Source organism: Clostridium sp. UBA7339 (assembly GCF_002470865.1).
Classification (GTDB): Bacteria; Bacillota; Clostridia; order Clostridiales; family Clostridiaceae; genus Clostridium_J; species Clostridium_J sulfidigenes.
In genome coordinates this window covers 403,701-519,043 of record NZ_DKPI01000014.1, presented here as the reverse complement: position 1 = coordinate 519,043, position 115,343 = coordinate 403,701, and the positions used below count along the sequence as shown (strand labels likewise).

General features: G+C 29.4%; 112 protein-coding genes, 7 riboswitches and 2 other annotated features (2 of these 121 cut by a window edge). Of the genes, 84 read left to right on the top strand and 28 right to left on the bottom strand.

The window, feature by feature from the left end:
* The 8 genes from B2S02_RS16720 to B2S02_RS16685 form a co-directional block, all read left to right on the top strand.
* Positions 1-467, top strand: partial view of a PAS domain S-box protein gene (locus B2S02_RS16720; protein ID WP_346876599.1) — the 3' portion only. Its footprint begins 1,951 nt before the window's first position; only the last 467 of its 2,418 coding nucleotides appear in the window; its start codon lies beyond the left edge, outside the window; it ends in the stop codon at positions 465-467.
* A gap of 156 nt (positions 468-623) precedes the next feature.
* A complete protein-coding gene (locus B2S02_RS16715) occupies positions 624-1,193 on the top strand; it encodes a TetR/AcrR family transcriptional regulator (RefSeq protein WP_346847566.1) in 570 nt (189 codons plus the stop codon).
* Between the two features lie 212 nt (positions 1,194-1,405).
* Entirely contained in the window at positions 1,406-3,979 is a 2,574-nt protein-coding gene (locus B2S02_RS16710) for a YhgE/Pip domain-containing protein (RefSeq protein WP_346921044.1), read from the top strand.
* 69 nt (positions 3,980-4,048) lie between these two features.
* Positions 4,049-4,150: riboswitch (purine riboswitch) on the top strand.
* Positions 4,151-4,287: 137 nt separating this feature from the next.
* Positions 4,288-5,634 (top strand): nucleobase:cation symporter-2 family protein, encoded by a 1,347-nt coding sequence (locus B2S02_RS16705; RefSeq protein WP_346847564.1) that lies wholly within the window; start codon positions 4,288-4,290, stop codon positions 5,632-5,634.
* Positions 5,634-6,209 (top strand): xanthine phosphoribosyltransferase, encoded by a 576-nt coding sequence (locus B2S02_RS16700; protein WP_035132017.1) that lies wholly within the window; start codon positions 5,634-5,636, stop codon positions 6,207-6,209. The genes B2S02_RS16705 and B2S02_RS16700 overlap by 1 nt, the downstream gene beginning before the upstream one ends.
* A gap of 298 nt (positions 6,210-6,507) precedes the next feature.
* Complete coding sequence (locus tag B2S02_RS16695) at positions 6,508-6,768, top strand: hypothetical protein (RefSeq protein WP_346876595.1); 261 nt, start codon at positions 6,508-6,510, stop codon at positions 6,766-6,768.
* A 61-nt stretch (positions 6,769-6,829) separates the two neighbouring features.
* On the top strand, positions 6,830-7,261 hold the full coding sequence (locus B2S02_RS16690) for a DUF2752 domain-containing protein (RefSeq protein WP_346876594.1): 432 nt from the start codon (positions 6,830-6,832) through the stop codon (positions 7,259-7,261).
* Between the two features lie 107 nt (positions 7,262-7,368).
* On the top strand, positions 7,369-7,770 hold the full coding sequence (locus B2S02_RS16685) for a hypothetical protein (RefSeq protein WP_346878216.1): 402 nt from the start codon (positions 7,369-7,371) through the stop codon (positions 7,768-7,770).
* A gap of 124 nt (positions 7,771-7,894) precedes the next feature.
* Here B2S02_RS16685 and B2S02_RS16680 read toward each other — a convergent pair whose 3' ends face one another.
* Positions 7,895-8,554, bottom strand: a complete 660-nt coding sequence (locus B2S02_RS16680; RefSeq protein ID WP_035133854.1) for a GTP pyrophosphokinase — start codon at positions 8,552-8,554, stop codon at positions 7,895-7,897.
* 153 nt (positions 8,555-8,707) lie between these two features.
* Positions 8,708-9,445, bottom strand: coding sequence for an NAD-dependent protein deacylase (locus B2S02_RS16675; protein WP_346876592.1), 738 nt, complete (start codon positions 9,443-9,445; stop codon positions 8,708-8,710).
* 421 nt (positions 9,446-9,866) lie between these two features.
* On the opposite strand from B2S02_RS16675, the gene B2S02_RS16670 reads away from it, so the two are divergent.
* On the top strand, positions 9,867-10,943 hold the full coding sequence (locus tag B2S02_RS16670) for a helix-turn-helix transcriptional regulator (RefSeq protein WP_346876590.1): 1,077 nt from the start codon (positions 9,867-9,869) through the stop codon (positions 10,941-10,943).
* 445 nt (positions 10,944-11,388) lie between these two features.
* Complete coding sequence (locus tag B2S02_RS16665) at positions 11,389-11,748, top strand: VOC family protein (protein WP_346847557.1); 360 nt, start codon at positions 11,389-11,391, stop codon at positions 11,746-11,748.
* 202 nt (positions 11,749-11,950) lie between these two features.
* Here the strand turns inward: B2S02_RS16665 and B2S02_RS16660 are convergent, their stop codons facing one another.
* Genes B2S02_RS16660 through B2S02_RS16650 form a run of 3 tightly spaced genes read right to left on the bottom strand, consistent with a single transcriptional unit; the run spans position 11,951 to position 14,192 of the window.
* Positions 11,951-12,673, bottom strand: a complete 723-nt coding sequence (locus tag B2S02_RS16660; protein WP_346876711.1) for an amino acid ABC transporter ATP-binding protein — start codon at positions 12,671-12,673, stop codon at positions 11,951-11,953.
* Positions 12,660-13,340, bottom strand: coding sequence for an amino acid ABC transporter permease (locus tag B2S02_RS16655; RefSeq protein WP_035133830.1), 681 nt, complete (start codon positions 13,338-13,340; stop codon positions 12,660-12,662). The genes B2S02_RS16660 and B2S02_RS16655 overlap by 14 nt, the downstream gene beginning before the upstream one ends.
* A gap of 27 nt (positions 13,341-13,367) precedes the next feature.
* The gene (locus tag B2S02_RS16650; RefSeq protein ID WP_346847555.1) at positions 13,368-14,192 is read right to left on the bottom strand and encodes a transporter substrate-binding domain-containing protein; all 825 of its coding nucleotides are present in this window, start codon (positions 14,190-14,192) and stop codon (positions 13,368-13,370) included.
* Positions 14,193-14,480: 288 nt separating this feature from the next.
* Between B2S02_RS16650 and B2S02_RS16645 the strand changes: the two genes are divergently transcribed.
* The 7 genes from B2S02_RS16645 to B2S02_RS16615 all read left to right on the top strand — a co-directional run bounded on the left by B2S02_RS16645 (position 14,481) and on the right by B2S02_RS16615 (position 24,537).
* Positions 14,481-14,771 (top strand): YhdT family protein, encoded by a 291-nt coding sequence (locus tag B2S02_RS16645; RefSeq protein ID WP_346847554.1) that lies wholly within the window; start codon positions 14,481-14,483, stop codon positions 14,769-14,771.
* Between the two features lie 15 nt (positions 14,772-14,786).
* Positions 14,787-16,280, top strand: coding sequence for a sodium/pantothenate symporter (gene panF / locus B2S02_RS16640; protein WP_346879643.1), 1,494 nt, complete (start codon positions 14,787-14,789; stop codon positions 16,278-16,280).
* Between the two features lie 258 nt (positions 16,281-16,538).
* A complete protein-coding gene (locus B2S02_RS16635; RefSeq protein ID WP_346876588.1) occupies positions 16,539-17,102 on the top strand; it encodes a histidine phosphatase family protein in 564 nt (187 codons plus the stop codon).
* Between the two features lie 16 nt (positions 17,103-17,118).
* Positions 17,119-18,345 carry an exonuclease SbcCD subunit D gene (locus B2S02_RS16630; RefSeq protein WP_346847551.1) on the top strand — a complete coding sequence of 409 codons (1,227 nt, stop codon included), beginning with the start codon at positions 17,119-17,121 and terminating at the stop codon, positions 18,343-18,345.
* Complete coding sequence (locus B2S02_RS16625) at positions 18,332-21,826, top strand: AAA family ATPase (RefSeq protein ID WP_346921043.1); 3,495 nt, start codon at positions 18,332-18,334, stop codon at positions 21,824-21,826. The genes B2S02_RS16630 and B2S02_RS16625 overlap by 14 nt, the downstream gene beginning before the upstream one ends.
* 143 nt (positions 21,827-21,969) lie before the next feature.
* Positions 21,970-22,383, top strand: a complete 414-nt coding sequence (locus B2S02_RS16620; RefSeq protein ID WP_346847549.1) for a hypothetical protein — start codon at positions 21,970-21,972, stop codon at positions 22,381-22,383.
* A 69-nt stretch (positions 22,384-22,452) separates the two neighbouring features.
* Positions 22,453-22,707 (top strand) — a binding site (T-box leader).
* Between the two features lie 177 nt (positions 22,708-22,884).
* The gene (locus B2S02_RS16615; protein WP_346921042.1) at positions 22,885-24,537 is read left to right on the top strand and encodes a glutamine--tRNA ligase/YqeY domain fusion protein; all 1,653 of its coding nucleotides are present in this window, start codon (positions 22,885-22,887) and stop codon (positions 24,535-24,537) included.
* A 122-nt stretch (positions 24,538-24,659) separates the two neighbouring features.
* Here B2S02_RS16615 and B2S02_RS16610 read toward each other — a convergent pair whose 3' ends face one another.
* Complete coding sequence (locus B2S02_RS16610) at positions 24,660-25,850, bottom strand: coenzyme F420-0:L-glutamate ligase (protein ID WP_346921041.1); 1,191 nt, start codon at positions 25,848-25,850, stop codon at positions 24,660-24,662.
* 120 nt (positions 25,851-25,970) lie between these two features.
* Here B2S02_RS16610 and B2S02_RS16605 point away from each other — a divergent pair, with 120 nt between their 5' ends.
* Positions 25,971-26,864 carry a LysR family transcriptional regulator gene (locus B2S02_RS16605; protein ID WP_035133820.1) on the top strand — a complete coding sequence of 298 codons (894 nt, stop codon included), beginning with the start codon at positions 25,971-25,973 and terminating at the stop codon, positions 26,862-26,864.
* A gap of 85 nt (positions 26,865-26,949) precedes the next feature.
* On the opposite strand, the gene B2S02_RS16600 is transcribed toward B2S02_RS16605, so the two are convergent.
* The gene (locus B2S02_RS16600; RefSeq protein WP_167402733.1) at positions 26,950-27,099 is read right to left on the bottom strand and encodes a hypothetical protein; all 150 of its coding nucleotides are present in this window, start codon (positions 27,097-27,099) and stop codon (positions 26,950-26,952) included.
* Positions 27,100-27,244: 145 nt separating this feature from the next.
* Positions 27,245-27,343: riboswitch (TPP riboswitch) on the top strand.
* 215 nt (positions 27,344-27,558) lie between these two features.
* On the opposite strand from B2S02_RS16600, the gene thiS reads away from it, so the two are divergent.
* The 6 genes from thiS (at position 27,559) to B2S02_RS16570 (ending at position 32,116) form a co-directional block, all read left to right on the top strand.
* Positions 27,559-27,753 carry a sulfur carrier protein ThiS gene (gene thiS / locus B2S02_RS16595; protein ID WP_035133818.1) on the top strand — a complete coding sequence of 65 codons (195 nt, stop codon included), beginning with the start codon at positions 27,559-27,561 and terminating at the stop codon, positions 27,751-27,753.
* 73 nt (positions 27,754-27,826) lie between these two features.
* Positions 27,827-28,633 (top strand): sulfur carrier protein ThiS adenylyltransferase ThiF, encoded by an 807-nt coding sequence (thiF, locus tag B2S02_RS16590; RefSeq protein ID WP_346847810.1) that lies wholly within the window; start codon positions 27,827-27,829, stop codon positions 28,631-28,633.
* Between the two features lies 1 nt (position 28,634).
* Positions 28,635-29,405, top strand: a complete 771-nt coding sequence (locus B2S02_RS16585; RefSeq protein WP_346847546.1) for a thiazole synthase — start codon at positions 28,635-28,637, stop codon at positions 29,403-29,405.
* Positions 29,406-29,444: 39 nt separating this feature from the next.
* Complete coding sequence (gene thiH / locus B2S02_RS16580; RefSeq protein WP_346847545.1) at positions 29,445-30,548, top strand: 2-iminoacetate synthase ThiH; 1,104 nt, start codon at positions 29,445-29,447, stop codon at positions 30,546-30,548.
* Positions 30,533-31,123, top strand: coding sequence for a thiamine phosphate synthase (locus B2S02_RS16575; RefSeq protein ID WP_346847544.1), 591 nt, complete (start codon positions 30,533-30,535; stop codon positions 31,121-31,123). The genes thiH and B2S02_RS16575 overlap by 16 nt, the downstream gene beginning before the upstream one ends.
* Before the next feature lie 159 nt (positions 31,124-31,282).
* The gene (locus B2S02_RS16570) at positions 31,283-32,116 is read left to right on the top strand and encodes a deoxyribonuclease IV (RefSeq protein WP_346921040.1); all 834 of its coding nucleotides are present in this window, start codon (positions 31,283-31,285) and stop codon (positions 32,114-32,116) included.
* A gap of 3 nt (positions 32,117-32,119) precedes the next feature.
* Here the strand turns inward: B2S02_RS16570 and B2S02_RS16565 are convergent, their stop codons facing one another.
* The 3 genes from B2S02_RS16565 to B2S02_RS16555 all read right to left on the bottom strand — a co-directional run bounded on the left by B2S02_RS16565 (position 32,120) and on the right by B2S02_RS16555 (position 34,964).
* On the bottom strand, positions 32,120-32,902 hold the full coding sequence (locus B2S02_RS16565; RefSeq protein WP_346921039.1) for a 3'-5' exonuclease: 783 nt from the start codon (positions 32,900-32,902) through the stop codon (positions 32,120-32,122).
* A gap of 210 nt (positions 32,903-33,112) precedes the next feature.
* Positions 33,113-33,322 (bottom strand): cold-shock protein, encoded by a 210-nt coding sequence (locus B2S02_RS16560; RefSeq protein ID WP_035133808.1) that lies wholly within the window; start codon positions 33,320-33,322, stop codon positions 33,113-33,115.
* Between the two features lie 127 nt (positions 33,323-33,449).
* Positions 33,450-34,964 (bottom strand): bifunctional UDP-sugar hydrolase/5'-nucleotidase, encoded by a 1,515-nt coding sequence (locus B2S02_RS16555; protein WP_346921038.1) that lies wholly within the window; start codon positions 34,962-34,964, stop codon positions 33,450-33,452.
* Positions 34,965-35,175: 211 nt separating this feature from the next.
* Positions 35,176-35,375: a binding site (T-box leader), on the top strand.
* 78 nt (positions 35,376-35,453) lie between these two features.
* On the opposite strand from B2S02_RS16555, the gene serS reads away from it, so the two are divergent.
* The 14 genes from serS (at position 35,454) to B2S02_RS16485 (ending at position 49,689) form a co-directional block, all read left to right on the top strand.
* Positions 35,454-36,728, top strand: a complete 1,275-nt coding sequence (gene serS / locus B2S02_RS16550; RefSeq protein ID WP_346847540.1) for a serine--tRNA ligase — start codon at positions 35,454-35,456, stop codon at positions 36,726-36,728.
* Between the two features lie 194 nt (positions 36,729-36,922).
* A complete protein-coding gene (locus B2S02_RS16545) occupies positions 36,923-37,153 on the top strand; it encodes a hypothetical protein (protein WP_035133802.1) in 231 nt (76 codons plus the stop codon).
* 191 nt (positions 37,154-37,344) lie between these two features.
* Positions 37,345-37,460, top strand: a riboswitch (FMN riboswitch).
* Positions 37,461-37,795: 335 nt separating this feature from the next.
* Entirely contained in the window at positions 37,796-38,905 is a 1,110-nt protein-coding gene (ribD, locus tag B2S02_RS16540; protein ID WP_346921037.1) for a bifunctional diaminohydroxyphosphoribosylaminopyrimidine deaminase/5-amino-6-(5-phosphoribosylamino)uracil reductase RibD, read from the top strand.
* Positions 38,890-39,546, top strand: a complete 657-nt coding sequence (locus B2S02_RS16535; RefSeq protein WP_346921114.1) for a riboflavin synthase — start codon at positions 38,890-38,892, stop codon at positions 39,544-39,546. Before ribD ends, B2S02_RS16535 begins: the two co-directional genes overlap by 16 nt.
* Positions 39,547-39,573: 27 nt before the next feature.
* Positions 39,574-40,776 carry a bifunctional 3,4-dihydroxy-2-butanone-4-phosphate synthase/GTP cyclohydrolase II gene (locus B2S02_RS16530; RefSeq protein ID WP_346847538.1) on the top strand — a complete coding sequence of 401 codons (1,203 nt, stop codon included), beginning with the start codon at positions 39,574-39,576 and terminating at the stop codon, positions 40,774-40,776.
* Positions 40,777-40,830: 54 nt separating this feature from the next.
* Positions 40,831-41,292 carry a 6,7-dimethyl-8-ribityllumazine synthase gene (gene ribE, locus B2S02_RS16525; RefSeq protein ID WP_035133799.1) on the top strand — a complete coding sequence of 154 codons (462 nt, stop codon included), beginning with the start codon at positions 40,831-40,833 and terminating at the stop codon, positions 41,290-41,292.
* Between the two features lie 262 nt (positions 41,293-41,554).
* Positions 41,555-41,663, top strand: a riboswitch (TPP riboswitch).
* A 72-nt stretch (positions 41,664-41,735) separates the two neighbouring features.
* Positions 41,736-42,377: a thiamine phosphate synthase gene (gene thiE, locus B2S02_RS16520; protein ID WP_346847537.1), complete on the top strand. Its 642-nt coding sequence runs from the start codon at positions 41,736-41,738 to the stop codon at positions 42,375-42,377.
* Positions 42,378-42,459: 82 nt separating this feature from the next.
* Entirely contained in the window at positions 42,460-43,239 is a 780-nt protein-coding gene (gene thiD, locus B2S02_RS16515; RefSeq protein ID WP_346847536.1) for a bifunctional hydroxymethylpyrimidine kinase/phosphomethylpyrimidine kinase, read from the top strand.
* A gap of 510 nt (positions 43,240-43,749) precedes the next feature.
* Positions 43,750-45,477 carry an ABC transporter substrate-binding protein gene (locus B2S02_RS16510; RefSeq protein WP_346847535.1) on the top strand — a complete coding sequence of 576 codons (1,728 nt, stop codon included), beginning with the start codon at positions 43,750-43,752 and terminating at the stop codon, positions 45,475-45,477.
* A 77-nt stretch (positions 45,478-45,554) separates the two neighbouring features.
* On the top strand, positions 45,555-46,538 hold the full coding sequence (locus tag B2S02_RS16505) for an ABC transporter permease (RefSeq protein WP_346847534.1): 984 nt from the start codon (positions 45,555-45,557) through the stop codon (positions 46,536-46,538).
* A 14-nt stretch (positions 46,539-46,552) separates the two neighbouring features.
* Complete coding sequence (opp4C, locus tag B2S02_RS16500) at positions 46,553-47,470, top strand: oligopeptide ABC transporter permease (protein ID WP_150844738.1); 918 nt, start codon at positions 46,553-46,555, stop codon at positions 47,468-47,470.
* A 9-nt stretch (positions 47,471-47,479) separates the two neighbouring features.
* The gene (locus B2S02_RS16495) at positions 47,480-48,502 is read left to right on the top strand and encodes an oligopeptide/dipeptide ABC transporter ATP-binding protein (protein ID WP_150844737.1); all 1,023 of its coding nucleotides are present in this window, start codon (positions 47,480-47,482) and stop codon (positions 48,500-48,502) included.
* Positions 48,480-49,469, top strand: coding sequence for a dipeptide ABC transporter ATP-binding protein (locus B2S02_RS16490; RefSeq protein WP_346847533.1), 990 nt, complete (start codon positions 48,480-48,482; stop codon positions 49,467-49,469). The genes B2S02_RS16495 and B2S02_RS16490 overlap by 23 nt, the downstream gene beginning before the upstream one ends.
* A 28-nt stretch (positions 49,470-49,497) precedes the next feature.
* A complete protein-coding gene (locus tag B2S02_RS16485; RefSeq protein WP_035133786.1) occupies positions 49,498-49,689 on the top strand; it encodes a hypothetical protein in 192 nt (63 codons plus the stop codon).
* Between the two features lie 136 nt (positions 49,690-49,825).
* Here B2S02_RS16485 and B2S02_RS16480 read toward each other — a convergent pair whose 3' ends face one another.
* Complete coding sequence (locus tag B2S02_RS16480) at positions 49,826-50,599, bottom strand: ECF transporter S component (RefSeq protein WP_346878234.1); 774 nt, start codon at positions 50,597-50,599, stop codon at positions 49,826-49,828.
* 204 nt (positions 50,600-50,803) lie between these two features.
* Between B2S02_RS16480 and B2S02_RS16475 the strand changes: the two genes are divergently transcribed.
* Positions 50,804-52,192: a PLP-dependent aminotransferase family protein gene (locus B2S02_RS16475; RefSeq protein ID WP_346847531.1), complete on the top strand. Its 1,389-nt coding sequence runs from the start codon at positions 50,804-50,806 to the stop codon at positions 52,190-52,192.
* Positions 52,193-52,311: 119 nt separating this feature from the next.
* Positions 52,312-53,166 (top strand): DegV family protein, encoded by an 855-nt coding sequence (locus B2S02_RS16470; protein WP_346876574.1) that lies wholly within the window; start codon positions 52,312-52,314, stop codon positions 53,164-53,166.
* A 186-nt stretch (positions 53,167-53,352) separates the two neighbouring features.
* On the opposite strand, the gene B2S02_RS16465 is transcribed toward B2S02_RS16470, so the two are convergent.
* The gene (locus tag B2S02_RS16465) at positions 53,353-54,279 is read right to left on the bottom strand and encodes a hypothetical protein (RefSeq protein ID WP_346878235.1); all 927 of its coding nucleotides are present in this window, start codon (positions 54,277-54,279) and stop codon (positions 53,353-53,355) included.
* A 197-nt stretch (positions 54,280-54,476) separates the two neighbouring features.
* On the opposite strand from B2S02_RS16465, the gene B2S02_RS16460 reads away from it, so the two are divergent.
* Entirely contained in the window at positions 54,477-54,620 is a 144-nt protein-coding gene (locus tag B2S02_RS16460) for a hypothetical protein (protein ID WP_156964350.1), read from the top strand.
* Positions 54,621-54,751: 131 nt separating this feature from the next.
* Positions 54,752-54,847: riboswitch (THF riboswitch) on the top strand.
* Positions 54,848-54,904: 57 nt separating this feature from the next.
* Positions 54,905-55,471, top strand: a complete 567-nt coding sequence (locus tag B2S02_RS16455) for a folate family ECF transporter S component (RefSeq protein ID WP_035133778.1) — start codon at positions 54,905-54,907, stop codon at positions 55,469-55,471.
* A gap of 150 nt (positions 55,472-55,621) precedes the next feature.
* Here B2S02_RS16455 and B2S02_RS16450 read toward each other — a convergent pair whose 3' ends face one another.
* The gene (locus B2S02_RS16450) at positions 55,622-57,049 is read right to left on the bottom strand and encodes an alanine/glycine:cation symporter family protein (protein WP_346879680.1); all 1,428 of its coding nucleotides are present in this window, start codon (positions 57,047-57,049) and stop codon (positions 55,622-55,624) included.
* A gap of 305 nt (positions 57,050-57,354) precedes the next feature.
* Positions 57,355-57,777 (bottom strand): hypothetical protein, encoded by a 423-nt coding sequence (locus B2S02_RS16445; RefSeq protein ID WP_346878236.1) that lies wholly within the window; start codon positions 57,775-57,777, stop codon positions 57,355-57,357.
* 461 nt (positions 57,778-58,238) lie between these two features.
* On the opposite strand from B2S02_RS16445, the gene B2S02_RS16440 reads away from it, so the two are divergent.
* The 7 genes from B2S02_RS16440 to B2S02_RS16410 all read left to right on the top strand — a co-directional run bounded on the left by B2S02_RS16440 (position 58,239) and on the right by B2S02_RS16410 (position 68,065).
* A complete protein-coding gene (locus B2S02_RS16440; RefSeq protein ID WP_346847527.1) occupies positions 58,239-59,183 on the top strand; it encodes an ABC transporter ATP-binding protein in 945 nt (314 codons plus the stop codon).
* A gap of 25 nt (positions 59,184-59,208) precedes the next feature.
* A complete protein-coding gene (locus B2S02_RS16435) occupies positions 59,209-60,876 on the top strand; it encodes an ABC transporter permease subunit (RefSeq protein ID WP_346847526.1) in 1,668 nt (555 codons plus the stop codon).
* A 167-nt stretch (positions 60,877-61,043) separates the two neighbouring features.
* A riboswitch (cobalamin riboswitch) is annotated at positions 61,044-61,220 on the top strand.
* A gap of 684 nt (positions 61,221-61,904) precedes the next feature.
* Positions 61,905-62,960: an HD-GYP domain-containing protein gene (locus tag B2S02_RS16430; RefSeq protein ID WP_346876571.1), complete on the top strand. Its 1,056-nt coding sequence runs from the start codon at positions 61,905-61,907 to the stop codon at positions 62,958-62,960.
* A gap of 14 nt (positions 62,961-62,974) precedes the next feature.
* Positions 62,975-64,273 (top strand): hypothetical protein, encoded by a 1,299-nt coding sequence (locus B2S02_RS16425; RefSeq protein ID WP_346878237.1) that lies wholly within the window; start codon positions 62,975-62,977, stop codon positions 64,271-64,273.
* Positions 64,274-64,565: 292 nt separating this feature from the next.
* On the top strand, positions 64,566-65,546 hold the full coding sequence (locus B2S02_RS16420; protein ID WP_346847523.1) for a cation transporter: 981 nt from the start codon (positions 64,566-64,568) through the stop codon (positions 65,544-65,546).
* Positions 65,547-65,786: 240 nt separating this feature from the next.
* Positions 65,787-66,494 carry an ABC transporter ATP-binding protein gene (locus tag B2S02_RS16415; protein WP_346847522.1) on the top strand — a complete coding sequence of 236 codons (708 nt, stop codon included), beginning with the start codon at positions 65,787-65,789 and terminating at the stop codon, positions 66,492-66,494.
* Positions 66,494-68,065 carry a putative ABC exporter domain-containing protein gene (locus B2S02_RS16410; RefSeq protein ID WP_346847521.1) on the top strand — a complete coding sequence of 524 codons (1,572 nt, stop codon included), beginning with the start codon at positions 66,494-66,496 and terminating at the stop codon, positions 68,063-68,065. Before B2S02_RS16415 ends, B2S02_RS16410 begins: the two co-directional genes overlap by 1 nt.
* Positions 68,066-68,242: 177 nt before the next feature.
* On the opposite strand, the gene B2S02_RS16405 is transcribed toward B2S02_RS16410, so the two are convergent.
* Positions 68,243-69,226 carry a HAMP domain-containing sensor histidine kinase gene (locus B2S02_RS16405; protein WP_346847520.1) on the bottom strand — a complete coding sequence of 328 codons (984 nt, stop codon included), beginning with the start codon at positions 69,224-69,226 and terminating at the stop codon, positions 68,243-68,245.
* A 13-nt stretch (positions 69,227-69,239) separates the two neighbouring features.
* Here B2S02_RS16405 and B2S02_RS16400 point away from each other — a divergent pair, with 13 nt between their 5' ends.
* The 4 genes from B2S02_RS16400 to B2S02_RS16385 all read left to right on the top strand — a co-directional run bounded on the left by B2S02_RS16400 (position 69,240) and on the right by B2S02_RS16385 (position 72,071).
* A complete protein-coding gene (locus B2S02_RS16400) occupies positions 69,240-69,437 on the top strand; it encodes a hypothetical protein (RefSeq protein ID WP_346847519.1) in 198 nt (65 codons plus the stop codon).
* Positions 69,438-70,384: 947 nt separating this feature from the next.
* Positions 70,385-70,786 (top strand): DUF4430 domain-containing protein, encoded by a 402-nt coding sequence (locus B2S02_RS16395; protein WP_346878238.1) that lies wholly within the window; start codon positions 70,385-70,387, stop codon positions 70,784-70,786.
* 1 nt (position 70,787) lies between these two features.
* Positions 70,788-71,303, top strand: coding sequence for a hypothetical protein (locus B2S02_RS16390; RefSeq protein WP_346847517.1), 516 nt, complete (start codon positions 70,788-70,790; stop codon positions 71,301-71,303).
* A gap of 216 nt (positions 71,304-71,519) precedes the next feature.
* A complete protein-coding gene (locus tag B2S02_RS16385) occupies positions 71,520-72,071 on the top strand; it encodes a GNAT family protein (RefSeq protein ID WP_346847516.1) in 552 nt (183 codons plus the stop codon).
* Positions 72,072-72,153: 82 nt separating this feature from the next.
* Here B2S02_RS16385 and B2S02_RS16380 read toward each other — a convergent pair whose 3' ends face one another.
* Positions 72,154-73,080, bottom strand: a complete 927-nt coding sequence (locus B2S02_RS16380; protein ID WP_346921036.1) for a DMT family transporter — start codon at positions 73,078-73,080, stop codon at positions 72,154-72,156.
* Between the two features lie 473 nt (positions 73,081-73,553).
* On the opposite strand from B2S02_RS16380, the gene B2S02_RS16375 reads away from it, so the two are divergent.
* From B2S02_RS16375 to B2S02_RS16355, 5 genes are all read left to right on the top strand, one after another.
* Positions 73,554-74,507 (top strand): ABC transporter permease, encoded by a 954-nt coding sequence (locus B2S02_RS16375; protein WP_346878239.1) that lies wholly within the window; start codon positions 73,554-73,556, stop codon positions 74,505-74,507.
* The gene (locus tag B2S02_RS16370) at positions 74,497-75,456 is read left to right on the top strand and encodes an iron chelate uptake ABC transporter family permease subunit (RefSeq protein ID WP_346921035.1); all 960 of its coding nucleotides are present in this window, start codon (positions 74,497-74,499) and stop codon (positions 75,454-75,456) included. Before B2S02_RS16375 ends, B2S02_RS16370 begins: the two co-directional genes overlap by 11 nt.
* On the top strand, positions 75,457-76,212 hold the full coding sequence (locus B2S02_RS16365) for an ABC transporter ATP-binding protein (protein WP_346847512.1): 756 nt from the start codon (positions 75,457-75,459) through the stop codon (positions 76,210-76,212).
* A 290-nt stretch (positions 76,213-76,502) separates the two neighbouring features.
* Positions 76,503-77,459: a siderophore ABC transporter substrate-binding protein gene (locus tag B2S02_RS16360; RefSeq protein ID WP_346847511.1), complete on the top strand. Its 957-nt coding sequence runs from the start codon at positions 76,503-76,505 to the stop codon at positions 77,457-77,459.
* A 179-nt stretch (positions 77,460-77,638) separates the two neighbouring features.
* Positions 77,639-78,784, top strand: coding sequence for a LysM peptidoglycan-binding domain-containing protein (locus tag B2S02_RS16355; protein WP_346878242.1), 1,146 nt, complete (start codon positions 77,639-77,641; stop codon positions 78,782-78,784).
* A 117-nt stretch (positions 78,785-78,901) separates the two neighbouring features.
* Here the strand turns inward: B2S02_RS16355 and B2S02_RS16350 are convergent, their stop codons facing one another.
* The 3 genes from B2S02_RS16350 to B2S02_RS16340 form a co-directional block, all read right to left on the bottom strand.
* Positions 78,902-80,473, bottom strand: a complete 1,572-nt coding sequence (locus B2S02_RS16350) for a glycine betaine ABC transporter substrate-binding protein (protein ID WP_346847509.1) — start codon at positions 80,471-80,473, stop codon at positions 78,902-78,904.
* A gap of 4 nt (positions 80,474-80,477) precedes the next feature.
* A complete protein-coding gene (locus tag B2S02_RS16345) occupies positions 80,478-81,602 on the bottom strand; it encodes an ABC transporter ATP-binding protein (RefSeq protein ID WP_346847508.1) in 1,125 nt (374 codons plus the stop codon).
* A gap of 182 nt (positions 81,603-81,784) precedes the next feature.
* Positions 81,785-82,411 (bottom strand): TrkA C-terminal domain-containing protein, encoded by a 627-nt coding sequence (locus B2S02_RS16340; protein WP_035129977.1) that lies wholly within the window; start codon positions 82,409-82,411, stop codon positions 81,785-81,787.
* A 656-nt stretch (positions 82,412-83,067) separates the two neighbouring features.
* On the opposite strand from B2S02_RS16340, the gene B2S02_RS16335 reads away from it, so the two are divergent.
* The 4 genes from B2S02_RS16335 to B2S02_RS16320 all read left to right on the top strand — a co-directional run bounded on the left by B2S02_RS16335 (position 83,068) and on the right by B2S02_RS16320 (position 86,709).
* Positions 83,068-83,442 carry a YbaN family protein gene (locus B2S02_RS16335; RefSeq protein WP_035129974.1) on the top strand — a complete coding sequence of 125 codons (375 nt, stop codon included), beginning with the start codon at positions 83,068-83,070 and terminating at the stop codon, positions 83,440-83,442.
* 472 nt (positions 83,443-83,914) lie between these two features.
* A complete protein-coding gene (gene metG / locus B2S02_RS16330; protein ID WP_346847507.1) occupies positions 83,915-85,561 on the top strand; it encodes a methionine--tRNA ligase in 1,647 nt (548 codons plus the stop codon).
* Between the two features lie 144 nt (positions 85,562-85,705).
* Positions 85,706-86,032: a hypothetical protein gene (locus tag B2S02_RS16325; protein ID WP_346847506.1), complete on the top strand. Its 327-nt coding sequence runs from the start codon at positions 85,706-85,708 to the stop codon at positions 86,030-86,032.
* Between the two features lie 35 nt (positions 86,033-86,067).
* On the top strand, positions 86,068-86,709 hold the full coding sequence (locus tag B2S02_RS16320; RefSeq protein ID WP_346876564.1) for an HAD family hydrolase: 642 nt from the start codon (positions 86,068-86,070) through the stop codon (positions 86,707-86,709).
* A gap of 66 nt (positions 86,710-86,775) precedes the next feature.
* Here the strand turns inward: B2S02_RS16320 and B2S02_RS16315 are convergent, their stop codons facing one another.
* Positions 86,776-87,030, bottom strand: a complete 255-nt coding sequence (locus B2S02_RS16315; RefSeq protein WP_346847504.1) for a hypothetical protein — start codon at positions 87,028-87,030, stop codon at positions 86,776-86,778.
* Positions 87,031-87,171: 141 nt separating this feature from the next.
* Here B2S02_RS16315 and B2S02_RS16310 point away from each other — a divergent pair, with 141 nt between their 5' ends.
* The gene (locus B2S02_RS16310; RefSeq protein ID WP_346847503.1) at positions 87,172-87,762 is read left to right on the top strand and encodes an MgtC/SapB family protein; all 591 of its coding nucleotides are present in this window, start codon (positions 87,172-87,174) and stop codon (positions 87,760-87,762) included.
* Positions 87,763-87,792: 30 nt separating this feature from the next.
* Here B2S02_RS16310 and B2S02_RS16305 read toward each other — a convergent pair whose 3' ends face one another.
* Positions 87,793-88,896: a hypothetical protein gene (locus B2S02_RS16305; RefSeq protein ID WP_346876563.1), complete on the bottom strand. Its 1,104-nt coding sequence runs from the start codon at positions 88,894-88,896 to the stop codon at positions 87,793-87,795.
* 327 nt (positions 88,897-89,223) lie between these two features.
* Here B2S02_RS16305 and B2S02_RS16300 point away from each other — a divergent pair, with 327 nt between their 5' ends.
* The 5 genes from B2S02_RS16300 (at position 89,224) to B2S02_RS16280 (ending at position 92,212) form a co-directional block, all read left to right on the top strand.
* A complete protein-coding gene (locus B2S02_RS16300; RefSeq protein ID WP_346847501.1) occupies positions 89,224-89,727 on the top strand; it encodes a MogA/MoaB family molybdenum cofactor biosynthesis protein in 504 nt (167 codons plus the stop codon).
* 23 nt (positions 89,728-89,750) lie between these two features.
* Positions 89,751-90,761 carry a GTP 3',8-cyclase MoaA gene (moaA, locus tag B2S02_RS16295; RefSeq protein WP_346847500.1) on the top strand — a complete coding sequence of 337 codons (1,011 nt, stop codon included), beginning with the start codon at positions 89,751-89,753 and terminating at the stop codon, positions 90,759-90,761.
* A 21-nt stretch (positions 90,762-90,782) separates the two neighbouring features.
* The gene (gene moaC, locus B2S02_RS16290) at positions 90,783-91,262 is read left to right on the top strand and encodes a cyclic pyranopterin monophosphate synthase MoaC (protein ID WP_346847807.1); all 480 of its coding nucleotides are present in this window, start codon (positions 90,783-90,785) and stop codon (positions 91,260-91,262) included.
* 18 nt (positions 91,263-91,280) lie between these two features.
* On the top strand, positions 91,281-91,727 hold the full coding sequence (locus tag B2S02_RS16285) for an MOSC domain-containing protein (RefSeq protein WP_346921034.1): 447 nt from the start codon (positions 91,281-91,283) through the stop codon (positions 91,725-91,727).
* A gap of 134 nt (positions 91,728-91,861) precedes the next feature.
* The gene (locus B2S02_RS16280; protein WP_035129948.1) at positions 91,862-92,212 is read left to right on the top strand and encodes a zinc ribbon domain-containing protein YjdM; all 351 of its coding nucleotides are present in this window, start codon (positions 91,862-91,864) and stop codon (positions 92,210-92,212) included.
* Positions 92,213-92,357: 145 nt separating this feature from the next.
* Here the strand turns inward: B2S02_RS16280 and B2S02_RS16275 are convergent, their stop codons facing one another.
* Positions 92,358-92,804: an Lrp/AsnC family transcriptional regulator gene (locus B2S02_RS16275; protein ID WP_346876561.1), complete on the bottom strand. Its 447-nt coding sequence runs from the start codon at positions 92,802-92,804 to the stop codon at positions 92,358-92,360.
* 137 nt (positions 92,805-92,941) lie between these two features.
* Between B2S02_RS16275 and B2S02_RS16270 the strand changes: the two genes are divergently transcribed.
* The 3 genes from B2S02_RS16270 to B2S02_RS16260 all read left to right on the top strand — a co-directional run bounded on the left by B2S02_RS16270 (position 92,942) and on the right by B2S02_RS16260 (position 96,987).
* The gene (locus B2S02_RS16270) at positions 92,942-93,364 is read left to right on the top strand and encodes a carboxymuconolactone decarboxylase family protein (protein ID WP_346847497.1); all 423 of its coding nucleotides are present in this window, start codon (positions 92,942-92,944) and stop codon (positions 93,362-93,364) included.
* Positions 93,365-93,677: 313 nt separating this feature from the next.
* Positions 93,678-95,882, top strand: a complete 2,205-nt coding sequence (locus tag B2S02_RS16265; RefSeq protein ID WP_346876560.1) for a type IA DNA topoisomerase — start codon at positions 93,678-93,680, stop codon at positions 95,880-95,882.
* 235 nt (positions 95,883-96,117) lie between these two features.
* Positions 96,118-96,987: a cation diffusion facilitator family transporter gene (locus tag B2S02_RS16260; protein ID WP_346876559.1), complete on the top strand. Its 870-nt coding sequence runs from the start codon at positions 96,118-96,120 to the stop codon at positions 96,985-96,987.
* 139 nt (positions 96,988-97,126) lie between these two features.
* On the opposite strand, the gene B2S02_RS16255 is transcribed toward B2S02_RS16260, so the two are convergent.
* Positions 97,127-97,285 (bottom strand): DUF1540 domain-containing protein, encoded by a 159-nt coding sequence (locus tag B2S02_RS16255; protein WP_346847494.1) that lies wholly within the window; start codon positions 97,283-97,285, stop codon positions 97,127-97,129.
* 100 nt (positions 97,286-97,385) lie between these two features.
* Positions 97,386-97,994: a rubrerythrin gene (rbr, locus tag B2S02_RS16250; protein ID WP_346847493.1), complete on the bottom strand. Its 609-nt coding sequence runs from the start codon at positions 97,992-97,994 to the stop codon at positions 97,386-97,388.
* A 372-nt stretch (positions 97,995-98,366) separates the two neighbouring features.
* On the opposite strand from rbr, the gene nrdD reads away from it, so the two are divergent.
* The 10 genes from nrdD to B2S02_RS16200 all read left to right on the top strand — a co-directional run bounded on the left by nrdD (position 98,367) and on the right by B2S02_RS16200 (position 109,090).
* The gene (nrdD, locus tag B2S02_RS16245) at positions 98,367-100,610 is read left to right on the top strand and encodes an anaerobic ribonucleoside-triphosphate reductase (protein ID WP_346847492.1); all 2,244 of its coding nucleotides are present in this window, start codon (positions 98,367-98,369) and stop codon (positions 100,608-100,610) included.
* 14 nt (positions 100,611-100,624) lie between these two features.
* Positions 100,625-101,119, top strand: coding sequence for an anaerobic ribonucleoside-triphosphate reductase activating protein (gene nrdG / locus B2S02_RS16240; RefSeq protein ID WP_346847491.1), 495 nt, complete (start codon positions 100,625-100,627; stop codon positions 101,117-101,119).
* Between the two features lie 37 nt (positions 101,120-101,156).
* Entirely contained in the window at positions 101,157-101,612 is a 456-nt protein-coding gene (locus tag B2S02_RS16235; RefSeq protein WP_346847490.1) for a dUTP diphosphatase, read from the top strand.
* 89 nt (positions 101,613-101,701) lie between these two features.
* A complete protein-coding gene (locus B2S02_RS16230; RefSeq protein WP_346847489.1) occupies positions 101,702-102,226 on the top strand; it encodes a hypothetical protein in 525 nt (174 codons plus the stop codon).
* A 229-nt stretch (positions 102,227-102,455) separates the two neighbouring features.
* Positions 102,456-103,640, top strand: a complete 1,185-nt coding sequence (locus tag B2S02_RS16225) for an AI-2E family transporter (protein ID WP_346847488.1) — start codon at positions 102,456-102,458, stop codon at positions 103,638-103,640.
* Between the two features lie 222 nt (positions 103,641-103,862).
* Positions 103,863-104,471 (top strand): hypothetical protein, encoded by a 609-nt coding sequence (locus B2S02_RS16220; RefSeq protein ID WP_346876557.1) that lies wholly within the window; start codon positions 103,863-103,865, stop codon positions 104,469-104,471.
* Between the two features lie 267 nt (positions 104,472-104,738).
* Positions 104,739-106,031: an HD-GYP domain-containing protein gene (locus B2S02_RS16215; protein ID WP_346847486.1), complete on the top strand. Its 1,293-nt coding sequence runs from the start codon at positions 104,739-104,741 to the stop codon at positions 106,029-106,031.
* A gap of 55 nt (positions 106,032-106,086) precedes the next feature.
* Positions 106,087-106,620, top strand: a complete 534-nt coding sequence (locus B2S02_RS16210) for a DUF5317 family protein (RefSeq protein ID WP_346847485.1) — start codon at positions 106,087-106,089, stop codon at positions 106,618-106,620.
* Positions 106,621-106,880: 260 nt separating this feature from the next.
* A complete protein-coding gene (locus B2S02_RS16205) occupies positions 106,881-107,771 on the top strand; it encodes an ABC transporter ATP-binding protein (protein WP_346878244.1) in 891 nt (296 codons plus the stop codon).
* An 8-nt stretch (positions 107,772-107,779) separates the two neighbouring features.
* Positions 107,780-109,090, top strand: a complete 1,311-nt coding sequence (locus B2S02_RS16200; RefSeq protein WP_346847483.1) for an ABC transporter permease — start codon at positions 107,780-107,782, stop codon at positions 109,088-109,090.
* Positions 109,091-109,160: 70 nt separating this feature from the next.
* On the opposite strand, the gene B2S02_RS16195 is transcribed toward B2S02_RS16200, so the two are convergent.
* On the bottom strand, positions 109,161-109,316 hold the full coding sequence (locus B2S02_RS16195; RefSeq protein WP_346847482.1) for a hypothetical protein: 156 nt from the start codon (positions 109,314-109,316) through the stop codon (positions 109,161-109,163).
* Positions 109,317-109,430: 114 nt separating this feature from the next.
* The gene (locus B2S02_RS16190) at positions 109,431-110,165 is read right to left on the bottom strand and encodes a DUF3784 domain-containing protein (protein ID WP_346878245.1); all 735 of its coding nucleotides are present in this window, start codon (positions 110,163-110,165) and stop codon (positions 109,431-109,433) included.
* A 238-nt stretch (positions 110,166-110,403) separates the two neighbouring features.
* A riboswitch (Lysine riboswitch) is annotated at positions 110,404-110,575 on the top strand.
* Between the two features lie 141 nt (positions 110,576-110,716).
* On the opposite strand from B2S02_RS16190, the gene lysA reads away from it, so the two are divergent.
* Positions 110,717-112,024, top strand: a complete 1,308-nt coding sequence (gene lysA, locus B2S02_RS16185) for a diaminopimelate decarboxylase (protein WP_346921033.1) — start codon at positions 110,717-110,719, stop codon at positions 112,022-112,024.
* A 114-nt stretch (positions 112,025-112,138) separates the two neighbouring features.
* Here lysA and B2S02_RS16180 read toward each other — a convergent pair whose 3' ends face one another.
* Positions 112,139-112,360, bottom strand: coding sequence for a DUF2922 domain-containing protein (locus B2S02_RS16180; RefSeq protein WP_346878246.1), 222 nt, complete (start codon positions 112,358-112,360; stop codon positions 112,139-112,141).
* Positions 112,361-112,418: 58 nt separating this feature from the next.
* Complete coding sequence (locus B2S02_RS16175) at positions 112,419-112,643, bottom strand: DUF1659 domain-containing protein (protein WP_346921032.1); 225 nt, start codon at positions 112,641-112,643, stop codon at positions 112,419-112,421.
* Positions 112,644-112,832: 189 nt separating this feature from the next.
* On the opposite strand from B2S02_RS16175, the gene B2S02_RS16170 reads away from it, so the two are divergent.
* Positions 112,833-113,891, top strand: a complete 1,059-nt coding sequence (locus B2S02_RS16170) for a P1 family peptidase (protein ID WP_346876550.1) — start codon at positions 112,833-112,835, stop codon at positions 113,889-113,891.
* A gap of 353 nt (positions 113,892-114,244) precedes the next feature.
* Positions 114,245-115,343, top strand: the 5' portion of a protein-coding gene (gene hisS / locus B2S02_RS16165) for a histidine--tRNA ligase (RefSeq protein WP_346847476.1). Its footprint extends 218 nt past the window's final position; only the first 1,099 of its 1,317 coding nucleotides appear in the window; its start codon is at positions 114,245-114,247; the stop codon falls past the right edge of the window.

The following is a 115,343-nucleotide window of genomic DNA, read 5'->3' as shown; positions in this document are numbered from 1 at the left end:
AAATTGAAGAAGAAATAATTGCTTGTGATCCAGACAAAATTGAGAGAATAATGCTTAATTTATTATCCAATGCAATTAAGTATACAAAGGTAAATGGAAGAATTGAAGTATATTTAGGTATCGAAGACGGAAAAGTCTTTATATCAGTTATGGATAATGGAGAAGGAATAGAAAATGAAAAGGTAGATTTAGTATTTAATAGATTTATTCAAGTGGATGATATCTCAGAAAGAAGATATGAAGGTAGTGGAATTGGATTATCACTGGTTAAATCCTTAATCGAAATGCATGGTGGTAACATTAATGTGACAAGTAAGGTTGGGGAAGGTACTAAATTTACATTTTATCTTCCAATAAGGATTGTAGAAATGGAGGAGGGTGAAAAAGACCATGTGCCTCATAAAAGTGAAATGATAAGTTCAAAGGTAGAAAAATGTAATATAGAATTTTCGGACATATACAATTAATGTGACTCCTAAAATCATTATTAGAAATTTTATTTTAGTTTATTATTTAGTAGTATATAAATATTATGATATAATAATGTTTATATCACTAAAAGATAAAATATAAATTATAAGGAGTTGTGTTGCTTCATATCATGATGAATAGAAGCGTATATTATGAATAAGACTAGAAAAATTATTTTTGAGGCCGCGATAAAAGTATTTTCAAGCAATGGTTACGAGAGTGCCACTATGGATGAAGTAGCAAGCGAAGCTGGAGTTGCAAAGGGAACTTTATATTATCACTTTAAAAGTAAAGAGGAATTATTTTATTTTGTCGTACAGACAGGAATTGATTTAATAAACAGTGAAGTTGAAGAATCCATAAAAGAAATAAGTGACCCTATAGAAAGATTGAAGGAATCTGCTAGGGTTCAGTTAAAATATGTGTATATTAATAAGGATTTATTTAGAGTAATAATGAGTCAGGTATGGGGACAAAAGGAACGTCATGAAGAAATAAGAGAGCAGGTAATGAACTTAATTAATATGAATTCTAAATTTTTAGAAGGAATTACAAAGAGTAGAAATATTTCTGGCGAAGATTCAGATATATTAAGTTACTGCTTTATAGGGGTATTATTTTCATCTGCACTCTATGAAATTATAAATAATGATAATTATAATCATGATGAAGTAGTAGAAAAATTTATGGATTACATTAACTATGACATAAGGTTATCTTGAGATATGAGATATGAAATATAAATAAAAAATAATATACAATTTTAATAGAAGAGTTTTCTAACTAGGAGAATAGCAAGTTAGAAAGCTCTTTTTTAATGTTTTTGAAAAGGATAACAGTAAAAATATTCTTTAATAATATTGACTAGTCAGTGCAAAAATAGTATATATATAATATTGACTGTAAAGTATAAAAAATTAAAGAAGGTGATAGTGTGAACTTTTTAAAAATTGCCGGTAAGGATATAAAAAGCATTTTTAAGAACAGATTCATAAGAGTATCGGTTATTGCAATTATTATAGTACCATTACTATACTCATTGTTGTACTTAGATGCATTTTGGGATCCTTATGCGCGAATTCAAGACATGACCATAGCTGTAGTTAATGAGGATGGTGGTGCCTTACTTGATGGAAAAGAGGTAAACTACGGTGAAGACATTGTAGAAAACCTAAAGGGAAATGAAGAGGTTGGCTGGGATTTTACTAGCAATGAAAAAGCCAATGAAGGTTTAGAAAAACAAGGGTATTATGCTAAATTTGTAATTCCTAAAGACTTTTCAAAAAGTGTTGTGGCTGCAAAAGAAGGTAAGCCTCAGGTAGCAGATTTACAATTTGTTTGTAACGAAAAGAAAAACTTTTTAGCAGCTCAAATCAATTCACAGGTTGAAAAATTACTAAAAGAAGAAATTGTAGGAACAATTTCAAACAACTATGTCACTGTTGCTTTTGATAAGTTATATGAAGCAAAAGATGGATTTATAAAGGCAACTGATGGAAGTGAAAAACTTTATAATGGAATTGGTGAACTAAATGAAAAGGTACCTATGCTAGCGGAAGGTGCTAATCAGCTTGGAGATGGTTCAGCACAATTAAAAAATGGACAAGGTGCTCTTAACTCGGGAATAAAGTCAATAAATAATGGCTTATCAGAAGTGAATGGCAAGGTGCCAACTTTAGGTCCAGGTGTAGAAAAGCTATATAATGGTTCACAGGAATTGAAAAATGGACTATCAGAAGCAAATAGTAAGGTTTCAAATTTAAGTCCAGGAGTAAATAAGCTATATGATGGTTCAGGTGCATTAACAGGAGGAAGTAAAAGCCTTTATAGTGCATTTAATACAAGAATTTATCCAAATGTAAATTTACTTAAAGATGGAGCTAATAAGTTAAATGGTAAATTAAAAGATGGAGAAAGTAGTGTAAAAAAATTAAAAGAAGGTGGAGAAAAATTAAAAACTGCTAGTGATGATGTAGCAGCATCATCAACAGCCATAAATAAGGGATATCAAGAATCAGTTAAAGGTGGAGTTGATAAGCTTATAAGTGGCGTTAATAAATCTTCAGAAAAAATGAAGGATATATCTGAAGATATTATAACAGCAGTTAATTCAAATCCTGAAGTAGCAAAAGATCCCAATATTCAAGCTGCACTTGTAAATATACAAGCTTTAAACGAAGCAACTAGTGAAACACCAAAGCAGATACAAGAATTACAAGCAGGAACTAAGAAATTTGGGGATAACTTAGGAGAGTTTAATGGTTCTGTAAATGAGTACACTGGTAAGGTTAATGGATTTGCAACAGGTACAGTAGCTTTAACAGATAGTGTGAGTGACATTGGTGTAGCAGTAAACAAAATAAGTGGAGGCTTAAATTCCTTAGAAGCTGGACTTAACGAAAATACTAAAGATTCTTTTGGGTATGGATTAAAATCAGTATCAGACAATATGGATGCTTTAAATTCAGGTCTTGGAGAATTAAAAAACAATATTCCAGCCTTAAGTGGTGGAATACAAGCTTTATATAATGGATCTAGTGAAATCTATGGTGGTCTTGGACAGCTAAGAAGCAATATTCCAACTTTAAGTGGTGGAATACAAGCTTTATATAATGGTTCAAATCAACTAGTAGATGGTTCTAATGCTCTAGTTGATGGACAAAACAAGTTAAATGATGGAGTGTCAGAGTTAACAGGAAAAGTACCACAATTAGAAGATGGGGTAGATAAGTTATATAAAGGATCAAATGAGCTTGCAACTGCTTTAAAAGATGGTGCAGGAGAGATGAAATCCGGACTTAAAAATTCTTCTGAGGAAATGGGTGACTTTGTATCAGCTCCAATAAATATGAAAAATGAACCAATAAATAAAGTACCTAACTATGGAACAGGTTTTGCACCATACTTTATATCACTATCTTTATGGATAGGTGCAATAATGATGTTCTTCGTTATCTCAGCTAAAACTGATGATGATGCTAATTTATCCAAGTTTGATAAAGTTATAGGTAAATACTTATCCTTTGGATTTATAGGTTTATTACAAGCATTACTTGTAAGTGCAGTTGTAATGGGGCTAGGATTAACCCCAACAAGTACAGTTATGTATTTTGTATCCATAGTATTCTTATCATTGGTATTTATAGCAATAATTCAATGTTTAATATCCCTATTTGGAGATGCAGGAAGACTTTTAGGAATAGTATTATTAATACTTCAGCTAACAGCTTGTGCAGGTACATTCCCACTAGAGATAGTACCTAAATTCTTTAAAGTGATTAATCCATATATGCCATTTACTTATAGTGTAGAATTATTAAGAGAAGTTATTTCAGCCAATACAATTAATTATGGAATAGTCGGAAAAGATTTCTTAATCCTTGGAATTGTTCTTCTTGTATTTTTAACAATATCAATAGTATTTAAAAATGCAGGGGAAAATCTCCAAAATATAATTGAAGGAAGAAAAGGAAAATCAGTGAAAAATATAAAAGAACAATCAATGTAACAATAAATTTATTATTACAAAAAATCCTAACAATAGCTGGTTGTAAAATATAAATGTTCGTGTTATAATGACAATACAATTGGTAAGACTCGTATATAATCGGTAATATGGTCCGAAAGTTTCTACCTGCAAACCATAAATTTGCAGACTACGGGGAGTTGTATTTTATTATAACTATAATCATTATAGTGATGAATCACAGCACCTCAATTTTTATTGAGGTGCTTTTATTTTTTGATTTAAATAAATCTAAGGAAGTAGCTAACCCTTAGATAAAATTAAAACAACATCTAAAAGGAGATGAACTTATGAATAATGAAGAACTATTAACTAATGATATTGAATTAACTTATGGTGTTGATGATAACCCAACTTTAGTTAAAAAGATATTATTTGGTTTACAGCATATATTTGCAGCTTTTGGAGGGATAGTAGTAGTGCCTCTAGTAATAGCAAGTGCATTAGGATTTGATGCAAAAATAACTACAACATTAATAAGTGCAACAATTTTAGCTTCTGGTATTGCTACTATAATTCAAGCTAGAGGTTTCGGAGTTATAGGTTCAAGGGTTGCTTGTATCATGGGTACAGACTTTACCTTCGTTTCACCAGCTATTTCAGTAGGAACAGTACTTGGACTTCCAGGAATAATTGGAGCTACTATTTTAGGAGCATTCTTTGAAATTATTTTAAGTTACTTTATTAAACCTCTTATGAAATTATTTCCGCCAATAGTTACGGGAACAGTGGTATGTTTGATTGGACTTACATTATTACCAGTATCTATTGATTGGGCTGCAGGTGGAGTTGGAGCTGCAGATTATGGTAGTATTAAGAATTTATCAATAGCCATGTTTGTTTTAATTTTTACCTTGATTTTAAATAGATATGGAAAAGGTATGGTTAGTAGTGCATCTATTTTAATTGGGATGGTTGCGGGATATATAATTTGTATCCCCTTAGATTTAGTGAGTTTTACAGCTATTAAAGAAGCTAGTTGGATTTCCTTCCCTAAAATATTTGAATATGGAGTAACCTTTGATATAAAAGCTGTAATTGCATTTATTCCAGCATATTTTGTAACTACTATAGAAACTGTTGGATGTCTTAAGGCTATTGGAGAAACTTCTCAGATACACATGGATGAAAAACGTGTGGGTGCTGGTGTATTGGCAGATGGTATAGGAAGTATGTTAGGTGGAGTAGTAGGTTCTTTCCCCAATACTACCTTTAGCCAAAATGTAGGATTAATAGCATTAACAAAGGTAGCAAGCAAACACGTTGCAGTTATGGCAGGAATAATTATGGTGATTTTAGGTTTCTTACCTAAACTAGCAGGTCTAATAAGTGGAATACCACAACCAGTTCTTGGTGGAGTTGGAATAGTAATGTTTGGAACTGTTGCAGCAGCAGGAATAAAGACTTTAAGTAGAGTAAGACTTACTGAAAGAAATCTACTTATAATAGCTACATCTATAGCTTTAGGTCTTGGAGTTACCTTTAGGCCAGATGTTATAGCACAATTACCAGAAGGATTAAAGATGATTTTCTCATCAGGAATATCTACAGGAACTATAACTGCTTTAATATTAAATTTAGTATTAAAAGAAGATAAAGTAGAGAAAATAAAAGTAGAAAAAAGTGAGGTGGCATAATGGAAACTTTAAAAAATCGCATATTAAAAGATGGACATGCGTTAAATGAATCTGTATTAAAGGTAGATTCTTTCTTAAACCATGGAGTAGATGCTAAATTAATGCAGGAAATAGGAACGACCTTTAAAGAACATTTTGAAAACCATGGAATAACTAAAATCTTTACCATTGAAAGTTCAGGGATAGCTCCTACAGTTATGACCGCACTTCAAATGGAATTACCAATGGTAACACTAAAGAAACAAACATCTAAGATTTTAAGTGGAGATGTATATCAAACTACAGTACATTCTTTTACTAAAGCTGTAGATTATGAGTTAACTTTATCAAAGAAATTTATATCACCAGAGGATAATATACTTATAATAGATGATTTCTTAGCCTATGGAGAAGCAGCACAAGGTGCTATAAGATTGGTAGAAGAAGCTGGAGCAAAGGTTGCAGGAATTGGAATAGTCATAGAAAAATCCTTCCAACCAGGTCGTAAAAATCTTGAAGATAAAGGTTATGAAGTATATTCACTAGCAAGAGTTAGTAAGCTTGGTAAAGATATTATAGAATTTGTAGAAGAATAATAAAAAAGGTGCATGGGCACCTTTTTTATTTTGTAATACGCTAGTATCTATATTGAATATTCATGAATCTCGCAAACCCGCACTATGACAACAACTATTTAACTATTTAACTAGTTTTATATATGAATAGTTTCCTATATAAATATTTATATAGGATTATAGTTATATATATCTATTTACATAGTTTAAATTTTATCTAATAATTCTAGATAAATGATTTTGTTAATAAAATTGTAATAATATTCAATGTGGACTAATAAAATGAATGGAGTGATAAAATTTACAAGGAGGATTTTGTATGGGTGTTGCTTCATTAGTAATGGGAATTTGTAGTATTGTATTTGCTGTAATTTCATGGGGGTGCCTATGGTGGTTATCTCTAATCCTAGGCGTTGTAGGTGTAGTATTAGGAATTATAGACATGAAGAAAAAGAAAGAATCAGGTGAAGCTTTTGCAATGGCTAAAGGTGGATTTATATGTTCCATAATAGGAATATGTATGGCTATTATATTTTTAATATTTATTGTGGGATTAGCTTCATTAGGAGCAGCAGTATAAAATTATATCATTAAAAGATGTCTGTATAGGCATCTTATTTTAGTTACAAGGAGGTTAAAAGTTGAAAAGTGAAGGAATAATAAAAGAATATAATATTTTTAATGTGATATTAATTACTTTAGTAATAGCTATGATATTTTTACCCTTTATATCTAGAGCTGTGAATAAATTATTTCCTATTACCTATGGATGCCTTTCTTATAGAATTTTAGGAGAGCCTTGTCCTCTTTGTGGATTTACTAGAGATATGAGAAATATTATATCTGGTGATATTTTTGCTCCTAAGCTAAACTTATTATCAGTACCAGCAGTTTTATTAGGGATATTTGAAATTTTTTTTAGAATGAAAATATTATTATCAAAGAAAAAATTAATGGATAATAAATTTAGAAATAATATAATAAAATTTGATGTTATATATCATGTATTTATGTGCTTTTCTTTTATCATCTATGGAATTCTATTTTATATATTAGATTTATCAAGGGTTTAGACGATGTAATAATTATTTCATTTTTGCTCAGTATAATAATTCTATCCTTTGGAAAACTTAATATATAGTATAGTCAAAATCCACTGAAAAGGAGAATGCATTTAGTTATGGATACACGTGTACCTTATCATAATTATATAGTTGTAACACCAAATGGAGACGTATTAGGATTTGGAGAAGAGGATGATGCAAGAAAATATGTGGCAGGATATTATGTAGGAAAAATAGAAGAATTATCAGATGATAGAAGTAAAGTCTATGTTGATTATGGAACAGACCCCCTTCAAGCTTCAGTAGATATATGTACTGAATTAGGAGCCTATGAAGGAGATTGTATTATTTATGATTTAGATAGTTTCATAGAAAATATTCAAAGCTCTGGTATATTTGAAGATGAAAAGGAAGAACTTATACTAAAGCTTATGCAGGAAAAAATAAATTTGAATATTAATGATTATCAAGTAGATGACCTTTTATATGATACAAAAGTAGTTCCTAATAGAGATTAAAATACAAAACTTTCCTAAGAGAAATTAATTTAAATAAAATTTGATCATGTCTCTATATTAGAGAACATGCTCAAATTTTATGAAAAATAAATATATATTTGTAAAAACGTTACTTAATTAAGCATTAAACATGATTGTTCATAAGTCTGTTACGTGCCATAAGCATTTCCTCATCAAGGTGTGTTGTAGTACCAGCACAGTTTAGCAGCATGGTGCTAATATCATCAGGCATTTCGCCCTCATATTTATATCTAAGCTTATGTTCTAGGCTTGCCCACGTATCCATTGAAATTGTTCTAAATTGAATCTCTACAGGAACATTTTCAACTTTCTTTGAGAAGAATACAGGAACACTAACAACTAAATGGAGACTACGATAACCATTATCTTTTGGATTTTTTATGTAATCACGTTCCTTAATAATAGTTAAATCAGTTTGTGCCTTAATTGAAGCTGCAATTTCATAAACATCACTAAGGAAAGAGCAAATAACTCTAATTCCAGCAATATCAGTTAAAGTTTCTGCAGACTCAATAGAGAGTTCTAATCCTCTTCTTTGAAGTTTTTCAAGTATGCTCTCAGGAGCTTTAAGTCTAGATTTCATATGTTCAATAGGATTATAAGAGTGAATACTTTTATATTCATCATTAAGTATTGCAAATTTTGTTTCGATTTCACGAAGGGCACAACGATATTTTAAAGAAAGAGATTTAAAATCTTCAATTTGGGTACCAAATTGTGAAATATCTATGTTTTTAAGATCCTTAAAAGGCAATTGTGGCATAATAAATTCTCCTTTGTATATGTATTAGGTATTATAATAGTATAATATAAATTGCTTTTTTATTAAAGTGGACATAAAATTAATATAGAAATATTAATGAGAAAACAACATAAGACTTTGGTTAATAAAAGGTAGTCAATGACTACCTTTATTTTATAAAAAATTAACTGACTCACTTAATACTTTCCCAATAGAATCGTGAATAACTAAGTCTGCTCTAGAATCAGCAGAAGTACTACTTTTATTTATAAGCACTAGATTTTTGCCTTTAAAATAGTTTATAAGATTAGCTGCAGGATAAACCACTAGAGAAGTTCCACCTATAATTAATGTGTCTGCTTTTGAGATAGCATCGATAGCTCCTTTAAGTACACTTTCATCTAAACCTTCTTCATATAAAACTACATCAGGTCTAACAGTTCCACTACATTTAGGACAAGTAGGTATTCCCTTAGAATTTAAAATAAAATCCATATCATAGCTATCATTACACTTAATGCAATAGTTTCTATGAATTGAGCCATGAAGTTCAAATACATTTTTAGAACCAGCTGCTTGATGAAGTCCATCAATGTTTTGAGTAATGATTGCTTTAAGTTTACCCATTTCTTCAAGGTTAGCAAGGGCTATATGTGCTCCATTAGGTTTAGCTTCAGGATATATAAGCTTTGCCTTATAAAAATTAAAAAATTCCTCAGGAAATCTTATAAAGTAAGTATGAGAAACTAGCTGTTCAGGAGAAAGGGTCATGTTAAGTCTTGCATTAAAAAGCCCATTGGCACTTCTGAAATCTGGTATATTTGATTCGGTAGATACTCCTGCGCCACCAAAGAATACTATGTTATTGCTATTTCTTAAAATTTGTGTTAGTTTTTCTATTTCAGTATTCATATAATCATCTCCATAAATTATTTATTAATCCTATTATGACACGAAGTTATAGAAAATAAAATATACTTATAGAACATGTTGGAAAGACAAAACACTTTGTAATATTCTTAAAAAAGCTGTTGCAAAAAAAGACTCTAACAAATACGAACCTTGGAAAGCTGCATTAATGCAAGCAATTGGCTCTAACCTCGATTGGACAAATAAAGAAAATCTTAAGCCGCTTATTGAGTTTATACAAAAAAATTATAATGATATTTGAGATATGAGACATAGAGTAGGCTAATAACTATGACTTATAACCATAAAGTTGAATATCACTCAAGTTTTTTCAACTCAAGTATGAACTACTCTCCATTGTTGACAGTTGTAATTAAGCTTATAATAAAAGTACTAAAAAGGCTCAAAGGCGGAGGTAGTGAATATGAATAGATTAAATATTGGAGAGACTATTTTACATTTAAGGAAAGAAAAAAAGGTTACTCAAGAGCAGTTGGCAAGTATGATTGGAATTTCAGCAGGAGCAGTAAGTAAATGGGAGACTGGAAATTCAACACCAGATATTTCTTTATTAGCGCCATTGGCAAGAGCATTGGATACCTCTTTAGATGTTTTACTTTCCTTTCAACAAGAACTTTCTGAAGTAGAAGTAATTAATATAAAAAAAGAATTAGTTGAAGTATTTTTACATCAGAGTTATATGGATGGTGAATTAAGATGTAAAGAATATGAGAAAGAATACCCTAATAGTGTATATTTAAAATTGATAATTGCACAATTGATTCAAATGTATTCTATGATGTCAGGTAATGTTTCAGAGGAATGTATAAAATCAAGAATGGAGTATTGCTTAACTTTGCTTTATCAAGTTACTGAAAGTAAGGTTTCAAAGTATATATCAGTAGCTTTATTTTCTATTGCTAATATACAGATGACCTTAGAAAACTATGAAGAAAGTGAAAAGGCCCTTAAGGAATTATCAAATTCATTTATAGATCCCATGGTACTATATTCGTCATTGTTACAGAAGCAAGGAAAGAACAAAGAAGCGGAAAATATGTGCAAAGGAATGCTTATACAGTATTTAAATCAAAGCAATGCAATGATAGCAATATTAGCAAGGCTCTCAAAAGGTGAACATAATTATGAAAAGGCAGTTTTCTATTTAGATGCTCTAAATCAAGTAGAGAGTATATTTAAAATAGGGATGGGTTCAGGAGCATATAATTACTGTAGGCTATATATTGAAATAGGGGACAAGGAGCTTGCTGCAAAATGGTTTAACAATTATGTAAAAGAGCTACTTTCTACAGAATATGATTATAGCAATAACCCTTATTTTGAAAATCTTAAACTAGAGGTAAATGTGGAAGGGCAGAAGATAATAAGAAAAAAACTATTTCAATCACTTATGGATGAAGAAGATTTGAAAGTATTATGTGGAAGCCTAGAGTATGAAGAGGCAATTAAGGCACTAAAAAATACTGTTTCTGAAATGTAAAAGTGGATTTTGTATGTTCATCAGAAAAGTAAAATAAATAATATGTGAGTTTTGACTTTGAGATATTCATTGAACTCTATTTTGAAAAAAGAGGGTAATGGAACATTTATTTACATTTTTTTAATGCATGGGAAACATGTTGAGAAAAAGGGATGATACTTGTTAAGGTAATCAATACTATCCAAGGAAATAAAAAGGGGCAAAATTATGGTTTATTATAATGAAATATATTATGATTCTGCCTATGGAGTTATGGAATATTATCCATGTAAGAAGGAGATTATCTATTTAGAGATTAATGTTGAATAAGTAAAAGATTACAGTATAATTTTCATGTAAATAAAGTTTAATATAATATAAAGGCTATTATATTAGGTATATAAATAAAGGGGATAGTAAAAATATATCGTAGCAGATGTAAAATTAATAAAGTGAGGTAGTATTTATGAATTTAGAAATGGTCACAATAGCAGTAGCAGAGTTAGAAGAATCAGAAAGATTTTATAAAGAAATTTTAGAATTAAAAGAAGTACAAAGAATAGATACTCCGGAAGGAATACACATTATTTTCTTAAAGGATGAAGAGTCTGGAACTATTGAATTAATAGAATATCCAAATAGCTTTAAAGAATTAAAAAAAGCTAATGGTTCAAATATCTCTATTGTATTTAATGTAAATAATTTCAATGAAGCGGTAAGAAAATTAGAAGAACAAAATGTAAAGGTGATTAATGGACCTATGGAAAATTATATATTTATAAATGATCCAAATGGCGTGAAAATTGGAATTAGACAAAGGCATTAAAAGATACATTAGCATGAAAAGATTAATTTGTCATGGTGATAAATGTAAATTTCATACTATGAAATTATAAATAATAGTAATGCAAATAACCAGTTAATTTATTTTTAAAATAAATTAACTGGTTATTTTATTTTTAGATATAGATAAATTATAAATGTAAATATAATAAACTCTTCAAAAAAATTATTGATAAATTTATTTTTTATAAAACCTTAGATAAGAAATCTATAGTTCTAGAGTTTTTAGGATTTCCAAAAAGTTCATCTGGAGTGCCTTCTTCTAGAATTTTTCCTTCATCCATAAATAAAATTCTATCTCCAACTTCTCTTGCAAAGCCCATTTCATGGGTTACTACCACCATGGTCATACCTTCTTTGGCCAGTTCTTTCATAACATTTAAAACTTCACCAACCATTTCAGGGTCTAAAGCAGAAGTAGGTTCGTCAAATAGCATTACATCTGGACTCATGGCTAAAGCTCTGGCTATTGCTATCCTTTGCTTTTGTCCACCAGATAAGGAGCTTGGATAAGCACTAGCTTTATCTGTTAGACCTACCATTTTTAAAAGAGATAGAGCTTTTTCATTAGCTGATTGAACCTTTTCACCTTTTACCTTAATAGGTGATATAGTTATGTTTTCTAATACTGATTTATGAGGAAAGAGATTAAATTGCTGGAATACCATTCCCATTTTTTCTCTTAGTTTATTTATATTAGACTTTTTATCAGTGATATTATTTCCTTCAAATATAATTTCTCCTGAAGTCGGCTCTTCTAGTAGATTAAGACAACGTAAGAAGGTAGACTTACCAGAACCAGAAGGGCCAATAATTACAACAACTTCTCCTTTAGTTATATGTTCATCAATTCCCTTTAAAACTTCTAGTTCTCCAAAGTTTTTCTTTAAATTTTTAACGTGAATCATTTCCTTTAAGTCTCCTTTCTGCATAAGCCATTAATCTTCCTAGAGTAAATGTTAGGATAAAGTAGCAGATTGCTGCTACAATTAAAGGCTCAAAGTTTCTATAGGTGGCACCTGTAACTAGCTTAGCACCATAAGTAATTTCTGCTACACCTATAGCTGATGCCATAGATGATTCCTTTATTATAGCCACAAACTCATTACCAATAGCAGGTAAAATATTTCTTATGGCTTGTGGTAATATAATATGTTGCATGGCCATTCTTTGATTCATACCTAGACTTCTTGCAGCCTCTAATTGTCCTTTATCTACTGCATCAATTCCACTTCTTATTATTTCTGCCACATAAGCTCCTGAGTTAAGTGAAAGTGCTATTACACAAGCTACTAAAGGAGTAAGCTTAACTCCAAAGGAGGTTGTACCAAAATATACTATAAAAATTTGTAGTAATAAAGGTGTTCCTCTTATGAATTCTATATAAATAGAAGCTATAACCTTAGGAATAGGTACTTTTAATACAGATAACTTTGACCTTTTCATGAAGCAAAGAAGGGTTCCTAGGATTGCTCCAAATAGAACTGATAGCATTGCTACTAATAAAGTCCATTGAATACCTTCTATAAACACTGGATAATATTTTTCTAAAAACTTAAAACTTAAATTAGACATAGCTTCCTCCTTTGTAGCTAGTAAAAATTATTGAGCTGTAACCTCATCTTTACTTAATTTTATAGCTTCTTTATAAAACTCTTGTATTTTACCTTCAGATTCTAATCTTTCTAATGTTTTATTAACTGCTTCTAGTAAAGTAGCTTGTCCCTTTGGAAGAGCTATAGCAGAACCACCACCGGAAGTATCATTAATTTTTTCTTTTGCAACAGCTAATTCTTCATGAACTATAGCTTGTATATCAGCTACTGGAAGTTCAACAATTACTGCATCTAAGTTTCCAGCTATTAAATCTTGAATTAAAGTTGGAACTTGTGCTAATAGCTTAACATCAGCATTTTCAATTCCCTGAGCTAAAGTGGCTTGTGTAGAACCATTTTGAGCTCCTACTTTTTTACCTTTTAAATCATCAATACTTTTAATAGTTTCAGAATTGTTTTTATTTATCAATATTCCTTGTTCTGCTTGAAAATATATATTTGAGAAATCTATAACTTCTTTTCTTTCTTCATTAACTGATAATCCAGACACTCCTAAATCAATGATTCCATTTCTTGTAGCATCACAAATAGTGCTAAATTCCATCTCTTGAATTTCGTATTCTACACCCAAATCTTTAGCAATTTCACTTACTAGAGATATGTCTAGACCAACGGTTTTCTTTTCACCATTTTCCATTATAAAGAATTCATAAGGTGCGTAATCAACACTCATACCTACTTTTAATTTTCCTTCTTTTTTTATTTTAGATAGCAAGTCCACCTCTTCTTTATTACCGCATGCCATTAAAGATAGTGACATGGTACCTACCATAGCTAGTGCAAAAATTTTTTTTAGTATACCTTTTTTCATTGTTGTATCCCCCTTGTATAATAATTTATTACCGTTGCATAATTATACAACTATAACTTATAAATATGCAATAGTTTTTTAATATTTTTTTTAAAAAGATTTATATTAATTAAAAAAATTTATATTTATTTAAGTTAAAATACTATATTAGGGGAAAATAAATTATGAAAACCATTGTGAACTCAATGGTGACGTGATAATATTACTATGTTGTTAAAATGAGAGCTTATTACTAAATAGTACAGCTCTAGAAAACTTATTTATGTTGAAATCAAGAGGAGTAAGATTATGAAATTATCAGAAAAAGCTAAGAATCGACAAATGAATAAAGAAGCTATCATTTCTATTATTTTGTATATACTTTATTTTATGTGGTGGTATGTTACTGGCTTTGGGCTAGGAAGTGGAGATCCATCTACTTATAAATATGTAATGGGACTACCATTGTGGTTTGTATTAAGTAGTTTTGCAGGACCAATAATACTTATTGTAGCAGTAACATTTACTGTAAAGTATTTATTTGTGGATATGGATTTGGAAAATGATGAAGAACAAAAGAATAATCATAAGGAAAAATAAAGTGGGGAATGTAGTATGGAAAAAATGTTAATTGTAATACCAATTATTCTTTATTTAGCATTAAACTTATTTGTAGGAGTTTGGATTAGTAAAAATTCAGCAAAAGAAAATGCTAAAAATGGATTTATAAATAATTACTTCATAGGTGGAAGATCTATGGGAGGGTTTGTTCTTGCCATGACATTAATTGCAACTTATACTAGTGCTAGCAGTTTTATTGGTGGACCTGGAATTGCTTATTCTGTAGGATTAAGTTGGGTATTTGTAGCAGTAACTCAAGTTCCAACAGCATTTTTAACACTAGGAATCTTAGGAAAAAAGCTAGCTATAATATCAAGAAAAATTAATGCTGTAACAGTTACAGATTATTTATACAAAAGATATAAATCACCCACAGTAGTTATAATGGCATCTATTGCTTTAGTAATATTTTTTATTGTAACTATGGTGGCACAGTTTATTGGAGGAGCTGTACTATTCCAGTCTATTACAGGATTTTCTTATTTGGTAGGACTAATTTTATTTGGTACAATAGTAATTATATATACTACCATAGGAGGCTTTAAAGCAGTAGTTGTTACTGACACCATTCAAGGAATTATAATGATAATAGGTACAGGACTGATTATTTACTCTATTATAAAGGTTGGCGGGGGAATGGATACTATTTCAGCTACTTTAAATGAAGTTAATCCAGTATGGAATACCCCTTTATCTGGAGAACATTTTAGTAAAGGATACATCATGTCCTTTTGGGTATTAGTAGGAGTAGGAACCCTTGGACTTCCTCAAAACACAGTTAGAGCTATGGGGTTTAAGAATAGTAAATCCATGCATGATGCTATGATTTATGGAACAGTAGTATTTTTTATTTTAATGTTTGGAATGCTTTTAGCGGGAGTACTTTCTGCAGCAATTCTTCCAAAGGGAATTACAAATTCAGATACTGTTATTCCAACTTTAGTTATTAATATTATGCATCCTGTAGCTGCTGGAATATTTCTTGCAGCACCACTAGCAGCAGTTATGTCAACGGTATCTTCTATGTTAATCTTATCGTCTGCTGCAATTATAAAAGATATATATATGAACTATATTATGAAAAATGATGATGTAAAAGAAGGTAAAGATTTTGAAAAGAAGATATCAAAAATGAGTTTATGGTCCACAGCAATTATAGGGCTTATAGTGTTTATTCTTGCAATACAACCTCCAGCATTACTTACTTTTATTAATCTATTTGCTTTTGGTGGATTAGAGGCTGCTTTCTTTTGTCCAGTGGTCTTTGGTTTATATTGGAAAAGGGCTAATGCTATGGGTGCTATAATATCTATGATTTGCGGTGTTGGTTCCTTTATAATATTTTACGTCACAAAGTTTGCACCAATGGGAGTTCAACCTATTGTTCCAGCTCTTGTGGTAGCTATAATTACATTCTTAATGGGAAGTTATATTGGGAAAAAACCAGATAGAGATGTAATAGAATTATTCTATGGTATAGAAGAATAAAGTGTTTAAATGAGTTTAGAGTTATATCAAAACAAAATTAATGTTAAATTAATATTGAACTTATATTTATTTTAAATGAATGTACAATATTTAATTAAGATTAGAAAATTGTTTTGATATAACTCTTTTTTAGTTTCCTATCTTCAATAGTATTCAAAAAATACTAGTAAGTTTTTAATTAAAGATGATACTACGAAATAACTTAAGGTATAATAGAATAATATAGAATTAGAGTTTATTTATAGGGGGTAGGGGAAAATTACCAATATATATTTTGTAAGACATTGTGAACCAGATTTTTCAATTCATGAAGATTTAATTAGACCACTAACTCAAAAAGGGCAAGAGGATAGTAAAAAAGTAGAGAAAGTATTAAAAAATAAAGAGATTCATGCTATTTACTCTAGTCCATATAAACGTGCAATAGATACCGTTAGGAAGTTAGCAAATACTTTAAATTTAGAAGTAAAAACTAAGGATGATTTGAGAGAGCGGACTATTGCAGATCAATGGATAGATGATTTTAATGAATTTGTAAAATGTCAATGGGAGGATTTTGAGTACAAGCTTTCTAAGGGTGAATGTCTTAGACAGGTGCAAGAGAGAAATATAACAGCATTAAAAGAAATATTAAATGAGAATAAAGGCAAAAATGTAGTAATAGGAACTCATGGCACAGCTTTAAGTACAATATTGAATTATTATAATAAAACCTTTGGTTATGAGGAGTTTAATAGAATAAAAAGTATTATGCCTTGGATTATTGTTATGGAATTTAAGGGTGAGGAATTTATAGGATTTAAAGAAATAGATATAGATTAATGGAGGAGGAACAAAATTGAGAATACTTCATACTGGAGATTGGCATCTAGGAAAAAATCTAGAGGGTCAGAGTAGGATGGATGAGCAAGAAGAGTTCTTAAAGGACTTTGTAAATATAGTAGAAGAAAATAATATAGATTTGGTTATTATTGCAGGAGATGTCTATGATACAAGTAATCCACCAGCTAGAGCTGAAAAAATGTTTTATGATACTTTAAAGAGAATTTCTAGAAATGGTGAAAGGCTAACCCTTGTAATATCGGGAAATCATGATAATCCAGAGAGATTAGTGGCAGCCGGTCCTTTAGCTATGGACCATGGAATAATTATGGTGGGAACTCCAAAAACTGTAGTTCAACCAGGGATCTATGGAAAACACAGGCTTATTGAATCTGGAGAAGGGTTTATTGAAATTGAAGTTAATGGAGAAAGAGCAGTTATATTAACAGTACCCTATCCTAGTGAAAAAAGATTAAATGAAATATTGTATAGTGGCATGGAAAGTGAAGAAGAAAAATTAATGTCCTATAGCGATAGAATACATGAATTATTTCACACTTTAGAAGGTCATTATAGAGAAGACACTATAAATTTAGTAGTATCACATCTATTTGCCATGGGAAGTGAAGAAAGTGGTTCAGAGAGAAGCATACAACTAGGAGGAAGCTACATAGTAAATGGCAGTTGTTTTCCAGAGTCAGCTCAATATATAGCTCTTGGTCATGTGCATAAGCCTCAAATAGTTCCTGGAACTAATAAAAGAGCACGATACTCAGGTTCACCTCTTCATTATAATAAAAAGGAAATTAGCTTTAAAAATAAATGTTTTATAGTAGATGTGAAGGCTGGAGAAGATAGCCTTATAGAAGAGGTGGAAATAAAGGTTTATAAGCCCATTGAGGTGTGGAAATGTAATGGAGTAGAGGAAGCTATCTTAAAGTGTGAGGAAAATAAGGATAGAAATTGTTGGGTTTATCTTGAAATTTCTACAGATAGATATATAAATGAAGATGAAATAAAGAAAATGAAGATATTAAAAAGAGATATCCTAGAAATTATGCCTAAGATTATAGGGGTAGAGGAAGAGGATGAAAATGCTAGGAGTCTTTCTGAAAAATCCTTTGAAGAGATATTTAAGGATTTTTATAAAAGAGAAAGAGGAGTAGATGCAGAGGATGAAGTGGTTGATTTACTTATGTCTATAATCTCAGAAGAAGGAGGCGAAGATAATGAAACCAATTAGTCTTAAAATTAAGGGATTAAATAGCTTTAATGAAGAGCAATTTATAGATTTTGAAAAACTTACGGAGCAAGGCTTTTTTGGTATATTTGGACCTACTGGCAGTGGGAAATCTACAGTATTAGATGGAATAACTTTAGCTTTATATGGAGAGGTTTCAAGAAAAAGTTCAAACTTTATAAATACTAATTGTGATAGCCTAGCTTTAAGTTATACCTTTCAAATTTCAGGAGCAAAGCCTAAGAGATATGTTGTAGATAGAGAATTTAAAAGGGATAAGAAAACGGGTAATCCTATATCAGGAAAATGTAAGATAATAGATATGACTTTTGAGGAGCACATAATTTTAGCAGATAAGGTGAAGGAAGTTACTGCAGCTTGTAGAGAGATTATAGGATTAAGTTTAGAGGATTTTACTAGAACTGTAGTGTTACCTCAAGGGAAATTTAGTGAGTTTTTAAGGTTAGAGGGTAGAACGAGAAGAGATATGCTTGAGAGGTTATTTAACTTACAAAAGTATGGTGATAATCTTTCAAGTAAGCTTAAGGCTGAAGTAATCAAGGAAGAAAGTAAATACAAGGAGCTATCTGGTGAGCTTAAGGGCTATGAAAATATAAATGAGGATACATTAAAAGAAAAAGAGGATGAACTAAAAGCTTCAACAGATATACTAAAAAAAGGTAATGAGGAACTTAAGAAGTTAGCAGAAGATTTTAAGGAAAAAGAAGAAGTTTGGAAGTTAAGCTTAGATATTAAAGACTATGAGGAAAAGAAAAAAGCTCTAATGGGAAAAGCTGAAGAAATAGAAGAGTATAAGGAAAAACTAAAAATTGGTGAAGGTGCAGCTAGGGTTTTACCTTATATAGAAAGCTATGAAAATACTCTAAGAGATTTAAAAGCCTCGAAGGAAAAGGAAAATGCCTTAAATCTCCAATATGAAAAATTAAAAGTAGAAAAAGATGAACTAGAAAGTAAGTGGAATTTTTGGAGAAAGAAAAAGGATAAGGAATTACCTGACTTAAAAGTAAAAGAAGAAAAGGTTAAGGATGCTTTAATAGAAAAGAAAAATTTAGATGCTTTAAAAGTTAATATTAGTGAGTTAAGAGAAAGTGTTAAAAGTTTAAATGAGCAGGGACAGAAAGCTCAGGGAGAAATAGATATTTTAGATAAAAGAATTCTTAAAGGTGGAAATGTTATAAAAGAAACTGAGATGAAGTTTGAAGCCCTTAAGATAGATAGTGACTTAAAGGAAAAGGTTCAAAGGGGTATTAGACTTAATGAAAGATTTTTAGACTTAAAAGCTTTAGTAGATAAAGATAGATTAACCTTAACAAAACTTAAAAAGTTTATGGAAGAAGAACACGTAAAAGAGGATTTATGCAGAGATGAACTTAGTAAAAAGGAAGCATTGCTTATAGAAAAGGAAGAGGAGTTAGAGAAACTAATTAATACTTGTCCAGGAGAATCTACTGATCTTTTGAATCTTCAAAGAAGGATATCTGAGGAAACAGAAAAGACTAAAAGATATAGCCTTGCAACTGAAGTTATTATAAGCTCAGAAGAAATTATTAAAAATTTAAGGGAAGCAGTAAATAAATATGAGAAAAATAAGTCTAGGATAGATGAGGCCATTAAAGGTTTAAAAGCAGAAATATTAGAGCTACAGGTTGAGACTTTAGCAAGTGAGCTTAGAGAAAATTTAAATAAGGGTGAACCTTGTCCTGTTTGTGGTTCTTTAGAGCATCATGTTGAGAATATAAGGCATATAGAAAACCTAGACTTAACTGGAAAAAATGAAAAACTGCATGACTTTGAAAATCAACTTAAGGAAATAGAAATGAATATTACTAGGGATAACACTAAAATCTTAAATTTAGAAGAAAACATTAAGGCTAAAGAACTAGAAATAAAAGCTTTAGGGGATGATTTTAAAGTTGGGAATCTAGGAGTATTAGAAGAAAAATTTAAAACACTAGATAAAGAACTTTCACAGTATAATAAAGATAAAGAAGTTTTAGAGACTGTTATAAAAACCTTAAAAGAAGAAAAACTATCCTTAGAAGGGAAAAGAAATACTATTAAATCAGTAGTAGAAGAAAAGGAAAAGCAATATAATGATGTAGAGCTAGAATTTAATAAAAATACTCTATCTTGTAGTGATTTAGAAAATGATATTAGTAGCATAAAAAATTCTATCAATGTAGAAAATTTTCAAGAAAAAAATGAAGAAATATTAAGGATAGAAAAAGAAAGAGAAGAGTTAGAAAAGAACATAAGAAAGTATAGAAAGGGATTAGATGATCTAATAGATAGCAAGGAATCCCTACAAATAAGCATAAATTCTCTTAGAGAAAACTTAGCTAAAGAAAAATCTGCTCTTATAGAAAAAGAAAAAAGTGCAGAGGAGAAGGAACTTCAAATAAAAGCTAAGGTAGGAGAACTCGATAATCTCAAGGACTTATTAGTGCAGCTTCAGGAAGAAATAAAAACTATAGAAGACTCCTTTAATGATTATGATAAGAAAAAGGAATCCATGGAAAAAGACTTTAAAAGCTGTAATGAAGCTTTAATAGAAATCATAAGTAAGGTTAGACAGTTAGATAAACGAGAGGAAGAAGAAAGAACTTACTTGAAGGATTGCTTAAGGAAGGAAAGTTTTGAAGATATAGAGCAGGTTAAAGATAATGTGATTTCTAAGGTGGAAATAGAGAGATTAAAGACATTTATTGAAGAGTATAATAACAGTATATCCAAGGTTAATGGGGCTATTGAAAGTTTACTTATAAAGATAAATGGAAGAGAAGTAAGTGAAGAAGCTTGGCAGCAGGTTCAAAAAGAAAAGGCTATAAAAGAAGAGGAAATAAAAGCTTTTACGGAAGTAAATATAAGATGTTCAGAAGAAGTTAATTATATAAAGAAAAAACTATTGGAGTTAAAGGAATTGTTAGATAAAAAAGAAAAATTAGACCATAAATTAGCTCTTCTTGATGATTTAGAAAAGCTATTTAAGGGTAAAAAGTTTGTTGAGTTTGTAGCTGCTACTAGACTAAAATATGTATCCATGGAAGCCTCTAAGAGACTTAAGGAAATTACTAGTGGAACTTATGGTTTAGAAGTAGATGAACAGGGTAAATTCATAATAAGAGACTATAAAAATGGAGGAGCCTCAAGAGATGCATCCACACTTTCAGGAGGAGAGACATTCCTAACATCCTTAGCTTTAGCCTTAGCACTATCCTCAGAGATTCAACTTAAGGGAACAGCGCCCTTAGAGCTATTCTTCTTAGATGAAGGCTTTGGAACACTAGATGATGACTTACTAGAAGTAGTTATGAGCTCCTTAGAGAGAATTCATAATGATAAACTTAAGGTAGGAATAATAAGTCACGTAGAATCTATAAAAAATAGGGTACCAGTAAAATTAGTAATTACTCCAGCGGAATCAGGTAGAGGTGGAAGTAAAGTTAAGATTGAAAGAAGTTAATTGCAACAATGATTTTTAATGTTATAATAGATTATTGGCATTAAGAGAAATGTAAATGAGGATGCAACTTAAGACAAGAAGTTTTATTGGTTAAATACAAACTCTATGTATGGCAAAATAAATATGTAAAGTGAGAAAAAGATATGAGATATGAAAGATTAGAAAAGCAAATAAATAGACTAGACAATGATATTGATTCTATGGGAGTAGCAAAGAAGTATTTATCAAATATTGATGAAATTAATGAGGTAATTAAAGAATTAAATGAAAAAAGAATAGGCCTTGCTAATGAGCTGTATTTTGAAGATCATTCATCCTATGCACAATGCTGTATAGAGATAAGCAATGTAATTGATAGACCTCTTGGTCAAGAATCACAGGCTGAATTACTTGAGACTATAAAAGAAATTTTTGGAAGAAAGTCTCCAAATGTAAGCAAAAAAAGTTATGGACTTAATGCTTGGCTTAAAGAACTGGATATAGAATATAAGTGGATTGAAAAAGAAAATGAAGATTGGGCTACCTTAATAATAAGTGGATTTGGATTACACGAATAAAATAAAAAAATATTCTTAATTTTATATTGACGAAATAAATATATTTGTATATTATAGATAATAATATCAATAATAGCTATGATGAGAAAAGTAGATATTTAATTTCTTTTACAGAGAGCTCCAGGTGCTGAAAAGGAGTAAAGAAGTATTTATCGAAACAAGGCTCTGAGCTTCATACGGATTCTTTAAAGATGATGCTATGACGTAGGTCTACGTTACAGGACTAGAGTATAAGTATTTTAAATACCGTACTTGATAAGATTGATATGGTGACATATCTATGAATTTAGGTGGCAACGCGAAGATATAACTCTCGCCCTAAGGACTATAACAGTCCTAGGGTGGGAGTTTTTTTACGAGCAAAGCGAAAAGTTGCTTTAGCAACGTCACTCCAAATTTTATATTTGGTTAAGTGAAAAACTATAAAATCTTAAAATTAAAATTTATATATAAATGGGAGGTGAATTTAGTAAAGCTTGAAAAAAGCTTTACTAAGAGGATATGTGTAATGAAAATGATTCTTTAAACTTTGTAGATAGACTAGTGAAGGAAGATATTAATGAGGGAAAATGTGATGAAATTCATACTCGGTTTCCTCCTGAACCTAATGGATATCTCCATATAGGAAGTGCTTATGCAATAAATATAAGCTATGGAATTGCTAAAAAGTATAACGGAAAATTCAACTTAAGATTTGATGACACTAACCCAGGTAAAGAAGACCATGAGTATGTAGATGCTATTATGGAAGATATGAAGTGGATGGGGTTTGACTATGAGGATAGACTTTTTTATGGTTCAGATTACAGTGAAAAAATATATAACTATGCTTTATATTTAATAAGAAAGGGAAAGGCTTATGTATGTAATTTAACTCCCGATGAAGTAAGAGAATATAGGGGAACTTTAACAACACAGGGTAAAAATAGTCCATATAGAGATAGAACTATTGAAGAAAATTTAGAGTTATTTGATAAAATGAAGGCTGGTAAATATAAAGAGGGAGAAGCTGTGTTAAGAGCAAAAATAGATATGGCAAGTCCCAATATGAATATGAGAGACCCAGTTATTTATAGAATATCCTATACGCAACACTATAAAACTGGTACTCAATGGTGCATATATCCTATGTATGACTATGCTCATCCAATTCAAGACTATATTGAAGGGGTTTCTCATTCCTTATGTTCTAATGAATTCAAAGATCATAGACCCCTTTATGAATGGGTTTTAAATGAGTTAGATTTAGATAATCCAAAACCAAGACAAATTGAATTTGGAAGAATGAATTTAAGTGGAGTAGTTACAAGTAAGAGATATTTAAAGATGTTAGTAGCTAGTGGAGAAGTTGATGGATGGGATGATCCAAGGCTTTCAACTTTAAAGGGAATGAGAAGAAGAGGGTATACACGAGAGGCAATTTTAAACTTTTTAAGAGAAATTGGAGTTGCTAAGGCTGATACTTTAGTAGATGTTGCTATGCTAGAGAACTCTTTAAGACAAGATTTGAAATTAAGGGTACCTTCTGTTATGGCAGTTCTTGATCCAATAAAAGTTGTAGTAACAAATTTGCCAGAAGAACATTTAGAGTATTTAACCATTGAAAATAATGGTGAAAATGAAGACTTAGGTAAGAGAGAGATGCCTTTTACTAAAGAATTGTATATTGAAAGAGAGGATTTTAGTGAAAATCCACCTAAGAAATATAATAGATTAGTATTAGATGGAGAAGTTAGACTTAAGGGAGCATATTTTATAAAATGTAATGAGGTAATAAAGAATGAATCTGGTGAAATAGTAGAGCTTAGATGTAGCTATGATCCAGAGACTAAGAGTGGTAGTGGTTTTACTGGAAGAAAAGTTAAGGGTACAATTCACTGGGTAAGTGCAAAGTATGGAGTACCTTGTGAAGTTAGATTGTTTGAGAATTTATTTAATGATGCTCCATCTGGAGATAATTTATTTGAATATATAAATAAAAATTCCTTAGAAGTAAAGAAAAATGCAATTATTGAACCAGCAGCGCTTAGACTAAACGAAGAAGGTAGATTTCAATTTATAAGACATGGATACTTTATAAGAGATACTAGATTATCTGAAGAAAAACTAGTATTTAATAGAACTGTATCTTTGAAGAGCTCTTATAAAAAGTAAGTCAGTGTATATAAGAAAAATCCATTAGAAATAAAGTATAGAAAATAGCCCAAGGGATAAAGAAAATCCTTTGGGCTATTTTTATATAAGTAGGATAAGAAATTACATTAGTTTTTCCTGTATTATTTTGTGTAATTATCGAAATAACCTTGGATGAAGATTATAGGAGTTCCCTTATCTCCACTTCCAGAAGTTAAGTCAGATAATGAACCTATAAGATCAGTAAGTCTTCTTGGAGTAGTACCTTGTGATTCCATAGCACCTACTAAATCAGATTCTTTATTTTTAATATATTCAGAGATAGCAGACTTAAGTTCTTCACCTTTTAAATCAGCAAAGTTATTATCAGCAAGATATTTTAACTTAACTTCATTTGGTGTTCCTTCAAGTCCTGGAGTATATGCAGGTGATACAACTGGGTCTGCAAGTTCCCAAATCTTACCTACTGGATCTTTGAATGCTCCATCTCCATAAATCATAACTTCAACAGTTTTTCCAGTTTTCTCTTTAATCATAGCTTGTATATTATCAACTACTGGTTGGCAGTTACGAGGGAAAAGTTTAACTGTTTCCTCTGTAGATTTGTTTGAGCCTAAAAGTCCATAAGCTTCATTGAATCCACTACCATCAATTGATGAAGATAAAATATCATCAAGACTATAAATCTTTTCTCCACCATTTGCCTTAAGTATTTTCTTAGTTCTGAATCTAGTGTGAATGTCACAAGTAAGTACACTCTTTGTATAATCTAATATAGTTTTTGGATTATTTGAGAATATAACTTCACACTCTACTCCATAGCTTTCAACTAGAGATTTGTAATACTCAATATAATCAACACCGGTAAATGGATGTTTATTAAATCCAAAGTGTTCACGGAATTGCTTTTCAGTTAGAACATCTGTCCAAGGATTAACTCCTTTTTCATCTAGGATATCTAAATCTACTAAATGGTTACCAACTTCATCAGAAGGATAGCTAAGCATTAAAACAATTTTTTTAGCACCCTTTGCAATACCACGAAGGCATATAGCAAAACGGTTACGGCTTAATATTGGGAATATTACTCCCACAGTATCTTCACCAAACTTTGAGCTTACATCTTTAGCAATATTATCTATAGAAGCATAGTTTCCTTGTGCACGAGCAACTACAGATTCAGTTACAGTAACTACATCTTTATCATTAATTGAGAAACCTTCAATTTTAGCAGCAGTTAGCACGCTATCTACAACGATTTCTTCAATGTTATCTCCTTTGTTTATGATTGGGCAACGAAGTCCTCTAACAACAGTTCCAACGACTCTTTCCAATTATAACATCTCCTTTATGTAAAATTACATTAATTTTTAAAACCTACACTTGTAATATACACCATTTTAGTGGTATAAGTAAAATAAATAGATTAAATAGTAGATATAAGGAGTGCTTATATGATAAGTAAATTAGATTTATATAAGGTGTTTTGTATGGTGGGAAAGCATGAAAGTTTTTCAAGAGCTGCTAAAGAGTTATACATGACTCAACCCGCAGTAAGTCAATCTATTATGCAATTAGAAAGAGAACTAGATATAAGGCTTTTCACAAGAACTTCTAAAGGGGTTATACTTACAAATGAGGGGCGAATTTTATTTGAATATGCTAGCTCTGCCATGAATTTGATACATGTTGGAGAAGATAAACTTTTAAAAATTAAAAATATGATGATAGGAGATTTAAAAATAGGTGTAGGAGATACCATATCAAGATATTTTTTATTACCCTATTTAGAACAATTTCACAAGGAATATCCCAATATTAAGTTTAAAATAATAAATGCCACAACCTTAGAGCTTTGTGCTAGTGTAAAGTCAGGGGAAATAGACATTGCAATTTGTAATTTTCCTATTGAAGATTCTGCACTGGAACTTAGAGAATGTATGGATATTCATGATATATTTGTCTGTGGAAATAAGTACAAGAACCGTTGCTCTAGACCCATTAGCCTCGAAGAAATAACAAAATTACCATTAATATTATTAGAATCTAAATCTATATCAAGGCAATACATAGAAAAATATATGTTATCTAAAGGAATTAAAATTACTGCTGAAATCGAATTAGGATCTTATGATTTATTATTAGAATTTGCAAGGGCAAACTTAGGAATAGCCTGTGTTATTAAAGAATTTTCAAAAGAATATTTAGAAAAGGGAACAGTATATAAAGTGAAATTAAAAGAAGAAATACCTAAAAGAAGTATAGGGCTATGTTTTTTAAAGAGTGTGTCCCTTTCTCCAGCAACTACAAAATTTATTGAAATACTAGAGCATAAAACAGACATATAGGACAAAAACATATACAAAAATAGAATATACCCTGAAAGCTTAACACACAAAATAGAGGATTACTTTACAGGGCATTTTGTATTAACTAAAAATGACTACTTACTTCTTCTCTTTCAATTCTTTTTACATCTTTTAATCTTAAATGAGTTACGTCCATAATTTTATCATAGGATTCGCCATCTATAAGCATTTGTTTAGCTTTTTCACGTAGCTCAGGGTTATCTTCTAATTTCATAAATTTAACCTCCTTCAACATTTCGTTCGACCTTATTTTGTGATTATTATAAAAAACTATTCATATATATAGGAGCGCAATTAGGTATTTATTGAATGGTATAGTTGAATTTGTAAATCCGCAATGTTATAATAAATATAATTTAATAGATAGCTAGGGGTGCCAATTTGGCTGAGAAGGAAAGTCCTAACTCTAAGAACCTGATATGGTTAGTACCATCGGAGGGAAGCAAATAATAAGTCTTATTTTTATATAAAATAAAAGTCTTGCTTATGCAAAATTAGTATTTTTATAAAAGCTTAAGTAAAGATATAATTTTAATTATTAATATTTAAACTTAAATAAGAAGATATTGTTATATGAGTTATTGAGATTTTCAACACCTAGCATTTGTTAGGTGTTTTTTATTTGTAAAAATAAGTTAGTTAATGTACATAGGTATTGAAAGAAGGTGAAAATATGAAGGTTAATGGAAAAAGTGTAGATATGAATGGAATAACTACTATAAGCAGTTTGCTAAGTAAGTTAGATGTTAATGAAGAAAAGGTAGTAGTGGAATTAAATAAAGAAATAGTACCAAGAGAAAATTATTGGGAAATATATTTAAAAGAGGAGGATATTATAGAAGTTATATCTTTTGTAGGGGGAGGCTAAAGAGAAATTATAAATATATTTCAAAAGACTTTTACAGAAAGATGTAGAGTGGTGGATTTGTTTGAAAGAGAAAATTAAAATTAAAGTTAATGAAAACATAGAAGAAGTTAATAAGGGTGAAACATGTCTTGGTTTAAAGGATAGGCTTAAGCCTAGTTGTGATGTGGTGATACTAAATGGATTTCCTTTAGTTAAAAATAAGATATTAAAGGAAGGTGACAACATTGTTTTTATAAAGAGAGGACAAGTTCCAAGTAAAAGTGAACTTAGAGGTGTTATGATGGCAAGGCATACACCAGGGGTACATGAAAAAGTATCAAAGGCAAGAGTAGCCATTGCAGGTGTAGGAGGCCTTGGGTCCAATATTGCTATATCCTTAGCACGGTTAGGAGTGGGATTTATAAGAATAATAGATTTTGATGTGGTAGAACCATCAAATTTAAATAGACAGCAATACTTAATAAGAGATATAGGAGAATATAAGGTTATTGCTTTAAAAAAACAACTCTTAGACATAAATCCATTTATAGAGATAAATGAAAAAATTGAGAAAATAGAAAAGGAGAATATAAAAGAATTATTTGAAGATGTAGATATTGTGTTAGAAGCTTTTGATAGTGCAAATTATAAAGCAATGTTGTGTAATGAGATATTAACTAAAGTTAAGGAATCAGTCCTTATAGCATCATCAGGTATGGCAGGTTTTTATTCTTCTAATGATATACAAACTAAAAAGATAAACAATAGGTTTTATATTTGCGGAGATGGAGTAAATGAAGCTAAAGAAGGATCTGGACTCATGGCACCAAGGGTAGCAATATGTGCAAATCATATGGCAAATATGGCACTTAGAATTATGTTGAAAGAAGGGGAAAGTTAAAATGGAAGATATGTTAAAAATAGGTGGAGTAGAATTAAAAAATAGATTATTTGTAGGTACAGGTAAGTATCCGTCTAATAAACTTATAAAGGAAGTCTTGAGTGAAAGTAATTCACAGGTTATTACCTTGGCCTTAAGAAGGATAGATTTAGATAATAAGGAAGAAGATATTTTATCTAATATACCTAAGGATGTTATTTTATTGCCCAATACATCAGGGGCAACTAATGCAGAAGAGGCAGTTAGGATTGCAAGAATTGCCAAAGCTATGGGATGTGGTAACTGGATAAAAATTGAGGTTATATCGGATTCAAAGTATCTGCTTCCGGATAATGAAGAAACTATAAAAGCTACAGAAATATTAGCTAAAGAAGGATTTACAGTACTCCCATATATGTGTCCAGATTTATATGCAGGGAGAAGATTAATAGAAGCGGGAGCATCGGCGGTTATGCCTTTAGGAGCACCGATAGGAAGTAATAGAGGTATAAGAACTAAGGAACTTATTGAAATAATGATAGATGAACTAGATATTCCAATTATAGTTGATGCTGGAATAGGAAAGCCATCACAAGCAATGGAAGCTATGGAAATGGGAGCAGCGGCATGTCTTGTTAATACAGCTATAGCTTCTTCAAAAAATCCAGCTAATATGGCAAAAGCCTTTAGTATGGCGGTAGAAGGTGGACGACTTGCTTATTTATCAAAATTTGGGACTGTTTCTAAAAGTGGAAATGCATCCTCACCACTCACGGGATTTTTAGGAGAGTAAAAAACTTTACACTAACGGAAAATTTGAGGAGATGAAAAAATGAGTTTTTATAGTACCATAGAAAAATTTAAGGATTTTGACTTTAATAGATATTGGAGTAGGGTAAAAGTAGAAGATGTAGAGAGAAGTATTAATGAAAAAAATCCAAATTATGAGGACTTGCTTAATTTATTATCACCAGTAGCAGAAAAAGTATTAGAAGATATGGCAGTAAAGGTAAGGGAATTATCGTTAAGACACTTTGGAAGAACTATTTTATTATATACTCCAATTTATATTTCAAATTATTGTGTTAATAAATGCTCTTATTGTGGATATAATCTTGAAAATTCTATAAGTAGAAAAAAGCTAACTTTGGAGGAAATAAAATCAGAATCAGAAGCAGTTGCTAAACAAGGATTTAAGCACATTATTCTATTAACAGGAGAAAGTCAAATTCATTCCCCAACTAGGTATATAGTAGATGCTATAAAAGTAATGAAAGAATACTTTCCATCTATAACCTTAGAGGTACAGCCTTTAAGTGAAGAGGATTATAAAAAAACTGTAGAAGTGGGAGCAGAAGGTCTTACTGTATACCAAGAAACCTATGATGAAGAAATTTATGATAGAGTTCATTTATCAGGACCTAAAAAGAATTATAAATTTAGATTAGATACTCCAGAAAGAGGAGCAAGAGCTGGAATGAGAAGTATAAGTATAGGAGCTCTTCTTGGACTAGGTGATTTTAGAAGAGATGCCTTTTTCACAGCTCTTCATGGAGAGTATATTAGAAAGAAATATCCCCATGTAGAAGTGACTTATTCACCTCCAAGAATCAGACCTTGTGAGGGAGGATTAAAGGAGTTAAATCCAGTGGAAGATAAAAAAATGGTACAAGTTATGTTAGCTTATAAAATCTTTGCACAGCAAAGTGGAATAAATGTTTCTACACGAGAAGATCATGAAATGAGAAAAAACCTTATACCTTTAGGAATCACCAAGATGAGTGCAGGTGTGTCTACAGAGGTTGGAGGTCATGCATTAAAAACTAAAGGTACATCACAATTTTCCATAAATGATGAAGGTTCAGTAGAAGAAATAAAAGAAATGATAATAGAAGCAGGGTTTCAACCAATATTTAAGGATTGGGAAAGAATTTGATTTACCTAATAACAAATAGGCATTTAGTTAGTGAAGAAAAATATTTTAAAACCCTGCAAGAAGCTTCACTGGCTGGTGTGGATAGAATAATATTAAGAGAAAAAGATTTAGATGATGAAGAATTACAAAGACTTTATTATAAAATAAAGGAGCTAGTAATTGGAAGTACTGAGATAATAATAAATTCTAATATGAAAATTTATGAAAAAGTAAAGGAAAAAACTGTTCATCTATCTTTTAAAGATTTTATGAATTTAGATAATAAAAAGAAATTTAATGTAGGAGTTTCTGTACATTCTTTAGAAGAAGGTATAAGGGCAGATAAAAAGGGGTGTAGCTATATACTAGCATCTCATATATTTTCTACCAAGTGTAAAGAAGGATTAAAGCCTAAGGGCGTTGAATTTATTCAAGAATTAAAGAAAGTAGTTACTTGCCCTATCATAGCTTTAGGTGGAATTTCAATAGAAAATGCTTCAAAGGTTATAGAAGCAGGAGCTGATGGAGTAGCATTAATGTCTACATTTTTTTATTGTGAAGACGTATATGACCTAGTTAGAACCTTAAAATGCTAATAGTTGTTTCTAAATAATAAAAATTATCCATTGCAAATATATCTTCTATTATAGTATCATTGTATTAAAGTTGGATTATTGAAATTTAAATTACAAGGGATATAGAAATAGAATACAAAATTAAAAGTTTTGCAATAATAGAAGATGGAGGTAATAAAAATGTTAAATATAGGATGTCACTTATCTACAACCAAGGGTTTTGAAAATATGGGAAAGGAAGCACTTTCAATAGGAGCTAATACCTTTCAATTTTTTACTAGAAATCCTAGGGGTGGAAAGGCAAAGGCTATAGATGAAAAAGATGTTGCTGCCCTTTTAAGAATAATGGAAGAAAATAAATTTACTACTATACTAGCTCATGCACCTTACACATTGAATGCTTGTTCAGCAGATGAAAACACTAGAAAATTTGCATTAGAAATGATGACAGATGATTTATTGAGAATGGAGTACTTACCTAATAATTTATATAATTTTCACCCAGGTAGTCATGTTAAACAAGGTGTAGAAGTTGGAATTAATTATATTGTAGATATGCTTAATGCAGTTATTAAGCCGCAGCAGACTACTACTGTGTTATTAGAAACCATGGCAGGTAAGGGGACAGAAGTAGGAAGAAATTTTGAAGAAATAGCTGAAATTATTAATAGAGTAGAGCTAAAGGATCATATGGGAGTGTGTCTTGATACCTGTCACGTATATGATGCAGGATATGATATAGTTAATAATTTAGATGGAGTTTTAGAAGAGTTTGATAGAATAATTGGATTAGAAAAATTAAAGGCAATTCATTTAAATGATAGCAAAAATCCTTTTGAAAGTCATAAGGACAGACATGAAAAAATTGGTGAAGGTTCTTTAGGAATTGAAGCCATTACTAATATTATTAATCATTCTAAATTATGCAACTTACCATTTTTCCTTGAAACCCCAAATGACCTTGAGGGGTATGGCAAGGAAATAGAAATATTAAGAAGAAAGACTCTTAGCTAGCAGCTAAGAGTCCTCTTTCCTTATAACTACAAATTGTTTTGTTCTACCCATGTTATAAGCAAGGCTTATCATAGACTTTTCTTCTTTAGTTAGACTTCTCTTGTACATTTTTTTAAATTGATCAAATACGCCATTCATATCAACTTTTTCTTTAACAGAAGAGGTACTTCTAGAAGGATTAGTATATAATAAGGGCTTTATATTTTTATTGAAAATCTTCTTTAATACTTCTGCTGTATAATAAGCATCATTACTAGCGTCATGAAAATCACCATGAAGGGGTATATCCAAAAGTTCAATTGCATTTTTAAGCCCAATTTTTATACCTTTTTTACTATTAAAATATTTTGATGCATGGCTTTGCACGTCGATATATTTAAGTGGAAGAGAGGTAGTAGATATATTATGAAATTTTATATTTCGTAAAAGTTCTTTTATATCTACTATTCCCCATACACAGAGAACTGCTTCTTCTTTGCCAATAAATTTAGTAAATTTATCGTAAATATTAGGAAAGGTTTCTGAAGAATTTATATCATTATTACTTATTTTAGTAAGGTTTTCCACATAAGGATGTAGAGTTGTGTGAATAGTTGGCTTAATTAAAAAATTAAATGTGGATATCTTTTCGAAATTTTCATTCAATTTTAAAGCTCCTATCTGAATAATTTCAAAGGGGAGACTTAAATTATTGCTCTTTTCTACACATTGATTTTTTTCTAAACAATGTTCTTTTTTATCTTCATATTTTTGATTAAATTCTAAGTCAAATATTATATAGTTCATTATATCACCACTTTTAACATATAAAATCAATTATATTAGTATTGGTTATGTATTGATTAATTATTAAAAAATATAGAGTAACCAATACCTTACAACTATCTATAATAACAGAATTTGTAGCAATTATATAGCTTTTATTATCTAAAAAGCATAAAAATAGGCTACCTTAGATTAAATAATTTAACCCTAAGATAACCTTTTAAATTCAAGTTATAGCTTTTGAACATTCACAGCCATGGGTCCTTTAGCTCCATCAGTAATATCAAAAGTTACACTTTCACCTTCATGTAAATCTTTATTAGTTCCTTTTTCTTTTATTTGAGAATGATGTACAAATACATCATTGCCCTCATTACAAGAAATAAATCCATAACCCTTTCCTTCATCATACCATTTAACAATACCAGTTATACTAGACAATATTTATTCCTCCTTAAACAGTAAATTAACTTATAGTGTAGTATTTGAAAAAATTATGATTTTTAAACATAATAATAATTAATCTTAATAAAAAGAGATGAATAAATTTATTGTTAAGAAATGTAAGCTATTTAATGACAGTTAGATATTGATTTTTATCCACTACAACTTTCTTATGAGCTCTAAAATAATCAATGATAATGTCGGGCATTTCATTTAAGACTTCACCTACTACTCTACAATTTCTATAGAAATCATAACCACCTGCACCTGTTGCTCTATAGCTGTTCATGGCAAGGGTAAGGGTATCATTATCAAAAATGTCTTTACCCTTAAATTTCATTGAAACAACACGATTTCCTACTTCTTTGTTTATATCAAAGATATAACTCAAATTTGAGAAATAGTCATAGTTATAATGTTCTACCTTAGGTTTTAAGAAGCGGGTAGATACTTGTAATTCACCATCAATATTATCAAAGTAACTAGCGCATTTTTCAAGGGCAAGCTTTAAAGTTTTCCCATCTATTTCAATGATAGTTAGGGTATTAGGAAACATATATGTAGAAGTTATATCTCTTACTGTTACATTTTTATTAAAACCTTTTATTGAATTAGCAAATGATGTAACTGAAATATCAGCACCACTTGCATCCAACTGTACTTGATTTATGAAATTAGCTAAATAAGAGCCATTAGTAGCCATGTTTATGTGAGTACTAGGTTGAAGTTCTATATCTAAAAATCCTACAGGTGTATCCAACCACTTTTGAACTTGTTTTTCTAAATTTAAGAATTTATAATACATAGCATTATTAGGATTAAGCTCTACTTTTTTTAATGAAGAACTTATATTTTTACTTAAATCATCATGAAACTCTAAGTTTATTTCTAAAAATTTTGTCCCGTTGGGAGGGGTTTGAGCTATGTAGGTATTATGTAGATATTGTCCTGGAATTTCCATGTGTTGATGTCCAGTTAAAAGAATATGAAAATCAAATTCTTGACACAATTTATATGCTATGTTTTCATTAGTGTTGCTTAGTTTTTCATGGGATTCTAAATCATTTTCAAATCCACCATGATAAACTCCTATTACTAAATCACATTGTTTTTTAAGTTCTACATAATATTTTTCTACTGACTTAAAGGTATCTGTGATAGTGAAATTTTTTATATTTAAAGGCCTTTCCCATCTGTTTATAAAATCAGTGGTAAATCCCATTATGCCTACTTTTAACCCATTTTCCATGGTTTTAATATCATAAGGCAAAATACATATTTCTTTTGTTATATTATCTACATTAGTGCATAGGCATTTTCCATTTAAATTGCTAAGATATTTTTTCAAATAGTCATAGCCATAATTGAAATCATGATTTCCAAGAGTTACATAATCGTATTGACCTTCATTCATTACAGTTGCAAGTGGATGTATATCAAATTCATTATTACTTAGATAATTAGTTAAAGGAGAACCTTGAATTGTATCTCCACCATCTATGATTAGGGTATTTCCATCTTTTTCAAACTGATTAATTATATTTAATATACCCATATTCTTTTCAGTATCATCTCTATAATTTGTAGGATATATGTATCCGTGAATATCAGACGTAAAGTATATTTTTAATTTTTTCATTTTGTCACCTCATTATATTAAAAAACTGTATTTTATAAATTTTCATCAATATTACTATAACATATATATTATTCACATATAAAATCATCTTCGTAGATAAAATATCTAGTAAAAGTAAAATTTAAAGGTAATTTTATTAAGTTATATTATATAGAAATATTTACATTGAAAGAATAAGGTGCTAGAATAATGTTTAATATATATTAAATATCATATAGCAATGATGAAGCTACGACTATTTAAATATTTTAGAGAGCTGATGATAGGTGAAAATCAGTATATTATATAGTCTTTCCACTTCGGAGCTACTGATGAAGAATCAGAGGGGAGTGCTCCTTAAAGCACAGTAAAGAGGTCACTAATGTGACAACTGGAGTGGTACCGCGGGATATAATAGCTCTCGTCTCTATATTTATAGAGGCGGGAGTTTTTAATTTACAGCAAAATAAAAAGATTTAATATTAAAAAATTCATTTAGGAGGAATAAAAATGATAGATATTTATTTAATTAGAAAAAATCCTGAGAAAGTTAAGGCTGCACTTTTAAAGAGAATGGATAGTGTAGATTTTTCAGAGCTTTTACAGTGGGATGAAGAAAGAAGAAAAATATTAATACAGGTAGAAGAGCTTAAAAGCAACAAAAATAAGGTTTCTAAAGAGATTCCTATTCTTAAGAAAAGGGGAGAAAATGTAGAAGATTTATATGAAGAAATGAAAGTAGTTAGCAAAGAGATAAAGGAATATGATGAGAAACTTCAAGAGATGGAAGAAAAGATAAATACATTTATGGAAAGCCTTCCGAATATACCCGATGAGGATGTAGTAGCAGGTGGAAAAGAAAATAACAAGGTAGTTAGAGAATTTGGAGAAAAGCCTAATTTCAATTTCCAAATTAAAGATCATGTAGAACTTGCTAAAGTTCATGAGCTTATTGATTATGAAAGAGGAGTTAAGCTTGGAGGTAATGGATTTTGGATATATAAAGGTGTAGGAGCTATGTTAGAATGGGCTTTACTTAATTATTTTATAGAAGAGCATATAAAAGACGGATATGAATTTATCCTGCCTCCACATATATTAAACTATCAATGTGGTCTTTCAGCAGGTCAGTTTCCTAAATTTGTTGATGAAGTATTTACAGTAGGGGACAAAAAAGATAAAGAAAGTATGCAATTTATGCTTCCTACAGCAGAGACTGCTTTAATAAATCTTTATAGAGGAGAAATTTTAAAAGAAGAAGAATTACCTAAGAAATTGTTTGCTTATACTCCTTGTTATCGTGTTGAAGCTGGAAGCTATAGAAAATCTGAAAGAGGTATGATAAGAGGACATCAGTTTAATAAAATAGAAATGTTCCAATATACAAAACCTGAGGATTCAGATGAAGCTTTAGAGGAATTAATCAAAAAAGCTGAAGCTCTGGTAAAAGGCTTAGGACTACATTATAGACTAGTAAAGCTGGCAGCTAAAGATTGTAGTGCATCTATGGCGAAGACCTATGATATAGAAGTATGGATACCGAGTATGAATGAATATAAAGAGATAAGTTCAGCTTCTAATGCAAGAGATTATCAGGCAAGAAGGGGGATGATAAGATTTAGAAGAGAAGATGGTAATAAGGTAGAATATCTAAATACCTTAAATGCATCAGGGTTAGCTACAAGCAGATTATTACCTGCAATACTAGAACAATATCAACAGGAGGACGGAAGTGTTATAGTACCAGAAGTATTGAGAAAGTGGATAGGTAAAGAAAAAATATAGAAATATTTACAATATATATAATAAGTAAAATATGATTATCAAATTTTTAAGGATATAGAGCCTTATAAAGATAAGGTTGTAATTATTAAAAGTGCTAAAACTATAATTAAAGAAATATAAGATAAGAACTTTTAAGCAACTATTGAATATTATGTAATTATAATGAATTATTTCGATGGTGGGAGGAAAGTTTAATGAATCCTTATGAGCTAATAACTAAGATTAAGGGAAAAATGAAGGACCCTAATTTTGCAGCTAGATTTAATAATGCAGCCAATGTAGTAAATAATATACCAGGACTACAACAAGAGATAATTAGGATAGCCCAGATTAATGATCCAAAGGCTCAAGATGCAGCAATAGAAAAATTACCTAGAGAAGCTAAGCAAGCTGTTCAAGAAATATTAAGTTTATTGAATATGTAATAGTTTAAATTAAATAAGAAAATATTTAATGAAATAAACCAGGGATATTAAAATATCTCTGGTTTATTTTCCGAAAAATATTATTGTATAAATAACACTAAATATCGTTTATAAAATTTTAATTAAAAAGATTTGTAAGAATATATTGAAATTATTTATGTAAGATGATATTATGAGTTTGACAAGTTAATAACAATTTTCGGGGCAGGGTGAAATTCCCTACCGGCGGTATAGCCCGCGAGCCATTTTGGCATGACTTGGTGAGATTCCAAGGCCGACAGTAAAGTCTGGATGTGAGAAAATTATTTGTAAGTATAGTAATTACTATAGTTATTTTATCCGATGACTACCAGCTCTAATATTTCTATCTTCTCTAAAGAGGGAGTTAAGAGCTATTACGTCCATGGATAACGGTTTCTAAAGCTTCAGAGAAGCTAAGAACTCTGTTTATATAACTATAATTGTTAGTTTATGTGCTCTGAAATATATATATATTTCAGAGATTTTTTATTTTACGATTAATATTAAATTTTTAATATTAATTATAAAACAAACTAAATTTTACTAGAAATATGAATAAAAATTTAGCCCCAGGGTATTATACTTGGGGCTTTTATTTTATTTAAATAAGGATGTGATTTTATGGATGAAAATTATATGAGACTGGCGTTGACATTAGCAGAGAAGGGACGGGGAAGGGTTAATCCTAATCCAATGGTAGGTGCTGTAATTGTTAAAAATGGAACTATTATTGGTGAAGGATATCATCAGGTCTATGGACATAACCATGCGGAGGTTAATGCGTTTAAAGATGCTAAAGAAGATACTTTGGGAGCAACTCTTTATGTGACCTTAGAGCCCTGTTCTCATCATGGGAAAACACCACCTTGTGTAGATAAAATCATAGAGAAAAAAATAAAGAGAGTAGTAATTGGAGCTTTAGATCCAAACCCATTAGTGGCGGGGAGAGGAGTTAAAAAGCTTAGAGACTGTGGAATAATTGTAGATATAGGTGTTTTAGAAAAGGAATGTATTGCTTTAAATGAAATATTTATGAAGTACATTTCTACAAAGCAACCCTTTGTAATCATGAAAACTGCCATGTCACTAGATGGTAAGATAGCTACTCAATATGGGGAATCAAAGTGGATAACTGGAGAAGCTTCAAGAAAAAATGTGCATAATTTGAGAAATGACCTTATGGGAATAATGGTTGGAGCTAATACGGTTATTAAGGATAATCCAGAGTTGACTTGTAGGGTACTAGGAGAGAAAAACCCTATAAGAATAATATTAGATAGCTCTCTTAGAATTCCTTTAAATTCTAAAGTTATAGAGGATAAGAAGGCAAGAACTATTATAGTAACTACGGAAAAAGCTTCAAAGGAAAAAATATCTATTTACACTGAGAGGGGTGTAGAGATGGTGGTCATTCCTTCTAAAGAAGAAAAAGTCAATTTGGAGATATTAATGGAGACTTTAGGAGAAATGAACATTGATAGTATTCTTCTTGAAGGAGGGGGAACCTTAAACTTCGAAGCCCTAAAAGCTGGAATAGTAGATAAAATTCAAATTTACATTGCACCAAAATTTATTGGAGGAGAAAGGTCTAAAACTCCAGTAGAGGGAAGGGGAATAAAAGTTCTAGAAGAAGCCTATGGAGTAGAGAGTATAAGGGTAGGTACTATAGGAGAAGATATTTTAATAGAAGGATACATGAAGGAGAGATGGAAGCCTTGTTTACAGGAATAGTTGAAGAGGTAGGAGAAATTAGAGGAATAAAAAAGGGAGAAAAATCTTCCATACTTTCAATTAAAGCTAATAAAGTTATTGAGGATGTAAAGGTAGGACATAGTATTTGTACCAATGGAGTATGCTTAACAGTAACAAATATATATGGAAATATATTTGATGCTGATGTTATGTCTGAAACTTTAAGAAGAAGTAATTTAGGGGAATTAAAGGTTGGAAGTAAAGTAAATTTAGAAAGAGCCTTAAGTGCTAAAGGAAGATTTGGAGGACATATAGTAAGTGGACATATAGATGGCGTTGAGAAAATTGTTTCCCTGGAAAAGGAAGATAATGCAATATGGGTTACCATAGAGGCTAAGGAAAACATTTTACAGTATATAGTTGAAAAAGGTTCTATTGCCATTGATGGAATAAGTCTTACTGTGGCCTATGTAGATGATAAGGTATTTAAAGTATCTGTAATTCCACATACTGGAAAAGAAACTATATTATTGTCTAAAACCAGTGAAGATACTGTAAATCTTGAATGTGATGTTATAGGTAAATATGTAGAAAAACTTTTAACATTTCAAAGTGGTAAAAAAGTAGAAAAAAAAGATTCCATTAATGAAGACTTTCTTAAAGAAAATGGATTCTTATAAGATTAAATAAAATAGGGAGGGTTAAACATGTCAGAATTTTACACGATTGAAGAAGCAATTAAGGATATTAAAGAAGGGAAGATGGTTATAGTTATTGATGATCCCGATAGAGAAAATGAGGGAGATTTATTAATGGCTGCTGAAAAGGTTACTCCAGAAGCTATAAATTTTATGGCTAAATTTGGGAGAGGTCTTATATGTATGCCATTGGAGGGAGAAAGACTTAGAGATTTAAAAATTGAGCCCATGGTTGAAAAAAATACAGATAATCATGAAACTGCATTTACAGTATCCGTAGATCATATTAGTACAACTACAGGAATATCTGCCTACGAGAGAGCTTTAACTATTCAGAAGATTTTAGATGAAGATAGCATAGGAAAAGACTTTAGAAGACCAGGGCATATTTTTCCTCTACAAGCTAGAGATGGAGGTGTATTAAAAAGAGTAGGACATACTGAGGCAGCAGTGGATTTAGCCAAAATGGCAGGTTTAAAGCCAGCAGGAGTAATTTGTGAAATTATGAGTGAAGATGGAACTATGGCTAGAACGGAGGAACTTTTAGAGTTAGGTAAACTACATAATATTAAAGTAATAACTATAGCAGATTTAGTAAGATATAGAAGAAAGACAGAAATACTAGTAGAAATGGCAGCAGCAATAGATATGCCTACAAAATACGGGAATTTTAAAATGTATGGTTTTATTAATAAATTGAATGGTGAACATCATGTGGCATTAGTTAAAGGAGAAATTGATGAGAATAAACCAATTCTAACAAGACTTCATTCTGAATGCTTAACAGGAGACGTTCTTGGATCTAATAGATGTGATTGTGGAGAGCAATTGGCAGAAGCTTTAAGGAGAATTGAAGAAGAAGGCTGCGGGATACTTTTATATATGCGACAAGAGGGAAGAGGCATAGGACTTATAAATAAATTAAAGGCCTACGATTTACAAGACCATGGATATGATACAGTAGAGGCAAATATTAAACTTGGATTTCCAGCAGACCTTAGAGATTATGGAATAGGAGCTCAAATTCTTAGAGAGTTAGGAGCTAAAAAACTTAGACTTATGACTAATAATCCCAAGAAAATTAAAGGATTAGATGGATATGATATTGAGGTGGTAGAGAGAGTGCCAATCCAAATCAATTACAATAAAGATAATGAATTTTATTTAAAAACTAAACAAAATAAAATGGACCACATACTTAGTTACCAGTAATACTCTAAATCTATGGTTTAGTATAAATTATAATATAATCTAGGAGGAATAATGATGAAAATATTTGAAGGAAATTTAGTTGCGCAAGGATTAAGAGTTGGGATAGTAGTAGGAAGATTTAATGAGTTTATTGTATCTAAACTTTTAGGTGGAGCAATTGATGGACTTAAAAGACATGGAGTAGAAGAAGATAATATTGAAGTGGCATGGGTGCCAGGAGCTTTTGAATTACCACTGGTAGCAAAAAAAATGGCTCAAAATGAAAATTATGATGCAATTATATGCCTTGGAGCAGTTATTAAGGGATCTACACCACATTTCGATTACGTTTGTGCTGAGGCTTCAAAAGGAATAGCATCAGTATCTCTTAGTACAGAGAAACCAGTTATTTTTGGAGTTTTAACAACGGACACTATAGAGCAGGCTATAGAAAGAGCCGGAACTAAAGCAGGTAATAAGGGCTACGATGCAGCAGTAACAGCTATAGAAATGGCAAATTTATTAAAAAGTTTCTAATTAAAAGTTTGATTATGAAAATATAATAAAATTATTTAATTTAATAGTCAGTATATGATAAAATTACCTATAAAGATATATAAATAGCTATATATTTTTATAGGGAAATAGTTATAGATATAACTATTTTAATATTTAACTATTTAAATAGTTGCTTTATTCATGCGGAGTTTAGATGATTTCTCATTTAAAGGGTGTAATTAAATTACACAGAAAGCAGAGAAAATTGACAAAAGATGTAATCAATGCTATGCTTTAAGAAATTAAATATTTAGGGAGCTTGTATAACAGGCTGAGAGGAAGCAAAAGGTAGCTTCGACCTATAACCTGATTTGGATAATGCCAACGTAGGGAATTACATTAAAAATATTAATGGGACATACTATTTGGTATGTCCCATATTTTTTTGGATTCTACAAAATTCTGTTAAGGAAGTGTATGAAATGAGTATAAGTAAAAGTCAAATGAAGTTATATGTAGTAACGGATAGAAGTTGGTTAGATGGAAAATTGTTTACTGAAGAAATCGAAAAAACTTTACAAGGAGGAGCTACATTAATTCAGCTAAGAGAAAAAAATTTATTCTATGATGAATTTCTAAAGGAAGGAAAAGAGATAAAGAAGATTACAGATAAATATAATATTCCTTTAATTATTAATGATAATGTGGAAATAGCTATGAATATTGATGCATCTGGGGTTCATATAGGTCAAAGTGATATGGATGCAGCAGAAGTGAAAAAGCGGATAGGGAAAGATAAAATTTTAGGAGTTACAGCAAAAACTGTGGAACAAGCTATTAAAGCAGAAAAAGATGGGGCAAGTTATATTGGAGTTGGAGCAGCTTTTTCAACTTCAACTAAATTAGATACTAGAGTAATAACCTTTGAAACAATTAAAAATATATGTAAATCTGTAACTATACCAGTGGTGGCTATTGGAGGTATAGATGAGAATAATATTATGAACCTAAAAGGCTTAGGAATACATGGAGTTGCTTTAGTATCTTCAATATTTTCTAAAGAAGATGTGCTATTAGCAACAAAACAAATGTTAGAGTTAACTGAATGTATGTTAACTCAATAGAATAGACATGGGAAATAGGTGTGCATTTTAGATGGAAAATACTTTATAGAATATATACATTGATAGAGGGGATTGATTTATAATGAAAAAGATACTTACAATAGCAGGATCAGATTGCAGTGGAGGAGCTGGAATACAAGCAGATATAAAAACTATCGTAGCCCATAAAATGTATGCAATGAGTGCTATAACAGCCTTAACAGCACAAAATACCACTGGAGTTTATGATGTTTTAAATGTAACAAGAGAGTTTTTAAATAAAGAAATCCATTGCATTATGAAAGATATTTTCCCCGATGCCATTAAGATAGGAATGGTATCCTCTAAGGATATTATTCAAGAGATTGTTGAAAGATTATTAGAATATAAGGCTAAAAATATTGTAGTTGATCCAGTTATGATATCTACCAGTGGAAGTAGACTTCTTTCAGAGGATGCCATGGAAGCTTTGATTACAAAACTTTTACCTATAGCTGATGTGATTACTCCTAATATTCCTGAAGCAGAATGTATTTGTGGATTTAAGATTTTAAGTAAAAAAAATATGATAGAAGCAGCTGAAAAAATTTCAAAGGAATATAAAGGGAAAATTCTTATTAAAGGAGGTCACTTAGAAAATAGTGCTGATGATTTATTATATAAAGATGGGAAAATTACTTGGTATCATGAAGAAAAAATAGATAATTCCAATACCCATGGAACAGGTTGCACCTTATCATCTTCCATAGCTTGTAATTTAGCAGCAGGTTACGGCATAGATGAAAGCATTTTAAGGGCAAAAAAATATATAACCGGTGCTTTAAGGGATAATTTAAATATTGGAAAAGGGAATGGACCTCTAAATCACTGTTGGAATTTGTAATAATAGTAATTATATACTTATTAAGTTGTTTCAGTTAATTTACAATAAATATAAAATTTTAATATATGAATAATATGTAAAGGTAGAGACTGTTTTAAAAAACAGTCTCTTATTTTTTTACGAAGATAAAATAATGTATGTAAATTCCATATATATAATATTATGAAGGTATTGTATTTAACGAAATATTAGAATACCGAATATTTTTAAATTCTAAACAATATAAAGAAAATTCTGAAAATTTCCAAAAAAGTATTTACAAAAGTAAAAAATATATGTATTATTATGATAATGAATTTACAAAACTGTAATATATATATTTAAAAGCAATAAATATACAATATATGAAATTAAATACATGAAATAAAAATGCAATGATAAGCCTAATTAAAAGCTAAATTAAATCTAAAATTGTATTAACTATGGGGATAGGAATTTATACAAGTATATATTTTTAAAATATATCTTTGTATTTATTTATAACTTAATTATTTTAAGGGGGAATAGATTTTGAAGAAAAGAAAATTAATGGCCTTGATGTTGTCAAGTATTTTAGCTTTTTCATTAGTTGGATGTGGTGATAAAGAGAAAAAAGAAGACACATCAAAGGATACACCAAAAACTGAAGAAGCAGAGAAGAAAATTGGGGGTACTTTAGTTGCTGGAATAACAGAGGCATCTGGTAACTTTAACCCAGGATATTATTCATCTGCCTATGATGCTACTATAATTGACATGATATTTGATTCACTTATTACAATGGATGTTAATGGAGATTATCAACCATCAGCAGCTGAAAGTTGGGAATTTTCAGACGATGCCAAGGAAATAACCTTCAAATTGAAGAAGGATATGACTTTCTCTGATGGTGAAAAGGTAACAGCAGATGACGTTGTTTTCACTTATCAATTTTTATCAGACAAATCTTATACTGGTAGATATGGATCTGTTGTTAAGGATTTAGCTGGATATAACGAATATTCAAAGGGTAAGACTGAAGAGTTCAAAGGGGTAGTTGCATTAGATGAATATACAGTTAAATTTAGTTTTGCTGAGCCACTAAGAACAAATCTTGCTAACTGTAATATGGCAATCATGCCAGAACATTATTATGGTGCAAATTGGAAGGTTGGAGATACATCATCTATAGAAGCTATAACAACAAAACCAATTGGTTCAGGTCCTTATACTTTAGAAAAATTCCAGGAAAAAGAATTTGTATCTCTAAAGAGAAATCCAAACTATTATGGTGAAGGATATTTTATTGAAAATATAGTATGTAAATTTGTTGATCAAACTACTGATATAGTTGAATTGACATCTCAAGAGGTAGATTTACTTCCAGGAGTTATTGAGCCAGAGAAAATAAATGAAGCTAAGTCTAAGGATTTCATGACTTTCAATAGTTATGATAGAAGTGGATATGGTTACACTAAATTTAACTGTGAATCAGGTCCAACAGCAGATAAAAAAGTACGTCAAGCATTATATTATGGTTTTAACATTAAAGAATTTGTAAATAGCTATTATAAAGACGAAGCAACTGGAGATGTACTTGCATCAGTTCAATACCATCCATTCTCTCAAGTTTCTTGGGGTATTGATGATAAATTGGTTAGTGAAATGACTGAGTATGATTTTGATTTAGATAAAGCTAAGTCTTTATTAGATGAAGCAGGCTGGAAGGTTGGTTCAAGTGGATATCGTGAAAAGGATGGAAAGGTTATGGAGCTTAATGTAGCTGCCATGCCAGAACATGATATTTTAAATACTCTTATTCCAATGTGGCAAAGAGACTGGGGCGAAGGTTTAAAAATTAAACTTAATATAGCATATCTTGAGTTTAATACATTATTAGATTACGTTATCTATAACTCTGATGAAAACGTAGATAAATGGAGTATATACTTCATGGCAACTTCTATAACTACACCAGACCCACATAGTTTATATTCTGAAATCCACTCAGATTATATTGGTACTGGTAAAGATAATACAGCTAGATATAGTAATCCAGAAGTGGATAAATTGTTAGATGAAGCTAAGAGTATTGTAGATAAGGAAGAGGCAAAACCTTATTATAATAAAATAGCTAAAATCCTTAATGAGGATGCACCTATAGTTCCTGTATATGCAAATACTTATTTTGACATGTATAACAAGAAAATAAAAGGCCTAGAAACAAGCCCATTCTGTGATTGGGTAAAAGCATTAAAACATGCTTATATAGAAGAATAATTTTAAATTTCATATAGGCTATTGGCGCCCTGTATAAAATTGCAGGGCGTTATTAAAATAAGTTTAGGGGTGATGAAATGTTAAAGTTTTTAGGCAAAAGATTACTCAATTTAATCCCAGTTATGCTAATAATAACAATAATATTATTTATATTATTACAACTAATGCCTGGAGATCCAGTTAGTGCATATTTAGGACAAGGTTCTAAGACTACTCCAGAGCAGCAACAAATGATTAGAGAGCAATTAGGATTAGATAAAGGACCTGTTACACAATATTTTAATTGGTTGGGAAGAACTTTAAAAGGAGATTTTGGTTCTTCATTAAAATTTAGAAAACCTGTAAGTGATGTTATAGGAGATTACATTTGGAATACATTTATATTAAATATAGTATCTATGGTATTGGCCTTTGCAATTGCAATTCCAGTAGGAATAAAATCTGCAGTAAAGAAATATGGAGTATTTGATAATTTTTGGACTGTGTTTTCTTTAGTTGGAGTAGGAATGCCTTCATTTTTCTTTGCACTACTTATGATTTTCTTTATAGCAGTACCGAGTAATGGAGCAATACCACTTAATGGTATGAGAACTCCAGTAATGGCAGCTGTTGGTTATGATAGCTTCATGGCTGAAGTAATAGACGTAGCTAAACATATGATTTTACCAGTAATAATTTTAACTATTTTAAGTCTGGCTGGACTTATAAGATACGTTAGAAATAGTGTTATTGAAGTAATTAATCAAGATTATATTAGAACAGCACGTTCTAAAGGATTAAAAGAGAAGGTAGTTATTTATCGTCATGCCTTTAGAAATGCATTAATACCAATAGTAACTCTTGTAGGAATGTATATTCCATCTCTCTTTGGAGGAGCAATATTATTAGAAACAGTACTTCTTTGGCCAGGAATTGGAAATATACTATATACATCAGTTATGGGTAGAGATATTTGGGTTGTAATGGCAGCTAATACATTCTATGCAGTCCTAATGGTTTTAGGAAATCTGGTATCAGATATGTCCTATGCATTGGTAGATCCTAGAGTAAAAGTAGAATAGGAGGTTAGTTTATTATGTTAGAAGTAAAAAAGGCTAAGGCTGAAAAAAAGAAACAAGACCTTCAAGCTATGGGACCATGGAGGGTTGCATGGGAGCGATTTAGAAAGAATAAAATAGCTCTTGCAGGTGGTATAGTATTTGGGATTATAGTTTTACTAGTAATATTAGTTCCTATAATATCACCTTATAATTTAAATGAGTTTGAACTTGTTAATAAAGTTAAACCACCATCAGCAAAGCATTGGCTTGGAACTGATGAACAGGGTAGAGATGTACTTATGAGAGTATTTTATGGTGGAAGGATATCTATGTTTATTGGAGTTGTCACTGCAGGTATAACCGTACTCATTGGTGCTACTATAGGTGGAATTGCAGGATACTATGGTGGATGGGTAGATAACATTCTTATGCGTTTTACAGAAGTAGTTAGCTCACTTCCATTTATGCCATTAATGATATCCTTGTCCTTTGCATTGATGTGGAGGGTAAGTAGTACCCAGAAGATGTATGTGGTTATGTTTATTCTAGCCATAATATCTTGGCCAGGTCTTGCTAGAATGGTTAGGGGACAAATTTTATCTCTTAGAGAACAAGATTTTATAGTAGCTACAAAGGCATTAGGTATATCTAATAGATCTAAGATAGTAAGACATCTTTTACCTAATACCCTTGCATATATCATAGTTAATGCTACTCTTGGAATGGCAGGTGCAATTTTAACAGAGGCAGGACTTTCTTTCCTAGGATTAGGAGTAATTCCACCAACACCAACTTGGGGAAATATGATTGAAAGAGCTAGAGACTCATTTATATTTACGAATAATCCATGGCTTTGGATACCGCCTGGAATTTTAATCATATTAACCGTTGTTAGTATAAATCTTCTTGGTGAGGGCTTAAGAGATGCCTTTGATCCAAAAGAGATAAGGTAGGTGTGATATATGGAAAATTTATTAGAAGTAAGAGATTTAAAAACATATTTTTATACAGATAATGGTATTGTAAAAGCTGTAGATGGAGTTTCCTTTGATGTAGAACCAGGAAAAACTCTTGGTATAGTTGGAGAATCTGGTTGTGGTAAAAGTATAACATCAATGTCTATTTTAAAGCTTATAGATAAACCAGGTAAGATTGTAGATGGGACTATTAAATTTGATAGTAAAGATATAGTACCCATGGAGGATAAGGATATAAGAAAAGTTAGGGGAAATGATATATCTATGATATTCCAGGAGCCTATGACTTCTTTAAATCCTGTATTTAGAATAGAAGATCAGATAATGGAAGCAGTAATGCTTCACCAAGGGTTAGATAAAAAGGAAGCAAGGAAAATTGCTATTGATATGCTCGCCTTTGTTGGAATACCAAGGCCAGAGCAAGTGGCAAGAGATTATCCACATCAATTAAGTGGTGGAATGCGTCAAAGAGTTATGATAGCTATGGCTCTTGCATGTAGGCCCAAATTACTAATTGCTGATGAGCCTACTACTGCTCTTGATGTAACAATACAAGCTCAGATACTAACACTAATGAATGATTTAAAGGAAAAAACCAATACAGCTATAATGCTAATTACCCATGATTTAGGAGTAATAGCTCAAATGGCAGATCATGTAATTGTTATGTATTCTGGAAAAGTAGTTGAATCAGCTCCAATTAAAGAACTTTTTGATAATCCAAAGCATCCTTATACTAAGGGACTTTTAGCATCAATACCAAGTCTAGATCAAGATAAGGAAAGACTATACTCTATAGATGGAGTAGTACCAAATCCATTTCACCTTCCTGAGGGATGTTATTTTGAACCAAGATGTGAATTTGCAAAGGCTGAATGTAAATGCAAGATGCCTGCTATAACTAATATTTCAGATGAACATCAGGTAAGATGCTTCCTATATAATGAAGCAATAGATGAGAAACATCATAAAGAGGAGGGAATCCATGATGGAAAAGGAAAGAAATAAGATTATTGAAATAAGAAATCTTAAAAAATATTTCCCGGTTAAGGGTAAATCTGCCACTGGAGAGAAACTCTGTGTAAAAGCTGTGGACAATGTTTCCTTTGAAATATATGAAGGGGAAACTTTAGGGTTAGTTGGAGAATCAGGATGTGGAAAATCTACATTAGGTAGAACATTAATAAAGCTCTATGAACCAACTGGAGGAGAAATTCTATATAGAGATCAAAATATTGTAAAATATAATGAAAAAAAGATGAAACCTTTAAGACAGGATATGCAAATTATATTTCAAGATCCATATAGTTCTTTAAATCCAAGACTGAATGTACATTCAATTGTTAGTGAAGCTTTAGTAGAGCATAAGCTATATAAGAAAGGTGAAGAACTTAATAAAAGAGTATTAGAAATAGTTGAACAGTGTGGACTTTCTCCATACCATATATATAGATATCCTCACCAGTTTTCTGGTGGACAAAGACAACGTATAGGAATAGCAAGAGCCTTAGCATTACAACCCAAATTTGTAGTATGTGATGAACCAGTATCAGCTCTTGACGTTTCTATTCAATCACAGATACTTAATCTTATGATGGATTTACAAGAAAAAATGGGATTGGCATATTTATTTATATCCCATGACCTAAGTGTAGTAAAGCATATTAGCGATAGAGTTGGGGTAATGTATCTAGGTTCTATAGTAGAGTTAGCAGATAAGGAAGATTTATATAATAATCCAATACATCCATACACAAGAGCGTTACTAGCAGCTATACCTGTAGCAAATCCAGAGTATAAAAGTGATATGAGTATAATAAAAGGTGAAATTCCAAGTAATGTTAACCTACCTAAGGGTTGTAAATTTAATACTAGATGCCCTTTTGCTAAGGAGATATGTAAGGAACAGGTACCAGAAACTAGAGAAATAGAAAAGGGACACTTCTGTGCTTGTCATTTTGCAGGAGAGATATAGTAAAGGACATAAAAGGAGATGATATGCTATGAAGATGAAAGAGGCATATAAAGTAGTATTTAAGAAAAGAGAAGTAAATCCCGAGATGATTGGTAAAGTAGAGCTAGAGAAAAATGATTTACTAGCCCTAGTTTTAGCAACAGCATCGGTGATTGTCCCAGTTTTATTGATTGTATTTGCAGTAATTGCACTTATAATATTTATCATGTTTTATAGGTAGTATGAATAATCCCCATCTACTCTATAATATAGTCAAGGCTTAGTATAGGCCTTGACTTTTTTTGTTATTTATATAACAAAAAAGAACCCTGATAATCAAATACCAGAGTCCATATGTGAAATTATTGGTTAGCAAATTACAAATTAACTTTTTTATTTGATAGTGATTTAGATAATGGAACATATAGGGCAACAGCTACAAAGATTGAGAAGGATCCATTTATAAGTGTTGCAGGTAAACTCACAGCAGAACTTAATATTGCCGGTAGGAATCCACTTCCAACAAGAAGTAATTTAAATACTCCAAATAAAAACTCACCAACTAAATTAAAGGCTATACCAGCTACAGCACCTAATACTGCATATTGAATTTCAATAGATAATTTTTTTGCAAAAGTACATACCAAAGCTAAGCCTAACCCAAGAATAAGAGAAAAAATATATAATACTGGATTAATTACTAGTTTTTTCTCGATACCTGTTACTACAATTTCATTGCCTAAAGAAGTAGCAGTAAAGAATAGCACTATACCAATTAGGATTAAAATTCCAGAAGCAATGCTTATCCACTTTATAGGTGACTTTGCATTTTTATTTTCCCCTCTTGCAGCAACACATCCTACAATTGCTCCAATACCAAATTTCAAAATCACAGTTTTAGGAACGCTTGATGCATAACCATTCATTAAGTCAAATAAGCCCATACCTATAGAGCCAGAAAGACCACCAATGGTACCAGTGAACAATAATGCTGATAATATAACAAACATATTTCCCATATGCAAGAATGGATTTCCTACAGGAGAGGGAATAGGTATCTTAAAAAATAATGCCACGTAGCATAAAGCAGCAAAAAGTCCAATTAGAACCATGGTACGAGTAGAAATTTTAGAGTGTGTTTTAGTTTCCATTAATATACCTCCATACTATTGATTTAAATTATTATAAATAAGTTGCATAATAACAAATTTAGAAAATAAGTAATGTGAAGTTATTATCTTCTTTTAGAATTAATTGAATATTTTGGTGTCTTTATATATAATATACATTGGGTTTGTCATTGTTGAAATACACAAAATACATAATTTTAATAGGGACAGTTGGAGGAGAAGTTTATGAATGAAGTTAAAAGAGATATAATTAATCCAAAGGATTCACCAAATACACCATTATATATTCAGCTATATAATCATTATAGAAACCTGATTTCCTCAGGAACTCTAAAGGCTGAAAGTAAGCTTCCGTCTATACGTAGATGTGCAAAAGAGCGAATGATAAGTCGGACAACGGTTGAAGCTGCTTATTTGCAGTTAGTAGCTGAAGGGTATGTTACATCTCGGCCTGGAAGTGGCTTTTTTGTAAGTGAATTAAATTATAAAGATATCCAAAGGGTAGAAAAATTACAACATAATAAATACATAATACAAAGCCAACCATTATATGACTTTGCTACCTATGCAGTAGATTATAAGAGTTTTGATTTCGATTTGTGGAGTAGATACATAAAAAGTGCACTTCGTAATGAAGAAAGGCTTTTATCCTATGGTGATCCACAAGGAGAATATGATTTAAGAGTAGCGTTATCCAAGTACGTAGCTGATAGAAGGGGAGTGATTTGTACTCCGGAGCAGATAGTAGTTGGAGCAGGTGTGCAAAGTTTATTACAAATATTGTGTTCATTAACAGGAGTTAGATCGCCTATATCTTTTACAGGAGCTAGTTTTGAACAGGGACAGGCTGTATTTGAAGATAGAGGGTTTAAAATTTTAACCTATAAGAATATTAATAGAGATTTATCTAAATTTAAGGAGGATAAAATTAAAATGATTTATACATCACCTTCTCATATAACGCCTTGGGGTGATGTAATGCCAATACAAATTAGATTAGCATTATTAGCCTTTGCACAAAGAGAAGATTGTTTAATAATTGAAGATGATTATGATAGTGAGTTCAGATATTATACTCGTCCAGTACCGTCTTTACAAGGGTTAGATGGAGGAGATAAGGTAGTATATATGGGAACGTTTTCACGATTATTAATGCCGTCCTTAAGAATTAGTTTTATGGTACTATCTAAAGAATTAACAGAAGTATATGAAAGAAGAGGGCGAGTATACAATCAAACAGCATCAAAAACTGAACAAATTGCTTTAAGTAAATTTATTAGTGATGGTCATCTTGGAAGACAAATTAGGAAAGCTAGAAAGTTGTATATGGCTAAAAGTCAACAACTCTGTATAGCAATAAATAATGTATTTGAAGAGAAAGCAACAGCTATACCAGGTTCAGGGGGATTTTTAGTACAACTAGAAGTAAAAAGTAGCTTATCTTCAAAAGAACTAGCAAAACGAGGTGCAGATGTAGGTGTCTTACTACGTACCTTTGAAGCAGAAGAAGAGAATGATTATCCTAGATTATTGCTATCTTGCTCGGGAGTTGCTGAAGAAAATTTTCAAGACGCTTTAAGACTATTAAAAAAAGAATTCTTCAAGAAAAAATAGCCATAAATTACATGATAATTATGCTCATAATTTTTTTGAGTTTTTGTTGTATTGAGAAGTAATAGATGATATAATCCGAATACACTTTTATTATTAAAGTGTATTCAGGAGGGTATATCATGAAAAATAATATAACAATAGTATGTGATAGTTCTGTAGATTTAACTGCAGAATTTATGAGAGAGAGAAGTATAGAATTTCTATCACTGTTAGTTGATTTAAATGGACATGTATATAAGGATAAGGTAGATTTATCAAATAAAGAATTTTATGAAGCTATAAAGCATAAAGAAACTACAGTTAAAACTTCACAAGTTACTCCTTATGAGTTTCAAGAATTTTTTAAGAAAGAATTAGAATGTGGGAATAAGGTTATTTGTCTTACTTGTTCTGGCAAATTATCTGGTACAAATAGCTCAGCCAATATAGCAAAGATGCATTTAGAAGAGGGGAGTGAAAATATTTTTGTTGTAGATACACTTGTAGCATCTGGGGGCTTTGGATATTTAGTTACTGTAGCAGCAGACATGAGAGATAAAGGATATACGGTAGATAAAATTTTAGATGAAATAAATGACTTAGTAGGAAGATTAGAAACTTTAATTGTAATGGAAACTGTAGACATGTTAAAACGGGGAGGAAGAATATCTACAGGAAAAGCTATTGTAAGTCATGTTCTTGGAATTAAGCCAATTATAACAGTGAAAGATGGGGCTCTTGAACCTTGTGGAAAGGCAAGAGGTATAAATAAGGCTTTAAAACATGCAATAGATATAATGAAAACTAGAGAGATAGATCCTCAATATGATATAGTTGTTTCTCATGCAAATGATTTAGAAGCTGCAAATCAAACAGTTAAGTTAATAGAAGCTGAACTAGGCATAAATAAAATACTTATCAATGAAATTGGTACAGCAGTTGGTACACATTCAGGGGCAGGTGCAATAGCTATATTTTATATAAAGAATAAATAACAAAAAAATCTCATGGGTATAAACTCATGAGATTTTATTTTAGTGAAGTTTATACAATTAGTGCCTATAGCGTGAAATACTATTATATTTATCATAAGGCATGATAATTTTTAAGGACTAAAAGTCTAAGAAATTTAATAATGCCATCAAAACATTAAGAACTCTACTTATAGTAATATGACGCTTTTACATGCAAATACTTAATGGAATGATTTCGAGAGCAGGCCCATTTATATTAGTTATAAATTCCCCAGGAATTAAAAACCCATTATTGTTTAAGAAGTGAAAATATGGAATGAAAGAATTGAGAAGTTTTGTATAGTAGGAATCTAAGCCTGTTTTTCTAAGCATTCCAATGCTTTCAGAAGGAGTGTAAGCCACCTTGGATACTTTACCAAGTATACAACAATCACAAGAGGCATCATCATATATATAAGAATGTTTCGATGTATATGTGGAATTTATAGGTAAAACACAGTTAATTCCTAAGCAGTTAATTATTATATCAAAAGTAGCTCCTTTATTTAATTCTTTCTGTATGGTTTTTAGTAATTCACATATCATTGTATAGGTTAATGGGCCGATATGTTTAGTATCAAATAGATTATCCAAATGTGAAGTTCCATAATTGTTTAATATAAATATGCAGTTATCTATGCAGTTAGAAATAGTATTAACTTCTAAACATCCTGTTAAATCTACGTAATCTCCAGAATAAATATTATTAATTGAAGGGCTTGAATTATTAATATATTTTATAACCCCCAAGGTATTCATTTTATTTCTTAAATTATTGTAATAGCTAAAAGAAGCATATACTCTTTTTAGAGTTACATCATTTCTATCAAAATTTCTGCCCTCTAAATATCTAAAAATATCACCATAATTGTAACAGCTATTGCCTATGACTGTATTATCATCCTTATCACCTTTGGTGTTTTTATAGTCATTGGAGCATTGGCTTTTATTATTATGTTGATATCTTCCTGTAACAGTGTTATCGCTAATTTGCTTGATGGTTATACTTTCAAAATATCCATCAATTAGTATTGAGGATAGATTTTGAATTTCATCTTGATTTAGATATACTGGTGTATATAATTCAGTTGGCATTTTATATCTATCCTATTATTGATATATAGTTAATATATTATAAATTCATATTAATGTGAATATTAGAGAGGAAAATGTATGTTAAATAAATTGCATTAGAATTATCGATGGAACTTAGATTAATTATAGAAAATGTTAATTAAAGTACACATATTTCTTATACAAATGCTAATACTATCTGAACAGGAGGTGATATTATGCAATCATTCAATGAATATAAATTTGCAAATGTAACAGATGAAGAAAGAAGAAGGTTAACTGATCTTGAACAAAGTATGTCAAAGGATGAAAATAGTAAAATAGTTTTAATAGCCTATGAGAACAAAAGTGCCGAGAGTTAATCTCGGCTTTATTTAGGTTCAGTAATTAAATCTATATTTATATATTTGTGTGGATAATATTTGTATATTTGTATATATAATTTAAAAAAATATGTGAAAAAGAATTTAAGTATGATATACTATGATTATGAGGCAGATTAGAAGTTCGTGCGTTAAGTGCTGGGTGAACAGGGAATTGTCACCAGACGAAAAGGAAACTTGCGGTACTTACTTCGATTCCCACTGCTACATATTAATAGGAATTCTCCTTTTTTATGTAGCTATTATAAAAAGGAGGTTTTTTTATGATTTTTTCAGAAAAAAAAGATGACATGCTGAGTTTATTAAAGGAGTCCTCAGCACATTTAAAAAAGACTTCATCATTAACTGGACTAGCGTTAATTGCAGCCATTAACATTATTCTTGGATCATTATCTATTCAATTAAGCCCTATTCTTAAGATTGGATTTTCCTTTATTGCAGTAGGAATAAGTGCTTTGTTTTATGGACCTGTTGCCACTGGATTTGTAGGAGTAGTTACAGATGTAATTAAGTATATGATACGCCCTAATGGTCCGTTTTTCATTGGATTTACTTTCAATGAATTCCTAGGTGGTTTTATAACAGGTTTAATATTATATAAAAAGCCTGTAAGTATAAAGCGAATTTTTATTACTAGATTAGTAATAATGATTGTAATAAACCTAGTACTTACACCAATATGGTTATCCATTATGTATGGAAAAGGAATATTTGTAGCTTACTCAGTACGTATAGTTAAAAGTCTTATTCTGTTACCTATAGAAACTATAGTTTTATATAGTGTATTAAAAACAGCTGAAAAGACAAGAAGAGTTCCAAGTTTTAAATAACATATAGAAATGTACCTTGATATTCTTTTAAATTCCCTTAAAAGAATATCAAGGTTTTAATTTTTTATAATTAAAGTACATATTAATTGTTAGATTTAAACCAAAAGACCCAATTAACTATTAAACAGTTAATTGAGTCTTAAATTTATATTAACCTATTTCTTCGTCAGCTATATCATTGTTATCATTCCAAGCCTCAGTATTTTTAAGCCCTGGAATTGTTGATGACTTAAAAATAGGGTCTTTGCCAGCTTTTTTCTGACGAGAGTAGTCATCAAGAGCAGCAAATGCATATTTTCCAAGGAATAATATAGCTATTAGATTTATAACTGCCATGAAAGCCATGAATAAATCTGCTAGATTCCATACCAAGTCTATAGAAGCTTGGGAACCAATAAATACAGTAAGAACGACAAAGGATCTAAATATATTAAGTATCCCTTTATTATTACTTATGAACTCAATGTTAGTTTGTCCGTAGTAATAGTTACCTACTATAGAGCTAAAAGCAAACAAGAAAGTACATATAGCCAAGAAATAAGTTCCAATAACGACTCCAATTTGTGAACTAAGTGCACTTTGAGTAAGTTCAATACCCGTTAAAGTAGTGCCTGAATAATTACCGGAAATTAACACAATGAAGGCTGTACATGAACAGATTACTATTGTATCAGTAAAAACACCTAGGGTTTGAGTAAGGCCTTGCTTTACAGGGTGAGAAACTGTTGCTGTAGCTGCTGCATTAGGTGCGCTACCCATACCGGCTTCATTAGAGAACAGTCCTCTTTTAATACCTTGCATTATTGTGAATCCAATGCCACCAGCTGCAAATTGTTTTATACCAAAAGCGTGTTCAAATATTAATACAAATATACTAGGAATAGTTTTGAAGTTAAGGACTATAACTATAATTGCAACTAAAATATAAGCAGTTGCAAAGATTGGAACTATAACCTCTGAAACCTTGGCAATTCTCTTAACCCCACCAAAGATTACTAGGGCTGTTAAAACTGATAAAAGTATACCCATTATTACAGGATTAATACCAAAGGCATTTGTAAAGGCTAAAGTTGTTGTATTAGATTGAGCTGCATTAAATACTAGTCCAAAGCATAAAGTAGTTAAGATGGCAAAAATTGTACCAAGCCAGCGCTTACCTAGCCCTCTTTCAATGTAGTAGGCAGGTCCCCCTAAAAAGTTTCCATCCTTGTCTTTAGTTTTATAAATTTGAGCAAGGGTACTTTCTACAAAGCTTGAAGCACCTCCAATTAAAGCAATAAGCCACATCCAAAATACTGCACCAGGACCACCAGCTGCCACAGCCATGGCAACACCTGCAATATTACCAGTACCAACTCTAGAAGCTGTACTTATACAAAAGGCTTGGAAGGATGAAACTCCATCTTTATTATCTTGATCATTAGGCATTAAAAGTCTAAACATTTCTTTGAAAAATCTAAATTGAACAAACTTTGTTCTAAATGAGAAGTAGATTCCTACTCCAATAAGTAAAACAATAAGTACGTAAGACCACATAAAGGTGTTAACAGTGTTAACCTTGTCAGTTAAAAAATTCATAAAATTAATTAATACATCTTTTGTAGAAATTAAAAAATCCATAACTCATCTCCTTATCTAATTTTTTTATTTAATTATAAAAGTTTATGAAAAATTACAATAATTCTTAAAATACAAGAATTATAGGAAATAAAATTCCCGAATAATTTATCGTATTATTTATATATTATATGGAACTACAAAGAAAATCAATAATATTTGTTGAAAATTAAATTTAATTAAAGATAAATGTAAAAAAGTTAAATGTTAAGAAAAAACTACCAGTAAATAATTCATACTGATAGTCTGTAGAATTGTATTAGGTTTTAGCTTTTCATTTTAAACTCATAGAAACATCGCTTACAAGTAACAGTAATTTTCCCTTTACCTCTAGGTAATCTAAGCTTTTGTCCACACTTTGGACATTTAACTATTTTATAATTTTTCTTTTCATTAAACCATCTTTTGAAATTACTAAAAATAGGAGCACAATCACCAAAATGGAACACAGGTAGGTTGCTAGGAATTGCTTTATTAAATTTACTTAAAAATCTGTTGGCATACATACAAAATTTTCTATGTTCTTGCTCACGTTTTTCAACATTTCTTGAGAAAACTCTGTATAATGCATAAAATAAAATAACTCCCGCTAAAAGACGAGTAATAGAAAATAAATTTAATATAGATGATACTAGAATAAGAAATAATGAAAATAAGTCAATTCCATAGGATTCGTTGAAAAAATTCATTTGATCACCTCTTAATATATTATAACTAATTGTTATTGAAACATTAAAATATCAAAATATGTTTTAAATATATAATTTCTACATATCTCTTGTACTATATTATAGTACAAGAGGACAACTTATTTAAAGTGATTTATGAGGAAAGAATTTTAATATTTTATGAAATAGGATTTTTAAAAGGTTAAATATTTATTATATCTATGATATAGATTTGAAGATTAGTCAATTAAAGTATGGAACTTGGTTAAAATATCATGGCTGAAAGAGTAAAGCTTTTAAAATAATTATTTGGATGTTATTTATAAATGTTACTTATATCAGAATTTAATTCTTAAGAAATTATTACTTTTGATAGAAAAATTAAAGTGATTATTACATCTTTCTTACAATTAGAGGAAACTTATTTTCAAAGTATTAAAGGTATTGTATGCTAACATCATCAAAGATTATGAGGTGAGGAAATGTCTAAAGTTCTAGAATTAAAAAATGTTACTAAAATTATGGGTAATCGTAAAATAGTTGACAATGTCAGTTTTGAAATAAACTCAGGAGAAATATTTGGATTTTTAGGACCAAATGGTGCAGGTAAAACTACTACTATTAAGATGATTACAGGACTTTTAAAAATTGATGAAGGAGATATTTTAATTAGCAATAATGATGTAAAGAAAAATTTTGAAAAAGCTCTTTCTCAAGTAGGGGGGATTATTGAAAATCCAGAGATGTATGGATATCTTACAGGACGTACAAATTTAGAGATATATGGCAGAATGCATGGTAATATTTCTAAAGAACGTATTAATGAAGTTATAAAATTAGTGAAACTTGAAAATCGTATTAATGATAAAGTGAAAAAATATTCTCTTGGAATGCGTCAAAGACTTGGTGTTGCTCAAGCATTATTACACAATCCTAAGCTTTTAATTTTAGATGAACCTACTAATGGATTAGACCCAATGGGAATTAAAGAGTTACGTGATACCCTAAGACATTTGGCAGAAAAAGAGGGACTAGCAGTTTTAGTGTCAAGTCACTTACTTAGTGAAATGGAGCTTATGTGTGATCGAGTTGGAATAATAGATAATGGAAAAATTATAGATATTAAAACATTAAAAGATATTAAAAAGCAAAATATCGAAAGCTTGATAACCTATGAATTAGAAGTAAGTAATTATAGTTTAGCGAGGAAAATTATAGAGAATGATTATAGTAAAATATCTGAAGAGATTACTGTAGACTTCAAAGAAAATAAAATATTAATTTCTTGTTCTCGTGATGAAATTGCCAATGTTAATAAAGCTTTAATTATGGAGAATATATTAGTTTACACTATTAAGCCTATTAATAACACTCTTGAAGATGAATTTATGAAGGTAACAACAGGATCAAAAATGCAAATAGTGTAATATAGTAGAAAAGGAGCAGAGTTTAATGAGTAAAGTATGTGGACTAATAAAAAATGAATTGATAAAACAATATAAAAAAACTAGTGTTAAAGTAATAGTGATTTTAATACTTTTAGCTAGCATAATGTTACCAGTAGCTTTAAAATTTTTACAGAATAGAGATGAGTCAAAGTGGTATATAAATAGCTATAATCAAGACATTCAATGGCAACAAACAGAAATAACTAATATTGATTCAAGTAAGAAAAATAAAGACATTCAGAAGAAAATTTTTGAAGAAAACATTAAAAAATCACAAACGCTAATAGATAGTAATGTTTCTTGGGATGATTGGAGAAATGAAGTAGCTGGAGAGGCTTCTAATAAATCAAAAGAGGCTATTATTCTATCAGGAATTTCAGAAGGGTTAGCAGGTGAAGAATTATTTTTTAATATACATGAATTTGATGTAAATATGTTTAATGAATATTTAGGAATGAGCAAGGATGAACTTCAAAAGATAATAACTTCTAAAAATAAAGAAAGTAAGGAATTATATGATTCTGTTATAAAAAATGATTACTTAGTTTACTTAGATAAGAATATTAAATCTTCTAAGGAGGAAATTAAAAATTTAAAGTCAACTATTAAAACATCAGAAGATGAAGTGAAGAAAAATCCTAATAATAAAAATTTTGTTACATCTCTAGAGAATTCTAAAATTCAGCTTGATGCTTTGGAGAAAAGACTTAAGGCAACCGAATATAGATATAATAATAAAATTCCTTATGACAATAAGAATTGGAAAAACAACACTATTAGGGATATTTCCTATAAGATTGATGAAAATGGTGAAAGACTGCTTAGTGAAACTGAATTTACACAATACAATAGCGAGAAAATAGCAAAAGGATATACTTATGAGGAGTACAAAAAAGACTATGAAAAGAAAACAAAGTCTATAGAACAGGCTATAGTTCTTGATTGGTATAGTCTTGAAAATAATATACCACAAGTTAAATTTGATAATGATATTAGAAATTCTGTAGATAGAACTTATTTAATGTATGTTAGTGTTGCCATTATACTATGCATAATAATTGGAGGAGGTATAGTTTCTTCAGAGTATTCTACAGGGACTGTTAGATTGCTTATGATTAGACCAGTATCTAGATGGAAAATTTTATTTTCTAAATTAGTATCAGTATTTATAATTGGGTATGGGGTACTGTTAACTACAGTTATATTAAATATTATATCAAGTGGAATTGTAAATGGTTTTGGAGGACTTGCTACAAAAGTAATTTCTTTCAGTGGAGAAAGTATAGTTCAGCAAAGCTTTGTAATTTCAATTATACCTAAGCTTTTATTCTCAAGCATTAGCTTAATATTTATAATAGCTTTAGTATTTGCAATATCAACTATTATAAAAAATACAGCTTTAGCAGTTGGTCTTACTACTGTAGCATATTTAGGTAGCTCAGTTGCTACAATGATTATGGCAAGCTTAGGTATGAGATGGGTAGGTAAAACTATATTACCCTATATGAATTTATCAACTTTCATTACAAATTCCCAATATGTTGAAATGTTTAAAAGTGAATATAGTATAGTTTTAAGTTCAACTATGGGGGCAATTCAATTGATTGTGTTTGCTACAATATTAATTATAGCTTCATTCTTAGTGTTCCAAAAGCGAGATGTAATGAATTAATTTATATAATGAAATTATAAGTGAAAATATTTCTATATTTATTTAAAAAAGTGGGGTTGACAATATTAATCTAGTTAAGTAGAATAATAATTGTAAGGGGAATGGAAAGTTAATTTTATAAAATAACTACAACTTACATTTTAAACTTATTAGATTAAAAATAAATTTAATATATAGAGTCCGATAGGTGTACTAAGTACTTAATAGGGAATTTGGTGAAAATCCAAAGCTATCCCAGTAACTGTAAGTGAGGACGACTTAGCAAAAGCCACTAATTTGTTTTGGGAAGGTGCTAAGAAGTATGATTCACAAGCCAGGAGACCTGCCATGGGATTATGAAATTTGATACTTTCTGAGGAAGAGTTAAAAGATTTATCCAGTGATGGTTTAGGTAAAATATAGTATTTATGTTTATAGGTTTAAACTATAAATTAAATTGCAAAAGCTTTCACTTATTTAAATTTAGTATATTCCAAGATAGGTATCAATGATATCTATCTTTTTTTATTGTATTTATATGGCTAGGAGAATCTACAAGGAAGTGGATTGTAGAATATATAAGCTATTTTACAGTTTAAATAAACTATGAAGCTACAAAGGCGTGGCTTTCTCCTATATAAAATATACAAATAAAGTAACTATATTTTAATTGTTACTTTAGTTATTAACTTAAAGTTTTCAACCCAAAACTTTAGTCAATATAAATGTAAATTTTCTACTTATGTCCCTCTTAGTGGTTTGGATAAAACCAACTAATTTCACACAGGGATGTAACCACTATAATTTGTAGTGGTTACATCCTATAACCCTATAATTGGATAAATATATGATTAAATATAAAAGAAATTAAGACTATATCGAAAATTTATGATATAGTCTTAATTTTTTCTACCAACATTGGTTTATCAAGTTATTTTCATAATATACAGTATATGTATAAATAATCAAATTAAAGTATCATATAATTTATAGATATGATATGATAAAGTAATAAAATACAGATAATTATGTTTATGGAGAGGGATTATATGAAATTAACATTGCTTAAGGATTTGCAGGGAAATGAAATACTTGCTAAGGACATTATTACAGGCTCGGGTAAGACTTTGTTAAAAAAAGGTATTATAATTACTGATCAAGTAAAAAATAGTATTGAACAGCAAGGGATTTTTTTTCTGTATGTACAAGACGATGACTTAAAAGACATAAAAGATGATAGTAAACTTATAAATTTAAAAAAGAATATACTTCAAACCATACCTAATATGTTTAGTGACTTAATAAATTATGATAATAAATCTTTAAGTAAATCTCTAACTATGGTTGATGATTTAGTTGAATATATACAGAGTGAAAACTACATAAATCTAAATTTATATGAAGTAAAATTATATGATGATTATACATACATACACTCTGTGGATACTAGTATTATGGCAATTTTTCTAGGAGTAAATATGAATTTTTCGAAATCAAGATTACGTGATTTAGCCATATCATCTCTATTTCATGATATAGGAAAAACGAAAATATCTAGTAGAATCATAAATAAACCAGATAAATTAACTGAAGATGAGTTCAAGCAAATTAAGATGCACCCATTATACGGTAGAGATATACTACTTGGTAATCCTATAATAAATGAAGAGATAATAGGTGGAGTAATAGAACATCATGAAAAGTATAATGGTACAGGTTATCCTTATGGATTAAAAGATAATGAAATATCACAATTTGCAAAAATCATTTCTATATGTGATGTGTTTACGGCCATAACATCAGATAGATGCTATAGAAAAAAATTTGACCCTAGAGAAGCTTATGAATTAATTTTAGCAGAGACATATACAAGTTTTGATCCTGAAATAATTAAGTTGTTTAAAGATACATTTGCAGTTTATCCATTAGGATGTCCTGTATATCTATCAAATAATTTATTTGGGTATGTGGTAAGTCAAAATAATGGGTTCCCAGATAGACCAGTAGTAAGAATTGTGAAAGATGAATATAATAATAAAATTAGTCCTTATGAGATTGATTTAAAGAATATTATAAATTTAACAATCATAAGCACTATAGTGTAGTATTTGTAAAGTAAATGGTATCTAAGGAGATGATTATCATAAATAGTGATGTAGGTGAAAGCTATATAGGAAATATTAAGGTTTTAAAAAATTTATATAAAGAAATATGGTGGAGTATGCCTACATGTGTAGATATTCCCTTAGAAGCTAATGGATATATTAAGAAGAAGAAAAATGAGAAAAAGTTTGAGAAATTTATTGATGAATTTATTAAAATTATTGAAAGGTTTCCTTTGGAAGAAGAGAATAGAGAATTATGGAAGAAAAATAGTAACTCTTATCTTGAAAATATGATATTGGGAGAAGAATTATTTAAGCTAGGAACCATAGATAAAAAAATGAAGGATCAGTTTTTTACAAACACTAAGGTATTTATAAATCAGTGTAAGATCTTTGATAAAGAAATGAATTATGAAGATATTGGTCAAGCTATGAGAAATGTGTGGATTGTTAGTCTTCTTCAAAAGATGAAGGATATGGATATATCATTTACCATGGCTACTTTTGGATATAGCATGCTATATCCATATACTGACAATTATTTAGATAATTTAGATATATCAATAGAAGAAAAGAAAGAATTTAATAACAGGTTTTATAAAAGACTATGTGGTGAAGAGATAGAGGGGAGAAATTCTCATGAAAAGCAAGTGTTTAAGTTAGTTGAATATATAGAATCTGTTTTTAATAGAAATGATTATCCAAAAGTTTTTCAAGGTCTATTATTAATTCATGAAGGGCAAGTAAAAAGCCTAATTCAGCAAGAAGGTATAAGTAACCCCTATGAAAGGGATATGCTAGATATATCTATTGAAAAGGGCGGAGCATCTGTTATTGTGGATGGTTATCTTATAAATGGAAGCTTAAACAAAGAAGAGGAGATTTTTACCTATGGGTATGGATTTCTGCTTCAATTATGCGATGATTTGCAAGATGTAAGGATAGATTATGAGAATAAACATATGACTATAATGTCTCAACTAGCAGGAAAATATCATCTAGATAATATTGTTAATAAACTTATTAATCTAACTATCCATGTATTAGATGATGCAACGTGTTTTAAAGGGGAAAATATTGAAGATTTGAAAAAATTAATAAAAGATAATTGTATTTTAATGATAATCTTTGCTATTGTTATGAACAAAAATTATTTTTCAAAGGAGTATGTAAAAGAAATTTCTAAATACTTGCCTTTTACTATATCATATATTGAAAATATTAAGGGGAATTTACGAAGAAAGTTTGAAAATATTAAAAAATCTTATCATGGCATTTCATTAGAAGATATAATTTACTACTTAATTCAATAAAGGATTTATAAAAGGTTAAATTTAATTTATTTTAATTTAATTACGTAATTTATAAAATTTTTTAGTTGATATAACATTTAAAAAATGGTATGATTAAAACGTTGTACAGGTTATAATATAATAATTTATATATTAAGGGAGTAGTTAGCAGGAAGTATTAAATGACTTCATGGGATTAGGTCAACATACTGGATATTTAATATTCTGGTTTAATCTTAAAAGACGAGACTTATATTCTGATATTAGAATATAAGTCTCTTTTATTTTGTTAAAATACATAGGAGGAATGAAAATGATATACGCTTTATATGGAATTTTTGCTGCATTTGTAATTGGTTTTTCAATTAAATTGTCTTATTATGTAGACGAGCTTGATAAAAAAACAAATTTATCAGGAGCTTTTATTGGAGGTGTTATGTTAGCAGCAGTAACTTCACTTCCAGAGTTATTTACAAGTATTTCATCTACTATATTTTTGAATGAGGTACAATTGGTTTCAGGTAATATTCTTGGTAGTAATGTGTTTAACTTAACTATTTTAGCAGTATTAGTTTTAGTAGGAGTTAAGAGATTCAAAAGCTCTGTAGTAACATCAAGCCATAGGAATACACTGAAACTTTTAATGGTGATTTATGTAATAGTGTTTGTTGCTAATTATATTGGAAGAGAATTTTCATTTTTTAGTGTAAGCATATTCTCTATAGCAATTATGCTATTATATATCTTTGGTGTTAAGGCTATGTCAGGGGATGAATCTCCAGAAGATAGTGGAGAAAGTAATTGCAATCTTACAGTAAAGCAAATATATGTGAGGTTTACACTATTAAGTATAGGATTAATTGTGTTTAGTATAGGTATTACTATAGTAACAGATATGATTGCAAAGGAGTTAAACCTAGGGGTTACCTTGGCGGGGGCATTGTTCCTTGGAGTTGCAACTTCTCTTCCAGAATTAACATCTTCTATATCTTTAGCTAAAAAAGGTAATTTTAATGCTATGATAGGAAACATTGTAGGAAGTAATTTATTTAATTTTTGCATATTGTTTTTAGCTGATATACTATATATAAAAGGATCTATTTATCAACCATCGAACCAAGGATACTTATTAATAATATTTGGATTTATATGTACTGTAGTTGCTTATGGTATGTTAAAGATAAAAAAAGAACAAGCAAAGGAGATACATAAGGTATCAAGTTCGTTACCTTATGTATTAGCGAGTATGGCAATAGTGGCTAGTTATGTAACATATTTAACAATGTCAATATAAAATAATAGGTTTTAGAAGCTCTGCTTTTAAAACCTATTATTTTATTACTGAAATTTTCAACAAAGCCACTTTATTAGTTGTATTAGAATGAATTGTTAACATTTTATCATCTATACTTGTAATTACAATGGTTATTGTATAAAATGTTAATATTAGTAATTAAACTCAAGTGCAAATGTGGGTAACTATATTTAGTAAAAAATCTAGTATTAAGTTAAACTTTAAGGGATGGTGATTTCGGTGTTAGTTATAAATAATGTCACGAAGAAATATGGAAAATTTGTTGCTAATGATAATATAAGTTTTCAAGTGGGCGATGGAGAGATAGCAGTACTTTTAGGGCCTAATGGTGCTGGAAAATCTACTATTATTAAATGTATATGCGGACTATTAAGATTTCAAGGAAATATATCCATAGAAGGTTTTGATAATAAATCCATAGAAGCTAAAAGAATAATTGGATATATACCAGAAGTACCTGTACTATATGATATGTTAACAGTGGAAGAGCATTTAGAATTTATTGCACGAGGTTATAATCTTACTGACTGGAGAGAATATGCTGAAAAACTGTTAAGGATATTTGAACTAGATGACAAAAAACAAAAGTTTGGGAAAGAACTTTCTAAAGGAATGCAGCAGAAGGTAAGTATTTGTTGTGCATTACTTCCAAAACCTAAGGTTATAATTTTTGATGAACCTTTAGTAGGTCTTGATCCCCATGGAATTAAAGCATTGAAAGAATTAATAATGGAATTAAAAAATCAAGGTGCAGCAATGATAATAAGTACTCATATGATTGATAGTGTGAAAGAGTTCTGGGATGTAGCACATATCATGATGAATGGAAAGATTGCGGCAACAAGGGTAAAAAAAGATGCTGAAAAATCTAATGAAGGATTAGAAGAATTATTCTTTCATATCACTGAAGGAAAGGGTGATCAGTAGTGAAAGGAATAATTTATCTATGGAGAACAACCTTAAAAAATCGAATAAAGGATTTAAAGAATCATCCTGGTAAATTAATAGGATATATAATTTTGATAGCTTTAATGGTTTTTGTTTTTATAACCTCAGCTAAAACTTCTAATAATGTTGATGTAAATAACTTAAGTCCAATTGCGGAGCTAGGAGCAATAATATATGCACTATTTATGTTTTTATTTACAACTCAAATTATCCAAGGATTATCATCAGGAGCTACATTTTTTAAAATGTCTGATGTAAACTTACTCTTTGTTTCTCCCATATCATCTAAAAAAGTACTTATATATGGACTTATAAGACAGTTAGGTACATCTTTATTTATATCCATCTTTATACTATTTCAAGCTGGTGTACTTAAACAGAGGTATGGAGTAAATCCGCTAGGTGTAATAGTAATATTCCTAGGATATTTTATGTTAGTTTTCATAAGTAGTATCATATCTATGGCTATTTATTCAATTACTAGCGGAGATGACGGTAAAAAGAAAGCAGTAAAGATTTTAATTTATCTCCTAGTATTACCTTTAATAATTTCTATTCTATTTAATATAAAAGAAGGTGGAAGAGGTATAGGAGCTATAGTTAATGGGATAAATGTAAGTTATCTAGAATTTATTCCTTTTGTAGGGTGGATAAAAGGAGTAATTTATGGTATTTTGATAGGCGAAACCTCTAATGCGTTAATGTATATTTTAGCAACACTTATAGGCGTAGTATTAACTATAGTTATTCTTATGAAAAGTAAAAATGAATATTATGAAGACGTACTTCAAGCTACAGAAACTATGCATAAACGTGTGGAAGATGCAAAAGAAGGCCGAATAGTAGAAGTTAAAGATACTAAGAAGATAAAATTAAAAAATGTTGGAATAAATAAAGGAAGAGGAGCTTCTGTATTCTTTTTTAAGCATATGTTAGAAAATAGGAGAGCAGGAAAATTCTTTTTAGACAATACTACTTTAATTCAAATAGTAGTTGTGGTCATATTTACATTAACAATGAAGGACATAGGAAGTATAATGGCTACCTTTGCTATGGCCACATATATTCAATTATTTATGACTTTTGCAGGGCGCTGGGTTAGAGAACTAAAAATGCATTACGTATATTTAATTCCTGAAAGTCCACTTAAAAAACTTCTATATATAGTTTCTGAAAACTTAATAAAGTGTTTTGTAGATGGAATTATACTATTTGTTATTGCGGGAATCATATTAGGTTCTTCACCTATAGAAATATTAGTATGTATAATATCAAGATTGGGATTTGGAATGTTATTTATAGCAGGAGATGTATTGTCTCAAAAAATATTCAAACAAGTTACAGGGAAAGGCTTATTAATGTTTTTAACAATACTTGCATTGATAATAATTGCACTACCAGGAATTATAGGTTCTGTAATTGTAGCAATTATCTTTGATATAGGAACAATTTCAATAATAATTACATTTGCATGGAATATGTTCATATCTTTTATAATTATATGGCTATGTAAGAATATATTAAATAACATAGAACAGAATTTAGTATAGTAATAGATATATTACTTATTTATTTTAATATGATTTTAATAGAAATAAAATAGTCTTAAATAGCTAATTATATTAGTTATTTAAGACTATTTTAAAATAAAAAATACTTTAGTAGAAAAAAAGTATTTTAATTATAATTAATAGTATTTTATTGAGAAAATTTAAAGGCAAAGAGTTTTATTGATATATATCAGAAAACTCAATTTGAATTCGTTCTATTTTGTTATTGTAGGATCTAATTGAAGGAGGCGCTGAATCTTTTGAATGGTCAGATTTTACTATTTTATTAGGGAAATATAAAGTGAACTTACTACCTTCACCAACCTTGCTTTCTAAAGTTATATCTCCATCATGTAGAACCATAAGAGATTTTACAAGGGATAAGCCTATGCCGGTACCTTCAGAATTATTCGTACTAGATTTATCAATTTGTACAAATCTATCAAATATTTTTCTTTTCATAGAATCATCTATACCAATACCTGTATCTTTAATGGAAATAATAGTATTATTATCATCTTCAGAGATATCAATAAAAATTGTTCCGCCTGGATTAGTAAACTTTACTGCATTAGATAAGAGATTTAAAATAATTCTTTCTAATTTATCCTCATCTATAGCAGTAATTTTTTCTTCCATAGCAGTATCAAAAATAATGTTTATTTCTTTAGATTTAATGAAATCTACAACTGAGTCTACGATATTTTCTACAGAATAAACTATATTAATATTTTCAAGATTAACTTTAAAAGTAGAAGCTTCAATTTTAGTTAAATCAAGAAGATTATTAATAAGTCGTATAAGTCTAAAAGAATTTTGTTTTATACAGTTAGTATATTTCTCTGCATTGCTTAAGTCTAGATTTGGATTTTTTAATTGCTGAGACAGAAGTTGATCGGCACTATATATAACATTGATAGGGGTTTTAAGTTCATGAGATACATCTGCAAAGAAGTTTGTACGCTCTTTCTCATGAGACATAAGTTTATTGTTAGTTTTTTTCAAATCAGACATAGTATCAAGTAATTTTTTATTACTTAAATAACTCTCTTTCATATGTCTAAATTTAATTATAGAAAAGCAAAATCCTAATATTAAATACAAACCTATATCAAATAAATTTTTCCATGCAGTGCTACTATAATTTAAAATATTCATCATATTAAATATATAAATGGATGATGAAGGGATAAGTACTAATAAAGATTTTTTAAAATCTATTAAGAAAAATAGATTTATTACAAAAATCAAAATCAAAAAAAAAGTGATACTTCCATTAACTTCAAGAAGAGAAATACAAGAATATAAAGATAAGTACGTACCACCAAAAAGAAAAATATTAAATAATAAGTTATATATAAAAGTTGTTTGATATTTTATAGGAATTAAATTATAAACTAATAACCAAACAACTAAAAATATAGTTATAATGGCATAGAGATAGATATTGTTAATCACTATAGGAATTTCATCAATTATATTAATTATAAATAACAATGTACTTGAAATAAGTGTAAGTATAGATAAGTTATAACTAAAGTATAAATTTTCACTTAATAAATATGTTTTTAAATCAGAATAGTTATTTAGTTTAATTTTCATTTTCCTTACCTCACTAGCATAAAATTCAATAGAATAAAATAAAAATTATATACCTCAACATTATAATGTGTTAATAAATTACAATTTATAATTTATGATAAACATATCCGCGGATAAAAAATGGATAAATGGGTACATTGCAATTAAAAATTTTTTAAATATTTTAATTATAAAGTATACTCATAATTTATAATTAATGTTCATACCACACATATCCATAACTAATATAGCATATATGTTAGTAAATATAAAAAAAGTTAGTATATACAAGTAAATTTGTTTTAATAAAAAATATGTTGATTTTTATTGAAATTTATCATTTTTATTTAAATTAAGACAAGAATAAATACATATATAACTAATACTTCTTTTTTATGAAAAAATTATGAAGAAAATTATAAAAACATAAAATATATTTCATGAATATTAACTTTGTGTTAATAATTTTAAACATAAAGTTAAATAAAGAAAAATTTATAGGTGTAAATTCAGTATATCGAATTAATATATAGATATTAGTATAAGGATTAAGAAGAGTAATAAATAATTATTTGGTTGATAGTATGTTATATGACTTAATTAGAATACATTGATTTTATAAAATATATATGATAGCATGTAAATGGAGTTGCTACATAAAATATATTATTAGTAGTCAGTAAAATCTCTCTTTCTCTACTGAAAGGGAGTTTATTTTGTTTCTTAGGAGGTAAAGATATGAAAAAAAATATGAAATCAATAATAATTTCTTTAATAGTTATAATTATTGCAATTGGTGGATTTTTTATCTACAAAAATTTTAATGCAAAGCAAAGAGTTGAAGGAGATAAAACTATAGAAGTTACAGTTATAAGTAAAAAGGATAATTATGAAAAAACTTATACACATTCAACTAATGCAGAAACTCTAGGAAAAGCACTAGATGAAATGAAGATAATTGTAGCTGATACATCTCAAGCTACTAGATTTATAACTGGAGTAGATGGACTAAATGCAGATGCTAACAAGCAAGAGTGGTGGAATTTAAAAATAAATGGAAAAAATTCCCAAACTGGTATAGATGATACTGCTATAAAAGATGGTGATAAGATAGAACTTATACTTACAATAGGTTGGTAATATGTATAAAACTAAAGATTTGATAATATTGGCATTACTTGGAGCGCTAATGCTTGTGTTACAAGTTATGATGAGTGGAATACCTAATATAGAACCAGTATCTTTTTTACTGGTAATATATACTTTAGTATTAGGCAGAAGAGCATTAGTAGTTGTAGTGGTATTTAACTTTTTACTAGGTCTTGTTAGTGGAATGGGAACTTGGTGGTTTGGATACTGGATTGTTTGGCCTATGCTAGTACTAGTAGTGCTGTTATTTAGAAAAATAATTAAAGAAAATTTTTTAGGTTGGAGTATAATATCCGGTGTGTTTGGAATGTTATTTGGAGCACTGTATTCAATACCATATATCTTTACAGTCTCTAAAACCTTTGCTTTAACTTATTGGATAAATGGAATACCCTATGATTTAATTCATATGGTAGGTAATTATTTTATTATGTTAATGCTTGGAAAAAGGGTATATAATTTATTGAAGAATTTAGTAGCAAAATATAATTTAGGCACTAAATTTTGAAGATAGATAGGTTTTAAAATATAAAAAGAACTTTGAAATTTCAAAGTTCTTTTTTATTTTTTAAGGAGTGGATTGGGGAATTAAGCCAATAAATAAAGTAATTAAAATGTATTTATGTTATATTTATCATATAGTGTCATTGCCATAACATATAATTTATATAAAATATAAACTAAAAGGCTAAGGAATAAATTGTAGAATCTAAGAGGTGGGAATATGAAGTTGCTAGAAACAGAAAGATTGATTTTGAGAAGTTGGAAAATAGCGGATTTAGATGATTTTTATGAGTATTCTAAAAATCCTAATGTTGGTCCTATGGCAGGATGGAAACCCCATAAGAATAAAGAAATATCTAAAGGTATACTTCAGTCATTTATAAAGAATAATGAGGTATGGGCAATTGTATATAAGAAAAATAATAGGGTAATTGGTTCAATTGGTAATCATAGAGATGTGAAAAGAAATTTATTAAAGGCAAGAATGATAGGATATGTACTTTCAGAAGAATATTGGGGAAAAGGAATTATGACTGAAGCAGTAAATAGGGTAATAAAATATTTGTTCGAAGAAATAAAATGTGAAGTAGTATCTTGTTATCATTATCACGGAAATCAAAAATCTAAAAGGGTTATAGAAAAGTGTGGATTTAAATATGATGGAACATTAAGAATGGCTAGCGAAACTTATGATGGAAGAATATATGATGATCTATGCTATTCCATAACTAAAATGGAGTATTGTGATGAATATAAAAATAAATATTTATAGGTAAAGTATAATAATTATAGATTGAATATATTTAAAATATAGACTCCATGAATAATTAGTTCGTAGAGTCTATTAATTTTAGTTAACTATTTTTAACCTTAGGTTTATTTACTATATATATTCCAACACATACAAATACAAGTGCCAACAGATTTTTCCAATGCCAAATAGATTCTTTTAAAAATATAGCAGAAAGAAAAACACCAAACACAGGTGTTAAAAAATTGTATATAGAAATTTTACCAACATTATTATGCTTTAATAAGATAGTCCATATTGTAAAAGCCACTGAAGAAAGAAGTGAGAGATATAAAAGTAATAGCATAGCTTCAGTAGAAGGTATAGAGGTTCGTGCACCTCCAAGTGCGCCTACAATTACAAGTAAAACCCCTCCAAAGAGTAGTTGCCATCCTGTGACTATCATGCTATCTTCTCTCTTAGCTGCTTCTTTACTTATAAGAGATCCAATTGCAAAGGAAGCAGCAGCAAGAATAATAAATCCTTCACCAGTAAAGGTAAAACCACTTCCAACTTTACCACCTAAGTTAATTATAACTACTCCCATAAATCCAACAATACATCCTAAAATCTTTTGGAAATTTAATCTATCATCTGAATATATAAAATGAGCAAGAATTACAGCCATAAAGGTTGCGGTACCGTTTAATATGGACCCCTTAACACCGGTAGTATGAGAAAGTCCTATGTAGAAAAATAAATATTCCAAAGTAGTTTGAATAAACCCAAGTAGTGCAATATGACTTAAGGCCTCTTTTTTAGGAAAAGGAAATTTTTTTTGAATTATCCAAGTTAATAAAATTACTAGAAGACCTGATAAAGCAAATCGATTGCCTGCAAAGAGAAGTTTACTAAAAATATCATTTTCGCCTATAGAAAATAAAGAGTAGCCAATCTTTATAGATGGATAGGCACTTCCCCAAAGTAAGGTACATAGTAAAACTAACAATAAAATCACACCATTTTTTTGAAAAACATCTTTTTTACTCATAATTTAAATAATCCCCTCTGTACATTTAAAACTTAAATAATTACAAATTAACTTATGTTTATTGTGAATATAGTTTTAAAATTCTAATTATCTCAATTAGAATTTTACTATTATATGCAACCAATGTAAATGAACATTATTATTTGTTGTTTTTGACAATAAAATTTATCTTATCTAAAATGTAAAAACGAAATTTCAATATAAAAGTTCAATACAAATATATAAGGAAAATACAGAAAAATGGAGAATGGAGAATTTTGAGTAATTTAATCAAGTGTATTTAAGTCTTAAGAAGTTGAAAATGATTATCAATTAAGCTATTATGAAGTAGTGATAAGTATTATCAATTAAAATTATATTTCAATTGATAACGTAATTTTATTGTTACATCAAGTATATATAAGTGTTTAAGAATATCACATAATTTAATACATAAAGATATTTAGGATACGTAATAAAGTTTTGGAGGAAATATGAAAAAGAAATATTTAATTCCTTTATTCATAATACTGTGTATGTCTTCAATATTTATAGGGGTTCAAAATATAAGTATTACAGATATAATGCAATGGAACCAGGGTAAGATGAATATAATAATTTTAACTAGATTGCCGCGGCTTATTAGTATAGTGGTAGCTGGAGTAGGAATGAGCGTTGGTGGAGTTATAATGCAGCAAATTAGTAATAACAAATTTGTTTCTCCAAGTACAGCAGCTACCGTAGACTCAGCAAAGCTTGGGGTACTAGTTTCTATGCTACTATTTTCATCAGCAACTTTGATGCAAAAGATGATAACAGCATTTATATTTGCCCTTTTGGGAACCTTTGTATTTATGAAAATACTTAAAAGCATAAAAATGAAAAATGTTGTATTCATACCTCTAGTGGGAATAATGGTAGGAAATGTTATAGGGTCTATGACAGATTTCTTTGCTTATAAAAACAATTTAGTTCAAAGTATGGGAACTTTTCTCCAAGGAGATTTTTCCATGATTATAAAGGGAAATTATGAGCTCCTCTATTTGACTATACCATTATTAATATTAGCACTTTTGTATGCTAATAAATTTACTATTATAGCAATGGGGGAGGATATCTCATCAAATTTAGGGATTAACTATAATAAGGTTGCCAATATTGGAGTTATAATTGTTGCATTGATTTCAGCTTTAGTAGTAATAACTGTTGGGAATATACCTTTTATAGGATTAATAGTTCCGAATATAGTATCTATATTTAAAGGGGACAATCTTAGTAAGAATATTTGGGATACAGCTTTGTTTGGGGCAATATTTGTACTAGCATGTGACATTATAGGTAGACTTGTAATTCATCCCTATGAAGTACCTATAAGTCTTACTGTAGGAGTTACAGGAAGTATTATATTCCTTTACCTGATATTTAGGAGGAATAGAAATGAAGGATAATATAGATAAAAAAAAGTTATATATACTTGGAATAGTTGCATTATTTTTTATTGGCTTATTTTTGTTTGAAGGATTAAATGGTATAAACTGGTATTATAACCTATCAAAGAGAATACCTAAGGTTATAGCTATAGCAGTTACTGGAGGGTCAATAGCCTTTTCTTCTATGATATTTCAGACAGTAACAAATAATAGAATCCTAACGCCAAGCATACTTGGACTTGATTCCTTATATATGTTTGTACAAACCATATCCGTGTTTTTATTCGGAGCATCAAGTATATTTATGATAAACAGAAATGTGAATTTTATGGTTTCAGTTACAATAATGTTAGTTGGAACTTTAGTTCTTTATAAAATATTATTTAAGAAAGATGGAAATAGTAATATATTCTTTTTGCTATTGGTGGGAACAGTATTGGGAACCTTGTTTAAAAGTATGACATCTTTTATGCAAGTAATAATTGATCCAAATGAATTTGAAACATTACAAAGTAAAATGTTTGCTAGCTTTGCTAATGTTAATACGGATATATTGTTAATATCAGTAATAGCCTTACTAATCATTTTTGTATTATTTTATGATGATGTAAAAAAATTAGATGTTATGCTTTTGGGAAGAGATCAAGCTATAAACTTAGGAATAGATTTTGATAGATTTTCTAAAAAAATATTAATAGTTGTAGCAGTATTAGTATCAATATCTACAGCTTTAGTTGGACAAATAACCTTCCTTGGATTATTGGTGGTTAATCTATCTTATCAGTTTCTTAATACATATAAACATAGTTATCAAATAACGGGAAGTATATTGATAAGTATAATTGCTTTAATAGCTGGACAGTTCATAGTGGAAAGAATATTAAACTTTGGAAGTACAGTAAGTATAATAATTAATTTTATTGGTGGAATTTACTTTATATATCTTTTAATGAAGGAGGGAAAATAAATGATAGAAGTTAGAGGTATAGTTAAAAAGTATGGAGATAATCCAGTAGTAGACAATGTATCTTTAAACATAGAAAAAGGTAAGATTACTTCTTTCATAGGACCTAATGGAGCAGGAAAGAGTACTTTACTATCAATGATATCTCGTATTATGAAGAAAGATGAAGGCGAAGTTATTATAGATGGTAGGGAGTTAGAAAAATGGGACACTAAGGGACTAGCTAAAAAAATAGCTATACTTAAACAATCTAACAATATAAATGTAAGATTAACTATAAAGGAAATAGTTAGCTTTGGACGTTACCCTCACTGCGAAGGTAGACTGACAAAGGAAGACACAAAGTATGTAGATGAAGCCATAGAATATATGCAACTTAAGGATATTGAAGATAGATATTTAGATGAGCTTAGCGGTGGACAAAGACAAAGAGCATATATTGCTATGGTAATAGCTCAAAATACAGAGTATGTACTATTAGATGAACCATTAAATAACTTAGATATGAAACATTCAGTACAGATGATGAAAGTATTAAGAGGGCTAGTGGATGATCTTGGAAAAACTGTAGTGATAGTTATGCACGACATAAATTTTGCATCAGTTTACTCAGATAAAATAGTTATTCTTAAAGATGGAAAGATAGTTAAAGATGATATAACTGATGCCATAATATCAAAAGATGTTTTAGAAGACGTATATGAAATAGATTTTCACATAAAGAATATAAACGGAAACAACATCTGCGTATATTTCTAAGAGAGACCCCAAATCTATGATTTGGTTGGTCGAACTTAAGTGACCATTTTAATCTATGATTTAATTATGGAAACTTACTCATTTGAGTGTAACGAAAAGGAGTAAGTTTCAAATAGTAAGGTGACAAGGAGTATCCTTACGAGCAAAGCGAGAAAAAGAAATCTATGATTTCTATAACAATAAAATATAATTTATTCTTAAATTCAAAATTAAAGAAATTTATTATAAATAAATATTAAGATATAAGGAAAATATTAATTGGATATAGATGAAAGGAATAGGTGAAACAAATGAATAAGAAAAAAATTAATATAATAGTAGGAGTTGCAATAGTTGCTTTAATTGGTGTGTTTGCAGCTACAAAACTTGGTAACAAAGATAATGAAGGGGAAAAAGGTGAAACTATAAAAATAATCCATACTGCTGGAGAAACTGAGGTACCTAAGAATCCAGAAAAAGTAGTAGTATTAGACTATGCATCTTTAGATATTATGGATTCATTAGATATAAAAGGATTAGTAGGATTACCAAAGAAAAACCTGCCAACTTATCTTTCAGAATATAAGGAAGAAAAATATACAGATTTAGGTGGATTAAAAGAATTTAGTCTAGAAGTAATCAATGAGATCAAACCGAATTTAATAATAATTGAAGGTAGACAAGCTGATTATTATGAGGAACTTTCTGCTATAGCTCCAACAATACAATTAGGAACAGATACTACAAAGTATTTAGAGTCATTAGAGTCAAATGTAAACATAATAGGACAAATATTTGGGAAAGAAGATGCAGCAACATCTAAATTAAAAGAACTTAATAAAAGAGTTGAAGAAGTAGGTAAAAAAATAAAAGAGCAAGGGTTTAATGCTTTAGCTACTATAATTACAGATGGTTCTATGAGTGTATACGGAGCAGGATCAAGATTTTCAATTATATTTGAAAAGTTCGGCTTTGTTCCAACAGATGAGAATATAGAAGTATCAAAGCATGGTCAAAATATAACTTATGAGTACTTATTAGCTAAAAATCCAAACTATCTTTTTGTAGTTGATAAGTCAGCAGGAACAAGTGGATCAGAAGATTATTCAGCAGCTAAGGAAGTAATAGAGAATGAATTAGTAAAAACTACAGACACATATAAAAATGGAAATATAGTTTATCTAAATGCTCAAGCTTGGTATGTGGGTGGAGCTGGACTTCAAGCAGCTGATTTAATTATAGAGGATATGGAAGGTATCACAAAATAATAATTAGTAAAATAGAAAATAGCTATTTGACATTCTAAAAGTCAAATAGCTATTTTTATAATGTGTTTAGTTGTTATAATACTGTCATCATATTAAAGTTAGTTATATAATGTAAAAATTATAATAGAGAGTAGAATAAATTAATAAAGAGCATATTTATATAGAGAGGAGGTGTTTCTATGGAAAGTAGAAATAGTAGTAATTATAAGGGGATTGATATAAGTAGTTGGCAAGGAAATGTAAATTTTAAAAAAGTAAAAGACGGTGGGATAGAAATAGTTTATATTAAAGCAACGGAAGGTATAAGCTATGTTAATAATTATTTTTCTTCATCCTATAAAAATGCTAAAGAGCAGGGTTTGAAGGTTGGATTTTATCACTTCTTTCTAGGAGGAATAGATCCTAAAGCTCAAGCTAGGCATTTTGTAAATACCATTGGAAATAGAGAATTTGATTGTAGACTAGCTATAGATATAGAACAGACTAATGGTTTAAATAAGACATCTTTAACAAGTGCAGCAATAATATTTTTAGAAGAGGTTAAGAGACTAACTAGTAAAGGTATCGTAGTTTATACCTATACTAATTTTGCAAGAACTAGTTTAGATAGTAGGTTAGGAATATATCCTTTATGGATTGCTGAATATGGGGTAAGCAAACCTGCTAGTAATCCAATATGGAATCAATGGGTTGGTTTTCAATTTTCAAGTACTGGACAAGTCCCCGGTGTAAGTGGAAATTGTGACCTAAATGAGTTCAATGAGGGAATATTATTAAATGGACAAAGTATACCAGAAAGTCCAAGTACAGATGATAATAGTAAAAATGATAAATACTATACAGTACAATCAGGGGATACTTTAAGTGGAATAGCAGAAAAATATAATACAACCTATCAAGTACTGGCATCTATTAATGGTATATCGAATCCTAATTTAATATATCCAGGACAAAAAATAATATTGCCAACAGGTAGTTCTTCAACAGGAGGTAATACCGGTAATTCATCCTATTATATTGTAAAATCAGGAGATACTTTGAGCGGTATAGCACAAGAATATGGAACTACAACTAAAGTTCTAGCTAGTATTAATAATATATCAAATCCTAATTTAATATATCCAGGACAAAAAATAGTATTACCATCAGGTAGTTCTTCATCTAAAGGTAATGCTAGTAGTTCATCCTATTATACTGTAAAATCGGGGGATACTTTAAGTGAGATAGCACAGCGGTTTGATACTACTACTTCAACTCTTGTTAAGCTTAATAATATATCAAATCCAAATTTAATATACCCAGGACAAGTGATAAAAATAAAGTAAAACAACCTTAATGAGAAAAAGAGACTGTTGCAGAGTGAGTTTTAATCTATTCTGCACAGTCTCTTGTATTTGAAATTTAATCTATAACTTATTAGTTGTAATAAAAAGTTATTATATTTATATTAAACCTTGTTTTTCTAAAAATTCTCGGGATACATCATTAGGTTCCATCTGTAGTTCATCAACTTTATAATTAAGTTCCATCATGATGTCATCATTAAGGATAGTTGATAATTGTTCCAATAGAGGAATTATTTCTGGATACTCTTTAAGAGTTTCACCTCTAACTATAGGCATAGCATAATAGGGTGGGAAAAAGTTCTTATCATCTTTTAATGTCTTTAATTTAAATTTCTTTAGCAATCCATCTGTTGCGAAGGCATCTACCACATCTATCTCTTTGCTGATTAAAGCAGTGTATCGTGGAGAACCATCAAGGCCTATAGAATCTTTAAATGAAAAATTGTATTTTTTGCTTAGTCCAGGAAGACCATCATCCCTGTTTAAGAATTCTAAGGTAGTTCCAGACTTTAGGTTAGTAGCAATGAGTGAAAGATCACTAATACTTTCTAAATTATATTTTTCAGCTGTTTCTTGTTCAACAGCTAAGGTATAAGTATTATTAAACTCCATTTGTTTTAAAACTTCAATATTGTATTTTTCTTTGAAATCATTTTTTACAGTAGCATATACTTTTTCCATATCACTTATAGGAGGATTGCCTAAGGTATCTCCATAAGCTGTCCCACTATATTCAATATATAAATCTATGTCATCAGATTTTAAAGCAGAAAAACATACTTGAGTACCACCAAGATTTATTTTACGATTTACTGAAATATCAGTATTTTCTTCAATTAAATCTGAAACCATGTGGCCTAATATCATTTGTTCACTAAAATCTTTACTCCCTACAGTAATTACTTTTGAGTTAGTATTAACATTAGTAATTGCAGAAAATATAAATATTAGAATAATAAAAATACTTGAGATTGCTAATATTCCTTTTTGCATTTTACGAGTTTTCATGAAATCTTTTTTTGTATTAGACTTAACCTTTTGTAAACTGATTGGAGTTGTTAGTTTTTCAACAATACTAGCTAGAAAATCTACAGCTAAAGCTAGTATACATGCTGGGATTGCACCAGCTAGTATTTGATTATTATTCACAGTTCTTATTCCAGAGAATACAAGGTAACCTAATCCACCGGCACCTATAAAGGCAGCAATGGTCATTAAGCCAACAGCAGTAACAGAAGAAATTCGAACTCCAGCCATTATAACAGGGAGAGCTAATGGAATTTGAATTTTTGTTAGAATTTGAAATTTTGTCAATCCTATTCCTTTTGCGGCTTCAATTGTCTGTGGGTTAATATTAGAAATCCCAGTATAAGTATTTTTGATTATAGGCAACAAGGAATATAGAATTACTGTTGTAACTGCAGGGAGAGTTCCTATACCTAAAAATGGTATGGAAAATCCTAATAAAGCCATACTAGGTATAGCTTGAATAATATTTGCTGCTCCAAGAATTGGTTTATTTAACTTCTTGACATAGGAAATTAGAATTCCTAGGGGAACACCTATTAAAATTGCTAGGCCAACTGAAATTGAAGTAAGTCTGATATGCTCAATCAATAATGATATAATTTGTGTTTTATTTTGTAAAATGTATTCTAAAATATTCATATTACTACGCCTCCTCTTCTATATATTGTTGACTAAGCGTTGTAACAAGACTACTTTCAGTAATTAATCCAATAAGACTGCTACTATCATTTAAAACAGGAACTGTTGAAATATTATTCTCATTTACAATTTTTAAAATATCAATTATAGTATCATTTGGAGAAACATAAATATAATTATTGTTAAGAATAGAACTGATTTGAATTGATTTATCATCAATTGATCGCATTTGTTTTGCCTTTACTATTCCTTGCAGTTTTTTTGATTTGTTATCAACAACCATTAAGCTATCAACTTTGTACGAACGCATCTTTTCTATACATTTAAATATTGATAGGTCCTTAGAGCAAGTTATAGGATTTTCTATCATAATATCTTCAGCTTTAATAAAGTCAGGAGAGGTCCAGATTCTTTTTTTACCAACAAATTGTGAGACAAAATCATTAACGGGGTTTTTTAATATATTTTCAGGTGTATCGTATTGAATAATTTTGCCTTTATCCATGATACACATCTTATCTGATATTTTTATAGCTTCATCCATATCGTGGGTTACAAATATAATAGTTTTCTTTAGTTTTGATTGTAAATTCACAAGTTCATCTTGCAAACTTGAACGTGTAATTGGATCAAGAGCTGAAAATGGCTCGTCCATTAATATTATATCTGGATTAGTGGCAAAGGCTCTTGCGACACCTACTCTTTGTTGTTGCCCTCCACTTAGTTCTACAGGGTATCGATTAAGAAATTTATCACAATCAAGACCAACCATATCCATTAAATTATATGTTTGTTGTGTAATGTCTTCAGGATTTTTATTTTGAACTTTTGGTATTAGTTCAATATTTTCTCTTATGGTCATATGAGGAAATAAACCTGTTTGCTGAATAACATAACCCATATTTCTTCTAAGATCTATTACATTTTTAGTGCTAATATCTTCATTGTTAATATATATTTTACCAGAAGTTGGTGTTATGAGACCATTTATCATTTTTAGTGTAGTTGTCTTTCCACAACCACTTTCACCTATAATAGCTACTAATTTACCTTTTTCAATCTCAAAAGAGACATCAGAAAGAACAGTAGTATTTTTAAATTTTTTTGAAATATTCTCGAATTTTATCAATGTAAATCCTCCTTTGTAAAGTAACAACCTAATTATAAATGAAAGTTGTTACTTTGTCAAATTCAAAAAAAATAAACTATCGCAAAAATATATTAATCTTAGTTCATATACTAGCAAAGATTAATATATTATTTTCTGATAGTTTAATTAATTTATATTAAGTTTATTACATACAATTTAAATTAGGGATATAAATATTTTTTTACACGCTCAATGCAATTTTCATCTCCAACAAAATAAAATATATCATTTTCTTGAAAAACTGCGTATGGTCCTGGTGACATAAGTAAAGAGTCGTTTCTTCTGATTGCTATTATTGTTGCTGAAGTATTATGCCAAAAGTTTATATCAGATGCAGATTTATTAATATAAGGTGTAGCAGATGTTATTTCTACTTGAAATGGTGTAAATGGATTTACAGAGCGTAATCTATCAGTTTTATCTATTAAATCAGAAAGACATCCGTATAAAAATTTTATTTCTTTTTTTTGTCTGTCAACACTATCAATAATATCTTGCTTTAGATTACTTATAGTATTAATATCATCATGTTGTTTAACGAATTTTATAGCATTTTCGTAGGACTTTATAGTAACTCCACTACCTTTTGAAGTATCTACAATATTTAAGTCTGATAATACACAAATAGCACGCCTTGCAGTTTCAGATGAGACACCATATTGACTTGCAAGAGAAGATCTTGCATAAATCTTATCACCAACTTTATAATGACCATCAACAATTTTGGCTGCAACATCGGCTGCTATTTGTTGATATCTAGGACTTGTTATTTTAAATTTATTTTCCATAATAATTCTCCTATAACTATATTAATAACAAAATTAAATATATCATATTTAATTTTAAATTAGTATATATTAGTACAAATAAAATTAGCATTCCACTTTATTGTAATGAATTGACATAGAATATAATAGTGATATACTTTAATTAATACCACTTATAAACGTTTACAGTTTGTAGGAAATAAGCTACTTTTAAAAGTAATAACATTTTAAAGAATATGTTAAAATTAATTTAAATATTTTTAGAGATGATATTATATAGAGTATACCCTAATATATTGGAATAAAGAACTAAAATTAAGAAAAAATTAAAATTTTGTAGAAAAATATATTTTGAAATTTTAGTATTTTGTATTATAATAATATTATAGAACAAATTTTTTATGCTATATATTAACAATTTAATATATATAATTAGTTTCATTTAAAATTTCCCTATAATTTTAAAAGAACTAGACATTAAACAAGACACAGACAGAAAAAGTCTACCATATAGATGGTAGGCTTTTTCTGTTTTTGTCTTGTTTACTAAAGATAAAGATTTAAATTATTAAAATAGAAAAAATAATTGATAAAATATATTGAAATTAATTGTTGGTTATTATAATGTATACATATTAAAATGATTATCTCTATAAGGATTTAGGAAGGGAGTTACTATGAATAAGTGTAAAAAGTTTATATGCGTATCTGTAGGGTTGATATGTTTTACACTTGGAGCGATAGGGATTATATTACCTATACTCCCTACAACACCATTTTTGCTGTTAGCCTCTTTTTTCTTTGTAAAAGGGTCTGAGAGATTTGATATTTGGTTCAAGAACACAAAGATATATAAAAAACACCTAGATAGTTTTGTAAAGGAAAAAGCAATGACTTTAAAACAAAAGATGACTATATTGTTATTTGCTGATTTTATGATGGCATTTCCACTTATAATTTTAGATAGTTTAGTTATAAAATGCATTATTGTTTTGATGATAATAATTAAATATTACTATTTTCTATTTGTAATAAAAACTATTAATAATTAATAGTTTTAAACTTCAATTGACAAGTTGGTAAATATATATATAATTATAAGTATAATAGCTAAATGCAAAGAAAAGGAAAGTAACTTTAAGAATACTTATACAGAGAGCTTTCATTGGTGAGAAGAAGCAATGGATATTAAAGAGAAAATGGCCTTGGAGCAGTGCACCGAGATTTAATATTAAGGCTGCAACGGGTTCACCCGTAATAGTGATAGAGTATAACTATAAACAGGATTTTTATGAGAAATTTTATCTATGTACTAGTCGTGGAATAAATTTCATGTAAGCAATTTTAATTATAACGTACTTGAAGAGATTTATATTGTGAAATGTAAATGAAGTAGGATGGTAACACGAAGTTTTAACTCTCGTTCCTAAGATTAATTTCTTAGGAGTGGGAGTTTTTAGTTTTACTCCAAATTTATAATTTGGAGAAGTGAAAAATTAAATAGTATAAGAGGAGGAGAGTAGAATGAATATTTTAATTGGAGGAGCATGGCCTTATGCCAATGGTTCGTTGCACATAGGACATATTGCAGCATTATTGCCTGGAGACGTTATAGCTAGATATTATAGAGCAAAAGGGGATGATGTATTATATATTTCAGGAAGTGATTGTCACGGAACACCTATTTCTATTAGAGCAAAAAAAGAGGGTGTATTATCAGAAGTTATAGCTAATAGATATCATGAGGAATTTAAGTATTGTTTTGATAAGTTAAATTTCAGCTATGATTGTTATTCAAGAACTGATGATAATCAGCATAAAGAAGAAGTAAGAAGGATAATTATAAGTCTATATGAAAAAGGCTTAATATATGAAAAAAAAGTAAGTCAAGTTTATTGTGAGGAGTGCAAACAATTTTTACCTGATAGATATGTAGAGGGAGTATGTCCGCATTGCAATAGTATTGCAAGAGGTGATCAATGTGAAAATTGTTCAACCCTTCTAGATCCTTTAGAGTTAAAGGATAGACTGTGTAAATTATGTGGTAGTAAGCCAGTAGTAAAATCCACTAAACAATTATACTTTGCATTATCTACTTTTGAAAAAGGACTTAGAAAGCATTTAGAAAGGTCTAGAAAAAACTGGAGAATAAATGCAGTAAATAGTACAGAAAGATACTTAAATGAAGGTTTGAAAGATAGAGCTATTTCTAGGGATTTAGATATAGGAATAGATATACCAATTAAAGGATTTGAAGATAAGAAAGTATATGTATGGATTGATGCGGTATTGGGATATTTAACTGTAAGTGAGAAGTGGGGAAAAGAAAATAATAAAAATTGTAGTGATTATTGGAATAGTAGCAGTATTTCATATTATATTCATGGAAAAGATAATATACCATTTCATACAATCATACTTCCAGCATTATTAAGAGGAACAGGACCAGAAAGAAATCCAGATAAGGTTATTTCTAGTGAATATGTGACTTTAGAAGGAAAGAAAATATCAACAAGTAATAACTGGGCAATTTGGGTACCAGATATAGTAGATAGATATAATAGTGACTTAATAAGATATTTCTTTATTGCAAATGGACCTGAAAGAAGAGATGCTGATTTTACTTGGAGGGAGTTCATAAATAAAAATAATGGTGAATTATTGGGAGCTTATGGAAACCTAGTTAATAGAACTTTGGTATTTGTTAAGAAGAATTTTAATAGCAAGGTACCAAAAGGAAAAGTTGAAGAGTCAATTAAAAGCACTATAGAAGAATTATATAAAAATATTGGGGAAAATATAGAAGAAGGAAATTTAAAATCTGGCATAGAAAGAATATTTACATTTATACGAAGTATAAATAAATATTTTGATGAAGAAATGCCATGGATTACCATAAAACAAGATAATAAACAGTGTGAAAATACTATTTATAATTGTTTATATGCTATTGTAAACCTAGCAAATCTTCTAAATCCATTTTTGCCAGAGTCCTCAGAAAAGATTAAAAGTTGGTTTTATTGCGAAGAAAATAGGTGGAAAGAGATTCAATTAAATTCAGGAGTAAATATAAGTAATTTTCATGTTTTATTTGAAAGATTAGATAAGAGTATTATTGATGAAGAATTAAGTAAATTAGAACTACATGGCAAAGATATCAAATCCACTTAGTGTCCATTAACAAAATATTTTAGAATATTATGATATAATTTATATGTTAGTGTATTATTAAAATTTTTGATAACTTCTTTTGTAAGAATGGTAACTTATAATTTGCTATAGTTTTACATTTAAAAGTTGGGAAGTGAGTATAAAATGGTGGGTAAATATAAAGTAGTAACTTTATGCGGAAGTACAAAGTTTAAAGAGGATTTTATAAAAGTTCAAAAGGAGTTAACTCTTCAGGGGATAATTGTAATATCAGTAGGATTATTCGGCCACGCAGATGGTGAATTTGGAACTATAATTACAGATGAAATTAAAATCATGCTTGATGATATTCATAAAAGAAAAATTGATATGGCAGATGAAATCTTTGTTATAAATAAGAATGGGTATATAGGCTCTAGCACCAGAAGTGAAATTAAATATGCGAAGGAACATGGCAAAAAAATAGTTTATTTGGAGCCTAATTATGAATAATTACTAATGAAAATAAGATATTTAGGAGTGAGTTTATGATATTAGAGACAGTAGATAGCATTATATTTGATTTAGACGGAACTATGTGGGATTCATTAGATGCGATTGTAGAAATATGGAATGAAGCTATAAAGGATTTTAGTGATATAGATGCAATAATTACAAAGGAAAAATTAAAATCAGTAGTAGGGGTACCAGTTATAGATTTAGTTAAGATCCTTCTTCCAGATTTGAAGGAAGAAAGAGCAATTGAATTTATGAATTATTGCTGTAAGAAAGAAAATGAATATTTACCGCTTCATGGAGGAATCCTTTTTCAAGGACTAGAAGAAACCTTAAAGAAGCTTTCACAAAAATATAAGCTATTTATAGTTAGTAACTGTCACCACGGTTATATAGAAGCTTTTTTTCATGCTCATAACATGAAAAAATATTTTATAGATTTTGAACATCCAGGAAGAACGGGACTTACAAAGGGTGAGAATATAAAACTCATAATTAATAGAAATAATTTAAAGAATCCTATGTATGTTGGTGATACACAAGGGGATAGAAATGCAGCTAGGTTAGCAGGAATACCTTTTGTGTATGCATCTTATGGATTTGGGAATGTGGAAGATTATGATTATAAAATAGATAGGTTTCCAGAATTAGTAGACATGTATTTTAGACAATAAAAAAATATATAATTCCCATGAAAATATATAATTTTTTCATGGGGATTAGTTTTTAATATTATTATTCTAATTAGTTGAATTTTTATTTATATTTAAGCAAACAATAACTCCAATGGACATACAAATAAGTATGAGTAAAGATGATATTTCAGTAGATATAATATCAGATGTGCTTATTAAAGTTAATAATTTTGATTGAATATTTACGTCAAATCCTAAAAGCATAGAAATAGATGAGACGATGGTAACTATTAGAGATAATACAGATAATCCACAGATTATTCCGGTAATTATACGAATTAAATTTTCTTTTCTTTTCATATAACTGTTATTTAGATAAGTTTAAAGTATTATCTAAAATCCTCCTTGCCTTTAAGTTATAAAATAATTATAACATTTTTTTAAACAATATTAAACCTATGAATATAATATAAGTAATTATACTATGATGGGGAGGGAATTATGGATTATATAGTAGTGTTAGAAAGGCTTATAGTAGGCGTTATAGTAGGGGGACTTGTTGGATATGAAAGGGAATTTAAAAATAGTCCAGCAGGGTTTAGAACTCATATATTAGTATGCTTAGGAGCTACAATTATTTCTTTAATAACAGAGTATGATATACAAAAAATCATGGTTATTGCTCAAAATCCTATGTATGCTGAAGTTATAAAAGTCGATATAGCTAGATTAGGAGCTCAGGTTATAAGTGGTGTTGGATTTTTAGGAGCTGGTACTATTTTAAGAGAGAAAGGATCTGTAAGGGGATTAACTACTGCCGCAACTCTTTGGATTGTGGCATGCTTAGGTTTAGCGGTAGGAAGAGGACTCTATGCACTATCCTTAACAGCAGCCGTAATCATATTTATAATACTAAGCTTATTTAAAAAAGCTGATAGAGTTATACAAAAAGATACAAAGTGGAGAATAAGGTTTAGGAAAAAAGAAAAAGAAGATGAGGTTGATGAAGATTATAATATTACTGAAGGAAAAAATAGTGAGGATGTTATAACTTTATACGAGAAAGTAAATGAGCCAATAAGTAGAGAGTAGTCTCTACTTATTGGCTTTATAATATCAGTATTAACCACCATAAATAGTATTCCACCAGCTTTCATCTGGTTTACCACCAGACATAAGTCCCTCTGCAACCCAAGTATTACTTTTGTTACTATAAAATATATATAGCCACCTGACGGTTACACCTTTATCGAAGGCTGAATTTCCTGGTTCTTTAACGTTTATTTCTAGTTCGTAATAAGCTTTATTATTTCTTACTTCAGCATTAAGTATTTTTACATAGTCAATATCTATTTCATCCCATATTTTTTGACCTTCTTCTAAAGTATCACTATTAGAAGAATTAACTGTATAATTGTAAATGAAGGAATATTCTTTGTTTATCATAGCATTCATATATGAATTACAAAATTCTTCAGCGGAGCTAATATCATGATTTATAGAAGTAGAATCATTAGTTTGTAGTGAATGAGAATCTAAATTTTGTGGATTATAATATTTTTTATTTGGTAATATTTCTGTCAATGGAGTAAAAATAGAAACAAGCCATTTTTTATTTTTATTTATTAGCTTAATTTTTCCTTCTAGAGTTTGCTTTTCCTTGTATCCATCATTATATATTATATTAATATCAGCATTATATTTGTAGTAAGCTTCGGTATCATTATCACTAGAGATTTTATCAAGAATAATGTTAGATATGGTAGTGGTGTATTCATAGTCCTTAGCCATTTTTATAGAAGATAAGGGAAATCTATTTAAAATAAGTTCATCACCTAATTGAGAAGTAATAGAATCACCTATATTTTTTAAACAAACTTCTCTAATTTTAGTTTCATCTTCAGGAGAAAGTGTAACAATACCTGTCTCCCCATTAGAAGGAGCACGTCCTTCAAGAGAGCTTTCAAAAAGCTTAGAAAGTTGATCTGTTAAAGTGTAGTCTGAAATATTATAGTAATTTTCTATAAAAGATTCAGCAACGGTTTTATCAGGAGAAGGATTTACTCTTTCGCAAGCAATTAGGGAAAATATAACGATACTAAAGAAAAGTATAATACATAACAAGGAGATACCATTAAGTTTGTTCTTCATATCAAAAATATTTTTAAATCTTTTTTTCGTGTTATCTACACCTCCATTAAAATTGGTTGAAAAAGTATTAACCATTATTATCACTTCTACAAATGTAGTATATAATTATATTCTACATTTGTAGAAGGTTTATATCAAGAAATAAATGTAATAACATATAAAATTTACAATTAAGTTTATGTATTAAAAGGTATGTTATAGAAAATAAATATCGGGAAACTAATTATTTTTATAATGTACAATTTGAAAAAAATTGAATATATTTACATAAAATATAATAAATATGATATAATTGATATTAATAAAAACTGAGGAGATAGTCAGGATATAATTTTGCGTTTAATATAAAAATTATATTTATTTAAATATTTGAATTAACAATAACTTTATGGAGGTTATAGTATGAAAAAAACTGCAATTTTAACTATAAGTGATAAAGGTTCTGAAGGACAGCGTATAGATGAGACAGGGCAAGTGTTAAGGGAGTATTTAGAAAAAAATAAATATATAGTCCATTATTATAAAATTATACCTGATGAAGTTGTAGATATAAAAAAAGAACTTATATATATATGTGATGAATTAAATATACCATTGGTAATTACTAATGGAGGAACTGGATTTTCAAAGAGGGATGTAACTCCAGAAGCAACTTTACAAGTTATAGAAAAGTATGTACCTGGGATTGGAGAATTTATGAGAATGAAGTCTATGGAAATTACACCAAGAGCGATGCTGTCTAGAGGAATTGTAGGTATTAGAAAGAATTCTTTAATTATAAATCTACCAGGAAGTCCTAGAGGTGCTAAAGAAAATATAGAATTCATTTTTCCATATTTAGATCATGGACTAAAGATTTTATCTGGAGAAACTTCAGAATGTGCTAGGAGTGAAGTTGATTTATAGGGAGTATAAAGGGAGGAGTATTTATGGAAGATTCCCATGGACGTAACATAAATTATTTAAGAGTTTCTCTTACGGATATGTGCAATTTAAGATGTATGTATTGCATGCCAGAAGGAAAGTGTAATCAAAATTATGTTAGTTCGAAAATGTCTATAGAAGAAATAGATTTAATTATTAGAATATTTGCTGAATGTGGTGTTGAGAAAGTTAGATTTACTGGTGGAGAACCGTTGATTGTAAAGGATATTTCTAAGATTATATATAATGCATCCCAAGTTAAAGGAATTAAAGATATATCTTTAACTACTAATGGCATATTTTTGAAGGATAAAATAGATGAATTAAAGAAGGCAGGGTTAAATAGAGTAAATGTTAGTATGGATACATTAAAGGAAGACAAGTATGAAGGAATAACAGGACGATCATATCTTAAAAAAGTTAAAGAAGGTATAGAAGTATGTTTAGATAAGGGCATTACTCCGGTGAAAATTAATGTGGTGCTTATGAAAGGTATAAACTTAGACGAGGTTGATGAGTTTATTAAAATTGCAGAGAAAATGCCTATAGATGTGAGGTTTATAGAATTAATGCCTATAGGAGCAGGTACAGAGTTATTTAAAAATCATTTTATACCCTATAAGGATATAGTAGAGTCACATCCTAATCTTATACCTGAAGATCATAGAGTATCTTCAACGGCAGAACTTTATAAAAGTAGTAAGGGAAAAGGGAGAATTGGATTTATTAGTCCTATAAGTTGTAATTTTTGTAGTGAGTGTAATAGAGTTAGATTAACTGCTGAAGGTGGAATTAAGTCTTGTTTGCATGGTGAAGAGGAAATTAATATTCTATCAGATGTACGAGATTTATTTAAAAAATATAATTTATCATACTGCGATTTACGAGAGAGTAGAGAATATAGTATTCTTAAGAAAAAGATTTTAGGAGCTATGTATAATAAGCCATTAGGACATAGACTATCTATGGAAGGAAAAAGTAGAAGCAATAAGCAAATGTTTCAAATAGGAGGATAACTTATGATTAAAGATGTTCAAATAGATGAAGGATTCACTCATATAAATGAGCAAGGAAGAGCTAGAATGGTAGATGTTAGTGAAAAGAAAAAGACAGATAGAGAGGCAATAGCCTGCGGTTCTATTTATATGAAGAAATCTACTTTAGAAAAGATAGACAAAGGGGAAATTATAAAGGGAGATGTACTTTCCGTAGCTCAAGTGGGTGGGATAATGGGAGCAAAGAAAACTTCAGATATAATTCCCATGTGTCATTCTATCATGATGTCAGGGTGTGATATTACCTTTCACCTAGATCATGATAAAAGTAAGGTAGATATAATAGCTACAACTAAAACAATAGGGGAGACCGGTATAGAAATGGAAGCTTTAACAGCGGTATCCATAGCAGCATTAACTATATATGATATGTGTAAGTCAGTAGATAAATCAATGGTTATAAGTGATATTAGGCTACTTCGAAAGATTGGTGGAAAATCTGGAGAGATTAATTATTTTTAAAGATAGGAGAAGATGGATATGGCAAAGGTTATTAGTATAAATATAAGTACTGAGAAAGGGGTTATAAAAACACCTATAAAAAGAGGTTTCTTTAAGATCGACTTCGGATTAGAAGGAGATGCTCATGGTGGTAATTGGCATAGACAAGTTAGCTTGTTAGGAGATGAAAGCATAGATAAGCTTAGAGGAAAAATAAATAAAGAATTAGTCCCAGGAATATTTGCAGAAAATATAACAACACAAGGAATAACTTTATATGAACTACCCATAGGAACAAAGCTTTCCATTGGAGAAGTTATTATGGAAGTGACACAGATTGGAAAAGAATGTCATAAGAATTGTGAAATAATGAAGACCACAGGGGAGTGTGTTATGCCTAGAGAAGGGATTTTTGCTCAAGTATTAGAAGAAGGATGGATAGAACCTGGTGATGAGATTTCTGTAATTAAGTACTGGAAAGCTTGAGTTAAATTATAAATAGAATTTGTCAATAGAGGAAGACTATGATAGTATATAAGAACATAAGAAGCTGTATATATTATTTTATAAAGTGAATCTTATGTATCAGAACTATAGTAACGAATGGAGGAAATGAAGTTATGGGTAATTTACCTAATTGTCCAAAATGTAATTCAGAATACACTTACGAAGATGGAAGTATTTTTGTTTGCCCAGAATGTGCTCACGAGTGGGGAGTACAAGCTGAAAATGAAAATAATGAAGATATTAATGTTATAAAAGATGCAAATGGAAATGTGTTACAAGATGGTGATTCTGTAACAATAATTAAAGATCTTAAAGTAAAAGGTGCTTCATCATCAATAAAAATAGGAACGAAAGTAAAAAATATACGTTTAGTTCCTGATGCATCTGATGGCCATAACATTGATTGTAAAATTGATGGTTTTGGAGCTATGAGTTTAAAATCCGAATTCGTTAAAAAAATATAAGCTATAATTAACTCTACAAAAGGAAACTTCCATGAATTATATGTAGTTCATGGAGGCTTTCTTTTTTTATTTTAATTTAAACACTAAGGTAACAGGATTATGATCAGAGTATTTTAACATGGGAACTATGGACAGAATAAAAAACTTATATTAAAAACTTATTTATAGAATTCTCTATGACTACTTCTGAGAATGCAATATAAGTACTAGTTGTTGCATATGGAGATACTTCATTAATAAATTCTTCAATGTCACTTAAATCTTTAACTGAAAGTTTAACAAGAAAACAACCATCCCCAGCAATTCTATAGCACCATTCACTGCGATTGTAGTCTTTAATAAAATTTTTGAATCGCTCATATTCACCATTTTTCATGGTGATTTTTATTATACAATCAATGGATAGACCAAGATTCTTTTTATTTATAGTAATAGTATAGCCTTCTATTATTCTGTTATCTTCAAGTCTTTTTACTCTCTCTGTAACAGAGGATGGGGATAGGTTAATTCGCTTTGACAACTCTCTTATGGATAATCTACTATTTTTTTCTAATTCGGATAGAATCATTACATCAATTTCGTCAAATTTCATTTGAAATATTTTCTCCTTTTTAATATTTTGTATGATATATATATAGGTTTTATTATATGTCATATGAAATACAAAATTCAATTTTATTTATATATAATATTAATAAAATTAGATTTGATTAATAAAGGAGAGATATTATGACAAAAATAAATTTTTCAAATGAGGGGATAACATCCTTTGAACAACTACTTGGATATAACAGTGAGATAATGAAAGGTTGGAGTAATTTAGAAATAAGTTTTTTAAAATCTAAAACTTTTGGTTATGAATTAAAAGAAGAAGTAAGACGTACTCTTGCTTTTAACAATGGATGTAAATATTGTATGGCAAAGGGAAAGCCTTCTGAAGATATAGAGGATAAAAATATAAGAATGGCAACGAAAATTGCAGATATGATTTCAAAGAATATAGTTTTAACAGAGGAGACTTTTAAAAGTTTAAGAGAACTATTCAGTGAAAAAGAAATCTCAGAGCTTTTTGCACTAATTTGCTTTTTTACAGCATCGCAAAGGTTCGGAGCTTTACTTGATTTGGAACCTAGCTGTGCAATATATATTTAGAAGGGCTAGTTCAAGATAAGTTAGCCGATAAGTATTGACAAAGGAGCTATTTAACATTATAAATAGCTCCATATTTATCTATGAAAATATTTATATGTTTTTATATATAAAATCCTCATATTATCACTTCTGATAAATCATAATCTACTACCTTAGGGTCTAGTCAAAAAAGTTTATATTGTAAAATAAATGTCTAGTTTTAATAAAGTTTTATTTTATTGTATAATTAAGTGGAAAGTTTTAAGAATTAAAAATAACTATAAATATAAGTAAATTTATTTAAGTAAGAGAAAATAAGTAAGGTGTGAGAGAAGTGGCTAAGGTTATTATTGCGGAAAAACCATCCGTGGCAAAGAATATTGCAGAAGCTTTAAATATAAAAACTAGAAAAGATGGATACTTTGAGGGTGAGAATTATTTAGTTACATGGGCGTTTGGTCACTTATTACAACTATATGATGCTAAAGATTATGATGAAAGCATGAAGGGATGGGAGTTTTCTAAATTTCCATTTATACCTAAGGAGTTTAAATATAAGATAAAAAGTGATTCACTTAATAGAAATATTACTGATAAGGGAGCTGAGAAACAGCTTAGCATTATTAAATCACTTATAGATAGAGAGAATGTAGATGGAATAATATCCGCCACAGACTTTGATAGAGAGGGTCAGGTTATAGCAGATGAATTATTTATATATTTCAATGAAGAAAAGCCTGTATATAGGCTTCTTCTAAATGAGTGGACTCCAGATGAAGTAAAAAAGGGTATGGAAGCTTTAAAGCCTAATAAAGAAATGAAGTCCTTACAAGATGCTGGAATAGGAAGGCAATGGGCAGATTGGGTTATTGGGATAAATCTTACATCTGTGGCAACTTTGAGATATAAATTTGAAGATGTTAAAATGCTAAACATAGGAAGAGTGTTATTACCAACTCTAAAGATAATCTATGATAGGGACATGGAAATTGAAAACTTTGTAGCTACTACTTATTATAAGTTATCGGCTACCTTTAAGACTAAGGCTAATGAGGAGTACGAAGGTCTATATTATGAAAATGATTCAGAAAAATTCGAAGAGAAGTCTTATTTAAGTAATATAGGAAAATTACTACAAGGACAAAGAGCGGAGATAGTTGATAAGCAAACAGAGAAGAAAAGGGAATATCCACCGTATCTATTTAACTTATCAAATCTTCAAGGACATATTACTAGTAAATTTAAAGGATGGACTTCCGATAAGGTTTTAAAGGTTGCCCAGTCTCTTTATGAAAAAAAGTTTATTACTTATCCTAGAACTGCCAGTATTGTCCTAGAAGAAAGCTTAGAGGATAGAACAAGGAAGGTTTTGGAGAATCTTAAAAAGGGTCTACCATACGAAAATCAAATAAAATTTGCAAAAACTAAAAGGGTTTTTGATAATTCTAAGGTGGAGAGTCATAGTGCTATAGTTCCAACTTATATAAAACCAAGCGGCCTTAGTGCTGATGAAGCAATTGTTTATAATGCAGTGAAAAATAGATTTATAATGCAATTTATGCCTATTGCTGAATTTGAGGAAACAAAAATTACGGCTAAGGTTTATGAGGAAAATATTAAAGGCATATTTGTTTCCAAGGGTAAAGTTCAAATTGTTGAAGGCTGGCGTGTGGTAGAAAAGATAGAAACTAAGGATACTATACTTCCTTTAGTTATGGAAAAGGAAGTAGTGGATATTGTAGGAAATAAAGTTAACACCGTAACAAAGAAGCCACCTAAAAATCATACAGAAAAGACTTTGCTAAGGGTTATGGAAACCTGTGGTAAGAGTTTAGGAAAAGAAGAAAATAATGATGATGATGATGAAAACTCTTCAGAAGATAATTTAGAGGAAACTTCGGAAGAATTAATGAAGTCCATATTGAGCGGTTTTAGTATAGGAACACCAGCTACTAGAGCTGAAACTATTAAAAAACTTAAAGATATAGGATATATTACTACTAAAGGAAAAAACCTAACTTGTACAGAGTTAGGTAGGACAATGGTAGAGATGTTTCCTGTAAGGGATTTGTTTGACTTAGAATACACCGGTAGGCTAGAAAAAACCCTATCGGATATAGAAAAAGAAACTGTAGAAAAAGACACCTTTATTAAGCATATTTGTGATTTTACTAGTAAATCTGTGGAAATTATAAAAAAGGATACATCAATGTTATCTAAAATAAAGATAGAGCTTTCTCCTGGGACGGTTAGTGTAGGTAATTGTCCTATATGCGGAAATCCAGTAGTGGAAGGAGAAAAAAGCTTTGGGTGTAGTAACTGGAAAAATGGTTGTAAATTCACTATTTGGAAGAATGATAAATACATTGAATCCTATGGCAAGAAAGTTACAAAAGAAATGGTAGAAATACTTCTTAAAAATGGTAAAGTAGGATTTAGAAATTTGAGAAGCAAGAAAGGAAATACCTTTGCTGCTTATTTTAGATATGAAAAAAATGAAGAAACAGGTTATTTAAGTTGGAAGATGGAATTTATTTAAAAAGATAAACAAAAATTATATTTAAACTACAGATAATTAAAGTAGATTCATTATCAATTGATAATACATTATACAAGAAACTTATTGAGAAAACTCACAAATTAAGGGTAACTGAGTATTATAATAATATACTTTATCTGGTGTATGGCCATATTATTGTTGATTTCCGATATTAAGGAAAAAGATAATAGTGGTTCAACATTAGACTAAAGTCAATTGATAATGGAGGAAATTTATGGATGAAAGAACAAGTATAGGTGTAGGAGTTAGTAAAAATACAATCTTAGTTAATGCCATTTTAGGAACAATTAAAGTATTGGTAGGTATTATGTCTAGTAGTAATGCGATGATTGCAGATGGTATCCATTCTTTTTCTGATGTGATTAGTACTATAGGAGTAATAATAGGACTAAAGCTTTCCAATAAACCTGATGATAAATGCCATCCTTATGGACATGAAAGAATTGAAAGTATTTCTTCTTTGTTTTTATCTATAATGCTTTTTGTGGTTGCTATATCTATAGGATATTCTGGTATTAAAAATATTGTTTTAGGAGAAATAAAGAATCCAGGAATCCTTGCTATTTGGGCTGCTATATTGTCTATTATCGTTAAAGAGTGGATGTATTTTTATACAATAAAATATGCTAACAAAATAAATAGTTCTGCTCTCAGAGCAGATGCTTGGCATCATAGATCAGATTCTTTTTCTTCAGTGGGAGCTTTAATTGGAATAATTGGAGCTAGAATGGGATGGCCAATTTTAGATTCAGTAGTTGCCATAGTTATTTGTGTTGTAATTATAAAAGTAGCCTGTGATGTATTAAAGCAAAGTGTAAATCAATTAATAGATACTTCTGCAGATGAAGAAATTATAAGTGATATCAATGAAAAACTTCAGACTATTGAGGGCGTAAGACATATTGACAGTATAAAAACGAGACAACATGCTAATAGAGTATATGTAGATGTAGAAGTGTCTGTAGATTCAAAACTTACAGTAGAAGAAGGACATGACATAGCAATAAACATACACCATGGTGTCGAAAAAAATAATAATATTAAGCATTGTATGGTTCATATTAATCCTTATAAGTATAATTAATATGAACATTAAATTAAAACGATGGATTATATTTGACCTAAATAATTTTTTGACTTAAATAAGAGTAAAAATACTATATGCAATATAATTTTATATTGCATATAGTATTTTTTAGTAAGGGGTTACGTTTAATTATATTCTATTTAAGTTCAAAAGATTGGCAGTCTGTACATTCAACTACTGTAGGATTTTGTTCATGAGTTCCTACTTTAATTTGATTTAATGTACAGTAGTTTTCGTTACGATTATTGTACTTGCAGTTGTTGATTGTACATTTAATAGATTCATTTTTTTCCATTTAAATTCACTCCTTAAAAAGTTTTTGTATTAACTACAAAGTTAGTATGGCTTTTATATTTGTTATTATTCCTTGTAATGTTTATTAAAAATATAAAAATTTATTTTGTAGTGTAATTAGAACCAAATTGAGAACGGCAGAATTCTATGAAATAGCCTTGAGGATGTAGACAAACAGGACAAGCTTTAGGAGCTTCCTTCCCTTCATATATATATCCACAATTAGTACAAAACCATTGAATTGATTCATCACGTCTAAATAAAGTCTCTTCTTCTAATTGCTTAGCAAAATAATTAAATCTATCTCCATGAATTTTTTCTACAGAAGCTATGTTGCTAAATAATGTAGAAATAGCATTAAACCCTTCTTCTTTAGCAATTTTAGAAAAATTACTATAAACATCATCGTATTCTTCATACTCATTGTGATGAGCAGCTTTTAACAATTTTAGAGTTGAATCATATAAGTCTACAGGATATGCACCATTTCCTATTTCTATATTATTTCCAGCTTCTTCTTTTAATTTTTGATAGAATTGATTAGCGTGAGCCATTTCTTGGTTTGCAGTATAATTAAATACTTGCTCAACTATGTAAAGTCCCTCTTTTTTTGCAAAGCTTGCAGCAATAGTATATCTATTTCTTGCTTGACTTTCACCAGCAAAGGATCTCATTAAATTAATGCGAGTTTCACTATCTTTAAAATTCATTTTTATTACCTCCAAATTTTTAAATCTTATTACTAAGTTTCCAAAAGTAGAGTAATTTTATTCATAACTTTTAAAAGTAAGTTAAAGCAAGAGTTAAATTGATACGAGAACATTATCAGAGTTAGCTTATATAAGTTGAAATAGTATGTACTTAGAATCTGATAAAGATAAAGAGAGTATGAAGTAGAATTAAATGTTAATACAGTAGGTATATGTACATTACTTCAATTTATAGACATTGATTTAAAATAGAGTGAAAGATATAATAAATCTATCTGTGGTTTTATATTTTCATAGCCCATGAAAATATGAAAAATTTACTGCTAAGGGACAAAAGTAGTAATTAAAAATTTCAGGGAAGGTAGGAATAATATGAAATTAAGTATTATTAAAAGGGATTCAAGAGTTAAAGACTTTGATATGGAGAGAATACATATAGCCATTAAAAAGGCTTATGAAGAAGTCCATGGAAATGACTTTGTGTTTAAAGAACATTGGAGTGACTTAGAAATTAACATAGAAAAAACTATTATAGAGTTAGGAAAAGAAGAGCTGTTTATTGAAGAAATTCAAGACATAGTAGTTAAGGCTTTAAATAATAAAGATAAAACTGTATCAAAGGCCTATGAAGATTATCGTGAAAAGCGTAGAATTGCAAGAGATACTAATGGTGATACATATAAAAAATTAGATAAGGTACTTCAATGCTCTGATATTATGAACTCCAATGCTAATGTGGACGAGCATAGTTTTGGTGGTCGTAAATTTGAAAGTGCAAATGTAATATTAAAAAGGTATACCCTAGATAAGGTAATAAAGCCTGAAATAGCAAGGGCACATATTGAAAATAGATTATACATACATGACTTAGATAGTTATGCTACGGGAATGCATAATTGTAGTTTCCCAGATATAAAGAAACTAGTTAACAATGGATTTATTACTAGAAATGGGGATGTAAGAGGAGCTAATGGACTATCTACAGCATTTCAATTAGTAGCAGTAATATTCCAAATACAAAGCCAAGAACAATTTGGAGGTACAGGAAGTTGCCATATAGATTATGATTTAGAAGAGCAGGTGGATATATCTTTCAAAAAGCATTTTTCTGATGCACTTTTTTACTTTGAAGATAAAGAATTAAGCTGGAAAGAGTTAGATTCTGAGATATGCGTAGAAAATAAAGAAGAGCTAAAGAAGAAATATCCTAAGCTAACAGCTTTTGCATTAAGAGAGTTAGATAGAGAGGGTATGCAATCAGCTCAAGGCTTATACCATAATCTGAATACACTAGAATCAAGACCAGGTTCCCAAGTACCATTTACATCTATAAATTTAGGAAGAAGAACTACAGTTGCTGGTAGGATGCTTACTAGATGGCTTATGCTTGCTAGTATAGATGGAATAGGAAAACATCATAAAACAAGTATATTCCCAATAGCAATCTTCCAATATAAAAAAGGGGTTAATGATACAGAAGAAACTCCAAATTATGACTTAAAGAAGTTAGCTATAGAATCTATGTCTAAAAGAATATATCCTAACTGGGTAAACTGTGATTGGAGTAAGAATGTAGAAGATTTAAGTAATCCGGATACAGCTATGGCAACTATGGGATGTAGAACCTTAGTTGGATTTGATAGACATGGTATGGGATATTCAAAGGTAGGAAGAGGAAATGTTACTCCAGTAACAATTAACTTGGTAAAAATAGGTATAAAACATGGGATATGTTTAGGAGAAAGAGAAGAAGCTAATCTTGAAGGTTTTTGGAATGAATTAAATGAGCTTTTAGAACTTTCAGCTACAGCCTTAGTAGATAGATTTAAATATATATGTTCACAAAGTGCTAAATCAGCCCCTTTCATGTATAGAAATAAAAGTATGTTAGGTGGAGAATATGACTCAGACACTTGTATTTATGATGTAATGAAACATGGAAGCCAAGCTATAGGATATGCAGGTATTGCAGAAATGTGTCAAGCTCTCTTTGGAAAAGATCATGGTGATGATAAGGATGTTCATAAGTTTGCATTATCGGTGGTAGAAAGAATTTCAAGGTTTGCAGAGGAAGCTTCAGAAAGATACAATTTAAACTTTGGTTGTTATGCAGCGCCAATTGAGTCTACTTGTGGAACTATAATAACAGGAAATAGAGAAATTAAAGGTTTAAGGGATGAATTTGGAATTATAAAAAATGTAACGGACAGGGAGTGGATAACTAATTCACATCACATACCAGTTTGGAAAAATATAGATGTATTTACTAAGTTACAACTTGAGGCTCCATTTACTAAGTACCCTACTTCAGGATGTATAACTTATGTAGAGTTAGATAGTTCAGTAGTAGAAAATCCAAAAGCAATAGAGCAAATCATAGATTATGCCTTTAGCTTAGACATTCCGTATTTAGCTTTCAATTTCCCTATAGATACTTGCTTAAAGTGTGGCTATCAAGGAGAATTTAATGATAGATGTCCAATTTGCCATAGCGAGGAAATAGAACAACTTAGAAGAGTTACAGGATATTTAACTACAGATTATCGCAACTTCAATAAAGCTAAGCAAGCTGAAGTTAAAGAAAGATTTAAACATAGTACTATAACTAAGCTATAGGAAGGAAAATAAAATTGATTGATACTATAAGATTAATAGGATATAATCCTTGTTCTTTAAATGAGGGAGTAGGTCTTAGGGAAGTATGCTATATAGCGGAATGCACTCATAAGTGTCCAGGATGCCAGAATGAAAAGTATTGGTATGAAGAGGGCGATTTATATAAAATAGATGAGGTTGTAGATAAGCTTACTAAAAATCCAATTACAGATATAACTATAAGTGGTGGAGATGGGCTAACTGTTCAGTATGAAAATACTCTAGAATTACTTAAGAGGTTAAAAGAAAAATGTAATAAAAATATATGGTTATATACAGGATATACTTGGGAGCAGTTATTTTCATTGAATAAAGCTGAAGTTTTAAAATATATAGATGTAATTGTAGATGGAAGATTTGAAATAAGCGAAAGGGATGTAACTCTAAAATTTCGAGGAAGTAGCTCACAAAGAATTATAGATGTTAAAGAAAGCCTTAGGGAAAATAATGTTAAAGAATTTAAGTTATAAAAATTAATATAAGAGCATTAGAAAGAGGAGAGACGCAATGAGAACAAGAGGATTTGAAATAGTTACAGATGAGAAAAGAAAGCATCCACAGGAAGACATACAGTTACCAACAAGGGGAAGCAAGCATGCTATAGCCTATGATATATATTCACCTATAGATGTAGTTATAGAGCCTATGGGTAAGCAATTAATATGGACAGATGTAAAGTCATATTTTCAACCAGGGGAAGCTTTGATTATTAATGTTAGAAGTTCTATGGGAAGTCATCCAGTTTTAATGGCTAATGCTCAAGGCTGGGTAGAGTGTGACTATTATAACAATCCTAAGAATGATGGAAATTTGGGAATAAATCTTTTAAATCTAGGAAAAGAGCCTTATATAATTAAAAAAGGTGATAGAATAGCTCAAGCTATGTTTATACCTTTCTTAGTAAGTGATAACTGTAATACTGAAGAGGAAAGAATTGGAGGTTTTGGTAGTACAGGTAAATAATAAGTTTTAATTGGTGTATTTATTCTTTAGAACAAGGGCACTATATTCTTAATCTTTTATTAACGCTTATAAAGGTAGGGATATGGCAAATGAAAAGAACTATGATAACAGTAGTAAGTTGGACTTTAATTATTTCAGCTATTTCTATGGTATATTTTTTTAACATTATTGAAAGAAAAGAAAATGAACCATTTGTAGAAGCTATGGTAAGTGATAATTTATTAGTTAATAATAAAATCATTGAGCATATAGGCTTAGCAGAAGAAGCTTTAAAGGAGTTCGGGGCTATGAGTAGTGAAGAAGCTGCAAAGCTTTGGGCAAAGGGAATGATGACTAGAAATGGAGTACTTCAATACGCTGTTATGAATAAGGAACTTCAGCAAGATTTTAAAAATCATCTTTCTAATGAAAATAATACATCATGGGTAACAGGGACTTCAAGTCCATGGATTACTAGCTATGAAATCATAGACCAAGTTGATGTAAGTAGCAAGGTTAAATTGCATAAGATAAAATTCAATTTAACTACAGCAGAGGGCAATGAGAAACCAGTCTATAACACATTAACTATAATGTACAATAATAATAAATGGGCTATTTCAAGTATAAGGTAGATTAACTTTGTAGATAAATATATTATAAAGAAGTTCTTATTTATGGCGATATATAAGAACTTCTTTTGTTTCGAGGTTTATTGTAGTAAATAAGCTTAAGAAATAGTATAATTGTGTAGCATAAGTTAATAATGTGGAAATAAACAATAAACTTAAGTATTAAATAAGTAATGTTGATATATAATTTAGAACATAGAAAAATTTAAAAAGTAAAATAAGGGAGACAATTATGAAAATAAAACTAAACTCCAATATTGCTAAAAGAACTATATCTAATATTATTGTAGTTTCAGTAGGGATTATACTGTTTTTTATAATAAAAAATCTAGGAGGTATTTTTAATAAAGTAGGAGAAGTAATTAAACTATTAATGCCATTTATATATGGTTTTTCTATGGCATATTTATTAGCTATACCATTAAAGTTTTTAGAAGATAAAGTTCTTAAATTTATGGACAAGAAAAATCAGTACAAAGCAAAAAGGTTTATTTCAATAACTATTACATATATATCTGCAGCTATATTAATTAGTATTGTATTTTCTATATTAGTTCCAGAGCTGAGTCGTAGCATATATACACTTTTAGAAAATATACCTGACTATATTAAGGCTCTAGAGGAATACATAAATAATATAGTTATAGCTTTAAATTTAAATGGTGATATGGTAGAAGATATAGTAAAAGATTTTAATAGCATATCTAAGTATATAACAAGTATTGCAGGCACAGCAGTGTTAGATTTATTCCAATTCTCTGCTAATATTACTCAATATATACTAAACATATTTATAGCAACAATTATATCTATTTACTTATTAGCAGGAAAAGAAAAATTTTTTGCACAGATTAAAAAATTCTTATATGCTATGTTACCGGAGAAACCTGTAAAATATGTAATAGAGCTCACTAGGTCTAGTCATAAAACTTTCATAGGTTTTCTTGGTGGTAAGTTGTTAGATTCATTAATTATAGGAATCATATGCTTTGTGGGTATGAAGATATTTAAAATGCCATATCCACTTCTTGTAAGCTTTATAATAGGAATAACTAACATTGTCCCGGTATTTGGACCATTTATAGGAGCAGTTCCTAGTGTTATAATTATATTTATTGCTAGTCCAATTAAGGCATTATGGTTTATATTATTTATTTTAGTGCTTCAACAGTTTGATGGAAATATATTAGGGCCTAAGATTTTAGGAAACTCCACAGGATTGACTGCATTTTGGGTAATGTTTGCCATACTTTTAGGAAATGGATTATTTGGAGTGGTAGGAATGATATTAGGAGTTCCAACATTTGCTGTGATTTATTCAATTATAGTAAGTGTAATTAATAATGTACTAAAGGAAAAGGGATTGCCAGTAGAAGCTAAGGAGTATGCAGCTCCAGAAAATAAAATTAAATTTTAGAAAATGTACATTAATATGTTGAGATATGAGGTAGATCTATATCTCAACATATTTTTATTTTATAGTCTTAAGTTTGTTACAAATTCTAGTAAAAAATAATCCATATTTCAATAATAATATAATGTTAAGAACACATTTCAAAATAATTACAGATATTAATATTGTTAATAAAGGAAATATGATGTATAATTTAACTGAAAATATAAAAATGAGGTGTTAATTATGGATTTTATGTCCTTTGAAGATGTTATAGCGAAAATTCAAGGTGTAACTCATAGTAAAGTAGTATATAATGAGGATGAAGTAGAAGAGGTTCATATAATTGCAAATACTACAAGATCACCTAAACAGATTGTAAGAGACATCGAATCAGCACTTCTTGCGATATTTAATTATAGAATAAATAGAAAATTAATTAGTATAGCTCAAATAGATACTGGGGAAACGAAGTCTATAAAGAGAATTAGATATGAAGGTATTTCTTTAGAAGTTAAAGATAATAACGTAAGATGTGAAATTAGATTAAATATGGATGATGATGAGTATACGTCTACGCAAACTGCAATTGGAACAAGTATTAATAGACTTAAGGTAGTAGCTAAAGCTACTGTGTCAGCTGTAGAAGAAATAATTGGACAAGTCTCTGTTTTTGATGTAGAGGATATAGTAGTAAATTCAATTAGAAATATATCCTATGTAACCGTTATTGTAAATATGATAAATGACATTGCAGAAGAAGTTCTAATAGGAACTGCCATTGTAAGAAATGATGTAAATGAGGCAATAGCAAAGGCCACTCTTGATGCAATAAACAGAAGAATAGAAAAATAGTTAAACTGGTTTAATGGCCGATTATATTTAAATTATATTTAAGTTTTATTTATCTTCCCTTAGCGGAGTGGAAATTATGACAGATTTTTAGCGGATCTTTGTTAATTTGCATATAAGGGGGATTTTATAATGAAAAACATGAAAAAAGTTATGCCAGCTTTAATAGCTTTACTAGCTTTAGCAATGGGTGGTGGTTCAACTATCACTTGGATATTTTAATAGTTAAGATTAATAAATAATCGGCCTTAAATATATCGGAGGAATAAGATGAATAATATATCTTTAAAACAAAAAAGATTTTTTATTTTAATTTATTTAGTTACTGTAATTTCTTTTGTAATTCCTATAATGAATGGGAAAATGGAAATTGAAGTTGGTAATTTTACAAATATTATAGTATTCATAATTTTAACAGCAATTACAGAATCATTTACAGTATCATTTAAGAATATGTCTTTTAGTACAAGTTTTGCTGTAACTATAGCTTCCTTTGTGTTATTTGGAACGTTTGAATGCATTATAATTCTTATATTAGGATTTTTATGTAGAGTAATTAAGGTTGATGAAAATATATATGGATATAAGTATAAACATGTATTTAATACTCCACTATATGGAACAATATTTAATTGTTGTGCGTTAATATTACCAGTTGTAGTTGGTAATTTTTTTTATAAAACCTTAGGTGGACAATTTAGTCTAAGCTTTATAGTTAGCAATATAGGACCATTGATAGTATTTTGTTTTGCTTTCATAATAGTTAATAGTTTAATAATGTCTATATTAATGTCTATAGTTACAAATAAGAATGTAGTATTCTGTTTTACGGGTAATATAAGAATGGGAATATTAAATTCTGTAGTTATGATTCCAATAGGAATTTTATTAGCACTAGTATTTATTAAGTATGGTTATTTAGGCATAGCATTCATAACATTTCCATTATTGTTAATTAGATATACTCTATTACTATATTCAGATTCAAAATCTCAGTTTATTGATACTGTTGAAGCCTTAATGAATGCAATTGATGCTAGGGATCAATATACAGAAGGACATTCTAGAAGAGTTGCAGAGATATCTGTAGCTATTGGAAAAGAGTTAAAATATAATCAGTGGAGTATTGAAGAATTAAATATAGCTGCTATGCTGCATGATGTTGGTAAAATTGGAGTTAGTGATGCTATTTTAAATAAACCAGGTAAGTTAACGGATGAGGAATTCGATGCAATAAAGGAACATCCGGAGATAGGAATTAAAATAATTAAGGATATTAAAAATATTGATTATGTTTATCCTGTAGTTAGAAACCATCATGAAAGGTATGACGGAAAAGGATATCCAGATGGTAAAAAAGGTGATGAATTACCTTTAAATGTTTACATAGTTCAACTAGCAGATACGGTGGATGCTATGGCATCTGATAGGCCTTATAGGAAAGGACTTTCGGAAAGTATTATTTTAGAGGAAATTAAAAAATATTCAGGTACTCAATTTCATCCTAAGGTGGCAGAAACTTATTTAAGAATTGTAGGAAAGAATGGTGGAAAGTTGCCTTAATATAATAATTAAAAATAATTTAACTTAAAATATTTTACATATATGGGGGATAGACATGTTCTTATTTTCAGTGATTCTTGGAGTAGTATTAGGATATTTGCTAAAAGGAAATATAGAAAATTTAAATAATCTCGAAATTAAAGGATGGTGGCTTATAGCCCTAGGGTTTTTAGTGGAATTTATAATGAAGATTTTTCTTAAATCAGGAAACCTTCAAATTGGAAGTTTAACTTATGTTTTAAATATAGTAATGTATAGTTGTATAATGGCATTTATATATATCAATAGAAAATATAAGATGATTTTAGTGATTGGGATAGGCTTTTTATTGAATATAGTGGTTATATTCGGAAATGGATGTACTATGCCTATTAGTACAAAGGCTATGGACATATTAAATGTAAGTGGACCAGTAGAAACTAAAGGTTTATATTCTATTATTAGTGGAGAAACAAAGTTTAAATTTCTAGCAGATGTAATACCATATAAGTTATGGAAGTATGGGGGTATAGCCAGTATTGGAGATATTATATTATCTATAGGTATCATTGGTATTATAGTAAAGGGAATGAAGCTTAGGGCAGATTAAAATAAATATAAAATTATATATTTAATGCTTATAGAACACCTTTTAGGTGTTTTTGCATATTACATAGAATAATAAAATATAATTGTTGAAGAAGAAAATAGGTATAAATTCAAGTAGTTTCAAGTAAAATTCAAGTTATATTAAAAAAAAGTGTATTGACTACAAATTAACAATAATATATATTTATACCATGGGTAAAAAAGGATTTACATAAAGTTATAACATAACTCAATTGAAAAAATTGATAAGGGGGAGGAAATATGGCGTTAAAGGTAAATAATCTTGCTAAGAGCTATGGTGATAAATTGGTAGTTGATAATTTAAGCTTTTCCATAGAAGAACCGGGAGTTTTTGGATTATTAGGAACTAATGGTGCAGGAAAAACTACTACCATAAGAATGATGCTAGGAATGTTGAAAAAAGATAATGGGACGATTACTTGGAATGAGAAACCGTATAATTCTAAAGAAGTTTCAACAGGATATTTAGCAGAAGAACGTGGTATATATTCAAAATTTACTGTGTTAGATCAATTAATATACTTTGGTGAGTTAAAAGGAATGACTCGCAAGGAGGCGTTAAAAAGTATTGAATATTGGCTTGAAAGATTAGAAGCTACTGAATATAGAGATAAAAGAGCAGAGCAATTATCTAAGGGTAATCAGCAGAAAATACAATTTATTGCAGCCTTAATATCTAATCCAGAAGTACTAATTTTAGATGAACCTTTAAGTGGACTTGATCCAGTAAATACAGATTTGTTTAAAGATATAATTAAGGAAGAAATAGCAAGAGGTAAATATATAATAATGTCAAGTCACCAAATGAGTACTATAGAAGAGTTTTGTGAGAATCTTGTTATACTTAATAAAGGCAAAACTGTGTTAAGTGGTAACTTAAAAGAGATTAAAAAATCTTATGGAAGAAATCACTTAATTTTAAGTTGTGATGGAGATATAAAAGAACTATTGGAAAAAGCTAATATGAAAATTTTAAATGAAAATCAAGATTATATAGAGTTAAGTATTAATAGTGAAGATGAAGCTACAAGTTTACTTAAAGAAATATTAAGTAGAAATATTCAAGTTATTAGATTTGAGCTTAGGGAACCAACTCTTCATGAAATATTTATTGAAAAGGTAGGTGAGTAGAATTGAGTATGGATAATTTCTGGAAGGTTACAAAATTCACTGTAGCTCAACAAGTTAAGGGTAAGGCATTTAAGATTTCTACCACCATAATATTGATAGCGGTGCTTATATTAACATCATTAGTAAACTTTATTCCTGCAATTTTTGGTAAGGATGATGACAGTAAAGAGGCAACTAATGGTAGCAAAGAAATTGGAATAGAGACTGCTTATTATATGAATGACTCTGACCTGAAGGTAGATTTAGAGTCAGGATTAAAAGTAGCTTTTCCAAATTTAAAATTAAAAAAGGCTACAGAAAGTAGAGAGGCTATATTAGAAAAACTTAAAACCTTAGAAGATAAGATGGTTTTAGTTTCTATTAGTAATGAAAACATAGGATATTACGTGGAGGTAATAACACCCACTAGTGATGCTGTGTCTTCAGAGGATGGACAAATACTAGCGGAAACTATATCTAGTATTTTAAATAATAGTAGATTAATTAAGGCTGGAGTATCACAAGAAGAGCTAGTAAAATTATCTACACCTATAAACACTCAAGTATTTACTGCAGGTGATGAGGATGATACCTTGGAAGATATGATAATAAAAATGGTATTTCCTATGGTAGCATGTATGCTACTATTCTATATAATTTATTTTTATGGATATTGGGTTGCCAGTTCTATAGTTGCAGAGAAAACCTCAAGAGTAATGGAATTATTACTTACATCAACTAAACCAATGGAACTTGTTGTAGGTAAGTGTGTTGGTATGGGATTCTTAGCAATAACTCAGTTTGCATCTATATTATTAACTGCCTATATATCCTTTGTAGGAAGTGGAGCTATAGTTAAGAAGTTTATAGATACATCTGCAAATATATTTGATATATCAGCAGTACTTGGAAAAATTCCGGTGATACAAGTGGTATTAATAATACTGTTCTTCATATTAGGATATGTATTGTATGCTATTATAAATGCTTTAGTTGGTGCAACTATAAGTAAGTTAGAAGATTTAAATACAGCTATAATGCCAGTATCATTTATTTCAATAATAGGTTTTTACCTAGCATATGCAGCAATAATGTCACCAGAATCAGTGATAGGAACCATTGCAACCTATGTACCATTTTCAGCACCATTTTATATACCATCTATGATTTTGTCAGAAACAATAGGTATAGTTCAGATGGGAGTTTCATTATTAATATTAATAGCAACAATTGTAGTGTTGACTCTATTTACAGCTAGGGTATACTCTGTAGTAATACTTCATACAGGTAATAGACTAAAAATAAAAGATCTATTCACCATATTTAATAACGAAAAATAGTATAAGGAAATTATAAGTTTAAAGCTAACTAAGAATAAAATTGTAAAAGATTATTCCTAGTTAGCTTATCTTATCTAAAGATAGTATGAGTAGAAGGTTCATTTTCTCCATATGGAGAATGCTCATTAGCTTTATTTTTAACACCTTCTTGGTATTTAGGGGATATTGGATCAGATTTTAGTGAAGTAGTTTTTTTATTTTTAGTTTTACAAGAATTTTTAGACATAATACTTCCTCCTTAATATAAGTAATATTATCATTTGTAGAATTACATAAAATAATACTAGTAATATATTGTATATATGGTAGTAGTGTTATAGTAAAAATTCATGTTATTGTATTATTTATCTAAGTCTAATTTATTTATAATATCATCATAGGTTGTCTTAGTATTCTTTGAATCTTTATAGTTAATGTAATAATGGGAAGGGCTTGAGTCCAATATGATTTCAATGAAGGGACCCTCTTTGCTAGCTAAGAATAGCTTAGCTTTAATATCATTCTCTAGACTATAATTTCCTTTTTGGATTCTACCCATACCTATGCCGCCTGTCCTAATATGAATTTTAGGCATTTCATCTACTAGGGAAACACTTTTTATTTTATCCTTTGGAATTGAAGCATTAACTCCACTAGATATTTTTATAGAAGTATCAGTGATTGTTACTTTAGTTGAGGAATAACCAATAGCCATTATAGGTATACAAGTTATCAGCATAATAAATATAACTATTACTAATACAATTTTTGTTTCTTTACTAGAGTTTGGATTATGGTCAAAGCGTTGACAATTATAAATAGAATACAGTAGTACAATTACAGTTAGAACTATAAAAATAGATAAAGAAATATTAAAAAAATAATTTAATATAAATCCGATAATATTCAAACTAGAGATAAAAAAGAATGTTTTACTCATATAATTTCCTAAGGCTTCAATTTCCACATTTGCTTTTTCTTCTTTATTCATAGTGTTGTATCCTGAGATTAGCCAATACCACTTTAATTTACTTATGCATATTCCAATACCAAAGAATAAGGATGCAATAATTAAAAGTACAATATTTATTCCCATATAGATTCCTCCTAAATACAGTATATTATATACAAATTATATGATTAGTTATGAAATATATCAAGAAAATAATGTAATAAATACAAAATATAAGAAGTGAAATTTAAAATGTATATGTTGAGTTAAAAAATATGTTAAATAAGTATTGACTATGTTTGTTGAGTATTATATTATTAAGAAAATTAAAATATTTATCCCAATAAGTATTAAAATTAAATTTAGATAATTAAGAGATGTTATTTAGGGTAGAGGAGCTTTTACCAAAAGTATTCTTGAGAAGTGGGCACACGATGATACAAGAAGAAAGGGGAGAAAAGCCGAAGAGAATAATCTGGCAAGGATATTCTCTGGGATAGTACAAAATATGTGCTATACTGCCACTATGAAAATAGTGGAGAGCTACAAAGTAACACCTGTTGTGTTCATAGTGAATTAAATTGAGCGTGACAAGGGTGTTCCTTTGTCCGCCTTTTTTTATTTTTGGTACATAAGTACCCAAATAAATATTACTCTCATAAACTTATAGTGGGGAGCTGAAAGGAGAATTTACTATGAACTTATTTGGAACAATGAATGTTAAAGAAAACAATCTTTTTGTGGGTGGAATTAATACTTTAGAGCTGGTTAAGAAATTTGGAACTCCTCTTTACGTCATGGATGAAGAGCAAATTAGAGATAACTGTAGAAGATATATGAAAGATATGGGTGCAAAAATAAATGATAACAAAGTAGCCTATGCTGGAAAAGCATTTTTAACTAAGGCTATTGTTCAAGTTATGAAGAATGAAGGCCTATGCCTGGATGTTGTATCAGGAGGAGAAATTTACACTGCTATAGTCAGTGAATTTCCTATGGATAAAGTATATTTTCATGGAAATAATAAAACTATTGAAGAGATAAAACTAGGAATAAAAGCGGGTGTTGGAACCTTTATTGTGGACAATATGATGGAATTGGAGAATATTAATAATATATGTGAGGTTTATGGAAAAACTCAGGATATATTACTTAGAATAATTCCGGGAATTGAGGCACATACTCATGAATATATCAAGACTGGACAGATTGATTCTAAGTTTGGATTTACTCTTTTGGAGGATAATATATTTAGAGTAGTAAAGAGTATAAGTGAGCTTGAGAATATAAATTTAAAAGGACTTCACTGTCATATAGGATCGCAGATATTTGATATAGAACCATATAGAGAAGCTGTAAGGATTATGATTAATTTAATGAATAGTATTAATAATCATTTTGAAATTACTATGACAGAACTTAACCTAGGTGGAGGTTTTGGTATATATTATGGTGAAGGTGACGATCCCAAAACTATAGAGGAATATTGTGCTGGAATTTTAAATGAAGTAGAGAGTTGTAGTAGAAAATTACAGATGAAAAATCCTAATATAATAATAGAACCAGGTAGAAGTATAGTTGGAAATAGTGGAATCACTTTATATACTATTGGAGGAGTTAAAGAAATTCCTAATATTAAAAAATATGTATCTGTAGATGGGGGAATGACAGATAATATAAGACCATCATTATATAGTGCACAGTATCAAGGATTAATAGCCAATAATGTAGAAAATAATGAAGAAGCTATGGTTACTATTTCTGGTAAATGTTGTGAATCAGGAGATGTATTAATTAATGATATAAGTCTTCCAAAGGTAAAAAAAGGTGATATATTAGCAGTGCTTTCTACAGGAGCCTATTGCTATTCCATGAGTAGTAATTATAATAAGATTCCTAAGGCACCAGTGGTTTTAGTTGGAAAATTAGGACCAAGGCTCATATGTAAAAGAGAAACCTACGAAGATATGTTAAGAAATGAATTAGATTTAGACATTATATAGTAATTAATTTTAGCTTATAACAAGAGATACAGGTGAAAGGAAATGAAAATATAAAAAGGGAGTGATATAAACACGGGGATACTAAAAAAGTATCCTCGTGTTTATCACTCCTTTTTAGTTACCTACTGGGTGTTCAGTAGCGCTAGTATCTACAGTTACAGCAGAAGTTTTAGAAACTAATTTTCCATTTTTGCTTTTAAATATTTCAGTTGATATAATATAGTCCATTATATTGTTAATTTCTGTAGGTGATATACTATCTTTAACAGAGTTAACTGTAAGATTAAATTTATTTTCCGTTTCATCCTTAAAGGTCATAACTAATTTTTTTTCCATTATTAATCCTCCTTATTTTTTAGAATTATAATTATGAGAGAGTAGAAATTTTTTATCTTTAGCCTTCATTCAAAGTATAATCATCTAGTTTTTTAATTTCTGTAGGTTCACTTATTAGTACAGATCCAATTACTATGCCTAAATTGTAGACCTCTTCATCAGTAGCAGATCCACTTACCTTTGAAAACTTTTGACTTTGAATTTTCGGACTATCATCCTGGTTTTGCCCCTTTGTATATTTAATAACTAAGGCTGTATTATTTTTAGTATTTGTTATTGCCATAGTATCAACTCCTTTCAATGAACATATATGCATTTCAAGATAAAAGTGGAAAATAATTATAGAACTTTGAAATTTAGAAAGATAATATAGTAAAATTAAGAAGATGAATATTTAATAAGTCATTATTTAAAAATATATAGATAAGTGTATAGAGTGTTATAATAAGTGATTTGAATTTAGGAGGAAACAATGAAGAGAATTAGAGATTATGAAGTTACTGTAGGAAAATTACCAAGGGGAGAAAAAAATAAAATTACTGATGTAAAAGGAGTAAGGGTAGGTCATGTTACATTAAAAGATGGAGATGTAAACACAGGAGTAACAGCTATATTACCCCATGATGGAAATCTATTCAAGGATAAAGTATATGGAGCTGTTCACGTAATAAATGGTTTTGGAAAGACTGTAGGAACCATACAATTAGAGGAACTTGGAACAATTGAAACACCAATTATGCTTACAAATACTTTAAATGTGGGGACAGTAAGCCAAGGATTAGTCAGATATATGCTTTCAATAAACACTGATATAGGTGTTGAAACAGGAACTATTAACCCTATAGTTGGAGAATGTAATGATGGGTATCTAAATGATATTAGAGGACTTCATGTTAAAGAAGAGCACGTATTTGAAAGTATAAATAATGCATCTACAGATTTTTTAGAAGGAGCAGTAGGAGCAGGAACTGGAATGAGTTGCTTTGGGTATAAGGGTGGCATAGGATCTTCTTCTAGAAAAATAAATATAAAAGATGAAGAATATACACTAGGTGCATTGGTATTATCCAATTTTGGAATCAAGGAAGATTTTATACTTAATAACAATGATATAAAACCTATGTTATATGGGAATAATATAGGTGTAAATATAACTAATACAAACTGTAATATAGATAATTTGGAAAAGGGATCTATTATGATAATTTTAGCTACAGATGCTCCGCTATCACCAAGACAATTGAAAAGAGTGGCAAAGAGAAGTATTGTGGGTATAACAAGATTAGGTTCTTATCTTGGAAATGGAAGTGGTGATATAGCAATTGCTTTTAGTACAGCTAATAAAATTAAACATTATGAGGAATGTGTAACTAGTAAAGTTAATGTAATTAATGAAAATTATATCGACTTCTTTTTTAGAGCAGCTGCAGAAGCGGTAGAGGAGTCAGTTCTAAATTCTCTAATTACAGCCGACACAGTTATTGGTCGAAATGGAAATAGAAGAGATGGGTTATCTAAATCCTTAGATTAATAAACAGGATTGTATATAAGAATTAGAGTATAAGTCACTTAAAATTATTGACATGAAATATATTAAATGATAAATTATTTATAATAGGATTTATTTACACAGGAGATGGTTGTAGTGAAATACTTGTCAAATAGAAAATATGAACATCATCATAGATGCAAGGTCTTATAATTATGGTTTTAAAATTAAGCCATAGATAGGGCCTATTTGTGCGAGGGCAAATGTATCTATGGAGTTATTGAGTTTTATATCTCTAAGGATACTAGTTGTCTTTAGAGATTTTTTTATAGTATGAAAGCTTTAGATTTTCAGATAAATATTATATAAGTTTTATAAATTAAGGAGAGATTGATATGAGTACAAAAATAACAAAGCCTAGTATATTGCCAGGATTTATGGAGCTTACTCCAAGAGAGCAAGTAGCCTTTAATAATGTTTATGATGTCATTAGAAGAAATTATGAGTCTTTTGGATTTCTACCTATAGACACTCCTATAATTGAAAAAAGTGAAGTATTACTTGCTAAAACTGGTGGAGACACAGAAAAGCAAATATATACTTTAACTAAGGGTAGTACAGAGATGGCATTAAGATTTGACTTAACAGTACCACTTGCACGTTATGTAGCTCAACACATGGAAGAAATAGCCTTTCCATTTAAAAGATATCAAATTGGAAAAGTTTATAGAGGTGAGAGGAATCAGAGGGGTAGATTTAGAGAATTTTATCAGTGTGATGTAGATGTAATTGGAAATGGAGCATTAAGCATAGTAAATGATGCCCAGATTCCTAGTACTATATATAAAATATTTAAAGAGTTAGGCTTTGATAACTTTAAAATAAGAATTAATAATAGAAAAATCCTAGATGGATTTTTAAGAAGTTTAAATATAGATAATTATATAGAGGTATTAAGAGTTGTAGATAAAATTGAAAAGATTGGAGAAGCCAAGGTCAGAGAAGAATTAGAGGAATATATAAAAACCAGTGAAGGAATAGATGAGGTTATTAAATTTATAACTATAGAAGGTAGCAATGAGGAGAAGATTCAGTTCTTAAAAAATAGTTCAGTGACCAACGAAAGATTTTTAGAAGGTGTTGAAGAATTAGAAACTGTAAATAAGTATATAAAAGCTTTTGGAATTCCTGATAAAAATTATGTAGTTGACTTTAAGATAACTAGAGGATTAGATTATTATACTGGAACAGTATATGAAACATTCTTAGATGATTATCCAGAATTTGGTTCAGTGTGTTCAGGTGGTAGATATGATGATTTAGCCCAGTTTTATACGGATAAGAAGCTTCCTGGAGTTGGTATATCTATTGGATTAACAAGATTATTCTGGAGTTTTATGGAAAGTAATATTATAGATTTAGATAGTAATTCACTTATAGATGTTTTAGTGATACCAATGGATGAAGATTTTGATTATGGTATTGAAGTTTGTA

Bases quoted from the DNA above. Each gene is read 5' to 3' on its own strand.
- B2S02_RS16365 (WP_346847512.1), top strand. From the start codon at position 75,457: ATGATAGAAGTTAGAGGTATAGTTAAAAAGTATGGAGATAATCCAGTA.
- panF (WP_346879643.1), top strand. From the start codon at position 14,787: ATGGAAAAAATGTTAATTGTAATACCAATTATTCTTTATTTAGCATTA.
- B2S02_RS16420 (WP_346847523.1), top strand. From the start codon at position 64,566: ATGATATACGCTTTATATGGAATTTTTGCTGCATTTGTAATTGGTTTT.
- B2S02_RS16565 (WP_346921039.1), bottom strand. From the start codon at position 32,902: ATGAACTATATAATATTTGACTTAGAATTTAATCAAAAATATGAAGAT.
- B2S02_RS16545 (WP_035133802.1), top strand. From the start codon at position 36,923: ATGAATCCTTATGAGCTAATAACTAAGATTAAGGGAAAAATGAAGGAC.
- B2S02_RS16650 (WP_346847555.1), bottom strand. From the start codon at position 14,192: ATGAAAAAAGGTATACTAAAAAAAATTTTTGCACTAGCTATGGTAGGT.
- B2S02_RS16695 (WP_346876595.1), top strand. From the start codon at position 6,508: ATGGGTGTTGCTTCATTAGTAATGGGAATTTGTAGTATTGTATTTGCT.
- B2S02_RS16700 (WP_035132017.1), top strand. From the start codon at position 5,634: ATGGAAACTTTAAAAAATCGCATATTAAAAGATGGACATGCGTTAAAT.
- B2S02_RS16205 (WP_346878244.1), top strand. From the start codon at position 106,881: ATGGCGTTAAAGGTAAATAATCTTGCTAAGAGCTATGGTGATAAATTG.
- metG (WP_346847507.1), top strand. From the start codon at position 83,915: ATGAATATTTTAATTGGAGGAGCATGGCCTTATGCCAATGGTTCGTTG.
- B2S02_RS16505 (WP_346847534.1), top strand. From the start codon at position 45,555: ATGTTAAAGTTTTTAGGCAAAAGATTACTCAATTTAATCCCAGTTATG.
- B2S02_RS16680 (WP_035133854.1), bottom strand. From the start codon at position 8,554: ATGCCACAATTGCCTTTTAAGGATCTTAAAAACATAGATATTTCACAA.
- B2S02_RS16300 (WP_346847501.1), top strand. From the start codon at position 89,224: ATGAAAAAAACTGCAATTTTAACTATAAGTGATAAAGGTTCTGAAGGA.
- B2S02_RS16170 (WP_346876550.1), top strand. From the start codon at position 112,833: ATGAAGAGAATTAGAGATTATGAAGTTACTGTAGGAAAATTACCAAGG.
- B2S02_RS16405 (WP_346847520.1), bottom strand. From the start codon at position 69,226: ATGATGAATATTTTAAATTATAGTAGCACTGCATGGAAAAATTTATTT.
- B2S02_RS16255 (WP_346847494.1), bottom strand. From the start codon at position 97,285: ATGGAAAAAAATGAATCTATTAAATGTACAATCAACAACTGCAAGTAC.
- B2S02_RS16495 (WP_150844737.1), top strand. From the start codon at position 47,480: ATGGAAAATTTATTAGAAGTAAGAGATTTAAAAACATATTTTTATACA.
- B2S02_RS16270 (WP_346847497.1), top strand. From the start codon at position 92,942: ATGACAAAAATAAATTTTTCAAATGAGGGGATAACATCCTTTGAACAA.
- B2S02_RS16555 (WP_346921038.1), bottom strand. From the start codon at position 34,964: ATGAAAAAATTAAAAATATACTTTACGTCTGATATTCACGGATACATA.
- B2S02_RS16670 (WP_346876590.1), top strand. From the start codon at position 9,867: ATGAATAGATTAAATATTGGAGAGACTATTTTACATTTAAGGAAAGAA.
- B2S02_RS16665 (WP_346847557.1), top strand. From the start codon at position 11,389: ATGAATTTAGAAATGGTCACAATAGCAGTAGCAGAGTTAGAAGAATCA.
- B2S02_RS16195 (WP_346847482.1), bottom strand. From the start codon at position 109,316: ATGTCTAAAAATTCTTGTAAAACTAAAAATAAAAAAACTACTTCACTA.
- B2S02_RS16210 (WP_346847485.1), top strand. From the start codon at position 106,087: ATGTTCTTATTTTCAGTGATTCTTGGAGTAGTATTAGGATATTTGCTA.
- B2S02_RS16485 (WP_035133786.1), top strand. From the start codon at position 49,498: ATGAAGATGAAAGAGGCATATAAAGTAGTATTTAAGAAAAGAGAAGTA.
- B2S02_RS16620 (WP_346847549.1), top strand. From the start codon at position 21,970: ATGAGATATGAAAGATTAGAAAAGCAAATAAATAGACTAGACAATGAT.
- lysA (WP_346921033.1), top strand. From the start codon at position 110,717: ATGAACTTATTTGGAACAATGAATGTTAAAGAAAACAATCTTTTTGTG.
- B2S02_RS16685 (WP_346878216.1), top strand. From the start codon at position 7,369: ATGGATACACGTGTACCTTATCATAATTATATAGTTGTAACACCAAAT.
- B2S02_RS16480 (WP_346878234.1), bottom strand. From the start codon at position 50,599: ATGGAAACTAAAACACACTCTAAAATTTCTACTCGTACCATGGTTCTA.
- B2S02_RS16235 (WP_346847490.1), top strand. From the start codon at position 101,157: ATGAGAACAAGAGGATTTGAAATAGTTACAGATGAGAAAAGAAAGCAT.
- B2S02_RS16600 (WP_167402733.1), bottom strand. From the start codon at position 27,099: ATGAAATTAGAAGATAACCCTGAGCTACGTGAAAAAGCTAAACAAATG.
- B2S02_RS16275 (WP_346876561.1), bottom strand. From the start codon at position 92,804: ATGAAATTTGACGAAATTGATGTAATGATTCTATCCGAATTAGAAAAA.
- B2S02_RS16375 (WP_346878239.1), top strand. From the start codon at position 73,554: ATGAAAAAGAAATATTTAATTCCTTTATTCATAATACTGTGTATGTCT.
- B2S02_RS16400 (WP_346847519.1), top strand. From the start codon at position 69,240: ATGGATGATGAAGGGATAAGTACTAATAAAGATTTTTTAAAATCTATT.
- opp4C (WP_150844738.1), top strand. From the start codon at position 46,553: ATGTTAGAAGTAAAAAAGGCTAAGGCTGAAAAAAAGAAACAAGACCTT.
- B2S02_RS16230 (WP_346847489.1), top strand. From the start codon at position 101,702: ATGAAAAGAACTATGATAACAGTAGTAAGTTGGACTTTAATTATTTCA.
- B2S02_RS16475 (WP_346847531.1), top strand. From the start codon at position 50,804: ATGAATGAAGTTAAAAGAGATATAATTAATCCAAAGGATTCACCAAAT.
- B2S02_RS16435 (WP_346847526.1), top strand. From the start codon at position 59,209: ATGAGTAAAGTATGTGGACTAATAAAAAATGAATTGATAAAACAATAT.
- B2S02_RS16705 (WP_346847564.1), top strand. From the start codon at position 4,288: ATGAATAATGAAGAACTATTAACTAATGATATTGAATTAACTTATGGT.
- B2S02_RS16615 (WP_346921042.1), top strand. From the start codon at position 22,885: ATGTGTAATGAAAATGATTCTTTAAACTTTGTAGATAGACTAGTGAAG.
- B2S02_RS16470 (WP_346876574.1), top strand. From the start codon at position 52,312: ATGAAAAATAATATAACAATAGTATGTGATAGTTCTGTAGATTTAACT.
- B2S02_RS16320 (WP_346876564.1), top strand. From the start codon at position 86,068: ATGATATTAGAGACAGTAGATAGCATTATATTTGATTTAGACGGAACT.
- thiE (WP_346847537.1), top strand. From the start codon at position 41,736: ATGAGTATAAGTAAAAGTCAAATGAAGTTATATGTAGTAACGGATAGA.
- ribE (WP_035133799.1), top strand. From the start codon at position 40,831: ATGAAAATATTTGAAGGAAATTTAGTTGCGCAAGGATTAAGAGTTGGG.
- B2S02_RS16390 (WP_346847517.1), top strand. From the start codon at position 70,788: ATGTATAAAACTAAAGATTTGATAATATTGGCATTACTTGGAGCGCTA.
- thiD (WP_346847536.1), top strand. From the start codon at position 42,460: ATGAAAAAGATACTTACAATAGCAGGATCAGATTGCAGTGGAGGAGCT.
- B2S02_RS16655 (WP_035133830.1), bottom strand. From the start codon at position 13,340: ATGTCTAATTTAAGTTTTAAGTTTTTAGAAAAATATTATCCAGTGTTT.
- B2S02_RS16440 (WP_346847527.1), top strand. From the start codon at position 58,239: ATGTCTAAAGTTCTAGAATTAAAAAATGTTACTAAAATTATGGGTAAT.
- B2S02_RS16585 (WP_346847546.1), top strand. From the start codon at position 28,635: ATGGAAGATATGTTAAAAATAGGTGGAGTAGAATTAAAAAATAGATTA.
- B2S02_RS16605 (WP_035133820.1), top strand. From the start codon at position 25,971: ATGATAAGTAAATTAGATTTATATAAGGTGTTTTGTATGGTGGGAAAG.
- B2S02_RS16385 (WP_346847516.1), top strand. From the start codon at position 71,520: ATGAAGTTGCTAGAAACAGAAAGATTGATTTTGAGAAGTTGGAAAATA.
- B2S02_RS16460 (WP_156964350.1), top strand. From the start codon at position 54,477: ATGCAATCATTCAATGAATATAAATTTGCAAATGTAACAGATGAAGAA.
- B2S02_RS16465 (WP_346878235.1), bottom strand. From the start codon at position 54,279: ATGCCAACTGAATTATATACACCAGTATATCTAAATCAAGATGAAATT.
- B2S02_RS16450 (WP_346879680.1), bottom strand. From the start codon at position 57,049: ATGAATTTTTTAACTGACAAGGTTAACACTGTTAACACCTTTATGTGG.
- moaA (WP_346847500.1), top strand. From the start codon at position 89,751: ATGGAAGATTCCCATGGACGTAACATAAATTATTTAAGAGTTTCTCTT.
- B2S02_RS16715 (WP_346847566.1), top strand. From the start codon at position 624: ATGAATAAGACTAGAAAAATTATTTTTGAGGCCGCGATAAAAGTATTT.
- B2S02_RS16350 (WP_346847509.1), bottom strand. From the start codon at position 80,473: ATGAATATTTTAGAATACATTTTACAAAATAAAACACAAATTATATCA.
- serS (WP_346847540.1), top strand. From the start codon at position 35,454: ATGATAGATATTTATTTAATTAGAAAAAATCCTGAGAAAGTTAAGGCT.
- B2S02_RS16280 (WP_035129948.1), top strand. From the start codon at position 91,862: ATGGGTAATTTACCTAATTGTCCAAAATGTAATTCAGAATACACTTAC.
- B2S02_RS16190 (WP_346878245.1), bottom strand. From the start codon at position 110,165: ATGGGAATAAATATTGTACTTTTAATTATTGCATCCTTATTCTTTGGT.
- B2S02_RS16570 (WP_346921040.1), top strand. From the start codon at position 31,283: ATGTTAAATATAGGATGTCACTTATCTACAACCAAGGGTTTTGAAAAT.
- B2S02_RS16675 (WP_346876592.1), bottom strand. From the start codon at position 9,445: ATGAATACTGAAATAGAAAAACTAACACAAATTTTAAGAAATAGCAAT.
- B2S02_RS16225 (WP_346847488.1), top strand. From the start codon at position 102,456: ATGAAAATAAAACTAAACTCCAATATTGCTAAAAGAACTATATCTAAT.
- B2S02_RS16260 (WP_346876559.1), top strand. From the start codon at position 96,118: ATGGATGAAAGAACAAGTATAGGTGTAGGAGTTAGTAAAAATACAATC.
- B2S02_RS16305 (WP_346876563.1), bottom strand. From the start codon at position 88,896: ATGGTTAATACTTTTTCAACCAATTTTAATGGAGGTGTAGATAACACG.
- B2S02_RS16340 (WP_035129977.1), bottom strand. From the start codon at position 82,411: ATGGAAAATAAATTTAAAATAACAAGTCCTAGATATCAACAAATAGCA.
- B2S02_RS16490 (WP_346847533.1), top strand. From the start codon at position 48,480: ATGATGGAAAAGGAAAGAAATAAGATTATTGAAATAAGAAATCTTAAA.
- ribD (WP_346921037.1), top strand. From the start codon at position 37,796: ATGGATGAAAATTATATGAGACTGGCGTTGACATTAGCAGAGAAGGGA.
- thiH (WP_346847545.1), top strand. From the start codon at position 29,445: ATGAGTTTTTATAGTACCATAGAAAAATTTAAGGATTTTGACTTTAAT.
- rbr (WP_346847493.1), bottom strand. From the start codon at position 97,994: ATGAATTTTAAAGATAGTGAAACTCGCATTAATTTAATGAGATCCTTT.
- B2S02_RS16530 (WP_346847538.1), top strand. From the start codon at position 39,574: ATGTCAGAATTTTACACGATTGAAGAAGCAATTAAGGATATTAAAGAA.
- nrdD (WP_346847492.1), top strand. From the start codon at position 98,367: ATGAAATTAAGTATTATTAAAAGGGATTCAAGAGTTAAAGACTTTGAT.
- B2S02_RS16360 (WP_346847511.1), top strand. From the start codon at position 76,503: ATGAATAAGAAAAAAATTAATATAATAGTAGGAGTTGCAATAGTTGCT.
- B2S02_RS16430 (WP_346876571.1), top strand. From the start codon at position 61,905: ATGAAATTAACATTGCTTAAGGATTTGCAGGGAAATGAAATACTTGCT.
- B2S02_RS16200 (WP_346847483.1), top strand. From the start codon at position 107,780: ATGGATAATTTCTGGAAGGTTACAAAATTCACTGTAGCTCAACAAGTT.
- B2S02_RS16455 (WP_035133778.1), top strand. From the start codon at position 54,905: ATGATTTTTTCAGAAAAAAAAGATGACATGCTGAGTTTATTAAAGGAG.
- B2S02_RS16425 (WP_346878237.1), top strand. From the start codon at position 62,975: ATGGTATCTAAGGAGATGATTATCATAAATAGTGATGTAGGTGAAAGC.
- B2S02_RS16220 (WP_346876557.1), top strand. From the start codon at position 103,863: ATGGATTTTATGTCCTTTGAAGATGTTATAGCGAAAATTCAAGGTGTA.
- B2S02_RS16370 (WP_346921035.1), top strand. From the start codon at position 74,497: ATGAAGGATAATATAGATAAAAAAAAGTTATATATACTTGGAATAGTT.
- B2S02_RS16180 (WP_346878246.1), bottom strand. From the start codon at position 112,360: ATGGAAAAAAAATTAGTTATGACCTTTAAGGATGAAACGGAAAATAAA.
- B2S02_RS16285 (WP_346921034.1), top strand. From the start codon at position 91,281: ATGGCAAAGGTTATTAGTATAAATATAAGTACTGAGAAAGGGGTTATA.
- thiS (WP_035133818.1), top strand. From the start codon at position 27,559: ATGAAGGTTAATGGAAAAAGTGTAGATATGAATGGAATAACTACTATA.
- B2S02_RS16175 (WP_346921032.1), bottom strand. From the start codon at position 112,643: ATGGCAATAACAAATACTAAAAATAATACAGCCTTAGTTATTAAATAT.
- B2S02_RS16445 (WP_346878236.1), bottom strand. From the start codon at position 57,777: ATGAATTTTTTCAACGAATCCTATGGAATTGACTTATTTTCATTATTT.
- B2S02_RS16315 (WP_346847504.1), bottom strand. From the start codon at position 87,030: ATGAAAAGAAAAGAAAATTTAATTCGTATAATTACCGGAATAATCTGT.
- B2S02_RS16335 (WP_035129974.1), top strand. From the start codon at position 83,068: ATGAATAAGTGTAAAAAGTTTATATGCGTATCTGTAGGGTTGATATGT.
- B2S02_RS16380 (WP_346921036.1), bottom strand. From the start codon at position 73,080: ATGAGTAAAAAAGATGTTTTTCAAAAAAATGGTGTGATTTTATTGTTA.
- B2S02_RS16395 (WP_346878238.1), top strand. From the start codon at position 70,385: ATGAAAAAAAATATGAAATCAATAATAATTTCTTTAATAGTTATAATT.
- B2S02_RS16355 (WP_346878242.1), top strand. From the start codon at position 77,639: ATGGAAAGTAGAAATAGTAGTAATTATAAGGGGATTGATATAAGTAGT.
- B2S02_RS16645 (WP_346847554.1), top strand. From the start codon at position 14,481: ATGAAATTATCAGAAAAAGCTAAGAATCGACAAATGAATAAAGAAGCT.
- B2S02_RS16660 (WP_346876711.1), bottom strand. From the start codon at position 12,673: ATGATTCACGTTAAAAATTTAAAGAAAAACTTTGGAGAACTAGAAGTT.
- B2S02_RS16325 (WP_346847506.1), top strand. From the start codon at position 85,706: ATGGTGGGTAAATATAAAGTAGTAACTTTATGCGGAAGTACAAAGTTT.
- B2S02_RS16215 (WP_346847486.1), top strand. From the start codon at position 104,739: ATGAATAATATATCTTTAAAACAAAAAAGATTTTTTATTTTAATTTAT.
- B2S02_RS16625 (WP_346921043.1), top strand. From the start codon at position 18,332: ATGAAACCAATTAGTCTTAAAATTAAGGGATTAAATAGCTTTAATGAA.
- B2S02_RS16310 (WP_346847503.1), top strand. From the start codon at position 87,172: ATGGATTATATAGTAGTGTTAGAAAGGCTTATAGTAGGCGTTATAGTA.